Raw genomic sequence first — 115343 nt, 5'->3', positions numbered from 1 at the left:
GTGTTACCAGCAGCCGTTAAGTTCTTTATGGGCTTTGCTACAGACGAATTACAACCGCTATTTTCCATTGGTCAGTACATGGACTTTGTATTATCCTTTGTACTACCCTTTGGATTTATCTTTGAGTTGCCGTTGATTTTAATCATTTTGGGATATTTCAACTTAATTACATCGCGTTTTTTAAAAACGAAGCGAAAGATATTTATTCTTATATCCTTTATCATAGGTGCTGTCATTTCACCAACACCGGATATGTTCTCTCAAACGATGATTGCATTGCCTATGATATTGCTATATGAAACGAGCCTATTTGTATTGGCTAAGATTATGAAGCGCTAAGGAGTTTATTTAGGAGGAACGATGAAAACCTACGAAAATTTAACCACTTATAACCCCGGTGAAATAGAAGGGAAATGGTATTCTTATTGGGAAAACCAAGGATACTTTCACGAAGAAGTAGACACAAATAAAGAACCATTTAGTATCGTATTGCCGCCTCCTAATGTAACTGGTATGTTGCATATGGGCCATGCTTTAGATAATACATTGCAAGATATCCTCATCCGTTTCAAACGCATGCAAGGCTACAATGTGTTGTGGATGCCTGGTACTGACCATGCTGGTATTGCTACACAAATCAAAGTAGAAGAGATGCTCGCTAAAGAAGAGGGGAAATCTCGCTATGATTTAGGCCGTGAAAAATTTGTAGAGCGCGTATGGGAATGGAAAAAAGAATACGGTGATACTATCGTAAAACAAATCCGTAGCTTAGGCGCATCTTGTGACTGGTCTCGCGAACGCTTTACATTGGATGAAGGATACTATCATGCAGTGCGTGAAGTATTTGTAAGCCTTTATGAAAAAGGTTTAATCTATCGTGGTGAACGTATTATCAACTGGTGCCCTCGCTGTGCTACTGCTTTATCTGATGTTGAAGTTGAACATGAAGATGAACATGGCCACTTATGGCATATTAAATATCCTGTAAAGGGTGAAGAAAATCGCTTTGTAGTTGTTGCTACAACTCGTCCAGAAACAATGTTTGGTGACGTAGCCGTAGCAGTAAATCCTGATGATGATCGCTATAAAGATCTCATCGGCAAAACATTGATTTTGCCATTTGTTAATCGAGAAATTCCTGTTATTGCCGATGACTATGTAGATGCTAGCTTCGGTACAGGTTGTGTAAAAATTACTCCTGCTCATGACCCTAATGACTTTGAAATGGGCCAACGTCATAATTTGGAATCCATCGTTGTTATGAACAATGATGCCACAATGAATGAAGGTGCTGGCAAGTTTAATGGCATGACTCGTGAAGAAGCTCGTAAACAAGTAGTAGCAGAACTCAAAGAATTAGGTTTACTTGAAAAAATCGATGATCATGACCATGCAGTAGGTCATTGCTCTCGTTGTAATACAATTATCGAGCCAATGGTATCTAAACAATGGTTCGTAGATATGAAACCATTAGCAGAGCCAGCTCTTAAGGTTGTTAAAGACCACGAAGTAGAGTTTGTTCCTGAACGTTTTACAAAAACTTATGTAAACTGGCTTGAAAACATCCGCGACTGGACCATTTCCCGTCAATTGTGGTGGGGCCATCGCATTCCTGCATGGTACTGTGATGACTGCGGTGAAACAATCGTAAGCCGTGAAGATATTACTGAATGTCCTCATTGCCACGGTCATGTTACACAAGATCCAGACGTTCTTGATACATGGTTTAGCTCTGGTTTATGGCCATTTGCTACTATGGGGTGGCCTGAACAAACACCAGAACTTAAACAATGGTATCCAACAAGTGTTCTTGTAACTGGTTACGATATCATCTTCTTCTGGGTTGCTCGTATGATTTTCATGGCTCTTGAGTTTGAACATGAAATTCCATTTAAACATGTATTTATTCATGGTCTTGTGCGCGATAGCCAAGGTCGTAAAATGAGTAAATCCTTGGGTAATGGTATTAACCCTCTTGAAGTTATCGACCAATATGGTGCTGATGCATTGCGCTTTACTCTCGTAACTGGCAATACACCTGGTAACGATATGCGCTTCTATATGGAACGCGTTGAAGCAAATCGCAACTTTGCTAATAAGATTTGGAATGCATCCAAATTTGTATTGATGAATCTTACAAATTATGATGAAAGCTTCGTTCCAACAGCAGATGATTTGACATTAGCAGACCAATGGATTGTTCAAAAATACAATGAAACAGTACAAAGTGTAACTTCTAACCTAGATAAATTCGAACTTGGTGAAGCGGCAAGCTCCGTATATGACTTCATTTGGAATACATACTGTGACTGGTATATTGAGTTAGCTAAACCTCGTTTATATAACGATGGTAATGAACGTGATCGTCGTACAGTTCAATACTTACTCGTAACAATCTTGCGTCACATGCTTGAATTATTACATCCATTCATGCCGTTCGTAACAGAACATATTTGGCAACACTTGCCTCATGAAGGGGATAGCATCGTTGTCACTAAATGGCCAGAAGCATTGAAGTTTGATAATCTTGAAGGTGCAGCACGTCAAATGGAAGTTATGATGGATGCCATCAAAGGTATTCGTAACATGCGTGCTGAAATGAATGTGCCTTTAGGCAAAAAAGCTGAGGTTATTGTGGCGCCAACAGATGAAGCATTGGCTCAAACTGTAGCAGATCATAGCGATTACTTCGTAACATTAGCTTGGGCTGAGAAGGTAACCATTCTTGGTGCCGATGATGCAAAACCAGAAAATGCAACTGTAACAGTTGTCAATGGTATGGAAGTATATCTCTTGCTTAAAGACTTAATCGATGGCGAAAAAGAAAGAGAGCGTATTGCAAAGGAAAAAATCCAAATGGAAAAAGAAATTTCTCGTTTGGAAGGTAAATTGTCTAACCAAGGCTTCCTAGCAAAAGCTCCTGAAGCTGTAGTAGCAAAAGAAAAAGAAAAGTTAGAAGAATATAAACAAAAACAACAAGCGTTATTGGAACGTGAAGCGTTCCTTGAAACCTTATAATAGGAGGTTTATATGACATATCAAGAGGCCTTAGCCTATTTAGAACAGGCATCTTCATTCGGTATTAAGCCTGGCCTTGAACGAATAACAGCCCTTATGGAAGCCTTAGGGAATCCACAAGAGGACTATAAAATTGTTCATGTTACAGGAACGAATGGTAAGGGCTCGGTTACCTCATATATTTCCTACGCACTGTTTACAAGTGGATTACGGGTGGGGCGATTTACATCGCCTCACCTTCAATCCTATACGGAGCGAATTCAAATTAATGATGGAAATATTACAGAGGAAGCCTTCGGTAATCTAATTAGCCGTGTAAAAGTGGCAGTTGATACTATCATTAGTAACGGCACAGAAGCACCAACGCAATTTGAAATTTTGACGGCTGCAGCCTTTTTGTTCTTCAAAGATCAAGCTGTAGACTATGCAGTGATAGAAGTTGGCTTAGGGGGATTACTAGACTCCACAAATATTGTGACTCCAAAAGTATCTGTTATTACCAATGTAACAATCGATCATCAAGCCTACTGTGGTGATACTGTTGAGGAAATTGCACGTCATAAGGCAGGGATTATTAAATCTAAAGTTCCTGTTGTAACGGCTGCACAGGATGCACCGCTTCGTATTATTGAAGAGGTAGCTAAAGAGAAGCATGCTAAAGTATATGCTTTCAATAAAGACTTTGGTATAGATAGCCGTAGTGCTGTAACTGGTGGCCAAATGATTACGGTTAGTACTAATGATGCCGCTCCTGCAATGTTGTTTACGACAATGGCAGGCATTCACCAATCTGTCAATCTTGCGTGTGCATTAATGGCTGTACGGTTACTGATGAAAGAAGATACTAACATCAGTGAAGAAACGATGCGTGAAGGATTTGCTCGCACTACGTGGGCAGGTCGATTTGAAGTTAAACGAGGCTTGGATCGCACCTTTATCTTTGATGGTGCTCATAATGCGGCAGGTGCTGAATCTTTCAGTATGACCTATGCTGAATTATTTAAGGACACTCCAAAAACGATTGTGATGGCAATTCTTAAAGATAAAAATCAGGATGCTATTATCCGCGAAGTTGTTAAGGCAGGCGATACGGTTCTAGTTGTACCAGCTCCAACAGATAGAACTGAAGTGCCAGAGGTTTTGGTTGAGAAAATACGTCACATCGTTCCAAAAGCTATAGCGCAAACAGCAGATTCTGTTGAAGACGCATTGGCTTTAGCATATAAACATACAAAAACTGGTGATATTATCACTGTTTGTGGTTCTTTATATATTTTAGGAGATGCTCGTCAGTGGTTTAACCATGAGATGAGTCACTAAGGTGAGCCTATGGAACTCTCACTTATTCCTAATCAGAAGAGAATTACATTTTATATTGAACGTTTAATTTATGGCGTTGTTGTGGCCATGCCTTTGCAACCAATGGTGGGTGATGTGCTCCTTTGGCTAGCAATAGGACTTGCACTATATGATTTAATATCTAGTAAATCTTTGAGCTTACCAACAGGCTATTTATCGTGGTCTGTTATGATTTTTGTAGTATGGACTGGCATATCTTCTATAGTGTCAGAAAATTGGGATTGGTCAATTCAAAGTTGGTTTTATCAAATTGTGGCCAGTGGCGGTATGTATTATTTAGTTCGTACATACATTCAAACGCCTAAACAGTGGAACTATTTTCTTCGTGCCTTGCTAGGTACTGCAGTTCTAGTGTGTATTATAGGTGCGTATCAATATGTATTTGTTCCTAATATACATATTAAAGAGTGGGTAGATGCGGCACAGTTCCCTAAATTGATGCGTCGCATGTCGTCTACATTACAAAATCCTAATTTATTGGGCGCCTATCTATTGATGGTACTCAGCGTATGTATCAGTTATATCTTGGTATATATGAAGGAAAATCGTACGCGCGAAGTTATTTCAATGCTAATTATAGGTATTATATTATTCTTAACGATGCTATTAACCTATTCTCGGGGAATTTGGATTAGCTTCGGAGCGATGATTTTGTACTGGGCAATCTTTGTGGAGCGAAGATTATTCTTATCCCTATTAGCAGTGCCAATAATTTTATATTTTTATGATGGTGAAATAGCTTCAAGGCTGTGGTCTATATTCCAAGGTCATGATACATCCGCTGATCTCCGATGGGCCTTATGGGATAGTACTATGTATATCGTAAGAGAAAATCCTATCTTTGGTATTGGGTGGAATACATTTTATTTAGTATATCCAGACTATAATTACTATATTCAAGGACCTCACATCTTGATGTATCATGCTCATAATTTATATCTTAATATGTTAGCTGAAACAGGTATTCCAGGATTACTATCATTCCTAGCAGTTATCGTAGGTCATGTTATTACATCTATAAGACTTAAAGGCGATATATTCCGTCAAGCTGCACAAATAGGTGTAGGTGCTTTGGCTATAGGTGTTTTATTTAGTGGCTTATCTGATTTTGAGCTATACAGTCATCAAGTGACTATTGTATTTTGGCAATTGTTTGGCTGGGTAGGGGCCTTTGTAAAAGTTCAACTGTCTGCTGATAAATCTGCATAATTGTCATATCTTGTATAATTAGCATGTTTTATGGTAGATATATAATTTCATAATATGGTATAATTAATACATACCTTGGGTAGGTACGTATTAAGTAGTATAACCGGTTTTCTAATGTTAGACATAATTGAACATTATCGTTGGCATTTGAAAGCCGGTTTTTTGTATATCATTGTATCTTTATAGGGAGGTGTATGGTCTAGTTCTTGTATATGAGATGTTGTTTTGTATTGAAAAGTGTCTATATATTGTATAGAGAGAGTTCGATTTAATTGAAAAACATCAATATATGCCATAAATCGATAATTCCTGTGAGTTATAGCGATGTGAATAAAACTTATGTGAATATATGAAAATCTATGCATTTTAATCATAATGCACCCATAAAGTGTGATGAAAAATACATTTTAGTCATATAAGTTGACAATACGTTGGATGTGGACTACGATGAAGTCGGTTTAAGGAACGACCAAGAGATCAAACTGTCGTTTATACAATGTTACTCTTAAAGGAGATGGTAATGGTGATAGACATCAAAGACCGCGTTAAATGTGCGGCCCTCCAAGGTAAAATTGTCACTGCTTATGATGCAGCTCTTTTGATTAACCCTAACGATAAAGTTGGTATTTCCGGCTTTACTCCATCTGGTTATGCAAAAGCAGTGCCATTGGCATTGGCAGAAAGAATGGAAAAAGAACCATTCAAAATTGATTTGTGGACAGGTGCTTCCGTAGGTGATGAAGCTGATGGTGCGTTAACTCGTGCTAACGGTATCAATCGTCGTTTCCCATATCAAACAAATGGGGATACACGTAAAGCCTTAAATAGCGGTGCTGTTAAATACATCGATATGCATTTAAGCACAATGGCACAAAATGTTCGCTATGGTTTCTTTGGCGATTTAGACGTAGCTATCGTAGAAGTTTGTCAAATCAACGAAGATGGCTCTTTAGTACCTACAACATCTGTTGGTAACTCTCCAACATTTGTTAGTCAAGCTAAAAAGGTTATCGTAGAAGTAAACGTATCCCAACCACTTTCCTTGGTAGGTATGCATGATATCTATGAACCACTCGATCCACCACATCGTAAACCAATTCCATTGGAAACACCTGGTGATCGTATTGGTACTGAAGCAATTCCTTGTGACCCAAGTAAAATTGTTGCAGTTGTACCTTGTGATGTTCCTGATACAACAAGACCTTTGGCACCTATCGATGATGATGCAAAAGCAATGAGTCAACACCTTATCAAATTCTTCGAACAAGAAATTGCAGAAGGTCGTTTACCTAAAAACTTGCTTCCATTACAATCTGGTGTAGGTTCCGTAGCAAATGCGGTAATCAGTGGTCTTGCTAAAGGCCCATTCACAGATTTGTCCATCTATACAGAAGTAATCCAAGATGGTATGTTCGACTTGATTGATGCTGGTAAAGTAACTGTATGTTCCGGTACTGCATTAAGTCCTTCTCCAGATGGGTTGAAACGTTTCTATGCGAATATTGATGAATATCGTAAAAAAATCATTCTTCGCCCACAAGAAATTTCCAACAACCCTGGTATTGCTCGCCGTATTGGTGTCATTGCCATGAATACCGCTATCGAATTTGATATTTTTGGCAATGTAAACTCTACTCATATTATGGGTAGCAAAATGATGAATGGTGTTGGTGGTTCTGGTGACTTTGCACGTAGTGCTTATCTCACTATTTTCTGCACTAACTCCGTTGCTAAAAATGGCGACATCAGTTCTATCGTTCCATATGTATCTCATGTGGATCACCCAGAACATGACACTATGATTTTCTGTACAGAACAAGGTGTTGCTGACTGCCGTGGTTTGAGCCCAGTGGAAAGAGCTCGTTTGATCATTGAAAAATGTGCTCACCCAGACTACAAACCTATGTTAACTGAATACCTAGAAAAAGCATTAGCTGCAACAAAGAATGCCCATACACCTATGTTGCTTGATGAAGCTCTTTCTTGGCATAAACGCTTCACAGAAACTGGAAGCATGAAAAAATAACCTGTTTTTTTAGGAGGATGATGAAAACATGGCTTACGAAAACTTAAAAGCCCAAATTGCTGAGTACAACAAACTTTGTGACGAAAAAAGTGCAAAAACTCCAGAACGTCAAAATTTAAAATACAACCGTGTATATACACCAGTTGATATCGAAGGTTTTGACTATGAACGTGATTTGGGTATGCCTGGCGAATTCCCTTATACTCGTGGCGTACAACCTACTATGTACCGTGGTCGTTTCTGGACAATGCGTATGTATGCAGGCTTCGCTACAGCAGAAGAATCTAACAAACGTTACCGCTACCTAATCGAGTCTGGTGCAACTGGTCTTTCCTGTGCATTCGACTTACCTACACAAATTGGTTATGACTCCGACGATGCAGTTGCAGAAGGCGAAGTTGGTAAAGTAGGTGTAGCGATTGACTCCTTGGCAGATATGGAAATCTTGTTCGACGGCATCGATCTTGGTAAAGTATCCACATCCATGACAATCAACGCTCCAGCATCCGTTTTGTTGGCAATGTACATCGCAGTAGCTGAAAAACAAGGCGTACCTTCCACAGAATTGAAAGGTACAATTCAAAATGATATTTTGAAAGAATACGCAGCTCGTGGTACTTACATTTTCCCACCAAAACCATCCATGCGTTTGATCACTAATATCTTCGAATATTGTTCTCAAAACGTTCCAAAATGGAACACAATTTCCATCTCCGGTTACCACATCCGTGAAGCAGGTTCCACAGCAGCTCAAGAAATCGCATTCACAATTGCTGATGGTATCGCATACGTAGAAGCAGCTTTGAAAGCTGGTCTTGATGTTGATACATTCGCTGGTCGTCTTTCCTTCTTCTGGAATGCTCATAACAACGTACTTGAAGAAGTTGCTAAATTCCGTGCATCCCGCCGTTTATGGGCAACAATCATGAAAGAACGTTTTGGTGCTAAAAAACCAAAATCCATGATGCTTCGTGTACATACTCAAACAGCTGGTTCCATGTTGACTGCACAACAAGTTGATAACAACATCGTTCGTGTTGCTCTTCAAACTGCAGCTGCTGTAATGGGCGGTACTCAATCCTTACATACAAACTCCCGTGACGAAGCATTGGCTCTTCCTACAGAAGCATCTGTACAAGTAGCTCTTCGTACACAACAAATCGTGGCTTACGAATCTGGTTTGGCTGACGTAGTTGACCCATTGGGCGGTTCCTACTATGTAGAAGCTATGACTAACGCTATCTATGACGAAGCTATGGCATACATCAAGAAAATTGATGAAATGGGCGGCGCTGTAGTAGCAATCGAAAAAGGCTACATCCAAAAAGAAATTCAAGAATCCGCTTACAAATGGCAAATGGAAGTTGAATCTGGCTTGCGCACAATCGTTGGCGTAAACAAATTCCAAGTTGAAGAAGAAGCTCCAAAAGACTTACTTCGCGTAGATGCTTCCGTTGGTGTTAACCAATCCAAGAAAACTCAAGCAGTTCGCGCTAACCGCGATCAAGCAGCAGTTGATAAAGCATTAGCAGCTCTTAAAGCTGGTGCAGCTGATGAAAACGTTAACTTGATGCCATTAATTCTTGATGCAGTTAAAACATACGCTACTTTGGGTGAAATTTGTAATGTATTGCGCGAAGTATTCGGTGAATACGAAGCTCATTCCACATTATAATATCGGCTAATTTCGGAGGTAATTAATCATGGCAGAAAAACGTATTAGAGTAATCGTAGCAAAACCAGGTCTTGATGGTCATGACCGTGGTGCAAAAGTAGTAGCACGCGCACTTCGCGATGCTGGTTTCGAAGTAATCTACACTGGTCTTCGTCAAACTCCAGAACAAATCGTAGAAGCAGCTCTTTCTGAAGACGTTAATGTAGTTGCATTATCCCTTCTTTCCGGTGCTCATAACACATTGTTCCCTAAAATTGTTGAACTTTTGAAAGAAAAAGGCATGGGCGATGTACTTGTAATCGGTGGTGGCGTTATTCCTGACGCTGATATCCCTGGCTTGAAAGCAGCTGGCGTAGCAGCAGTATTCACTCCTGGTACACCAACTGGCGATATCGTTAAATTCATCAACGAAAACGTTAAATAATTAATTGGGCAAGAGAGGAGCACAACTGAATAGTTGGCTCCCCTCTATTCCCATATTCTAAGATAGGTGGTGAGGCGAGTGGATTTAGTTAAAGAACTTTTCGAAGGTTCTCGACTAGCCTTAGCACGGTCCATAACAGCTGTAGAAAACGAGTATGATAATGCCATTGATATTATGAAGGCTATTTACCCTAAAACAGGGAATGCACGTATTCTCGGTATTACTGGGGCCCCTGGTGCTGGTAAAAGTACGTTGACAGATAAAGTTGTTAAACATTATCTAGATCAAGGTAAGAAAATCGGCATCGTTGCCATCGACCCAACTAGCCCATTCTCTGGTGGTGCTATCTTGGGGGACCGTATTCGAATGAATGATTTGACATTAAATGAAAATGTATTTATTCGAAGCATGGGCACGCGTGGTAGTCTTGGTGGTTTGTCCAAAAAGACTGCAGACGTTGTAAAACTCATGGATGCCTTTGGCATGGATTTAGTAATCATTGAAACAGTAGGTGTAGGTCAATCTGAAGTAGATATCGTAAAAAATGCAGATACTACATTGGTTGTACTTGTTCCTGGTCTCGGTGATGATATCCAAGCTATCAAGGCAGGTATTCTTGAAATTGGCGATGTATTTGCTATCAATAAAGCTGACCGAGATGGTTGTGATCGTTTGAATGTAGAAATTGAAATGATGCTTGACCTAGACTCTCGTGAAGTAAAATGGCGCCCACCGATTAAGCGCACAATTGCTAGTAAAGACCAAGGCGTAGATGAACTCATCGACGCTTTAGATGAACATTTTGAGTATCTTGAAGATTCTGGTGAATTGGAATCTCGTCGGGCAGAACGTACTCGTGATGAAATCATCGCAATGATTAATGAACAAATTGGTCGTTATGTAGCTGACAAAATCGTTACAAGCGACGAATTTAATAGCCAAGTGGCAGCTGTTAATGAACGCGAAAGCGATCCATACACAGTTGTTAACGGCGTAATGACAAGCGTGCTAAAGTAGACGGCGACTACATAGCATTAGAGATTTAGCCTTATAAAGGAGATAATCGAAATGGCTTTTAAAGTATTACAAGTGGATCACATCGGTATTGGTGTTAATGATTTAGCAGCAACTAAAGAATTCTATAAAAATGCATTGGGTATTGAACATCTTCCTGAAGATGAAGTGGTTGAAGAACAAAAAGTAAAAGTATCCTTCTTCCCATGTGGCGATGCTGAACTTGAATTCTTAGAAACTACAACTCCAGATGGCCCTATTGGTAAATTCATCGAAAAAAATGGCGGTCGTGATGGTATCCAACACGTTGCATTGCGCGTTGATAATATTGAAAATGCTATTGCTGATTTGATGGCTAAAGGCGTTCGTATGATTGACGAAAAACCTCGTTACGGTGCAGGCGGTTCCTCCATTGCTTTCTTACATCCAAAAGCAACAGGCGGCGTATTGCTTGAATTATGTCAACGTATGAAATAATACAGTATCCAATTCACATCATTATGTATGAGTAATAGATATACATATTCATATAATCATGAGTTATATATTAAATATGTATGCATGCTTGAACTTTAATTATTAATGAAATAAAATGATACTGTAACAAGTTTTATTTGGAGGTGCTATAATGGCAACAGTGCAAGAAAAAATCGAGTTATTGCACGAAAAACTAGCTAAAGTTAAAGCTGGTGGCGGTGAAAAACGCGTTGAGAAACAACATGCTCAAGGCAAAATGACTGCTCGTGAACGTTTGGCTAAATTGTTCGATGATAACTCTTTCGTTGAACTTGATCAATTTGTTAAACATCGTTGTGTTAACTTCGGTCAAGACAAGAAAGAATTACCAGGCGAAGGTGTAGTAACTGGTTATGGTACTATTGACGGTCGTTTAGTATATGCATTCGCACAAGATTTCACTGTAGAAGGTGGTTCTCTTGGTGAAATGCATGCTGCTAAAATCGTTAAAGTACAACGTTTAGCAATGAAAATGGGTGCTCCTATCGTTGGTATCAATGATTCCGGCGGTGCTCGTATTCAAGAAGCAGTAGATGCGCTTGCTGGTTACGGTAAAATTTTCTTTGAAAATACAAATGCATCTGGCGTTATTCCACAAATTTCCGTAATCATGGGTCCATGCGCAGGCGGTGCTGTATATTCTCCAGCATTGACTGACTTCATCTACATGGTTAAACACACATCTCAAATGTTCATCACTGGTCCTGCAGTTATCAAATCTGTAACTGGTGAAGAAGTAACAGCTGAAGACCTTGGTGGTGCAATGGCTCACAACTCCGTATCTGGTGTTGCTCACTTTGCAGCTGAAGACGAAGATGATTGCATCGCTCAAATTCGCTACTTATTAGGCTTCTTGCCATCCAATAACATGGAAGATGCTCCATTAGTAGACACTGGCGATGATCCAACTCGCGAAGACGAAGGCTTGAACAGCTTGTTGCCTGATAACAGTAACATGCCATACGACATGAAAGATGTTATCGCAGCTACTGTAGATAATGGCGAATACTATGAAGTACAACCATTCTATGCTACAAACATTATCACTTGTTTCGCACGTTTTGACGGTCAATCCGTTGGTATCATTGCTAACCAACCAAAAGTAATGGCTGGTTGCTTGGACATCAATGCATCCGACAAATCTTCCCGTTTCATCCGTTTCTGTGATGCTTTCAATATTCCAATCGTTAACTTCGTTGACGTTCCTGGTTTCTTGCCTGGCACAAATCAAGAATGGGGCGGTATCATTCGTCATGGTGCTAAAATGTTGTATGCTTACTCTGAAGCTACAGTACCAAAAATTACTGTTATCACTCGTAAAGCATACGGCGGTTCTTACCTCGCTATGTGTTCCCAAGATTTGGGCGCTGACCAAGTATACGCTTGGCCTACATCCGAAATCGCTGTAATGGGTCCTGCTGGTGCAGCTAACATTATCTTCAAAAAAGATGAAGACAAAGACGCTAAAACAGCTAAATACGTAGAAGAGTTCGCAACTCCATATAAAGCTGCAGAACGTGGCTTCGTAGATGTTGTAATCGAACCAAAACAAACTCGTCCAGCAGTTATCAACGCTTTGGCTATGCTTGCAAGCAAACGCGAAAACCGTGCTCCAAAGAAACATGGTAATATTCCATTATAATTCGATTCGATAACAAGATCATCGAATTTGGGAGATACCTTTCTTTACTACTTTTTTAGAAAGGGGAATGATTATGGAAGGACAAGCAGTTACTACCAATCCTTGGTTAATCATGGCCATTAATATGACAGTTGTATTTGTTGTGTTGATTCTTTTAGGTATTTTGATGTCAATCGTTCATTTGATTGACCCTACTAAGAAGAAAAAAGACGTACCACCAAGTGCACCTGTTGCGGCTCCCGCAGCTACACCGGTGGCTGCACCAAATGCATCTGCTCAAAATGAAGGTGAAGTAGTAGCAGCTATCGTAGGTGCCATTGTGGCGATGGGGTATTCATCTGAACAAATTGCATCTATTCGACCTACAGCAACCAGTGCTAAATGGCGCTTGGAAGGTCGTTTAAGCGGTAGAGGTTAATAATATTTTAGGAGGCATTTGTAATGAGCAATGCTACAACAACTAACGGTAAAGCTCCATCTCAAGATGTAGTAGCAGTAATCGTTGGTGCATTAGCGGCAATGGGTTATTCCGCTGATCAAATCGCGCATATCCGTCCAATCGTAAGCTATAATTGGAAAATGGAAGGACGTTTGCGCGGTAATCGATAAGATTATTGGCAGTTAGATAATCTAATAGATTATCCAATTTATATGTGTAAAGAAAATTTATAAGTATTGTGTAGACACTACACATTTTGGAGGAATTTAAAATGAAAAAATTCAACATTACAGTAAACGGCACAGCATATGATGTAGAAGTTAATGAAGTAAAAGGTGCAGCTCCTGCAGCAGCTCCTAAAGCAGCTCCAGCAGCAGCTCCTAAAGCAGCTCCTGCACCAGCTCCAGCTCCAGCTGCAGCAGCAGCTCCAGTTCCAGCAGGTGCTGAAACTGTAAAAGCTCCAATGCCTGGTAAAATCTTATCTGTAGCAGTATCCGCTGGTCAAGCAGTTAAAAAAGGCGAAACTTTGTTGATCCTTGAAGCTATGAAAATGCAAAACGAAATCGCAGCTCCTCATGATGCTGTAGTTTCTGAAGTTCGCGTAGCAGCTAACCAAACTGTATCCACTGGCGACGACATGGTTGTTCTTGGTTAATACCAAGTTGTGTGTGGCGCGGCTGAGCCGCGTCATATAACAATTTTATATTTGTGAAAGGGGAACGCATATGGAGGCTTTTGCTGTTGCGATTCAATCCGTTATTACAGATAGCGGGTTCCTCGCATTTACAACAGGCAATGCTATTATGATTCTTGTAGGTTTGATCCTATTGTACTTGGCATTTGCTAAAGAGTTTGAACCTTTATTGTTGGGTCCGATTGCGTTTGGTTGTGTACTTGCTAATATTCCTCGTAATGGTTTCGAAGAAGGCGTTATGGCACTTATTAGCGCAGGTATCTCCCAAGAAATCTTCCCACCTTTAATTTTCCTTGGTGTAGGTGCAATGACTGACTTTGGTCCACTCATTGCTAATCCTAAAACATTGCTTTTAGGTGCTGCTGCTCAAATCGGCGTATTCGTTGCTTTAGGTGGCGCAATGATGCTTGGCTTCACAGCTCAAGAAGCAGCTGCTATCGGTATCATCGGTGGTGCTGACGGCCCTACATCCATTTACTTAGCTACTAAGCTAGCTCCTCATTTATTAGGTGCTATCGCGGTTGCCGCATATTCCTATATGTCCTTGGTACCGTTGATTCAACCACCTGTAATGAAATTATTCACTACGCAAAAAGAACGCGAAATTGTTATGGAACAATTGCGTGACGTTACACGTTTTGAAAAAATCGTATTCCCAATTATTTCTACGATCTTCATTTCCTTATTGCTTCCTTCCATTACATCCCTTTTAGGTATGTTGATGTTAGGTAACTTGTTCCGTGAATCTGGAGTAACTGATCGTTTGTCCGATACATCTCAAAATGCTTTGATCAATACTGTTACTATCTTCTTAGCAACTGGTACTGGTTTAACAATGAGTGCGGAACACTTCTTAAGCGTGCAAACACTCCTTATCATTTGCTTAGGTTTGGTTGCATTCATCGGTGGTACTGCTGGTGGCGTATTATTCGGTAAATTGATGAGCTTAGTAGATGGTGGTAAAACAAATCCACTTATTGGTTCTGCTGGTGTATCCGCGGTTCCAATGGCGGCTCGCGTATCTCAAGTTGTAGGTGCGAAAGCTAACCCAGCTAACTTCTTGCTCATGCATGCTATGGGTCCAAACGTAGCTGGCGTTATCGGTACAGCAGTAGCAGCAGGTACAATGCTTGCTATGTTGTCCAGCCACTAGTAATTTAATAATTATTCACCAAGGTGTGCCTAATTAGGTACACCTATTGGTGAATATAAAAACCCTTCAAATCTATGTATTCATGCATAAATAGGGTATATTTGCAATAAATGCTTTTCAGATCGGTCATTAGGTGATACAAGCATTCACACAATAACCTTCTAGTGCTTTAAATTTAGTAGAGGTGGTCACTTGTTATCTGTAGAATTAAAAATACTGATTTGTTTTATCTGGGCATTTATTGTATTTTTTATTACGGCACTGATTATCGGTGTTGAAGGCAAAGCTAAATGGTTTCAACGCAGAACTAAATATACTTGGTTTAATCGCCGAGGATTTTTAGGTGAAACCTTATTCTTTGGGTATCCTAAAACAAGAGAGGGATATGGGATTACTTTTTTGATGGCTTCCGCCATTGGTATCGTAGGTTATATTTTATACCTCTTATAACTATATCAGTGCATTTCTCTGAAGGGAGATGATGATGTATGGGTACTGCAGAACAAACCTTAATCGTCCTCGCAGTCATGGCTGTTTTATTTGTTACGGAAATTATTCCTTTAGCTATTACTTCTTTAGGCGGCGCTATTACACTTGGCCTTATGGGTATTATTACTCCTAAGGTTGTATTCTCTGGTTTATCTGATAGTACAGTTGTGTTGTTTGCTGGCATGTTCGTTGTTGGTGCAGCATTGTTCTACACTGGTTTGGCTCAAAAAATTGGGGAAACAGTAGTATCTCATGCTGGTACTAGCGAAAATGGCTTAATGCTAGCAATCATGGTTGTTACAGCAACTATGTCCGCATTCTTATCTAACACTGGTACTACAGCTGCTTTACTTCCTGTAGTTGTTGGTATCTGTGCTGTTGCTAAGATTCCTGCATCTCGCCAATTGATGCCTTTAGCATTCGCTGCAGGTATTGGTGGTATCATTACAATGGTTGGTACACCTCCAAACATTATTGTAAGTGGTACATTAACTAAATTTGGTGAACAACCATTTGGTTTCTTCGAATTTGCTTGGATCGGTATTCCTTTGACTATCGCCACAATCGCATTCATGATGCTTATTGGTAAACATTTATTGCCTAAACATGAAATTCAAGATGCTGGCGACGTTGAACAAGAAGTAGCTGCTGAAGATATTTCTAACGATCCTAAGAAACAATTATACTCTGGTCTTATTCTTTTAGGTGTAATCATTGCTATGATTTTAGGTGACTTCCTAAAAGGTTATGGTATCAACTTACCATTGAGCATGGTTGCAGTTATTGGCGCAATGCTTTGCGTATTAACTGGTTGCTTGAACGAAAAACAAGCTTACACATCTATTGACTGGGTAACAATCTTCTTATTTGCTGGTATGATGCCAGTAGCAACTGCACTTGACCAATCTGGTGCAGGTAAAATGATTGCTAATGCAGTAATCGGTGTTATGGGTTCTGACCCTAGCCCTTACTTTGCAACAGCAGTATTATTCGCATTGTCTTGTGTTATGACTCAATTTATGTCTAACACAGCATCTTGTGCATTGTTGGCTCCTATCGGTATCTCCATTGCTCAAGGTATGGGCGCTGACCCTCATGCTGTATTGATGGCTATCGGCGTTGCTGCATCTTGTGCATTCGGTACACCTGTAGGTACACCTCCAAATACATTAGTACTTGGCCCTGGTCAATACAAATTTACAGACTATGTAAAAGCCGGCGTTCCATTGATTTTAGTTTGCTTCGTAGTAAGCTTAATTATCATTCCAATGGTATGGCCATTCTTCCCTGGTAAATAATAGGGGATAGGTTACTCTACTATAAAGCACATACGAGGTCGAATCGTAAGATTCGGCCTCGTTTTTTATGATTTTAGCCTATATGATTTTAATATAGATTACATATAAGTGTAATCAAAAGCAATATGAATTAAACTAATTTGCATGATTAATTTTACACAATTGACTACATCGAAAAAAATATGATATAGTATATTGTGTAAGATATAATAATGTAATGTTGAATAAGGAGGTCATCTATGACAAAAGAAAGATTTAACATGTTAGTTGGTTCTATTGGTGCATTTATTGGTGTATTTGTATTTTTAGCCTATATCCCACAAATAATTGCTAATCTTCATGGTCAACCTAGTCAACCATGGCAACCATTATTTGCAGCAGTATCCTGTTTGATCTGGGTATTATATGGTTGGACAAAATCACCTAAACGTGATTATATTTTAATCGTACCAAACCTTGCAGGCGTTATTTTAGGTACACTAACATTCTTAACATCTTTCTAAGTGCTATAAGAAAAAAATAGTATTATTGTTATATAGTGAATAATAGTAAAGATATTACTTTACTTTATAAATATAAATGAGGTCGAATCGTATGATTCGGCCTTTTTTAGAGTGAAGTTTATATGTTAGATTAAAATATAGATAAGCGTTAAATCTGTTGTAATAAAAAAATAGTTTTTATGATAATAAATATTGATAATTAAATTCCTATTATAATGATTAGGATTTTATAAAATTGATAATTACAACATTCTCATTTGTTAAATATCATATTCAATTAATTAAATGAAAAGTAATATCAAAATACCTATAAACATAGGCTTTGTATGATAAAAATGAAAAAGTAATATGCAAAAATATATACAGTTTTTTATCATTTTCATTTGACTTTCAAAAAGAACTGTGTGATAATGAGAACATAAGTTGAGGCAAGTGCCTTTCTAAATGATAATAAAAAGTTCTGATCTATATTTTTATGGAGGTCCTAATTATGAGAGTTATTGCTGATGGTTGCATTAAATGTGGTTCTTGCGCATCTGTTTGCCCAGTTTCTGCTATTTCTGAAGGCGAAACTAAATATGAAATCAACGATACTTGCATCGATTGCGGTTCTTGCGAATCCGTTTGCCCAGTATCTGTAATTTCCGCTGAGTAATCACAAATTAAACGGCCCCTCATTGAGGGGCTTTTTATTTTGCCTAAATTTGCTTAACTTAGTATAATAGGACTATTAAGATATATATTATTATAAGGGAGTACAGCTTGTTTTATATTATACTAATTCTTTGGTTACTCTTAGATCAATGGACTAAATATTACATTATGAATCATTTTATGTTAGGTGAGTCTTTAGTGGTTATACCCAATGTATTTCATTTAACATATATTATTAATCGCGGTGCAGCATTTGGTATGCTTGCTAATCAGCGATGGTTTTTCTTACTGGTAGCGGTTATTTTGCTAGGCGCATGTGCATATTATTGGAAGCGCTTATCAAAAGGTCCGTGGACTTTACAGATTGGATCTGCTTTATTAGTGTCTGGTGCTATTGGTAATGGCATTGATCGTTACATGATTCATGGTGTGGTAGATTTTTTTGATTTCCGTATATGGCCTATTTTTAATGTTGCTGATATTGGTATCTGTGTAGGCGTAGCTTTAGTAGTCTACTATTTATTTACATTAAAAGATGATGATAAATAATTCATATATTATGACATATAATTAATTAATATATGATACTTAACTCATAGAGAGGTAGAGGATGAACGAATATATTGTAAATGCTGAGCAAGACGGTATGAGACTGGATGTATTCTTAACAGAACATATGGAAGGGTCTCGTAGTTATATTCAAAGTTTAATTAAAGGTGGTCACGTTACAGTAGGTGCTAAGGTAGGGAAAGCAAATCTTAGACTTACACCAAATGCTGTTGTACGTGTAGAGATACCGGAGCCTGAATCTGTAGAGGTAAAACCAGAGGATATTCCTTTAGATGTATTGTATGAAGATCATGATATTATCATTGTAAATAAACAACGTGGTATGGTTGTTCATCCTGCGGTGGGCAATTATTCGGGTACACTTGTTAATGCATTGCTATATCATTGTAAGGATTTGTCCGGTATTAATGGTGAGATTAGACCTGGTATTGTTCACCGTTTAGATAAGGATACATCTGGTGTTATGATGGCTGCTAAAAATGATGCAGCTCATATAGGTTTAGCGGAGCAGGTAAAGGAGCATTCTGCTAAACGGACATATTTAGCATTAGTACAAGGTAATATTGTAGAAGAAAAGGGTACTATTAAAGCTCCTATTGGAAGACATCCTAAGGATCGTATGAAAATGGCTGTTGTCTTTGAAAATAGTAAGGATGCAGTCACTCACTTTAACGTGGTTGAACGATTTGGACATCAAACCTTGGTTGAATGTAATTTAGAGACTGGGCGCACACATCAAATTCGTGTACATTTTGCTCATATTGGACATCCTGTTGTTAATGATCCGTTCTATGGTTACCGTCGTATGGATTTTCCTATTGAAGGACAGGCATTGCACTCTAAATCTTTAGATGTAAAACATCCTATTACAGGTGAAAGTATGCATTTTGAGGCGCCTCTTCCAGATGACTTCAAAGCATGTATAGAGTTTGCTAAAACATATCGAGAAGATAAGCGTAAATAAGCGAAAAAATGAAAAGAAATCAAACGAAATGTAAAGAAACATAGACAAACGTAGACAAACGTAAATACATGCAAATGAAATAACTGTCTTATATTGTGGTTTACTAAATAATCTTCTAACTATATTTGTAAAGGGGCATAGAGAACTCTGTGCTATAAGGGCGTATATATGGAAAAGAAACGCTTATTGATGGATCAAGATGCTATTATGCGCGCGATTCGTCGTATTAGTCACGAAATCCTAGAACGTAATAAAGGCTTATCTAATGCTCTTATTGTAGGCATTGAACGACGTGGTGTTATTTTGGCAAAACGTTTGCAGGCCGAAATCGAACGCATTGAAGGTATTCGTATTGAATGTGAATCACTCAATGTTGCTATGTATCGTGATGATCGTGATGCTCGCCAAAAAGAGGGGAAACCATGTACGATTGATACAACGGAGAAAACAATCATTCTCGTGGATGATGTACTTTACACAGGGCGTACTATTCGTGCAGCGTTAAATGCATTGATGACATCTGGTAGACCTAAATCTATTCAATTAGCAGTTCTCGTGGACCGTGGTCATCGTGAATTGCCGATTCGCGCAGACTATGTGGGTAAAAATATTCCTACATCACATCTTGAAAGTGTACGAGTTGCCGTAGAAGACTTAGATGGTGAAGAAGGGGTTACAATACAGGAATAATCTGTATTGTAACCCCTTTTTTGCTTAAATTAAAATTATACTTTTTATTTGATATATTGCGGTGTATAGGTATAGTCTGTATGCCCTATACGTTTACCTTTATTATGGAAACATAAGGCTTGTATATCTGTAGCTAGTGTATCTATATGATGCATAGATTTTCCAAGATTATTGAGCTGAGTAGGTGCTTTAGCCCATTTTTGAATGAGTGGAATGTCATGTTTAGTCCTCAGCCATTGACGTCCTCTGTCGTTAAAGGCTAGTAATCTAGCGTATTGAGGACCGTCTTGCATAGCGATATTTATCAAGTCTTTCGTAATGCCTAATGTAAGATATGCACCCATGCGCTGTAAACGGGCGTAGGTGTAGCGCTTGGATTTTATTTGCTCAATGGCAGATTCCCATGAAGGCTGTTGTGCTGCTTTTAACCATAAGTGCTCGATACCTTCTGTGAAATCGACGAATCGTTCTAATTCACTTGCCGAAATGCGGCGACTCAACATATGAACCATATCATGGTATCGACTGTAATCGACATAGTCACCAGTTGTGATTCTATGAGTCATATCATCTAGAATCGGTGTTGGGATAGCAACTTGAAGTGCTGAATACATATCTAAAGGAGTAGCCGTTGTGATGAGTTGCCGCAATGCTGTACCTGATGACAACTCTTGATTGATAGTTTTGTTATGGTGATCAGAGGTACGCTGAATAGGAATATACGCTAAATCTGGGTGATATTTTAATCCAGCTCGTATATATTCTAGCCCTAATAAGGCATTAGGTGTGCTAAGCATTTCAGAGCCTAAGGCTTTACGGAAGGCCGTTCCATAGGACATTCCTTCATTTAAATAATTTCGTAACTCATTTTGGGTACTTTCACAATCCATACGTTTGGCTATACCTATGAGCGTATTTAGATTAGTAGTTTCAGAACCAAAGGAGAGGGTATCAATAGAGAGTGCTTTCACCATACGGATGGCGCCAGTTCCAAATAGTTGCGCGCTGCCTAAGGAATAGAGTGTAGGGAGTTCGATAACAACATCTGCACCGCCAAGAATGGCCCAACGAGCACGATCGAACTTTGAGAATAGGGCCGGCTCACCACGTTGTACAAAGGAGCCACTCATAATACAGATGCGCAATGCATCAGGGCATTTTGAAGCTAACGTATGTAGTTGGTGTGCATGTCCATTGTGAAATGGATTGTATTCGCAAATAATACCGATGGTTTTCATAGTGACTCCTTTCATTATTGTTAGTGTAACAAAGCATAGAGGTACTGTAAATAAATTTTGAACTTAAGAGGGGATATGGTGAAGAAATAGACGTAAAAATGTACGTAAAACTAAAGTTTATTGTAGATTTTATTTGTTCTATAGGCTATAATTAACTGTAAATGCTGAATTGATGTGAGGTATATGATGAAACAAAATTGGAAACGTACATTACAAGGGGCTCTGCTCGGTGCTGCGCTACTAGCAATGGCGGGATGTGGCTCTACAAATGTAATGGATACATATAGTTTTGGCCATCAAGTTATCCGTGTTGGTCAATCTGAAATTACCATTGCTTTACCTTATGAAATGGGTAAAAGTACAAAAAATATGTCTGATGATGGGTATCCTATTGATATTTATGGATCTGTTACAGAACATATGGTAATTGAGGTTGAGGCTTTGCGTGCTGGTGAAAACAAACCTTTGCCAACGGTAGATGAGTATGTTAACCGCAGCAAATCTGAGTTTACTAAAATTGGTGGCACCATCAAGGAAGAGTCTGTAGCTTTAGATGGCGCATCTGCTAAAAAGCTTGATGTGACCTATACGACTCAAGGGCAAACATTTAGATTTTCTCAATACGTATTCTTAGATCATGGCGTATTGTGGAATATAGTCTACCAATATCCTGAAAAGGATCAGGTAGGTGCTGATATCAGCAAAGAAATTCAAAACAAGATTCAAGTTACACAACAGAAAGAGGGTTAATCGATGAACGTATTAGTAGTTAACTGCGGTAGTTCTTCCTTGAAGTATCAATTACTTGATATGACAACTGAAACAGAATTGGCAAAAGGTCTTTTTGAGAAGATTGGTGATCAAGATGCTATCTTCACTCATAAACGTCCTAACGCTGACAAATTAGAACGCGTTGAACCAATTTTGAACCATAAAGAAGCTCTTCGCATTTTGCTTGATATTTTAGTTGATGCTGAATATGGTGTAATTAAGTCCATGGACGAAATCGACGCTGTTGGTCACCGTGTAGTACATGGCGGTGAAAAATTCGCTGACTCCGTATTGATCACTCCAGCTGTTATGGAAGCATTAGAAGAATGCTGCGCATTGGCTCCATTACATAACCCACCAAACATTCAAGGTATCGAAGCTTGCCAAGCTATCATGCCAAACGTACCACAAGTAGCTGTATTCGATACTGCATTCCACCAAACAATGCCTAAAGAAGCTTATATGTATGCGCTTCCTTACGAATACTATGAAGACTATGGTATCCGTCGTTATGGTTTCCATGGTACATCCCATAAATACGTTGCACAACGTTGCGCTGAATTGATGGGTAAACACATGTCTGACCTTCGTATCATCACATGTCACTTGGGTAATGGTTCTTCCGTTTCCGCTATTAAAGGTGGTCGTTCCATCGATACAACAATGGGCTTCACTCCATTGTCCGGTTTGATCATGGGTACTCGTACTGGTGATATTGACCCAGCTATCGTTCCATTCTTGATGAATAAAACTGGCATGAACTACGAAGAAGTAGACACTGTAATGAACAAAAAATCCGGTGTACTTGGTATTTCCGGCGTGTCCAATGACTTCCGTGTTATCGAAGAAGCAGCAGCTAATGGTAACAAACGTGCTCAATTAGCATTGAACATGTTCCATTACAAAGTTCGCCGCGTAATTGGTGCATTCGCAGCAGTTATGGGTGGTGTTGACGCTATCGTATTCACAGCTGGTATCGGTGAAAACGGTATCGGTAACCGTGATGCAATCTGCAACGGTTTAGAATACTTGGGTACTCGTATTGACTCTGAACGTAATAATATCCGCGGTAAAGAACAAGAAATCAGTGCTGAAGGCTCCAAAGTTAAAATCTTCGTAATCCCTACAAACGAAGAAATCATGATTGCTCGCGATACTCAACGTATTACAGCATCTTTGAAAAAATAATATAGTTCGTATCTGAACTAGGTGACTAATAGAGTCATAAAACCCCGTCTATATCTTAGGTATAGACGGGGTTTTTGTAGTTTTTATACCTAGAATACCTTATAATAGAATGTATAGTTATAAAGTAGTAGTTCTTTTAAAGGGGTAACACATGACAGTATTATATGAAGAAAAATCTCAACGTGCTAAAAGTGCAGAGTGGTTAGTATTATGTTTTGTCATTCTATTATTATGCGGTGTAGCATACACTACATATCGTAGCATTAATTTACATACTGTGCTAATAGCTGAATACTTTATTGAAATTATGGCCATAATCGTAATTGTGAAACAGGCGGTTAGCCGATATACCTATATTTTGACAGATACAAAGTTGGTCATTGAAGAATCTTCTATCTTTAGAAAACGCCATTTTGAAGTAGATTACGATATGATTGATGGGGTGTTTAAGTTTGAACGTGAATTATTGACGAATATTAAATATCGATATAAATACAGAAAATGTTCTACATCTGATCCACGTCCTATATGGTCTCTAGTGTATGCGATTGTAAAGGGTGATAAGGTCCAAAATGGTCGCCTTTTACTGAAAGCAGATGATAAATTCTTTGAAATCTTAGAAGAACATGTACCAGGGCGTATCCGTGTGCCGCAAGCAGACATTGTATTCTATGCTGCAGTGCGTGCTGATGCGGTAAAACACGGAGAAGATGTACAAGAGTACTATAAAAAGTTAACTACTCCTGAAAAGGATGGCCCAGATATTACTGTTTAGTTTACAAATATTCTGATTTATATTTTGTGATCTATATTTTCTGAGCTATGTTAGTTAGTCTTATTAATAAAATAGTTAAATTAACTAAAATTCTTATACCGTAAAGGAGTGCAAATGGCTGGATTATATTTGGCGAGCCAATCACCACGAAGAACTGAATTATTAACACAAGTTGGCATTGATCATATTGTCGTATCGAGCACCTATGAAGAGGCTAATACTGGATATGATGATCCCATTGAAATGGTAAAAGCACAGGCTTTAGGTAAAGCTCGTGCTGCTGTAGATGTCCCTGAAGGTAGTATTGTGTTAGGCGCAGATACGATTGTCGTGCTAGATAATCAAGTGTTAGGCAAACCTCATGATGCGGCTGAGGCCCGTCATATGCTAGAACGTTTATCAGGCCAAGTTCATTCTGTTATTACGGGAGTAGCCTTACTCATTAAAGATCAGGAAATAGTTTTTCATAATGAAACAAAGGTATATTTTAAAAAGTTAGCTCCTTTTGAAATTGAATCCTATATCAGTAGTGGTGAGCCTATGGATAAGGCTGGCGCCTATGGTATACAAGGTAAAGGTGCTTTATGGGTAGAAAAGATTGAAGGCTCTTATACCAATGTGGTGGGCTTGCCTGTTGAGCATGTGTATGATGAACTATGCAAGGCATTAGGCGCTAAATAATACTATCGCTTTGTAGCAATAATATTATAATTGGCTGTGCTGTGCTGTGCTGTGCTGTGCTGTGCTGTGCTGTGCTGTACAAGTAATATATAAAGAGAGTAGATGTGTTGGTTGCTTGATCGATAGATGGTGTTATCTATTTGAATGGAGAGATTCTATGGAAGTACCAACAGTAAGTGTAAAAGACATGTTGCCGTTTCAACGGCCGCGAGAGAAGTTTCTTACCCTAGGGCCATCCCATATGGCGATGGAGGAACTATTAGCTATTTTATTACGAACAGGGGTAAAGGGGCAGTCCGCCATTTCCTTAGCTAACGATATCGTACAATCCTTTGATGATGGCGTATATGGTTTAAATCGAATGACCGTTGGAGAACTCGTTAAAATCAAGGGTATTGGTACAGATAAAGCGGTGACCTTATGTGCAGCTCTTGAGATGGGGCGGCGCTTGGGAGAGCTTAAAATCAAGGAAACTTACGAAGATTTTTCACAGCCCTTTGTTATAGCCCAATATGTAATGGAGCGTTTACGTCACGAAGATGTTGAGCATGTATGGGCAGCTATGTTGACGTCACGAAATAAATTGATTCAATTAGAACATATTTCTAATGGCGGTCTAGTATCTAGTCTCGTAGAGCAACGTGCTGTTTTTAAGAAGGCCATAGCGTGTAATGCGGCGGCCATTATCTTAATACATAATCATCCATCTGGCGATAGTCGTCCTAGTGATGAAGATATACGACTAACCAAGTTATTTGTCAGTGCAGGTCAGTTCATGGGGATACCTGTGTTAGATCATATCGTCATTGGTGATAATGAATTCACTAGCCTTAGTGAAATCGGTAAACTCAGTTAAGTTATCCTTATATGATAAGTTTTAAAATGTATAATAATGGCTTTATAGTTTGTTGTATCAGTAAATAAGCACTCATAATGATGCGTTCTTTATTATGTCTAGTAAATAGAGAATGCATCATGATATGGGTGCTTTTTCTATTTTGTTCGACCTATAGGTAGCTTTGTAATGTATTACTTATGAGTGTGTAAATTATGTATGACTTAAGGGTACTTGAATTATGCATTTTCTGTGCTTTTAACAATGGTAAAAGCCTTGATATTAATAGAAAAAGTCGCATTATATGTGGTAAAATGGAATGATGATGTAATGAAGGAGATTTTACTATGAGTTCCATTTTACCTACTCTAGGAAAAGATGTAAGTATAGATATTGGGTCCATACAGACGCGCCTCATGGGGGGGACGCGAGGAACTGTTATAAGCGAACCATCTATTATAGCAACTGATACAAAACAAGAAAAAGTAGTAGCCGTTGGGGATGAAGCGGCACGTCTTGTATTGCGTATGCCCGATATGTGGCGCCCTTTGACACCATTAAAAGATGGATTTATTGTGGACTATCGAGTTATGCACACGATGCTTAACTATTTTCTGAATAAAGTGTCTAATGCATTGCGCCGCGCTCGAGTTCTTGTTGGTGTTCCTTGTGGGATGACCGACGTTGAGCAAAGAGCGATGATGGATGCTGTTATTCAGGCCGGAGCACGCGAAGTATTTCTTATCGAACGACCTGTCGCTGCAGCCATTGGTTGCGGCGCACCTATCTTTGAAGCTCGTGGATCTATGGTCATTGATATTGGTGGTGGCACTGTCGATATGGGTATTGTTTCATTGGGCGGCATTGTAGACAGTAAAACGATTCGCTTCGGTGGCTCAGATATCAATAATGCATTGCTACGCTATGTACGTGAGTGTTTTGGGGTTATCGTTTCTGAAGAAATTATAGAAGATATTAAACATACAGTAGGCACTGCTATGGCACCTTTAGAAGATGCCGAATATGCCTTTCAAGGTCGTGATATGATGAATGGTTTAGGCAGACGTTGTGTTATTCATCAGTCAGAGGTATATCAAGTTGTTAATGACTGTATTGCGGGCCTTTTAGATGAAGTGAAACAAATGATTCGTTCTGCTGAACCTGAGATTGTAGCAGATATTATGCAATATGGAATATATCTAACTGGTGGTACTGCGCAACTGTCGGGTTTGGCTGAGCGTATCGGGGGCGAGTTAGGTGTGCCTGTACATGTTCCAGATGCACCAGAGACAAAAGTCGTTGTGGGCCTTAACGGGGCTTCATCTGACTTGGTGAGCTTATCACGATTTATTGTGAATTCTAAAAATAGAAAGGGCCAAGACTAATATGATACAGTCAGATAAAAAGTTAATTATCGTTGTTGTCATTAGCTGTATCCTATTAGCGTTGCTCGGATTTGCATGGAAACAACGAACTAGTATTCCTTTTGTTACTGTCACTCTTGAAGGTATTACAACGCCATTTGCTTATGGATCTGCCCGTTTGCTTGACGGTGTACAAACCGGTTTTACAGTGCTCAATAATGCTATTTCTGCAACTATTGAAAGTGATGAGGCAGCATCTCGCAAGGCTGCATTAGAACAAAAGGTTGTTAACTATGATGAAGTAGTAGCAGAAAATATTCGACTTCGTCAATTGCTCAACTATAAGAGCAATCATCCGGAATTCTCCATGACTTTAGCCGGTATTATTACAAAGGATTACGGCACATGGACAAATACTTTCACTATCGATAAGGGTAGTGAAGAAGGGATGGCTGTCAATATGGCTGTCGTTGTACCAAGTGGGGTAGTTGGTTTTATTACCGATGTATACCCTCACTCTTCTCGAGTACAAACCATTCTTGACCCACGTAGTGCAATCGGTGTTATTGTACAACGTCCTGAATCTCGCCTATCTGGCGTCGTAAAAGGTGATGGTGACTCACCTCGTACGCCATCAATGGTAAATATTGCCCGTGATGGTGATGTATTAGTAGGGGATAAATTAATCACCTCTGGGTATGGTGGTATCTACCCTAAAGGATTGCCTGTTGGTAATGTACAGTCCATCGAAAATGATACGGAAGGTTTTGTAAAGAATGCCGTAATTACACCAAGTGTGGACTTCTATCGTTTAGAAGAGGTATTTGTCCTTACATCATCTTCAGTAAGTGCACCACCAAAACCAGGGCTTGAGCCTAAACTAGTACCTCAAACACAACGAGATCAAGTTGAAGGGGCAAAGGGGGCCGTTAAACCATGACGCGTCTAGCTTTAGTACTCTGTGGATTTTTAATTTACTTTATACAGGCGCAATTATTGCCTGCTATTTTTCATACGAATTGGTTGCCAAATTTAATTTTGACCACCATTGTTATAGTCACACTATTTAAAGGTCGTTATATGGGGCTGATGGCAGCTGTTATAGGTGGTATTGTACATGATGTATTGATATCTAACTTCTTTGGGCTCCATTTATTCCCTTACGTTCTTGTGGTTTACCTATTATCTGCAGTGAAACATCGACTCTATGAAGAACGTTGGTATTGGTCCAGTGCTATTGTAGCCATTTGTACATTGCTTGATGGATTTATCCGGAGCTTAATGATATTGGCCAGTGGTGGAGATTTACATATAGGGGTATATATGTGGCATATGGTTATACCAGTACTATTTTGGAACGGTCTATTGGCTGCCATCGTACATGGATTATTGTGGCGTAAGGACGAACAGCAAGATTATATTTGGTAATAAATTAGTAAGGGGGTGAAAGAGTGCTTGAAGGCCTCTATAAACGAAGAAAAACGAGTCGCTTTGATGTACTCTTTTACATTGTAGCGGGCATATTTATAGTGTTAGCATTGCGTTTGTTTATGCTACAAATCTTGGCTGGTGGCTATTATCAAGCCAAGGCGGAAGGCAACCGATTGCGCATGGTACCGATGACTGCAGCACGAGGCGTTATGTATGATCGTAATGGTCAAATTCTTGTAGGCTCTCGACCTGCCTATACTATATCTATCATGCCTACCGGAAAGGCTTTGGATGATGGTGAAGTTGCTAAATTGGCAGCTTTATTAAAAATGAAGCCTGAAGATATTACAAAGAAGGTTAATGATCACAAGTATGGTTATGAGCCAATACGTATTGCTAATGATATTTCTATGGACGTAGTGACAACCATTGAAGAGCATCGTCATGAATTACCAGGGGTAACCATTGATGTTGAGCCACTTCGATACTATCCATATGAAACGATGGCGTCTCAATTATTTGGTTATGTTGGTGAAGTGAGTGAAGAGGAATTAGAAGAGCTAAAACAGCAAGACCCTAATACACTAGTAAGTGGTGGTACTATTTTAGGTCGTTCTGGTCTCGAAAAATTATATGATTCTATCTTGCGTGGTACCGATGGTGGTAAACAAGTTGAGGTAGATGCTACAGGTCGTCCCGTGGCTGAAGTAGATAGAAAACATACGGTGCCAGGTGCTAATATTCATCTAACCATCGATGTGAATTTACAAAAGGCTGCAGAAGAAGCTGTTAAAAACCAGCTCGATCAATTGCGTGCGCAAGGTATTCCCGCACAAGGGGCGGCAGTGGTGGCCATGGACCCTAATACAGGGGCTATTTTAGCTATGGTCAGTGCGCCTGAATTTAATCCAAACTGGTTTTCTAAAGGGATTACAACTGCTCAATGGAATCAGCTGAATAATGATAAAAATCATCCATTTGATAATAAGGTTATTTCTGGTGAATATCCACCAGGGTCACCATTTAAGATTATCACCGGTACAGCAGCGTTAGATCTTAAAAAGGTTACTCCTGAAGAGATGATCTTTGACAGTGGTAAGCACTGGTTGATCGATAAGAGAAATGCAGAAGGTGAAGCCTTAGGATGGCTTAATTTTAATAGAGCGCTTGCTAAGTCAGATAACGTTTACTTCTATGAAATGGGTAATCGCGTTGGTATAGAAAATCTCGATAAATATGCTGCTTATTTTGGCATTGGCGAAAAGACTGGTATTAATTTACCAGGTGAGGCGTCTGGCATTATGGCAAGCCCTGAGTATAAACGAAAAGTATATGATGAAGATTGGTACTTAGGTGAAACCTTCGATGCTGCTATTGGTCAATCTTTTACCTTAGTTACGCCATTGCAAATGGCTGTTTTGCTCAGTGAAGTAGCTAATGGTGGTATTAAATATAAACCTTATGTGGTAAGCCGCATTGATAATAAAGATGGCACTCCGAAAGAGATTTTCGGTCCTGATAAATTAGGTATTCTACCAGTTCCAAAAAATATTATGGACCTTATTCGAGAAGGTTTGCGTGATGTTACAAATGAAGGCGGTACAGCAGGGGACTTATTTAAAGGCTTCCCAATTAATGTAGCTGGTAAGACTGGTACTGCAGAAAATGCACATGGCCGAGATCATGGCTGGTTTGTAGCCTATGCACCATATGATAAGCCACAAATTGTTGTGGTTGCACTTGTTGAACAAGGTAGCTTTGGTGCGGGCTCTGCAGGTCCAATCGTACGTGATGTGCTAGCCGCATATTTCAATGTACCATTAAATAAAAAAACGAATGACACAAATACTAAAAGTAATAAAGATAGTGCAACTGTAGGGAATACGCCTAATGGGCAGAAACCTCAGAATGCAGTAACAAGTGGGCAACCAAGAAAGGATTAGTATGGGCGAAATCATTGGTGTTGTATCCGGCAAGGGTGGCGTAGGTAAAACGACCGTCACTGCATGCTTGGGTGCAGCCTTAAGTCATGCAGGGCACCGCGTATTGCTCTGTGATGGGGACTTTGGATTGCGCGATTTGGATCTCGTATTAGGCGTGGCAGATGAAATTATCTATGATGCACTTGATGCGAGTGAAGATAAAGAATATACAGATGATGCTATTGTATCAATTGCAGAAAATCTAGATTTCTTACCGGCTAGTCAAAGTGCACGCTGGGAAGATATAGGTCGAAAGAAGTATAAGAAATTAGTTCGTCGACTTTGTGATGTATATGACTATATTCTGATTGATGCACCAGCAGGGATTGGTAAGGGCATTGAGTCAATTTTAGATCTTGTGAGTCGTTGTATCGTTGTGACACATCCATTGTGGGTATCCTTGCGCAATGGGGCGCGTATGATTCAAGTGTGTCAAGAACATAATATTCGCGACTTTGCTATTGCCTTTAATGCAGTGCCAGTAGATGGTGAAGACATAGATTTATATGATATGTTGGAAGTCCTTCGCGCCGAGTATGTAGGGGCTATGATTCCTTATGATGAAGATATCCTAACATATACACAAGATGGTCATTTGTTAGACCTTGCTTCTCATGAGTTTCGTAATGTATTAGCACCTCTTGTAGACTATGTTGTGACAGGCGATTGTTGGGAAGATTATGATGTACAAAAACAATTTGATGCCTATGTAACTAAGAAAAAAGCGGCTAAAGAAGAATCATGTACACCGACTCTTGCTTCAGCTGGTGAGTCTATCTTTGAAGATTCGAATACTGTTTTGTATATTAATCGCGGTGGATGGACTACTCAGCGTTTATTAGTGCAAGGTAAGCAAAGTTTATGGCGCCGTCGTAAATTGAAATAGGTGATATGATGTGGCGGAAACTATGGAATGATAGCGACTGGGCTATTATCATATGTACTTTTCTACTGGTTTGCATTGGCTTAGCAGCTATTGGCAGTGCAACTCATGTTAATCAAGAGCCTATTGGATTTGGTAGTTTAGTAGTAAAGCAACTTATATTTTTCCTTGCTAATGCAGCTGTTGTGATAGGCATGCAATTTCTTAACTACCATCGGTTAAAGGATTGGGGCAATATCATTTATGGCATTACCCTTTTGATGTTAATTGCCGTTATGGCCGTTGGTACATCTGCATTGGGTGCTCAACGGTGGATTCAACTGGGTCCTATTACCATTCAGCCATCAGAATTTTCTAAATTATTGATGATTATCTGTATGGCCAAAATGCTAGAGCCTCGTATTGGCAAGTTAGATACATTTAAGTCTTTAATATTGCCTGTATTATATGTTGGGGTACCTATTGGACTTGTATTTTTACAACCTGACTTAGGTACATCGCTTGTGTATATTGCTATTTTTGTGGGTATGTTATTTATCTCTGGCATTAAAACTAGACTCATAAAAATCATTGCAGGCACTGGTTTATTATTGATGCCTTTAGGCTGGTTTGTACTGAAAGAATACCAAAAACAACGTATTCTCGTATTTTTAAATCCAGATATTGATCCGTTTGGATCTGGCTATCATATTATTCAATCTAAGATTGCTATTGGTTCTGGTTTGATTTTTGGTAAGGGACTCTTCAATGGTACTCAAAGTCAGTTGAACTTCTTACCAGAAAACCATACGGATTTTATTTTCTCCGTTATTGGTGAAGAATTTGGCTTTGTAGGCTGTATCATAGTATTATTATTACTCTTTATGCTTATTTATCGCAGCATTAAAGTGGCGTATATGTGCAATGATAATTTTGGTATGTTATTAGCTACAGGTATTGCTACCATGTTTACCTTTGAGGTACTCGTTAATGTAGGTATGACTATTGGTATTATGCCTGTTACAGGGATTCCATTGCCATTCCTTAGCTATGGTGTCAGTGCGTTGACTACTAATATGTTGAGTATCGGTATTTTGTTAAATATTGCTATGCAACGGACGAAATATATTTTTTAAAACCTTATTTTTAGGATTGATTGTGAAAGAAGTCTTTCAGAAAAGACGGAGGATGTATGATTCAATTAGATACGTCATGGTTACAACATGTCCAAAAGCCTGCTCGTTATACGGGCGGTGAATATAACAGTATTGTAAAAGATCACAGTACGGTTGATGTAACAATGGCTTTAGCTTTTCCAGATGTATACGAAGTGGCTATGAGCCATTTGGGCATCAAAATTTTATATGGTCTTGTAAACCGTCGTGAAGATGCAGCAGCGGAACGTGTGTTTGCTCCGTGGCACGATATGGAAGAGGAAATGCGTAAGCGTAACATCCCTTTATTCTCTTTGGAAACTCGTACGCCTATCAAAGATTTTGATGTGTTAGCCTTTACACTCCAATATGAGATGAGCTTTACTAATATTTTAAACATGCTCGATTTGGCTGGTATTCCAATGTACGCTAAAGACCGGGATATGGAGTTTCCATTACTCGTTTGTGGTGGTCCATGTGCATTTAATGTAGAGCCTATTGCCGATTTCTTTGATATTGTCTCCCTTGGTGAGTCCGAAGAATGGGGAGATGAATTCATCGATCTCTACAAGGCTGAAAAGGCAAAAGGATTCCCAGGCGGCAAGGAAGCATTCTTGCGTAAAGTGGCTCAAATCCCTGGTACGTATTGTCCAGCATTATACGATGTGGAATATACCGAGCAAGGCGATTTTAAATCTATTACACCGCGCTTTGAAGACGTACCTGCAGCTGTTGAAAAACGCATTGTTGAAGATGTAGAAAATGTTTTCTACCCAACAAAACCTGTTGTACCATTCTTAGATATAGTTCATGACCGTGCGGTACTCGAATTATTCCGCGGCTGTACACGTGGTTGTCGTTTCTGCCAAGCGGGAATGCTATACCGCCCTGTTCGTGAAAAGACGCCAGAGCGTTTGCTTCAAATTGCTAAGGATACGATTGCTAACACTGGTTATAATGAAATCTCTTTGATGAGCTTAAGCTCTGCGGATTATTCTAAATTGCCAGAGTTAGTAGACATGCTCATGGAAGAGTTCAAAGACAAACAAGTAAGCGTAAGCTTGCCATCCTTGCGCATCGATAGTTTCTCCATCGATATTGCGAAAAAGGTGCAACAAGTACGTAAGAGTGGTCTTACTTTTGCTCCTGAAGCGGGTACACAGCGCATGCGCGATGTTATCAACAAAGGCGTTAGCGAAGAAGATTTATTGGCAGCGTGTACAAATGCCTTTAAATCTGGGTGGAATACAGTTAAACTGTACTTCATGATGGGCCTTCCTACTGAAACTGATGAAGACTTAGCAGGTATTGCTAATCTAGCGTACAAGGTGCTTGATTTACACCGTGATATTACGGGTAAACGCAATGGTTCTGTAACCGTTAGCGTATCCTTCTTCGTGCCAAAAACACATTCTCCATACCAATGGTATGGTCAACAAGATGTAGAGGAAATTCATCGTAAACAACGTTATTTAAAATCTCTCATCAATAATCGCAATATTTCCTATCATTACCATGATGGCTATACTGGCTACATGGAGGCTGCCTTTGCTCGTGGGGACCGTAGATTATCTGAAGTTCTTGTAAAAGCCTGGGAAGCAGGTTGTAAATTTGATGGCTGGACTGAGTTCTTCAACTATGAAACTTGGTTAAAAGCATTCGCTGACTGTGGTTTGGATCCTGCATATTTTGCACGTCGTACTCGTGATTTCGACGAACCATTACCTTGGGATCATTTGGATTGCACTGTAAGTAAAGCTTTTTTGAAACGAGAGTGGGAACAAGCGGTAGAGGCAAACTTAACAAGTGATTGCCGTCGAGGTCCATGTAAGGGCTGTAACGTATGTCCAGAGCTAAATACTGCAATTATTGACTATAAGGAGGGTGGCAGAGTTGAAAAAGTTACGTTTGGCCTTAAATAAAGGCGAAAAATTGCGATTCTTGTCGCACCTTGATTATGCACAAGCAGTAGAACGTATGATTCGCCGCGCAGAAATTAAAATGGCTTATTCTGAAGGCTTTAATCCACATATGAAAATTAGCTTTTCCTCTGCACTTGCCCTAGGTGTAACAGCGGCGGCTGAATATATCGATATGGATGTGCTAGAAGAGGACTCTTTAGAGTCTATTATGGAGCGTTTGAATCGCGTAGCACCGCCAGGTCTTGAGGTGCTAGGTGGCAAGGAAATGCCTGAAAAGGTTAAAAAGATGATGGCTATCTGTAACTTTGCTATTTATGAGGTAACAGGCCCTGTAACAGATGAAAACGCTGATTGGAATGCATTACTAAAACCTTTCAATGAAGCTACGGAGATTTCTTATGAAAAGGTAACGCCTAAGAAAACTCGCACTATTGATGTGAAAGAATTTGTAAAAGAACCTATCGTAGCATCTGTTAAGGACGGTATGGTAACCCTTACTATGGGCATTGGCATCTATCCGCAAGGTACAATCAAACCTAGCGAAGTGTGGAATCTTGGTAAAGACCAATATAATTGGCCTATTACAAGTGGCTATGAAATTCATCGTAAAGCGATTATGGTGGAAAATGAAGATGGTCGTTACACTCCATTGGAAATTAACTACTAATACTCGTTATATACATCTAAATTACTAATATCTTTACATAAATCTTAAGCGATTTATATACGCTTTAGTGCTTTAAAAGAGCTATATATTTTAAATTGAACGAAGGGAGGGATAGGATGCATAAAATTTTGGTCAATGTTATGCGAGAAGAAATCCGCATGGCTGTTATCGACGAAGAAGGGCAGTTAGTAGACTTTGTCTTAGAGCGTACTGATGAGTCTCATATGGCAAATCATATGTATAAGGGCACTGTTAAGAACGTGTTAAATGGTATGCAAGCGGCCTTTGTTGATATAGGAGGCTCTCAAAATGCGTACTTGAACCTTCAACAGGGGAAAGAACAGAAAATCTTGCCACGCCTATCTGTGGGACAACAAATTCTCGTACAAGTGGTAAAAGAGGAAATGCTTGGTAAAGGCGCTCGCGTTACAGCTGATGTGAGTTTGGCAGGACGTTTTATGGTGCTTTTACCATATTCTGAAGGCATGCATATTTCTAAGAAAATTACTGATGAAGCAGTACGTGCTAAATTACAAGAATTAGCAGCGCCTTATGTACAGGAAGGCTGTGGATTTATTATTCGTACCGCAGCCGCTAAGGCTAGTGCTGATGAAATCGGTCGTGATATGGAATATCTATGGCGTACATGGCAACATGTGTTAAAACGATTTAAGGTGGCTAAGAGTGGTACTGATCTCTATAGTGATGCGGATTTTTGGTTCCGCCTTGTACGAGATTATGCGCATCGCAATGTAGGAGAGATTATTGTAGATTCTGATATGGGCGAGTCTCGATTGCTGGATCTCTTAGGTCATGGGCCTACATCACAGCAAATTAAAGTGACACGTCACCGTGGTAGCACACCTATCTTTAAAGCTAATCATATTGAACCACAATTAGAAGATCTTATCTCTCGTGATATCAATCTACCTTCCGGTGGCTCTATCCGTATTGATCATACGGAGGCTCTCACCGTATTTGATGTAAACTCGGCTCATTACACAGGTAAGTCTAATAAGTTAGAAGATCTGGCTTTTACAGTCAATAAAGAGGCGGCAAAGGAAATTTGTCGACAATTGCGATTGCGTGATATTGGTGGTATTATCGTCGTCGATTTTATCGATATGAAGGATAAGTCCCATCAACAAGAGTTGTTAAAATTGTTGAGCGCACAGGCCAAGTTAGATAAGATGAAAACAGTGGTATGTGGTATTAGTTCGCTTGGTCTTGTGGAGATGACTAGAAAGCGTGCCCGTCAAGGTTTGCAAACTTTGATGTTTGATACATGTCCTCAATGTGGAGGCACTGGATACATGTTGTCAGGTAGAACTGTATACATGCAAATTATCCGTCGTATACGTGAGCTGTTTAAATCAGGTCGCATTAAATCTAATCTAGAAATCGAAGTACATCCAGAGGTAGCCCAATACTTAACTAAGGCTGTCCTTGAGGAGTTAGGCGATTCTATAGGGCGTAAGATTTCGATTGTAGTGAATTCACAAATTAGCCGAGAAGGATATTCTTTGATGGCAGTAGCAGAATAAGTAAGTAGTTTTTATAGGTGAGTTTCGTGTCTGTATTTGAAATTATATTAATTAGTATTGGTCTAGCCATGGATGCCTTTGGTGTATCGATTGGTAAAGGTTTATCAATGCCGGTAGGTGAAAATGGCCGAAAGGTTACATTGGCATTCTTATTTGGGTTATTCCAGTTTCTCATGCCTGTTATGGGATGGCTCATTGGACGCCAGTTTATCGATGTTATATCTGAATGGGATCATTGGATTATCTTTGGACTTCTTGGCTATTTAGGTATTGCTATGATTCGAGAAGGACTCAGTGACGACGATGAAGAAGACGATGATAAACAGTTTTTAGGTGCTTGGGAAATGATTATGCTTTCCGTAGCCACTAGCCTTGATGCCATGGCAGTAGGCTTAACCTTTGCTTTTTTACCTATTAATGTATGGGAAGCTTCCACTATGATTGGGGTCATTACTTTTGGTATTTCTCTTGTTGGCGTGTACTTAGGTAAATTTATGGGCCAGTTTGTAGGAAAATATGCAGACATATTAGGTGGGGGTGTATTAATCCTCATCGGCACAAAAATACTCTTACAACACCTCGGTATTATCGGAGAATTTTAGAGGTTTGTATATATATGAAAGTATCGGAAACTGAGCTATTTATGTTGAATTTTGTTTGACATGGATAGGTAAATACGATATACTATATCAGTATTAGTTCGGTTTACTGAACTTTGCAATCCGCGTGAAGCAGGTTTAAACGCCCGACCGATGTTCGGGTCGGGATACCGAATTCAGCGAGTTCGATAACAAGGAGGTGTTCTCATGTACGCAATTATTAAAACTGGTGGTAAACAATATCGCGTTGCTGAAGGCGATGTAATTACTATCGAAAAATTGGAAGCAGCTGCTAACGAATCCGTTACATTCGAAGAAGTTTTGACTGTAGTGAATGACGGCGACGTTAAAGTTGGCGCTCCTCTTGTAAACGGTGCAAAAGTTACAGGTACAGTTCTTGAGCATGGTAAAGGTAAAAAAATCTTAGTATTCAAATACAAAGCTAAATCCAACTACCGTCGTCGTCAAGGCCATCGTCAACCGTTCACAAAAGTTCGTATTGAATCTATCCAAGCTTAATTATGGTTTCCATTGGAATCCAGCGGAATGGTGATGGTCAAGTAATTGGTTGTCACATGTCCGGTCATGCAGGATATGATGATCATGGCTTCGATATCGTATGTGCTGCAGTGTCTGCCTTATCGGCAACGGCAATGTTAGGACTTACCCAAATTGCTCAGCAAGAAGGGGACTATACGAATAGCGAAGGTCGATGTGATATGGTTCTCTCTGGTACGATTAACCAGAGTGGACAGGATATTCTGGGGACTATGCTCCTTGGTTTAAAGGAAATTAGCCGTCAATATCCAGAGTTTGTCCAAATACACGAAATATAGGAGGTGAACTTAATGTTTACTTTTGATTTGCAATTGTTCGCACATAAAAAAGGTGTGTCCAGTACTCGTAACGGTCGTGATAGTGAATCTAAACGTCTTGGTGTTAAATGCCATGATGGTTCCATCGTAAAGAGCGGTAACATCATCGTTCGTCAACGTGGTACTCACTTCCACCCTGGTACTAACGTAGGTATCGGTAAAGATGACACTTTATTCGCACTTGTGCCTGGTAAAGTAGCATTTGAACGTGCTGGTCGTTATAACCGTAAAGTTAGCGTATACCCTGTAGAAGCTTAATTTTACAACGACTATTAATCCCTAGTGGTTTTCCACTAGGGATTTTTTGTTTTAACTGACGCATATAATTAAATTAATATTCTATATACATTTTAATCATATTCGATATAGATAATCGATATAAATTAGAAAGGCCCATAATATAAAGGTTGCTTCCTCTAATGAGGGGGCAACCTTTTGCTATGTATTAAATTCCTATGTTTTTTAGTAGGAATAGTGGTATACTAAGTACAGTATCAGTGAAATACCAGAAGACTGGTTGACATATACTTTCATAAACCTAAAGAGGGGTGGCATTGCCACTAGAAAGATTTGAGGTAAGTACTATGTATGATGTAAAATCTCCAAAGGCGGAGGAATTTATTTCCCATCAGGAAATCCTTGATACTCTTGCTTACGCAGAGGAAAACAAGGAAAATCGGGAGTTGTTAGATGCTATTTTAGCAAAGGCTGCTACATTTAAGGGGTTAAACCATAGAGAGGCAGCTGTTCTATTAGAATGTCCGTTGCCTGAATATAAGGAAAAGCTTTATGCTTTAGCAAAAGAAATCAAGAAAGCCATTTATGGTGATCGTATCGTTTTGTTTGCACCATTATATTTGTCTAACTATTGTATTAATGGTTGTGTATATTGTCCTTACCATTCTAAAAACCGTGATATTAAACGTAAAAAGTTGACTCAAGACCAAATTAGAGAAGAGGTTATCGCGTTAGAAGCAATGGGCCATAAGCGTATTGTAATTGAGTCTGGTGAAGATCCACTCAATAATCCGCTTGAGTATATTTTGGAATCCATCAAAACTATTTACGGTATTAAAAATAAAAATGGCGAAATTCGCCGTGTAAACGTAAATATTGCAGCTTGCTCTGTTGAGGATTACAAGAAATTACATGAAGCTGGCATTGGTACCTATACATTATTCCAAGAAACGTACAATAAAGAAAACTACGAAGCACTTCATCCAACAGGCCCTAAGAGCGACTACGCCTACCATACAGAGGCGATGGACCGCGCTATGCAAGGCGGTATTGATGATGTAGGCATCGGTGTTTTATATGGTTTAGAACACTATAAATACGATTTTGTAGGCTTATTAATGCATGCTGAACATTTAGAGGCTGTATTTGGCGTAGGTCCACATACAATTTCTGTACCTCGTATTTGTCCAGCTGATGATATCGATGTAGATGATTTCAGTAATGCTGTACCTGACGATATCTTTGAGAAAATCGTTGCTCTTATTCGCGTATCCACACCGTATACAGGTATGATTATGTCTACCCGTGAAAGCCAATCTATGCGTGAACGTGGCTTGGCATTAGGTATCTCCCAAATTAGTGGTGGCTCTCGTACTAGTGTAGGTGGCTACAAAGAAGAAGAAAAACCAGAAGATAATTCTGCTCAATTTGATCGCAGTGATACACGTACATTAGATGAAATTGTAGATTGGTTACTAGACCTTGGCTATGTACCAAGTTTCTGTACTGCATGCTACCGTGCAGGTAGAACAGGGGATAGATTCATGGCCCTTGCTAAATCCGGTCAAATCCACAATTGTTGCCAACCAAATGCATTGATGACATTAAACGAATACATCATGGATTATGGTGATGAAAAAACTAAAGCTCATGGCGCTAAAGTTATTGAAGAACAGTTAGAAAATATCAAAAATGACTTAGTTAAAGATAAAGCGAAAGCTTATATTGCACAGATGAAAGACGGCGAACGAGACTTCCGGTTCTAAGTAATTCACTGATCTAGAACCTCCTATTGATAATGGGAGGTTCTTTTTTGTTGAGAAAATGTCAAAAGTTAAATGAGAATAAAATATATAAAATAGTTTATTTTATTCGTTTTTTAGGGTATAATAAATAAAAATGATAATGATAATACGTTGAATTATTATAATAATATTGATTATAAACTACTGAGGGATATGATGATTAAGAAAAAACGTTGGCGCATTTCTACAAGCGACAAAGAACAAGAAAATATCTTAATCCGTGAACTTGGTGTAAATCCTATTGTGGCAAAATTAATGGTAAATCGCCACATAGATGTTGACGAAGGGCGGAAGTTTTTACAAGGCTCTTTGTCAGATTTGTTAGATCCATTCACATTAAAAGATATGGATGTAGCTGTTTCGCTAGTTCAGGAGACAATTGAAAAGCATAAACCAATCGTTATTTATGGCGATTATGATGTAGACGGTATTACGGCCACATCTGTTCTATATCGATTTTTAAAGAAACTAGGTGCCGATGTTACCTATTACATACCAGAGCGTCAAAGTGAAGGCTATGGACTCAATTTAGAGGCTTTAGAGCACCTTATAGAGCGGGGGACGGCTCTAGTTATTACCGTAGACTGTGGTATCAGTTCTTACGATATTGTGGAGGCTGTACGTGACCGTATTGATATGATCATTACGGATCATCATACGGCACCAGATTTGATTCCACGAGCAAAGGCTGTTATTAACCACAAGCAGAAGGATTGTCCTTATAAGGATAAAAACTTGTCCGGCGTTGGGGTTGCCTTTAAATTATGCCAAGCTTTATGGCTCACAAAATATGGTGAATGGTATTTAGATGATTTAGATATTGTTGCACTAGGTACTGTGGCAGACGTAGTACCGTTAGTAGGTGAGAACCGCATCATTGTAAAAGCAGGCCTAGAGAAGATGAATAGTCATCCTAATTTGGGCATTAAAAAGCTTATCGATGTAGCGGGTCTCCATGAACGAACTATAACATCTGGACATATCGGTTTTACTTTGGCACCTCGCCTTAATGCAGCAGGTCGCGTAACTCATGCAACACGTGCTGTTGAGTTACTTGTTACCGATGATGCTGATATGGCAGAAGCTATTGCAGAGGAGTTAAATGAAACTAACCGTGAACGCCAAGAATTAGAGCGGAATATTCATGAACTTGCTCGCATCGATGTGGCTAATCAAGGTCATAAAGCGGATTATGTAACGGTGGTGGCTGGTGAAGACTGGCATCCTGGTGTTATAGGTATTGTGGCCTCTCGTTTAGTTGAGGAGTTTTATAAACCAACCTTAGTCATCAGTATTCATGATGGCGTTGGTAAAGGTTCCTGCCGTAGTATTGATGGCTTTAATATTTACGATGCACTCAAGTCCTGTGAAGATGTGTTACTACAGTTTGGTGGTCATGCTGCAGCAGCTGGCTTTAGTATTGATGCAAGTCGTATAGATGAACTACGAGACCGATTAACGGCGTATTGTAAAGAGCATGTGACACAGGAAGAATATATCCCTGTCGTTGCTATTGATGCGGAACTACCCGTTGATGATATCGATGTAGATATCATTGACCGCGTATCAGCTCTTGAACCGTATGGTATGGCTAATAGTACGCCGGTCTTTGCCGTTATGGAAGCAACGGTACAAGATATTATGCTTATGGGACAGTTAAAAAATCATTGTAAGGTGATTTTAGAAACCTCAAGTGGCACGTTAGATGCCATTGCTTGGAATCGTCCTGATTTGTTTAAAACCATATTTGTTGGAACTGTGGTGAAAGTAGCATTTTCATTGCAAAAGAATGAATGGCAAGGGATGGTTTCTCCACAGCTTATGATCCAAGCTATTGAACCGTTGACTGAAGAGCCTATTACACTTTCAACAGAAGGGCTTAGACAAATGTATGTCATAGTAAAACAAGCTATGCGTGGTCGTAGTCAATCGGTTTACAATGTGGAACAAGAAATTTTGCGCCGCAAGCCGACAGATCAAAATAATCGTAGTGCCCTTACATCCTTAGATGTTTTTAAGGAGTTGGGCATCATAGAAGAATATACAAGTGATGATGGTCAATTAATGCTAAGATGGAATGCCGTTGAAGGAAAATTAGATCTTGTCACATCCGTAACATTTCTTACCTATAGTGTATAGGAGGTGACACCATGACAACTGTAAATGAAGAAGGCAAAGCTTTGGTTGAACAAGGTACATTTAACAAAGAAAAAGCTTTAGCTGAATTTATGGAATATATCCATACCTATTTAACAGATGATGAGTGTAACCAAGTATTGAAGGCTTTTGAACTTGCTGATAAGGCTCATGAAGGTCAATTGAGAGCTTCTGGTGAGCCATATATCATGCATCCACTAGCAGTAGCTGAAATTTTGGCACACTTACAAATCGACCATATTACGCTTATGGCTGCGCTTATGCATGATGTGGTTGAAGATACATCGTATTCGAAGGAAGACTTAGAGAAAATGTTTGGCTCTGAGGTGGCTTTCCTCGTTGATGGTGTAACGAAATTAAACCAGTTCCAATATGAAACAAAAGAAGATCGCCAAATGGAAAATTATCGGAAGATGATTTTGGCTATGGCGAAGGATGTGCGCGTCGTTGTTATTAAACTAGGTGACCGCTTACATAATATGCGTACCTTAAAGCATATGCGTAGCGACAAGCAAAAGCGTATTGCAAAGGAAACCTTAGAAATCTTTGCGCCTCTAGCACATCGCCTTGGTATCTTCAATGTGAAATGGGAACTAGAAGATTTATCATTCCGCTATTTAGAGCCGGAAAAATATTATGATCTTGTAGATCAAATGAAACAAAAACGCCAAGCTCGTGAGGACATTGTAAATGATACGATGAGCCAACTTACAAAAGCGTTAGGGGAAGCTCATATTAAGGCAGATATTAAAGGTCGTCCAAAACACTTCTACAGCATTTACAAGAAGATGAAAAAGGACAACCGTGATTTATCTCAAATTTACGACTTGCTCGCTGTTCGCGTTATTGTTGATACAATTCCAGATTGCTATGCCGTTCTAGGTATTGCGCATAGCTTGTGGAAACCATTGCCGTATCGTTTCAAGGATTACATTTCCATGCCGAAGTCTAATATGTATCAATCCTTGCATACAACGGTTATCGGTACCATGGGGCAACCTGTAGAAATCCAAATTCGTACATGGGAAATGCACCGCGTATCTGAATACGGTGTTGCAGCGCATTGGCGTTATAAAGAAGGCAATAAAAATGGCGATAAGGATTTCGACCAAAAGGTTGCGTGGTTGCGCCAAGTATTGGAATGGCAAGATACAAGTAATCCAACAGAGCTTGTAAACGCTTTAAAATTAGACGTATTCTCTGGTGAAGTATTCGTATTTACACCAAAAGGCGATGTTGTTAAATTGCCGATAGGGTCTGTTCCACTAGATTTCGCATATCGTGTTCATACCGATGTAGGGCATAGATGCGTAGGTGCCAAGGTAAATGGTAAAATTGTACCGCTAGATTACACCTTACAAAATGGCGATATTGTAGATATTATTACATCTAAAACAGGTCGCCCAAGTCTTGATTGGCTTAATATCGTAGGCTCTTCTGAAAGTAAGAGCAAAATTCGCAACTGGTTCAAGCGTGAAAATAAAGCTGAAAACATTGAAAAAGGACTAGAGGCGCTTGAAAAAGAAGCAAAACGATTAAACTATAGTTGGAAAGAATTGATCGGTGATAATCGTCTCCAACAAGTTACAAAACAGCTTAAAGCAGGTACTGAAGAGGAAATGTTTGCCGCTTGTGGCTATGGCGGCATTCCTGTCAGCACTGTTCTCTTGCGGTTAATTGAACTTTATAAAAAATCTAAAGAAGCAGAAGAGTCTAAACACAGCACTGAACAAATCATTGAGAAGTTAAAAGCTCAAGGGCCAAAAACGACTAAGAATGGTACGGGCGTTCTCGTAAAAGGGGAAGCTGGTGTCATGGTACGTATGGCGAAATGCTGTAGCCCAGTTCCTGGTGATGATATCATCGGTTACATCACGCGTGGCCGTGGTGTATCTGTCCATCGCTCCGATTGTACGAGCCTAGGCCATACGCCAGAAGATTTAGAACGTATGATTGAAGTCTCTTGGGATGGTTCCTCTGGTGAATCCTTCCATGTAGGTATCGATATTCAAGCATACGATCGAAATGGTCTGTTGATGGAGGTTATGGCGGTACTTTCAGAATTGAAAATCACCATTACAAACATCAATGCTAAGGTTCAAGAAGATACTAAAACTGTAAGTATCAATGTTGTGGTCGATATCCGTGATATTTCACAACTTGATTTTGTTATGACTAAGTTGCGCCGTATTCGTGAAGTATATACCGTACAGCGTAGTAAAGGAGGGGCTTAATGAGTGAACAACAATTAGTGCTTATGCGCATGCCATTAGGTCCATTAGGGACTAACTGCTATGTTATTGGAGATAAAGCGGTAGGCGAAGCTTTCATTATTGATCCTGCTACTGCTGAAGTATTAGAGTCTCTAAAGAAGCACGACTTGAAACCAAAGGCGATTTTATTAACCCATGGTCATGGTGATCATATTGGTGGCGTTCAAGAGATTGTAGATACATATCATGTGCCTGTATATATTCAAAAGGGCGATATACCGTATCTGTCAGATCCTGAACTCAATCTCAGCGCTTATAGTAATCCAACACCAATCAAGGTAAAGGCTGACATTATCGAGGTTAAACAAGGTGACCACATTACCTGTGGTGCTATTGACCTTGAAGTGCTTGAAACACCGGGGCATACGCCAGGTGGAGTATGTTATTACATGGAAGGTCTTGTATTTGTAGGAGATACTCTATTTAGAGATTCCGTAGGTCGTACAGATTTTCCAAATGGATCATATGAGACATTAATGGAATCCATTAAAACTCAGCTTTATAAATTGCCTGACAATACAATGGTATATCCTGGTCATGGACCAGAAACAAATATAGGTTATGAAAAACAATACAACCCATTCGTTGGGGCGTAGGTTTTATAAAACTTTTGTAAGAAGTAAAGGGGATAGTTATCATGAACACAACATTAGAGAAATTAAAAGAACGCATTAAAGATAAAAAATACAAATTAACTACACAACGTCAAACAATTTTACAAGCCTTCATCGATGCTGATGAAAACCATTTGAGCGCAGAAGACGTATATGTACTTGTAAAAGAAGTTGCTCCTGATATCGGTTTGGCTACCATTTACAGAACACTTGATCTATTCACTGAACTTGATTTGTTAAAACGCCTTGATTTCGGTGATGGTCGTAACCGTTACGAATTAAATGATGAAGAGTTCGCTCATTTCCATCATCATTTGATTTGTGTAAAATGTGGTAAAGTATCCGAGTTCGAAGACGATATGCTTGAAACATTAGAGTCTATCATCGCTAAAAAATTGAACTTCCGCACGATTGACCATCAATTGAAAGTATATGGTTACTGCAGCGATTGCCAAAATCATATGACTGAAGCAGAACTTGAAAAATTAGAACGTATGGCTCATCACCATGCTTAATGGATATCTATATACGGGGCCATTACCACTTGGCTCCGTAGTAGCCCATAACTGTGGTGCTGCTGGTTTATTCTCTGATAAGGTTAATCCAGACGTTGTTTTAGAGGCTATAGAGGTAGACGGTTTATATCGTTTGACTGTAACCATTGGTGAGACCGTAAAAACTTTTGACGGTGATATTTCATCTATGGGCCGTCGTCAAATTGGCCAAGCCTTATTGCGCTATTTGCGTGAATATCAAGGTTTGCCAGCCGATGCCCCATGGGGGACTATGGTCGGTGTGCGTCCTACAAAGCTACTACATAAATATATAGATACATATGGCTCTGTCCACGCAGCAACTCGTCACATTAGGGACGAGTTTTCTGTGTCTATGGAAAAGCTTGCAACGTTGGGGGCTATCGGTGAGTATCAACGTCCATTTTTAGCTGATACAGACGATAAAAAGGTGAGTCTCTATTGTGGCATTCCTTTCTGTGATACTCGTTGTGTGTACTGCTCGTTTCCTTATGGTCTTTATCAGGATTACACTGATAAAAGTCAATTCTTAACAGCTTTAGGCCGTGATATGGAGGATATGAAAGCTATTGCTCAGTCTTATGGCTTATCGGTAGATACCCTCTATATGGGTGGCGGTACACCAACGGTATTAGGTGATGAAGACTTTCACCAAATCCTAAAACAGTTATCTATACTAGTGCCAGAAGGTCATGAGTTTACTGTAGAGGCGGGGCGTCCAGATTCTGTTAATCCTCGGAAGATACGATCTATGCTCGATTTTGGTGTAAATCGTATCAGTATTAATCCACAAACGATGCAAGACGATATTTTGCGGCGCATTGGGCGTGGACATAGTGCGCAAGATATTGATGAATTGTTACAATATGTAAAAGTTAATACACCATTTGCTGTAAATATGGATTTTATTGCGGGTTTACCGCATCAAACGATGCAAAACATGGTAGAGAATATGGATTACGTATGTCAAAATTTGCCGGAAAATGTTACAATTCATACGTTAGCATTAAAACGTGGTAGCCCATTGTATGATTTAAATATGCAAGATGATATTCCTGAAGAACATCTCGTAGCAGAAATGGTACAATATGGTAAAGAGCGTCTTGAAGCAGCTGGCTATGTGCCATATTATCTATATCGCCAACAATATATGAGAGGGCAATTAGAGAATATTGGCTATACCTTGCCAGGTAAAGCGTGCGAATATAATATTCAGATAATGGAAGAGCGACAAAGTATTCTATCCATGGGACCTGGTAGCTCATCTAAATGGATGCGCGCCCCTGAATATCGTCAATTGAAACAGCACATGCCAAAGGATGTTGATGTTTACCACGCAACGATAGATGCACTATTAGAGAAACGACATAGAATTTGTGAGAAATTTTGGGAGGTTGTGTAATGGCTATTAGAAAACCAAGAGGTACACAAGACTTTTTGCCAGAGCAAATGATAAATTGGCACTATATTGAACAACGTATGCGTGAAATTTGTAAAGTATACGGGTTCAATGAAATTCGCACACCTGCCTTTGAAGATACTAAATTATTCTTGCGCGGTATCGGTGAAACTACAGATGTAGTACAAAAGGAAATGTATACATTTACTACAGGCGATGATGGTGGCTCTAGCTTCACATTGCGTCCTGAAAATACGGCTTCTGCTGTACGGGCCTACTTAGAAAATAAAGTATATGGTAAAGAAGGCCTTACAAAATGGTATTACATGGGACCTATGTTCCGTCATGATAAACCACAAGCAGGTCGTTACCGTCAATTCCATCAATTTGGTGCAGAGGTACTAGGCTCTCAATCTCCAGTGGTAGATAGTGAAGTTATCTGTATGGTTGTACAATTGTTGAAAGACTTTGGCCTTAAAGACCTTAATGTAGAGGTGAACTCTGTAGGTTGCCCAACATGCCGCCCTGTATATCGTGAAAAATTAATTGAATTCTTTGAACCTAAAAAAGAACAATTATGCAGTGATTGCCAAGAACGTTTATATAAAAATCCGTTGCGTATCTTGGATTGCAAAAATGAAACCTGTAAATCCTTGTCCGTAGGTGCTCCTGAAATTCACGAACATTTATGTGAAGAGTGTCATGATCACTTTGAAGAATTGAAGACATATTTAACAGCTGCTAATGTGCAATATACATTGAACCCTCGCCTTGTACGTGGTCTTGATTATTACACAAAAACAGCATTCGAAGTACAATACACTCCATTAGGCGCACAAAGTGCCGTAGCAGGTGGTGGACGTTACGATGGCCTTGTAGAGGAACTTGATGGTCCTCATACACCAGCCATTGGCTTTGCCATGGGCATGGAGCGTTTATTATTAGCTCTTGAAAAACAAAACTTATTGCCTGAACCAACTGTTGAACCATCTGCATTTGTAGTGGCTCTTGGTGATGCGGCTAAGGTAGAGGCTTTCAAAATTTGCCAAGCATTACATGATGCATATGTATCCGTTGAAATGGACGGACAGGGCAAGAGTATGAAGGCACAATTAAAATATGCTAACAAAATTAATGCAAAATATGTTATCATATTGGGTGATGATGAATTGGCTCGTGGGGAAGCCATAATCCGATTCATGGAAACTAGTGAACAAGAAACTGTACCACTTGATACAGTTTCTGAACGTATAACTTCTTTGGTGAAAGGATGACAATTAGAATGGAAACAATGCAAGGCTTACACCGTACGCACGGTTGTGGCACCATCTCTGAACAAGAGGTAGGTAAAGAGGTCGTATTATGTGGTTGGGTTGAACGCCGTCGTGACCACGGTGGTTTGATTTTCTTGGATCTACGCGATCGTTCTGGCGTAGTACAAGTAGTAGCGTCTCCAGACCATAACGTAGAATCTTTCCACAAAGCAGAGGATGTTCGTAATGAATATGTACTTTGTGTACGTGGTAAAATTACAAAACGTGATGAAGCCGCTATTAATCCAAACCTTCCTACAGGTGCATACGAAATGTTCTGTGAAGAGTTGCGCGTATTGAACTCCGCTAAAACTCCTCCATTCTATATTCAAGATGATATCGATGTAGATGAAAATATTCGTTTGAAATATCGTTACCTTGACTTGCGTCGTCCAGAAATGCAACGCAACTTGATTTTGCGTCACAAAGTAACGAAAGCAATGCGCGACTTCTTCGATAGCCGCGATTTCTTGGAAATTGAAACTCCAATGCTTACTAAATCTACACCAGAAGGCGCTCGTGACTATTTAGTACCTTCTCGTGTAAATGCTGGTACATTCTATGCATTGCCACAATCTCCACAAATTTTCAAACAAATCTTGATGGTTGCTGGTTATGAAAAATACTTCCAAATCGTTCGTTGCTTCCGCGATGAAGATTTGCGTGCAGACCGTCAACCTGAGTTCACTCAGCTCGACTTGGAAATGTCCTTCGTAGATGAAGAAGACATTTACTCTATGCTTGAAGAAATGATTGCTCATGTATTTAAAACTACATTGGGCAAAGAAATTCCATTGCCTATGCCTCGTATTACATGGGATGAAGCAATGGATAAATACGGTTCTGATAAACCAGACCTTCGCTTCGACATGGCCTTTACTGATGTAACTGATCTTGTAAAAGATACAGAATTTAAAGTATTCCGCTCTGTAATCGATAACGGTGGTGTAGTTAAAGGTATCGTTGTACCTGGCGATGCTGGTATTCCACGTCGTGAACTTGATGACCTCGTTGAATATGTTAACCGTTACGGTGCAAAAGGCCTTGCATGGGCTTGCTTCAATGAAGATGGTTCCATCAAGTCTCAAATCATGAAGTTCTTAGGTGAAGATACAATCCGCAATATCGGTGAAAAAATGGGCGCTAAAGGTGGCGACCTTGTATTGATGATTGCTGATAAACCTGCTACTGTGGCACGTGCATTAGGTGAATTGCGCCTTGAAATGGCACGCCGCATGAACATGATTGACCAAGATAAATTGGCATTCACATGGGTAACTGATTTCCCTATGTTCGAATATAACGAAGATGAAAAACGTTATGTTGCAATGCACCATCCGTTCACAATGCCTCGTCATGAAGATCTTGATAAATTGGAATCTGATCCTGGTAGCGTAAAAGCGATTGCTTACGATATGGTATTGAACGGTGTTGAAATCGGTGGCGGTTCCTTGCGTATTTACCAATCCGATGTACAAGAAAAAGTATTCAAAGCTATTGGTTTATCTGAAGAAGAAGCTAAATCTAAATTCGGCTTCATGCTTGATGCATTCCAATACGGTGCACCTCCTCATGCTGGTTGTGCATTCGGCCTTGATCGTCTTGTTATGTTGATGGCAAAACGTCAATCTATCCGCGACGTAATCGCATTCCCTAAAACCCAATCTGCTTCTGATGTAATGAGCCAAGCTCCATCTGAAGTAGAACCTAAGCAATTAAAAGAGTTGCATATTAAACCAGATATCGAGGAAGAAGAAGAGCAATCTTTGGTGTAAAAACATAGGCAAGAATTGATTAAATTTGAAATGTCAAGACTTGTTAATTACGAATCTTTCTGATACTATTTATGTATAAGATATCCCTGCCATGTGCGTGTGATATCGCAGTTTTGAGCCAACACATTTACTTCGGGAGTCCGAACTCTCGTCTGAACGTTACGCCCTTACGGGACAACTGAAGGATGAGGAGGACACCCACCTGCCCTAAGCAGGATCAAAACGCGGTACATTACGGCATGGTGGGGCTTTTTTGCGTGTAAAAATGGTATGTAATGTCATATACTATATATAGAAAAGACCAGCCAATATCGTTATTATAGGCTATTGATCTATAAATTATATTCTTAATGAATACAATTTACTGGACTGTACGAGTAATAAAACTTTAGAGTTAATAGATAAGATGTTATGGATTGAGGTGATAGAATGGATAGTTTATTTGATATGACGCCTACCAATACGTATGAACCGTTACCGGTGCGTATGCGTCCTACCACATTAGACCATTTATATGGTCAAGAAAAAGCGGTAGGGAAGGGGACTTTCTTGCGCGCCATGGTTGAAAAGGATACAATTCCATCTATGCTTTTTTATGGCCCTTGTGGAACGGGTAAAACTACACTAGCAGGTATTATCGCGAAGGTTAGCAATAGTCATTTTGTCAATTTAAATGCTACTAATGCGGGCATAGGTGAGCTGCGTAATATCATAGAGGATGCTCGTAAGCGAGTGCGATCTTTACAACAACGAACCATTTTATTCCTCGATGAAATTCACCGTTTTAATAAAAGCCAACAAGATGTACTTTTACCTTGTGTAGAGGATGGCACAATCATCCTCATTGGCGCTACTACAGAAAATCCATTTTTTGAGGTAAATAGACCACTTTTATCTCGTCTAAGGTTAATTACCCTAGAAGCGCTTACACCAAAGGCTATAGGCCAAATTTTGCGCCGTGCTATTACAGATGAAGAGGTAGGCCTTGGTAAACGGCATCTACAGGTGACAGATGAGGTTCTTGAAGATGTAGGGATTTTCGTCAATGGCGATGGGCGTATGGCGTTAAATATTTTAGAGCAGGCAGCAGCAATGGTACCTGATGAAGGGTCTATTACTATAGAGGTCCTTGAAAAGGTCGTAGGCCGCCGTATTTATACATACGACAAAAAAGGCGATAGTCACTACGATACGATTTCTGCGTTTATTAAAAGTATGCGTGGTTCTGATGTACAAGCGACGGTTCATTATCTCGCTCGTATGATTGAAGCTGGCGAAGATCCAAACTTTATCGCTCGTCGTATCGTAATTTGTGCTGCTGAAGATGTAGGTCTAGCAGATCCTCAAGCTTTAATTCTTGCTAATGCAGCCGCTCAAGCCGCTCATATGGTAGGCTTCCCGGAAGCGCGCATTATATTATCTGAGGCGGCTTGTTATGTAGCCTTAGCGCCGAAAAGTAATTCTGCTTATATGGCAATCGATGCAGCCATTGCCGATGTGCGCCACAAGGATTGTGGACAGGTGCCAGATCATTTAAAAGATAGTCATTATAGTGGTGCTAGCAAACTAGGCCATGGGAACACTTATAAATATGCTCATAACTATCCAAATGGCTATGTAAAACAGCAATATTTACCAACACCTCTTAAGGATGCTATATATTACAATGGTATTAAAAGAGGCAAAGAAGAACAGTTACTTCACGACTGGGAGGAACGGCGTAAAAGCTAACTAAATACTTCGATATATGCTATAATATAATGATAAGTTAATTTACTGTAATGTTATATAAGTAAGGGGTTTGTATAGATTTATGGCAGAAGAAAAAACTTCCACCAAAAAACGCAATACACGACGAAAGCGAACAAGTACAAAACAGCAAACTAAGTCTCAAGGATTTTCCTTGCGTAGCGAAGTTAAAGGCTTAATTGTAATTGCCTTTGCAGTTATTTCCCTGCTCGGATTCTTTGGCTTTGAACTCGGTCTTGTCGGTGAAATCTTAACAGGTATATTCCGCTACGGCTTCGGCCTAGGTGGGATTATTCCTTGTTTGTGTGTTTTCTGGGTAGGTTGGAGATTATTATATAAGGGGACATTTATTTCCATTACAAAACGAGGCATTGTAATGACCTTGTTTTTCTTATTCTTGTTAGCTCTCGTTCCGTTGTGGCGCGTTCCTGAGGGGCAGGAACTTATCACAACACAATTGGCTAACCAAGGTGGTGTTGTAGGTGGCGCCATTGCAACATTCATGCGCACTTTGTTAGGTAATTTAGGTGCTATTATTCTTGATGTATTCTTATTGTTAGCCTTTGGTCTTCTTATTACTCGATTATCTTTGCGCAGTGGGTTGCAAAAGGCAGCGGATAAAACTCAAGTAGGTTTAGATGTAGCAAAAGAGGTAGCTGCTGAGAAGGTAGCCGTGGCGAAAGAGGTCTTTGAGGACTGGAATGAGCAACGTAAAGAGGCGGCGGCACAGCGTAAAGCCTATAATAGGGAAAAAGATACGCGCTTTGAAGATGCTGCAGACCAAGCATTAGATACTTTAGAAAAACGAGGCATTACTACTGATAGAGACAGCTTTGAAACTGATACCTCTGTAGAGGTGGAACCAATAGCGGATACAGTCACAACTGTGGAAACACCAAAGGCTCCTACATCTTGGAAAGAATTAGCCGAGATAGAGGCACGCAATCGAGCAGCAGAACAATTGGCGAATATTTCTGAAGCTTCTGGTGATGCGAAGTCTTATGATGCGGATGATTTCGATCAATTCTTAGATACTAGTAGATCTACTGGTGATGATTATGTGTATGTTCCAGATGAGGATTATACATATACTCCAGATGAAGGATATTCCGATGATTCTGAATCAGGAGACAATACTCATGAGGACCAACCGGAGTTCACATATCAAAATACAACGATGGGTCCATTGGAAACTAACCATGCTGCCATAGCGTCTGCGGTGCCTGGAACAGGTGCTGCTGCAAGTTCTGTAAGTGCTGGTGCAGGTATGACTGGTATGAGCTTACAAGTACCGTCTACCATTAGTACTACAGAAGATACAGCACAAGTAGCAGTGTCTAAAGAGGGTCAAATTCACCGTACCTATGATAGACCTTATCATTTCCCAAGCCTTGATATTTTGGCGAAAGGGAAGGGGAGTCAAAGCAATGGTGAAGAAGTAGCTCAAAATGCAATGATGCTTGAAAATGTATTGAGCAACTTTGGCATCACTGCTAAGGTCGTTAATGCAACACAAGGTCCAACTGTTACGCGTTATGAAATTGAACCTGCACCGGGTGTAAAGGTTAGCCGTATCGTTAATTTAACAGATGATATTGCCCTTAATTTAGCGGCTCAACATATTCGTATGGAGGCTCCAATTCCTGGTAAATCTGCTATAGGTATTGAGGTTCCTAATAAGACAACAGAGGCCGTGCATTTGCGCGATGTTCTTGATTGCAGTGACTTCAAGGATGCGCGTGGTGGCATTCCTGTTGGTCTTGGTAAAGATATTGCAGGGAAACCTGTTATTACAGACCTTGCGAAGATGCCTCACTTGCTTGTAGCAGGTACTACGGGTTCTGGTAAGTCTGTATGTGTTAATACCTTGATTTCCAGTATTCTATTTAGTCGTAAACCGGAAGAGGTCAAGTTATTATTAATCGACCCTAAGATGGTTGAATTGTCTATTTATAACGGCATTCCTCACTTGATGGCGCCAGTTGTAACAGATATGAAAAAAGCAGCTGCTGTATTGCGTTGGGCCGTTCGTGAAATGGAGGCTCGTTATAAAGCCTTTGCAGCATCTGGTAAACGAGATATTAAGAGTTATAACGAAGCGCATCCTAAGGCGGCTATGCCGTTGATTGTATTAATTATTGATGAGTTAGCTGACCTTATGATGACAGCTCCTGATGATATTGAAGAATCTATTAGCCGCTTAGCACAAATGGCGCGTGCTGCGGGTATTCATATGGTACTTGCTACACAACGTCCATCTGTTAACGTTATTACTGGTTCTATTAAGGCCAATGTACCGAGCCGTATTTCCTTTGCCGTAGGCTCTCAAATTGACTCCCGTACCATCCTCGATATGGCGGGGGCTGAGAAATTACTTGGTAAAGGTGATATGTTGTTTGCTCCAATCGGGGCGAATAAACCAATTCGTGTACAAGGTGCATTTATCTCTGATGATGAAGTTGAACATCTTGTGGAATTTGTAAAAGCTCAACGAGAACCAGAATATGATGATACTGTTACACAAGAGGCTGAAAAGGAAACAGAGAAAGAATCATCTGAAGAAAATGATATTTACCGCGATGAATTATTAGAGCGTGCTGTTAATCTTGTAATGGAATCTGGTCAAGCTTCTGTATCCATGTTGCAGCGGCGCTTCCGCATTGGATATACTCGTGCGGCTCGTCTTGTAGATACGATGGAAGATCTTAAAATCGTGGGCCCTAGCATGGGCAGTAAAGCTCGAGAGATTTTAATGAGTCCTGAACAAGCAAAGGCTCGCTATTTCTCGGACTCCAATGATGAACAATAATTGAATGATTACGATATGAGTAGTATGTAGAGTTAGAAAGGAACGAAAATGGCTGAATTAGGCGAAGAATTACGACGTGAACGGGTAAGACGTAATCTAACCTTTAAAGATGTGGAGCAAGTACTTCACATTAAGACAACCTATTTGGAAGCTATCGAAGATGGTAAATATGACATCATTCCTGGTCAGGTCTACGTGAAAGGCTTTATTCGTAATTACGGCAATTATTTAGATCTTGATGGTGATCGCTTGGTGAAAGCCTACCAAAGCCAAGTAGGGGATATTGATACTTTTTCTTTACGCTCTGTGACGAGACAGAAAGCTCAAGCTACTCCTAATTTGGTACAAAGCGAGTTCGTTGAATACCAAACCTCTAAGAAACGAATGTCCTTAGAAACACGTCAACGTAAACGTCAACGCTCTATCGTACAAGAACGCATTATTTTAGGCATAATTTTATTCTGTATGGCATTATTTTTACTATGGTTATTCCTTTTCTAATAAAAGGAAAGAAAGGCATTTACTCAATCGATGGATAGATTTTTAGTAACAGAACCTTCGGATATGAAGGAACGTGGCTGGGCCGAATTAGATTTCGTTCTCATCAGTGGGGACGCCTATGTAGACCACCCATCCTTTGCTCCTGCTGTTATCGGCAGGTACCTAGAGTTCAAAGGTTATCGTGTAGGCATTATAGATCAACCAGATTGGAATGATGTAGAGGCTTTCAAAAAACTAGGTAAACCGCGTCTAGCGTCCCTTGTTACAGCAGGGAATCTAGACTCAATGCTCAATAAATTTACGGCCGCAAAGAAGATTCGCCGTCAAGATGATTATTCTCCCGGTGGTGAAGCTGGTCATCGTCCAGATCGGGCTACCTTGGTATATGCGAACCGTATGAAAGAGGCATATAGTGATGTGCCGCTTATTATCGGTGGTATAGAGGCATCCTTGCGCCGCTTTGGTCATTATGATTATTGGTCAGATACTGTACGTCGCTCTATCTTAGTTGATTCTAAGGCCGATGTACTTGTTTATGGTATGGGTGAACTTCAAATTGTGGAATTAGCAGATGCTCTAGATCAAGGTCGCTTTAAAGAGTCCTTGCCATCTATTCGCGGTATTTGTTACATGGCAAAGGAAATTCCTACTATAGACTATATTGAATGCCCGTCTTTTGAGGAAATTAAAGCTGATAAGATGGCCTTTGCTGATGCATTCCGTATTCAATATGATGAACAAGACCCATTTTATGGTCGTATGGTAGTCCAAAAGCATGGGGACAGATATCTTATTCAAAATACGCCTGCTTTGCCTTTGACACAGGAGGAAATGGATGGTGTATATAACTTGCCATATACACGTAAGTGGCATCCTAAATACGATGATAAAGGTGGCGTACCAGCGTTAAGTGAAGTACAATTTAGCCTTGTTAGTCAACGCGGCTGCTTTGGTAGCTGTTCATTCTGTGCCATTACCAATCACCAAGGTCGCATCATTCAAAATCGTAGCCATGAGTCTTTAATCGACGAAGCCCAAACGATGATTGAGATGGACAATTTTAAGGGTTATATTCACGATGTTGGGGGGCCTACTGCAAACTTCCGTCATTTAGCCTGTGATAAACAAGCTGTATATGGCGCTTGTAAAGGTCGTACATGTGCAGCTCCAGAGCCTTGTGAAAACCTTAATACAAACCATGATGATTATATTGCACTACTCCGTAAATTACGTAAGCTAAAAGGAGTAAAAAAGGTATTTGTTCGTTCTGGTTTGCGCTATGACTATGTGCTGGCGGATAACAATAAAGACTTCGTACGAGAGCTGTGTGAGTTTCACGTTAGTGGCCAATTGAAGGTAGCACCAGAACACGTATCTAAACGGGTTACCAATATGATGGGGAAAGCGGGTAAGGAAGAATTCCTCACCTTCAAATCTTGGTTTGAAGAGGCTAATAAAAAGCTTGGTAAGAAGCAATATTTAGTGCCATACTTTATGAGTTCTCATCCTGGTTGTGCCTTGGAGGATGCTATTGAATTAGCAGAGTTCTTGCGTGATCAACATATGTATCCAGAACAAGTACAGGATTTTATTCCAACACCGGGCAGCCTATCGACTTGTATGTACTATACGGGGATTAATCCTCTAGATGGAAAGCCTGTATACGTAGCCAAAAAAGGTAGAGATAAAGCTAAGCAACGTGCTTTAATGCAATATAAAAATATTGAAAATTATGATCTTGTAAAAGAAGCACTCATTGAAGCTAATCGGCGTGATTTAATTGGATTTGGACCAGAATGTTTGATTCCACCACGCCCAATTGGTCGCAATAGTAATCGTACTGGTGCGGGCACTGGCAACCGTAATAGAGTACAAGCTAATAATCGTCGCAGCGGACGTCAATCAGGTGAGCAGCGTAGTAAGGGAAACACGTGCTCTAACCAACAGGCTGCTCTTAGTAAGGGGAGATCATCTCGCAGTGGTATGACTAAAGGTCGTCCCTCTAACAAAAGCCGTGGTGGTCGTTAATTATAGAGATTAGTTTTATCTAATCTCATTTGGGGATACTTTATGTCTTATAGGAGGCATATATGAAACGATGGATTGCTCCGGGCATTTTAGCCCTTTTTGTGGTAGGGATGTTGACCTATGGCGTAAACTTTTACCATCAAGAACAATTGGAACATGAAAAAGAGCCTGTTCGTGGTGAGATTATAGTTTATACAGACTTACCGAATAATATAACTACATTGCTTGCCGATCGTTATGAAGATGAGAAGAATGTAAAAGTTACAGTTATGCCTCTTACAGAAGAGCAAATGGCGCAACGTTCGGCCTCAAATGTAGCTGATACATCTGGTGATATTGTACTTACCTCTGAGGATAACCTCGTTGTAGGCGCCAATACTGGGAAATATGCACCTATTGTTAATGAGAAAATTGACGAGGTTCGTGACAATCTAAAGGATACAAATGGATATTGGGTAGGCCTTTGGTATGATCCTATCGTATTTGTTCAAAATGATACCTTCTACAATGGGGTTGGTAAATATATTACTACATGGGATACCTTGGCAAAACAAGGTGATTGGACCATTGTAATGACCGATTTTGTAGCCTCTCAGAATGCGGCAAACTTGTTATATAACATGGTGGAATATAGAGGGGAGCCTGAAGCATTAAACTATCTATATAGCTTAAAACCTCATGTAATACAACATGCTAAGTTCTTGTCTACCCCAGTTCGTTTAACAGCGCTTGGAGAGTCTAATATCGGCATTGGTAATTTATCTGATGCGGCCCAATATACGCGTCATGGATATCCAATTAAGGTCATTTATCCAACGGATGGGACCTCTTATTATGTAACTGGGGCGGCCGTATTAAAAAATTCAAAACATAAAGCAGATAGCGTCGAATTTATTAATTGGTTGTTATCTACAAAGACCGCAAAATATATGGTTGAAAATAACTTCACCTATATATTTACAAATCCAGAAATGGATGAGCCAAAAGACTCATTGGGACATGAGCTAATTTTATGGCCTGTAAATGGCGGTTACACCATTGATGGTAAAAAATTATTACTAAATCACTGGGTTAGCCAAGTGCGTTTCCGTAAGGAATAACTCAGTTATATAGATCCTATTAAGGTAGTAAATTGAAAATAATCTTGTTAAGAAAGGATATAGAATGGGTAAGAAATTAGGATATGTTAGCCTAGGTTGTGCTAAAAACTTAGTAGATACAGAGGTAATGTTAGGCTTATTGAAAGATAATGGCTATACGATTACAGAGGACCTAAGCGAAGCAGATCTTATCGTCGTAAATACCTGTACTTTTATTGAGAAAGCCAAAGCGGAGTCTATCAATACCATTCTTGAGGTAGCTCAATATAAAGAAGATGGTACATGTAAAGGCCTTATTGTAGCAGGTTGCTTAAGCCAACAATATCAAGATGAGCTATTCAAAGAAATTCCTGAAATTGATGCTTTGATCGGTACAGGTGCATGGGACCAAATCATGGTAGCTGTTGATGCTATTGAGCATGGCAACCGTAGTTGTATCATGGAAAATATTACAAATATCTATGATGAGCGCATGCCTCGTATTCAAACAACACCTCGTTACAGTGCGTATGTAAAAATTGCGGAAGGCTGTAACAATGGTTGTACCTTCTGCATTATTCCAAAGGTGCGTGGTGCATTCCGCAGTCGTACTATCGAATCTATTAAGGCCGAAGTGGAACGCTTAGCTGCAGCAGGTGTTAAAGAGGTTGTTCTTATTGCTCAAGATACGACTAGTTATGGCATTGACCTTAACGATGGCAAGCCTTTGTTGACTACATTGCTTAAGGAGTTAACTACAGTAGAAGGCATCGAATGGATTCGTATGTTATACCTATATCCAACATTCTTCTCTGATGAATTGTTAGATCTTATCGTTAATGAGCCAAAACTTTGTAAATATGTAGATATCCCATTACAACATGTTAATAACGATATTTTAAAACAAATGAATCGTCGAGATGATCGCAATGATATTGAACGGTTGCTTAAGAAAATTAGAAATGCTCCTACACATATTACATTGCGTACATCTATTATTGTTGGCTTCCCTGGTGAAACAGATGAGCAATTTGAGGAACTTTGCGACTTTGTAAAAGAAATCAAATTTGATAATATGGGCGTATTTACTTATTCTCAAGAGGAAGGTACACCAGCTGGTGCGCGTGAAGACCAAGTGCCAGAAGAGGTAAAAGAAGACCGTTATCATATTCTCATGTCCATCCAAGCCGCTATTTCTGAAGAAAATAACCGCGATTTAGAAGGTACTATTGACTATGCAATGGTAGAAGAAATCGAGGAAGGTGAGAATGGTACATTACTCGCTAAAGGACGCTTAAAATCTCAAGCACCTGATGTAGACGGTAATATGTACATTGAAGACTGCGGAGAAGAGATTCAACCTGGAGATATTCTTAAGGTACAAGTAGAGCAGGGCTTTGCTTACGACGTAGTAGCTACGGTTGTAGAATAAAACACAGCTCGATACATTCGATTGTGGAGGTGATCTGATGATTGTAGAACTCATTTCTACAGGTTCAGAGTTATTGCTAGGTGATACAGTTAACACTAATGTATCTTGGTTAGCACAAGAATTAAATAAATTAGGATATACTATTGCTCATCAATCTGTCGTGGGGGATAATCCTAAGCGCATGGCAGAGGTCTTTCAATTAGCTAGCACTAGAGCGGACATCGTTATTAGTACTGGCGGATTAGGACCAACGCAAGGGGATATTACACGAAATGTATTAGCCGATTCTATTGGACGACCTATTGTATTTAATCAAGAGGCTATGGATGAGGTTAAAAAATTCTTTGACCGTGTAAAACGTACCGTGCCGGATGCAAGTCGTCGAGAAGCTGAGTTGCCTGAAGGCGCAAACGTATTACATAATCCGGTAGGCGTAGCGCCTGGTGTTGTAGTGGAAGATGGAGATACTACATACATACTTTTGCCAGGACCTCCAGGTGAGATGAAGGGTATGTTCCACGATAGTGTGGTGCCTTATTTAATGAATCGATTTGGTTCACAAGGTGTTGTTACCTCCTATCGCTATGGGGTATACGATATTCGCGAAATTGGTTTAGAAAATACCTTAATGGATCTCATTAAGAACCAATCAAATCCAACCATTGCTTTGCTCATTAAAAAGGGGTACATAGAGGTTCGTATTACTGCTAAGGCTGACACCTTAGAGGCTGCCCATGAGGTTCTCAACCCTTGGGATGCTATCATTCGAGAACGATTAGGAGCTCGTGTAGGACGTGACTTGACTGTTTCTATGGAGGAAACACTTGGTCATGTGTTACTTGAAGAGCATAGCACTATTAGTACTGCTGAATCCTGTACTTCTGGATTAGTTGGTAAATTACTAACTAATGTGAGTGGCAGTAGTGAGTACTACATGGGTGGCGTTATTTCGTATAGCAACGACATAAAACATCGTGTACTAAGTGTACCTCAAGATATGCTCGATACGTATGGTGCCGTAAGTGAGCAAGTCGCTAAGGCTATGGCAGAGGGGGCACGAACTGTGGGTCAAACAACATATGCCGTTTCTACGACTGGTATAGCTGGTCCCGGTGGTGGTAGTCCTGAGAAGCCGGTTGGTCTTGTGTGGTTCGGTGTAACTGGACCTCATGGGACAGTAGCTCACAAGGCTAATTTAATTGGTAATCGCGAAGATATTCGACAAAGTGCAGCAGAGCTAGCACTATATTATGTGTATACTTATATAACAGAAAAGGGGAAATAAAATAATGGCTGTAGATGGCAGACAAGCAGCGTTGGATAACGCGTTAAAACAAATTGAAAAAGACTTTGGTAAAGGCGCTATTATGCGCCTTGGTGAAGCAGCAGATCGCATGAATGTAGAGGTTATCTCCTCCGGTTCCCTTGCTATCGATATCGCTGTTGGTGTAGGGGGCTTCCCTCGCGGCCGTGTAATTGAAATTTACGGTCCAGAATCTTCTGGTAAAACAACAGTAGCGCTTCATGCTGTAGCAGAAGCGCAAAAACAAGGTGGTATTGCGGCATTTATTGATGCGGAGCATGCGATGGATCCGGTATATGCTCGTAACTTGGGCGTAGATATCAATAACTTATTGATTTCTCAACCAGACAATGGTGAGCAAGCTCTTGAAATTACAGAAGCTCTTGTTCGTAGTGGCGCTGTAGATATTGTCGTAGTTGACTCAGTTGCAGCTTTAGTTCCTAAAGCTGAAATCGAAGGCGAAATGGGCGATGCTCACGTAGGTCTTCAAGCTCGTTTGATGAGTAAAGCATTGCGTAAATTGACTGGTATCATCAGCAAATCTAAAACTGTTGTTATCTTTATCAACCAATTGCGTGAAAAAGTAGGCGTAATGTTTGGTAATCCTGAAACTACAACAGGTGGTCGTGCGTTGAAATTCTATTCCTCCGTACGTCTTGATGTTCGTAAGGGTGAATTAATTAAAGCTAATAACGAAAATGTTGGTGCTCGCACTAAAGTTAAAGTTGTTAAGAATAAAGTAGCACCTCCATTCAAAACAGCTGAGTTTGATTTGATGTACGGTGAAGGTATCTCCAAAGCTGGTACACTTATCGATATTGGCACAAATATGGAAATCATCAATAAATCTGGTGCATGGTATTCCTATAACGGTGAACGCATGGGCCAAGGTAAAGAAGCAGCTAAACAATATTTGTTAGATAATCCACAAATCGCTGATGAAATCGATCGTATTATTCGCGATACATTAGCGGTTGGCACTGAAGAAATTGATGTAATCGGTGAAGAAGTAACTGAAGAAGTATAATCATGAGTGACGAAACGCTGCAAGCTGCTATGGATCAAGCGTATCGCTTCCTAGCTCAACGATTTCTTAGTTCCTATGAACTGACACAAAAAATGAGACGTAAACAAATCGAGGACCCAATCATTGAGCGGGTCCTTGAACGTCTTAGAGACTATGATTACATCAATGATGAACGCTTATCTGAGCAAGTATTGGCGTACTTGATGAAAGAACAGAAATACGGTGCGTATATGATTAAGCAAAAGATGAAGCTGCGAGGTCTTACAGTGCCTCAGGAAATCTCTAATTATGATGAAGTGAAAGCTGCTTATCGTGTGGTGGAGAAAAAATTTGGTTCCATTCTCAATGAGGACTGCACTCCTCGTGTAAAAGTCTTTAATTTTCTCAAATATAGAGGGTTTTCAACGAGTACTATCCAAGTTGTGTGCAATGATTTTTATGAATAGATAGTACTTTTTCTGAGGCCTTACTAGGCTTGTAAAATCTTGACAGAAAGGGCTTTCAAGTCTAAAATTAATAATAGCCTTATTTATTTATATGATGATATGGCTAAATGATAATTTAATGCATGAAGGGCATAAAAAGGAGCATGAAAGCTCGATTTTGAGAATTTAAGAGGAGGTGAGACAGATTTTAGAAGATGTGGGACATATTTTAGAGTATTGTCTAATTGCAGTGGTAATGGTACTGATTGGACTAGGGGCAGGCTATTTTTTTAGAAAAAATATTGCTGAAGGAAAACTGAATCAAGCTGAGCAAGAGGCTGCACGTATCATCGCTAATGGTGAGCGAACAGCTGAGTCTAAAAAGAAAGAAGCTTTATTAGAAGCGAAAGAAGAAATTCATAAGCTCCGTTCTGATGTAGAACGAGAAAATAAAGATCGCCGTTCCGAACTTCAACGTATGGAACGTCGTATTCTTCAAAAAGAAGAATCTTTGGATAAAAAATTAGACAATATTGAGCACAAAGAGGAAGCTTTACATCGCAAAGAAGCTGACTTAGCCCAAAGCCGTGAAAAAATTGAAGCTTTGTATGAAAAACAAATGGCAGAATTGGAACGTATTTCCGGTATGACATTTGAAGAAGCTAAGAATATCTTGTTAACGAATGTGGAACAAGAAATTCGTCATGAAACGGCGATTATGGTTAAGGAAATGGAGCAGCAAGCTAAGGATGACGCGGAGAAAAAAGCAAAAGAAATTATCTCCTCTGCTATCCAACGTTGCGCAGCTGACCATGTAGCGGAGACTACCGTATCCGTAGTGGCATTGCCTAATGATGAAATGAAGGGTCGCATTATCGGTCGTGAAGGCCGTAATATTCGTGCACTCGAAACATTAACAGGTATTGACTTGATTATCGATGACACACCAGAAGCAGTTATTCTTTCCGGTTTCGATCCAATTCGTCGTGAAGTGGCTCGTATTGCTTTGGAAAAATTGATTGTAGACGGTCGTATCCATCCAGCTCGTATTGAAGAAATGGTTGGTAAAGCTCGCAAAGAGGTTGACCAAACTATTAAAGAAGCTGGTGAACAAGCAACATTTGAAGCTGATGTTCATGGCTTACATCCTGAAATTGTAAAGATTTTAGGTCGTTTGAAATATCGTACTAGTTACGGTCAAAACGTTTTGAAACATTCTATTGAAGTATCTCATTTAGCAGGTTTGATGGCAGCTGAACTAGGCTGTGATGTAACATTGGCTAAACGAGGTGGTTTAATCCATGATATTGGTAAAGCATTGGACCGTGAACTTGAGGGTTCTCATGTTCAAATCGGTGTTGATGTGGCTCGTAAATATCGTGAAAGCGCAGCAGTAATTAACTGCATTGGCGCTCATCATGGTGATGAAGAGTTCCAATCTGTAGAAGCTGTATTAGTTGCAGCTGCTGATGCTATCTCTGCGGCTCGTCCTGGAGCACGTCGAGAAACATTAGAAAACTACTTGAAACGTTTATCTAAATTGGAAGAAATCGCTGAATCCTTCGAAGGCGTTGAAAAATGCTTTGCTATTCAAGCAGGTCGTGAGATTCGCGTTGTAGTAAAACCGGATAAGATTGATGAAGCTGAGTCTACATTACTCGTTCGGAATATCGTAAAACGCATCGAGTCTGAACTCGAATATCCAGGCCAAATTAAGGTCGTAATTATTCGTGAAACTCGCGTTGTGGATTACGCAAAATAATATGCTATAAGCGATAAGTATAGGCTGCAATGATTTCATTGCAGCCTATTATTATCAAATTATTATTCGCAGCCTATTAAAGAATACGGCGTATAGGAATCATCATGTATTGATCCATAATAGATGGTGATTCCTATGATTCGTATCAGTTACTAAATCGGTTTGACTTGATAATTGATTAAATTACTTTACAAATAGAGGATTTTTTATTTGTATATCGAATTAATATATATAAGGGAAGGAGGCGTTGGCTATGAGCCGATATTTTGAAAATGAATTGATTGAACAAATCAAAGATGCAAATGATATTGTATCTGTAATATCTGAGCATGTAGCCTTAAAGAAACGGGGCAAGAACTATTGGGGTTGTTGTCCATTTCATAATGAAAAGACGCCGTCCTTTAGTGTTGCCCCTGAAAAGGGCTTTTATTATTGTTTTGGCTGTCATGCATCGGGGAATGTCATTAAATTCCTTATGGAACTTGAGCATTTAAGCTTTGTTGAGGTCTTAGAGCACCTTGCTAATCGCGCTAATATTCCATTGCCAGAGGCAAAGCTTTCACCAGAACAACGAGCTCGAGATGAACGACGGAAAAAACTATATGAAGCGTCAGAACTAGCGGCTACATTTTTTCATAATTGCCTTACTCAAACATCGATTGGTAAGGTTGGCCTTGATTACTTAAAAAAACGGGGCCTTACAAAAGAGACGATTGAGAAATTTAAATTAGGCTTTGCTCCAGATGGTTGGGATAAGTTGTATCGTGCCTTTCACGAACGCGGTATCGATGATTCGATTCTCTTGGAGCTAAATCTAGTTCGTAAAAATCAAAAGGGGCAGTTTTACGATTTCTTTAGAAACCGTATTATGTTCCCTATCATGGATGGTAAAGGTCGTGTAGTTGCCTTTGGTGGTCGTGTTATGGATGATAGCACGCCAAAATATTTAAACTCACCAGAATCAGCCATCTTTGAAAAGGGAAAACTATTATTTGCCTTTGATAAGGCTTATAAATCTATTCGTCAAGAGCGACAGGCTATCCTTGTGGAAGGGTATATGGACGTTATATCTGCTCATAACCATGGTGTTACTAATGTAGTAGCATCCTTGGGGACGGCTTATACACGAGATCATGGTCATATCTTAATGAGACAGGCTGATGAAATTGTACTGGCCTATGATATGGATGGAGCAGGTCGTCAAGCAGCAGCTAGGGCTATAGAATTATTACAAAATACGGACTTTAAGGTACGTGTTCTGGCTATGCCAGATGGTAAGGATCCCGATGATTATTTACGTAATCATGGAGGACAAGCATTCAAAGATTTAGTGGCTAAAGCGGTTAAGCCTCTTGATTATTTATTAAGTGAGTCCTTAATTAAACACGACACAAATGATACGGAAGGGAAGCAAGCTGTTATGGCTGATGTATTCCCCTATATTGCTAATATAGATAGTCAAACACAACGAGATGATGCTCTAAAGACATTGGCATTACCACTATGGCTTGATAATAGTAGTATTTTTAGATATTTCCGAGACTATGTAAAAAAAGGACAAATTGAATTGGTTGATACTGCGTCTGCACCGTTGCCAACACAGGATTTACCTAAAGGTGATGCAGAAAAATTATTGTCCTTAGCCTTTACAGATGGTGAAGTGTTACAACATATGATGAGCTATTTGCCATTAGAAGACTTTGAAAAAATTGAATATCGCGGTATAATAGAAAAGATATTCACCTTATTTAAAGAAGAAGGTCGTCTAGATGATACTGCCATTCAATCTGTTTTATCCCCATCGGAGTATGATATTTACTCTAGATTGGTTGTTATGAGTGACGATGAATATAAGGTGCAAGTGCCTGGATTAATCCGCAAGATAAGGCTTCATTCATTGCGTGAACAGTATAAAGCGCATTCAATTATGGCGGATCAACTAAAACGGGCAGGAGATTCGACATTTATTAGCGAATTACATAAGTGTCAGGAAATACAGAACTTAATTAGAGAATGGTCTAAGTAATATAATGTAAAAAGGAGAGCGCTGTGGCTAAGAAAGTACAAAAAAGTCAAATAGAGGAGATTGTTGAACAACTTCTTGAAAAAGGCCGGAAAACCGGTGTGTTGACACAATCAGAGATTTCAGATGCTCTTCATGAGCAGACTGATCTTACTGCAGAACAATTAGATGATATTTATACTACATTTGGTAAATTAAACATTGAAGTAGTAGCTGATATCGACGGTGAGGACGCTGATGCTAATCCAATAGAGCCAGAAGAAGAGGATGAAGAAGATACTTCTAGCGAAAAGAATATCTCCATCGATTTAAGTGTAGACTCTGGCGTTAACATTGACGATCCTGTACGTATGTACCTCAAGGAGATCGGTCGTGTCCCATTGCTTTCCGCTGATGAGGAAATTGTTTTAGCTAAGCAAATTGAAGCAGGCGCAGCAGAAGATGCTACATATAAAGATATTCAACTTGCCAAAAAGGCTAAGAAAAAATTGGTAGATGCGAACTTGCGCCTCGTTGTAAGTATTGCAAAACGCTATGTAGGTCGTGGGATGTTGTTCTTGGACTTGATTCAAGAAGGTAACTTGGGCCTTATTAAAGCTGTAGATAAGTTCGATTATACAAAGGGTTATAAATTCTCCACATATGCTACATGGTGGATTCGTCAAGCGATTACTCGCGCTATTGCGGACCAAGCTCGTACAATTCGTATTCCAGTACATATGGTAGAAACAATCAATAAACTGATTCGTATTTCCCGACAATTGTTGCAAGATAAAGGTCGTGAACCATTACCAGAGGAAATTGCAGAAGGTATGGGTATTACGGTAGAGCGTGTGCGTGAAATTCAAAAAATCGCACAAGAACCAGTATCATTGGAAACTCCAATTGGTGAAGAGGAAGACTCTCACTTGGGAGACTTCATTGAAGACCAAGATGCTATTGCTCCAGATGATGCAGCTAGCTACATCTTATTGCAAGAACAAATTGAAGATGTATTTACATGCTTAACGGACCGTGAGCAACAAGTATTGATCTTGCGCTTTGGTTTGAAAGATGGTAAACCGCGTACATTGGAAGAAGTAGGTCAACATTTCAATGTAACTCGTGAACGTATCCGTCAAATCGAAGGTAAGGCGCTTACTAAATTGCGCAATCGTGGTAAACGCGATAAAATTAAAGACTTCTTATAAGATGTTGAATCTCTTAAGGGTTGTAATACAGTGCTATTGTGCTGTGTTGCAACCCTTTTGTGATATAATTAAAGATAGTAAACGTAAGTGATAAAAGTAAGTGATAAAAGTACGTTAAAGCCTTTTAATGTAATACATAGCAAATATTAAAGTGCATATAATATATTAAAGTTCATATAATATTTAGGAGATATAATGTTTACAGTTACAAAACGATTAGAGGTGAGTGCGTCTCACCAATTGAAATTAGATTATCCAAGTAAATGTCAAAATCTTCATGGGCATAATTGGATTATTACGGTTCATGCTCGTTCTGAAGAGTTAGACCATAATGGCATGGTTATTGACTTTACCATTATTAAAGAAAAAATACATGGCCGCTTAGATCATCGCCATATCAATGATGTATTAGGCGATATCAATCCTACTGCTGAAAACATGGCAAAATGGATTGCCGATGAGTTGGGCCCTAAATGTTTCAAGGTAGAGGTTCAAGAGTCTGAAGGGAACACAGCTATTTATGAACGTGATTGAAATCTTCGCTTCTATTGATGGTGAAGGAAGTCGACAAGGGCTATTAACCACATTCTTACGCCTTCATGATTGCAATATACGTTGTTCATATTGTGATACTACCTATAGTTATGGTATTGATAGTACTTTCACAGACATGACCGTCCGAGAGGTGGCTGATGCTATTGAAAGTTTAGGAAATCATCGAATCACCATTACAGGTGGTGAGCCACTATTACAAGAAGCTGCTGTAGTAGAGCTAATCGATGAATTAAATCGTCGTAAATCTGCTAAATTAGAGGATAAACCGTGTACTGATATAAAATCGACTACGGGAAATAACGTATCTGAAGATATTCAGGACGTATTAGATAGTGAAAGTCCTTACGATTTCAATATTGAAACAAATGGTACGATTATACCGAGCTTTCACCGAGAAAATGTGTGGTTTACCTACGATTATAAAACACCATCCTCTTTAGCTGAGGAATCTATGAATTTAGATATATTCAAAGTTTCTAGGGATCAGGATTTAATTAAATTTGTAGTAGGTTCCGTAGAGGATTTAGACTGTATGCGTCATATGATTAATCATTATCCTACAAAGGCTCAAATTTATGTATCGCCAGTGTGGGGGAAGATTGAGGCAGCTGCCATTATTGATTATATGAAAGAGCATAATCTACAAAATGTACGATTCCAATTACAGATTCATAAATTTGTATGGGATCCTGATGCGAAAGGTGTATAGTTAGGGTGTAGGTAGAGTATCGAGTGTAGAGTATCGAATGTTTTTTATGCAGTATGATGACACCGTGATATAAAGGGGAACATATGGATACAGAAAAAATAGAATCACTTGTATATCAATTGCTAGAAGCCTTGGGGGAGGACCCTAATCGTGAAGGTTTAGTAGAAACGCCTAAGCGCGTAGCTCAAATGATGGCAGAGGTATACGAAGGGATTCAGTATACGAATGCTGAGATTGCAGAAATGTATGGTAAGACCTTTGAAGTTGATACAAATCAAATGGTTGTAGTAAAGGATATTACTTGTTTTTCCCATTGCGAACACCATATGGCTTTGATGTATGATATGAGTATTAGCATTGGCTATATCCCTAAAGGTCGTGTTATTGGCTTATCTAAAATACCTCGCATTGCTGAAATGTGTTGCAAACGATTGCAATTACAAGAGAAAATTGGAGAAGATATCGGTGAAGTTATTTCACTGGCTACAGGGTCAGAGGATGTTATTGTTCATATTACATCTTCTCATAGTTGTATGAGTGCAAGAGGGATTAAATCTACAGATAGCCAGACTACTACATTAGCTACAAAGGGTGTATTTAACGAAGATAATATGATTCACCGGTTTATGTTGATGAAACAGTCATAGACTAGATATCTTGACTAATAGTTAGGCTATTCGGTATAATTAATAAGCTAGAAACTAACTGTGGGCCTATAGCTCAGGGGTAGAGCAACCGGCTCATAACCGGTCGGTCCCTGGTTCGATCCCAGGTGGGCCCACCAATTATGTTGATATCTACCGTCCTTGAGATTTCAAGGGCGGTTATTTTTATATGTAATCCATTTATTTCTTAGATACAATAGTTATTACTAAGATGGATAGTAGATGATACTCTACAGTATCTATCGTCAGATTTATGAGTTTACTAAGAGATAAATAGCAAATAGAGGAATTATGGAACCTAGACCTATGATGGATCGCTTAGAGGCGGTTTTTTCGATTGTGCCAAAGGCTCGTGCAATAGCTGATATTGGTACTGATCATGGATACTTAGCAGTAGAACTTATCAACCGTAATCGTGCTGATTTTGTTATAGCCGGTGATGTACATAAAGGCCCTTTAGAGTCTGCAAAGGAATATGTTCAGTCTTGTGGTTTAAGCTCTAAAATTGATTGTCGATTAGGGGATGGACTAAAGGTTACGGAGAAGGGCGAATTAAATGGCGCCATTTGCTGTGGTATGGGGGGATACCTCATGCGCGATATTGTAGATGCAGGGCCGGAGCCGTTGGAGTTTTACGTATTACAACCGCAGAATGGGCAAAAAGAATTGCGTCAGTATATGGTGCAAAAAGGCTATATTATTGTTCTTGAAATTATCGTAGAAGATGCAGGAAAATTATATACCGCATTTTTGGCTGTTCGTAATGATCAGGTAGAAGCGTATACGGGCATGGCTGAATATGTAGATGTGTATCAATCATTACCAGAGGATTCTTTGCTGTGGTCAGTAGGGGCTCTTCTTGAACAAGAACGTCCACCTCTTTGGTCGAAATATATTGAGTATTTAATATATCAACGACAATGTGCCTTAGATGGTATGACAGAGAAATTGAGTCATACTGATAAATATCGGGATTTAGAGCGCGAAGTCGAATTTCTTCGCAGTCTTTTAGGAAATAAATAGAAAGAAGTGAGTTTTATGACAACTGTTCAACAAGTCATTACCTTAATGGAACAATTAGCACCTCGATCCTATGCCGAATCTTGGGATAATGTAGGACTTATGGTAGGCGATAGAAACGCTATGGTTACAGGTGTATTAACTACATTAGATGTAACAGAGGAAACCATTTCGTATGCCATTGAACATGACTGTAATTTAATCATTAGTCATCACCCGTTAATTTTTAAAGGATTAAAACAATTATCTTGTGATACGACTCAAGGTCGCATGATTCATAAATTGATTCAACATAAGATTGCCGTATACAGTGCCCATACGAATCTTGATATTGCACCTGGTGGCTTAAACGATATGTTGGCAGAACGATTAGGTCTTATAGATGTTAAGGGCTTTATCAAAACCGGTGAAGATGCGCTATATAAATTAACTACATTTGTACCTGAAAATGCAGCTGATGCGGTTCGTCATGCTATGGGTGCTGCTGGTGCAGGTAAAATTGGTAATTATGAGCATTGTAGCTTTAGTATTCATGGTGAAGGTCGCTTCATTGGTAACGCAGCTTCTAATCCTGTTATCGGTGAAGCTGGTGCTTTAACGGTGGCAACTGAGGTACAAGTGAATGCTGTCGTTGATGGTACACATTTAAGCCAAGTTGTAGAGGCAATGAAAGAGTCCCATCCTTATGAAGAGGTAGCTTATGAAGTAGTATCCTTGGCTGAGCCAAAGGGTTCAATTCAATATTTAGGCCGTATTGGTCGATTACCAAATGCACTTAATTTAGATACATTCCGTGAATGGGTTCAGGAAGCTTTACCAGACGCTAATATACGTTTTGCTGGGGTAGCTCCTCAAGAAATACAATCTATAGCACTCTGCTCTGGTGCTGGCGCAGAATTTATTAAGGATGCAGCTCGTCTACATGTGGATGCATATATTACAGGCGATGTGAAATATCATGATGCCCAATTGGCTAAAGAGCTGGGATTGCTCGTAGTTGATGCGGGACATTTTGGCACAGAATCTATTGTTGCGAGAGGCTTATGTGACTATTTACTTAGTCAAGATGTACCTGTTCCTGTGAAAGCTTTTACAGAACAGAATGATTTCTTTTTCTTATAATATTGCATTTTCTTGCAACAAATGGGTTAGCTATGATAAACTGAATTGAAGCAAGTATGAAAGACGGTTGCGAGTCCATAGGGCTCGAGGAAAGTCCGAGCTCCATAGGGCAGGATGCCAGATAACGTCTGGCGAGGGTAACCTTAGGGAAAGTGCCATAGAAAAGGAAACCGCCACGTTAGTGGTAAGGGTGGAAAGGTGAGGTAAGAGCTCACCAGCAGTCTGGTAACAGGCTGGCTCGGTAAACCCCATCCGGAGCAAGACCGAATAGGGAAGGGTTAAGGGTGGTCCCGCCTACCTTCCGGGTTGTGTCGCTCGAGCGTGCAGGCGACTGTACGCCTAGAAAGATAATCGTCACCGCGCAAGCGGAACAGAACTCGGCTTATTGATTGCTTGCTTCCATATTTAAGATATAATTTATAGTATATAAGATTGTAGATCTTTGTTAGGAGAACTTCATGGCAATTACAGCGATTACTAGTGTACAAGAATTTGATGAAAAAGTACTTGGCTCTAAAGGTTTAGCTATTGTTGATTTCTGGGCTGCCTGGTGCGAACCTTGCACTGTTATGCGTCCAGAAGTAGAAGCAGTAGCTGAACGTTTAAAAGGACAAGTAGAGTTCTTTAGTGTTGATGCAGAAGATAAAAATCTTCGTGGTATTTTGTTGAAAGAAGATATTGATGGTATTCCATCTATGGTATTCTTCCGTGATGGCAAAATGCTTGATTCCCTTGTGGGTTACAAGAAAGCTGATGTGCTTGAGTCCCTAATCAAGGAAGTTATCTAATTTATTGATAACTAATAAATTTTACAAAAAATATATAATACAAGGCTGTATGCAAGTTAAATAAAATTTCTTGTATACAGCTTTTTTATTTGAATTATATAGTTTTCATAAATATTAAGTGATATAATAAAGTAGTAAGAATATGATTGTTATCGTAATAGCTGTGATGAATTAAGTAGTATATTATTTAATTTTCATAGTATGATTATTATCATAATAGTTGTAGTTCATTAAGTAATATTGATATATTGCGCAAAGTTGTTGTAAGGAGGCTATATTCCGTGAAGAATCGTATAAACAGTTTATGGACACTCTTCCAAGAGCGACGTTTGAGTCGACGCACATTTATGAAATCCTGTGTAGCACTCACCGCTATTTTAGGTTTGCCACCAACGATGTTAGACACCGTTGTTAAGGCTGCTGAAACAACTGAATTGCCTACGGTAATTTGGCTACATGGTCATGAATGTACTGGTTGTAGTGAGTCCTTTATTCGCTCATCTTCTCCATTTACATCTGATGTAATTTTGAATATGATTTCTCTTGAATATGATGATACCTTGGCGGCTGCATCTGGTGCACCATTAGAGGAACATTTAGAAAAAATCATCAAAGAAAAAGCAGGCAAATACATCTTGGCGGTTGAAGGTGGTGTTCCACTTGATGAAAATGGTGTTTACTGTACAGTAGGTGGTCGCACATTTAAAGAATCCTTATTAGAAGCGGCTAAAGGTGCAGCAGCAATCATCGAATATGGCTCTTGTGCATCTTGGGGCGGTATTCAAGCGGCTAAACCAAATCCAACAAATACAGTATCTGTATCTTCTGTTGTATCTGGCAAACCTATTATCAAAGTTCCTGGGTGCCCTCCAATTCCAGAGGTTATGACTGGTGTAATCATGCATTATGCATTATTTGGTCAAATTCCACCTCTTGATTCTCAAGGCCGTCCTAAACAATTTTATGGCAATCGTATTCACGACACATGCTACCGCCGTGCCTTCTTTGACTCTGGTCTCTTCGTTGAAAAATTCGACGACGATGCATCCAAATCTGGTTGGTGCTTGTATAAAGTAGGTTGTCGTGGACCTCAAACATATAATTCTTGTGGTAACTTACGTTGGTGGAATGGTTTGTCCTATCCAATTCAATCCGGTCACGGCTGTATTGGTTGCTCTGAAAAGGGCTTCTGGGATAATGACGTATTCTACAAACGTTTACCAGATATTCCATTGGCTAATACCATCACAACTGCTGATACAATCGGTACAGTAGCTGCTGTTGGTGCTACTGCAGCAGTTATCGTTCATGGTGCTGCAACTCTTACGCGTAATAAAATTCTTGATATGAAAGAAGAAAAACGCTTAAAAGAACAAGGCTTATGGGATGAAAAGAAACATAATAATGGAGGAGGTCACTAATGAAACGCGTAGTAGTAGATCCGATTTCCCGTATTGAAGGTCACTTACGGGTAGAAATAAAAGTTGATGAAGCGAGTGGTAAAGTAGAGGACGCATTGTCTTCTGGTACTGCTTGGCGCGGTATCGAACTTGTTGCTAAAGATCGCGATCCTCGTGACCTTTGGGCGTTCGTGCAACGTATTTGTGGCGTATGTACTTCAACACATGCTTTGGCGGCATTACGTGCTGTAGAGGATGCGATTGGCATTACGATTCCTAAAAATGCAAACTACATTCGTAATATCATGCATAGTTGTTTAGATGTACATGACCATATTGTTCACTTCTATCATTTGCATGCTCTTGACTGGGTTAGCCCTGTAGCAGCTCTTAGTGCAGATCCAGCTAAAACCGCACAATTACAAAACGATGTATTAAATACTTATAATGTAAGTGGTTTAGCACCAGCTGAAACTGCGTCTAAAGACTCAGCATATCCTAAAGAGTTCCCTAAAGCTACAGCTGCTTATTTTACAGCTGTACAACAAAAGGTTAAGAAAATCGTAGAATCTGGTCAGTTGGGTATTTTCTCCGCTCAATGGTGGGATCATCCTGATTATAATTTGTTGCCACCAGAGGTTCATTTAATGGCCGTATCCCATTACTTGAATATTCTTGACCGTCAACGTGATATCGTAATTCCTCACGTTGTATTCGGTGGTAAAAACCCTCATCCACATTACATCGTTGGTGGTATGCCATGTTCTATCTCTATGAATGATATGAATGCGCCTATCAATACACAACGTCTTGCTGCAGTAGAGCAATCTATTGCATTAGCTAAAGACTTAGTTGATAATTTCTACGTGCCAGATCTATTAGCTATCGGCAAAATGTATGTAGAAAAAGGCATGATTGATGGCGGTGGCCTTGCGAAAAAACGCGTTATGTCCTACGGTGACTATCCAGATGATACATATTCTGGCATTTCTAATGGCGACTACCATAAAAAATGTGTTGTTCGTTCTAATGGCGTAGTTGAAAACTTCGCATTAGGCGTAGATAAAGCTACATTTATTCCATTGGAAGGTAAAGACTTCATGGATCCTCAATACCTCAGTGAAGAGGTTGATCACTCCTGGTTCACATATCCAGATGGTAAAAGCTCTCTTCATCCTATCGAAGGTGTTACCGATCCTAAGTTTACAGGCCCTAAATCTGGTACAAAAGAAAAATGGGAATTCCTTGATGAAGATAAAAAATATTCTTGGATTAAATCCCCAACTTTCAAAGGCAAAACTGCAGAAGTTGGCCCATTAGCAAAATATATCGTTGTATATACAAAAGTAAAACAAGGTATCATTAAAGACCCAACTTGGGCAGAATCTATGATTGTTCGTCAAATCGATACAGTATCTCAAGTACTTGGCGTTCCTGCTCACGTATGGATGACTACAATGGTTGGTCGTACAGCATGTCGTGGCCTTGATGCACAAGTAGCAGCAAATATGAGTCAATACTTCTTTGATAAACTTGTTGCTAACATCAAGAATGGCGATACTACAGTGGCTGATATGACTAAGTTTGAGCCAAAGACATGGGATAAAGATGCTAAAGGCGTTGGCCTTGTAGATGCTCCTCGTGGTGGTTTGGGCCACTGGATTCACATTAAAGATGGCCGCTCTGCAAACTATCAATGTATCGTACCATCTACATGGAATGCATGTCCTAAGACTGCAGCAAATGAACATGGTGCCTACGAAGATTCCATGATTGATACACATGTAAAAATTGCAGATAAACCACTTGAAATCTTGAAGGTAATTCACTCCTTTGATCCATGTCTCGCATGTGCAACCCATTTATACAATAAAAAAGGCGAAAAAATTGTTTCCGTCAATACAGATGCATTGTGTAAATAAAGGGTGGTGGGCTTATGTTAATACATACTGACAAAAAGGCGTATGTCGTATTTAGTCTATGGCTGCGCATATTCCACTGGACTATGGTGCTAAGCGTAACTGCATTATTCTGGACAGGTTTATATATCGGTGACCCAGGATTTTCAGCTATCACAGGTAATCCAGAGCCAACCTTTGCTATTGATGGCTGGTTCTCTATGGAAACCATGCGTCGTATCCATTTCATTGCAGGGGTTATCTTAACATTCTCCTTTATCTTCCGATTTGCTGGTGCTCTTTGGAATCGAGGAGACAGATTATTACCTAAATTCCGCCAAAAACGGTATTGGTATGGTCTTAAAGAAACTACATTGCACTATTTGATGATTCCTCAAAAGCATGAACATCATTGGCTTCGTAACTCCTTAGCGAGAACTGCGTACATGATGGTGTACATTATGTTCTTCTTTGAAATCTTAACAGGTTTTACAATGTATTCAATGGTTGATCCTAATGGTATTTTAGGAACTTTATTTGCTCCAGTTGTTACACTATTTGGTGGTGAATACAAGGTTCATATTATCCATCACTATATTGCTTGGGGCTTCTTGTTCTTCACTATTGTTCATGTGTACATGGCATTCCGAGAAGACGTTATGGAAGAATCTGGCGAAGTATCTGCCATGGTTTCTGGTATGAAGTATTATGCGCATGACCCAATCGATATTGAAGACCTCAATGGCAAACGCCGTCGTGGTGAACGTATCGATAAACCATCTGGTACAACATATCGTCCAAGTGATCCTAACGATCCTAGAGAAAGAGAATTACAAGAAAATGACTAATACAAGTACTGAACTCATCAGTGGCTTGGAACAATACGCGGACTCAGAGGGTCCGCGTATTGATTTAAATAGCCTTTATGATGATGGTAATAATGAAATCGTCCTACTCGGTGTAGGTAATATATTACTTACTGACGAGGGATTAGGGGTTCATGTAGTAAAAGAGTTGAAAGAGTCTTTCACATTTACACCGTCTATTTCTATTATTGATGGTGGAACGATGGGGATGGAACTACTTACGTATATGCGTGGTATGAAGAAAATTCTGCTCGTAGACGCCATTAATGGTGGGGAAGCTCCAGGAACTATATATGAGTTTCCTCATAAGGAATTAGAACAATATTTCACAGAACATATTTCTGTACACGAAGTAGGGATGCAAGATATTTTACGTATCCGCGCCATTCAAGAGGATCCCTTAGAGGATGCTGTCGTTATTGGGGTGGAACCAGAATCGTTAGAGATTGGTTTTGAACCTAGTGCACCTGTACAACGAGCTTTACCAGAGGTGAAAGAGCGTGTACTCAATGTGTTACGAGAATGGGGCGTAACTGCAGAACCTAACACTTAAACTAATAGGTATATAGGATGTAAATTTATCTCTAATAGGAGTATTTATGATTGAGAATTATGGTAATGTTCGCGCCGTTTTAAATGAGTTGCGTTTAGCACTTAAAAATTTGCGCGAAACAGGTGAGACTTATTCTATTTATATAGAAAAAACAGGTCTTGCAGAAGAAGAGCAAGTGGAGGTATTAGAAACACTTGGTCGTGGTCATATTACGATTAACTTCAATGAAACAGATCAGCCTGTAGAGTGGTATGAATCTCAATTCTCTGGAATTTGGATTGGCACCTTTAAAAATGGCCGAGATGATTCGATTTTGCACACTGTAGAGGTTGCTAAATATCCAGTCGTAGCTGGTGCATATGAAGAGGATATGGAGTTAGCAGAGGCGGATTTACAATCTTGGATTGATGCTGCTGGCCTATAATATAAGAGACCCTTATAAGGGTCTCTTTCTTCTCTATAGGAGAAGATTTTGGTGATTCAGTTAGTTAGAATCATTAAATTAGCTTTGTTTTTTTATAATGTTAGTATTTTATTCATATTTTGAGTATATATAATTGGTTTATAGATAGAAGAATTTGTAAATTTGCTACGAGATTCATGAAAATTAAATGAAATCAGTTAGATTCCTTGTATTTGATGTAGAAAATATATTTGATTTTTTGATTAATTCTTGATTTGGCTAGTTAATAACAGCATTTGTTATTTTCTACTGATATAAATTTATTTTATAATGCGGCTTATTAAGTAGTTTTATATATAAAATAATATTTTACTTATTTGGCATACTTATATATAGAGTAAATGAAGAGGAAAAGCGGTAGAGTGTTAAGAAATCGCTTATTTACTGAATTTGTAGATATAAATCTGCCTATTGTTAACCTTGATGATTTGCCTTAATTTACTAATTAACTTAAAATATGTGAGTAAAATACTTTGGAGGATTTATGTTACTTTCTATTGTAGTGCCTGTATATAACGAAGAAGAGAACATAGCGAATTTTTATAAAGCTGTAACTGATGTTATGTCAGGACTCACGTACGATTATGAAATAATCTTCGTAGACGACGGTTCTAGTGATTCGTCATCTATGATATTGCGTGAAATTGCTTACAATGATAAACATGTCAAAGTGTTATTGCTTGCTCGTAATTTTGGGCATCAGACTGCGCTTACTTGTGGTCTTGATTATGCTCATGGAGATGCAGTTATTACAATGGACGGTGACATGCAGCATCCACCAGCTTTGATTCCTGAACTTGTTCGGTTGTGGGAATCGGGGTATGATGTGGTGCGCACCATACGCGATTCAACTGAAGATGCTAGTTGGGCTAAATCTTTCACGTCTAAGTATTATTACAAACTAATGAACAAAATGGCTGATGTTCCTATTGTTGAAGGTGGGTCTGATTTCCGCCTCATGAATAGTAAAGCATTGGGCACATTGAAACGGTTTAGAGAACATGGTCGTTTCTTGCGCGGTATTGTCGGTGCCTTAGGGTATAGACAAGCTGAGTTGCACTTTGTGGCGCCACCTCGTTTTGCAGGGGTTTCAAAGTTTAGTGTGCGCAAAATGATACGATTTGCTCTCGATGGGGTAACAGCCTTTTCAAGAGTTCCTTTACGGGCTGCTTTGTACGTCGGTGTACTATGTGGTGGGTTAAGCTTCTTGCTTATATTGCACCTCTTGTATGTATATCTTACGGGTCAAGCCTTGAATGGATGGACTACCTTGGGCGTATCAATTTTGTTCATTGGTGGGATTCAACTCGTCGGACTGGGAATTATTGGCGAGTATGTAGGTCGTATTTTTGAAGAGGTGAAGCAACGGCCTTTGTATTGGGTTAAGTCAGCTATAAACTTTGATGAGCATGAAGAGGCTCCATTACTTGGACCTAGTAGTGCAGATGTGTTTATGGCACCTGAGACTTATACTCACAAAAGCAAAGAAGACTAGCTGTATTTGTGAATGCAAATAAATAGACGGTTAGTATATTTTGAATAAATAACTTACTTTAAAAGTTTTTGGAAAGGAAGCATATGAAGTCAAAATATAGTAAGGTTAAAATAACGGCATTAACATTAACTTTTGTGTGTGCCACAACAGCCATGGTAGGTGCAACAACATTACAATATGGTGATAAGGGCAAAAGTGTTACAGCGGTTCAACAACAACTAATTAAACACGGTTATAATGCTACAGATAAAAATGGTGTATATGGTAAAGAAACGAAATGGGCAGTTCGTCTGTTCCAACAAGATCGTGGCTTACCAGTGGACGGTATCGTAGGTCCTGCTACGTATAATGCGTTGATGAGTGCTCCTCGTTCTACGAAGGCAGTATTGACTCAAAATGCAGCGACAAAAGCAGTAGCGACAAAATCCGCTTTCACAAACAACAATGCGACGTCTCGTCGTATTGCAGGTCAATCCATTACTGGCAAAAATATTAAATTAAATAATATTACAAAAAATGAAACACCAAATAGCATCCATGCTATCTTGGCAGAAGCGGACAAATACCGCGGTGTACCATATGTATTTGGCGGTACTACTCCAAGTGGTTTTGACTGCTCTGGTTATGTTAAATATGTATTTGCGAAACAAGGTATCTCTTTACCACGTTTGGCAGATGAACAATATAACGTAGGTGTTGAAGTTTCTCGTGCAAACTTGAAAGCCGGGGATTTGGTATTCTTTGAAACATATGAACCAGGTCCGTCTCACTCCGGTATTTATATTGGCGATGGCAAGTTCATCAGCGCCACTTCCAGTCGTGGTGTTGCAGTAGCAGATCTTGATACTGGCTATTGGGGTGAACGCTATATCGGCGCAAAACGCGTTATCTAAGCTAATATATAACTAGCTTTAAAAGAGGCTATACGAATCAATTATGTTCTGTTGATTTGTATAACCTCTTTTTCGTTTATGTAAAACTTGAATTTTATCCTAACTTTTCTCATTGTAAAAGTATAGGAACTCCGCATGACTTCAATGTTTTTGATAGATTTTATATCGGATTTACGTTATAATGAAGAGTAAATAATTTTAGGAGGAATATACACATGAAGGGTAATGAACTGCGTCAAGCATACTTGCAGTTTTTTGAAAGCAAAGGACATTTAAAATTAGATAGTTTTTCTCTTATTCCAGAAAACGATCCGTCTCTATTATTGATCGGGGCAGGTATGGCGCCATTGAAGCCTTTCTTTACAGGTAAATTGGTACCTCCTTGTCATCGTATTACAACAAGCCAAAAATGTATGCGTACTGGTGACCTTGAAAACGTAGGTCGCACAGCTCGTCACCATACATTCTTTGAAATGCTTGGTAACTTCTCCTTCGGTGATTACTTCAAAAAAGAAGCGATTCACTGGGCATGGGAGTTCTTAACTGAAGTTATTAAACTCGATAAAAATAGATTATATGTAACTGTATATCCAGATGACCAAGAAGCATATGATACTTGGCATAATGATTGTGGTGTAGAAGAAAGCCACATTACACGTCTTGAAGATAACTTCTGGGAAATTGGTGAAGGTCCATGCGGTCCTGATAGTGAAATCTTCTTCGACCAAGGTCCTGAACATGGTTGTGATGATCCTAACTGTGCACCAGGTTGTGACTGCGATCGATATCTTGAAATCTGGAACTTAGTATTTACACAATTCAATAAAATGCCAGATGGTTCCTACGAACCATTGCAACATAAAAACATCGATACTGGCGCTGGTCTTGAACGATTGGCTTCCGTATTACAAGGTTGTAAAACAAACTTTGAAACAGATTTAATTTTCCCAATCATCGAAACGACTGCAAAACGCGCTGGTGTTAAGTATAACGAAGATCCAAATACAGATGTTTCTTTGAAGGTTATTGCTGACCACGCTCGTGCTGTTACTGCATTGATTTCCGATGGTGTATTGCCATCCAACGAAGGTCGCGGTTACGTATTGCGTCGTATTTTGCGTCGTGCTGTACGTCATGGTCGTCTGCTTGGTATTGAGGGTATCTTCTTAACACCACTTATTGATGTTGTGGTAGACATCCTTGGCCCTGGTATTAAATCCATCGCTGAAAAACAAGACTTCGTTAAACGTGTTGTACAAAATGAAGAAGAACGCTTCAACCAAACATTGGAACAAGGTCTTGAGTTATTAAACTCCTTGATTGATACACTTGCAGCTGAAAAAGCTACTGTAGTTCCTGGCACAGAAGTATTTAAACTCTATGATACATATGGATTCCCTTGGGAATTAACAGAAGAAATTGCTTCTGAACGCGGCTTTACAATTGACCATGAAGGTTTTGAAGCAGCTATGAAGGAACAACGTGAACGCGCTCGTGAAGCTCGTGTAAAAGAAGATGCGAAGGTAGCAACACCAGACATTACGTTCTTGAAAGACGAAGAACTTGTTGAAGATGAAGCAGAAACTGCATCCTCCGTATTGATGCTTGGTAAAGGTTCTGAACGCTTAGAAACAGCGGCTGATGGCGATGAAATTACTGTTATCGTACGCACTACTCCATTCCATGCTGAAGGGGGCGGTCAATTAGGTGATACAGGCTTTATCGTTGGCCCAATGGGTAAGGTAGAGGTTCATAATACAAAACGATTACCTGAAGGCACTGTATATCATATCGGTACTGTTGTAGAAGGTTCTATCTCTGAAGGTGATGATGTAACACTTGAAGTGGATACAAATCGTCGTGCAGCAATGGCCCGCAACCATACAGCAACACACTTGTTACATGCAGCTTTGAAAAAGGTTCTTGGCGAGCATGTTAACCAAGCTGGTTCTCTAGTAACTCCGGATTACTTGCGCTTTGACTTCACTCATTTCTCCCCTGTAACACAAGAGGAACTTGATCAAATCGAAGCTCTTGTAAATGAAGAAATTTTAAAAGCTACAGACCTAGCTATTGCTGAAATGTCCATGGACGAAGCAAAAGCGAAAGGTGCAATGGCACTCTTTGGCGATAAATATGGCGATGTAGTTCGCGTTGTAGAGGTTCCTGGTTTCTCCGTTGAATTATGTGGTGGTTCTCATGTAGGCAATACTGCTTTCATTAGTTCCTTCCGCTTAACTTCTGAAGCTGGTATCGGTTCTGGTGTACGTCGTATTGAAGCGATTACAGGTCGTGCAGCTCTTGATGCAGCAAAACATGATCGTTTAACTATCGAACGTATGGCAGGGGAACTTAAAACTAAAGCTCCTCAAGTAGAAGAACGCTTACATCAAGTATTGGCAGAAGCAAAAGAAACGGCTAAAGAATTAGAACAAATTCGTAAAGAGCTTTCTGCAGCAGGTGCAGCTGATATCATTGCTGGTAAGGTTATGATTGGCGATGTAGCATTTGTAGCGGCTTCTGTAAAAGCTTCCTCTGTTGATGAATTACGTGACCTAGCTGATATGGGCCTTGATAAATTAGATGGTTCTGGCGTAGTGCTCGTAGGCGCTGCTATGAGTGATGACAAAGTTAACTTTGTATGTAAAGTATCCAAAGACGTAGTGGCTAAAGGTGCTAAAGCAGGTAACATCGTAAAAGCTGCGGCTCAAGTAGCTGGGGGTAATGGCGGTGGCCGTCCAGACATGGCTCAAGCAGGTGGTAAAGAACCAGCTAAATTGATGGAAGCATTAAAAGCTGGTGGTGAAGCTTTAACATCTATGTTACAATAGGCATATAATTTTATAATTATACTTGTATCTGTTATAGAAATTTTTTATAATGCATAAAAAGTTACTGACTTTGTAGCTTTAATTCAAGTATAATAGGAGGCGAGGTTTCACTTTTACAGTGAAACCTGCCAATGTAATAAAAAGGAGGGATACGATGAAGGTTTCTGATGAAACTATGTTATTCCGTAAAGTAGACGATGAACCGATGACAGCTGAAGAGGTTCTCACTCGGGTTTATCAATCTATTCAAGAAAAAGGTTACAATCCAATTAATCAAATCTTAGGCTATCTAATCTCTGGTGATCCAGCGTACATTACAAGCTATAATAATGCGCGTTCTGATATCCGCCGTTTAGAACGGGATGACTTGATTGAGGAATTGTTGAAAGAATACGCAAAGGCAAAACAACTATAATGAGAATTATGTCATTAGATGTGGGCAGCCGTACTATCGGCATTGCCTGTAGCGATGCACTGCTCATGACAGCACAAGGTATTGAAACCATTCGTAGAACATCTCTTGAAAAAGACTTTAACCGCTTACAAGAACTCATTGCTGAATATGAAGTACATGAATTAGTAGTAGGTATGCCAAAGAATATGAATGGTACAAAAGGTGAACGGGCTGAAAAGACCGAAGAGTTTGTCGAAAAGATGAAGGTAGTCATCGATTTACCTGTAACATATTGGGATGAGCGGTTATCTACTGTTATGGCTGAACGTCAACTCATTGCAGCTGACGTGAGTCGTAAAAAACGTAAGTCCGTTATTGATAAAATGGCAGCGGTTGTAATTTTGCAAGGATATTTAGATCGCTTGCAGTTTAATAAATAAGTATTTTTCTTAAGGAGGGTTTCCGATGGTTGACCAAAATTTTGAAGGCGAAGTATATTACTTGGAATTCGAAGATGAAAACGGTAACAAACAGTACTTCACAGAGGATATTATTTTGAGCCATGAAGGCCAAGAATATGCTGTTCTTGTGCATGTACAAGATGAAGAGGCTGACCATGAAGGTCAAGATGACACATACATGATCTTGGCTCGCATCGAAAAAAATGAAGAAGGCGTAGAAGAATACGTACCTTTAGATGAAGATGACGATAACTTTGAAACTCTAGTAAAATTGTATGAAGAAATGGAAGATGGCGAGTAGTCGACTTCCTTGTAAATCTAGCGTGTTGTCTTAGGACAATGCGCTATTTTTATTTGATATACATAAACGCTTTATAATAGAAGGTGAATTATATTTATATATTTTCCTTTCATACTAGTAGCATAAGAGATGACTATAATTGATATATAACATAATTGGGGACGATAATAAGATAATGTCCTTAAATGTAGGGGAAATATAGACTTTATGGTATAATAAAGTGATAAATACTGTTATGTTACAGAAAGGAACTCAACATCGTGAGAAAAGCCTTAAGATATATTTTAATCCTTATTATTGTAGGCGTATTAATCATCGCAGGTGGCCTTGGGGCAATCTATTTAGTGCCAAATACCTTTGCTCAAGATGATGGTAGTCAGGTACTTGTCATTGAAAAGGGGCAGACTGGCACTGAAATTGCAGAAATGCTCTATGAACGAGGTCTCATTCGTTCTACGCAAGGTTTTAAGCTTTGGTTATATTTGAGCGGTACCAATGATAAACTTCAAACTGGTCACTACCAAATTCCTAATAAGGTAACTGTGCGCGAACTCATTTCTTTATTACAAGAAGGTCATGTAGAATCTATTCGTGTTACCATTCCTGAAGGATATACTGTTGGGGATATTGCTATCGTTCTAGAAAAAAATCAAATCATGAAGGCCAAGGACTTCTTAGCAGAAGCAAAAACCTTTGTACCATATCCATACATGAAGGGCACAAGACCGGCTACATATCCTGTGGAAGGCTTCTTATTCCCAAGTACCTATGAGATTCCAGTAGGGGCAACGCCACGCGAAGTCATTCAAATGATGGCGGATGAAATGAATCGTTACCTCACACCAGCTGTGAAGAAACAAATTCAAGCTCAACACATGAGTATTCATGACTTTGTAACATTGGCATCTATTGTTGAACGTGAATCTTTATTTGATGCGGATCGCCCAACAATTGCAGGGGTATTTAAAAAGCGTTTAGCCCATGGTATTCCATTGCAATCTGATGCAACCATTTCCTATGTACTAGGTTATGCGAAGGAAGATGTAACCATTGGCGATACACAATTACAAAGTCCGTACAATACATATGTGTCTAAAGGCTTGCCGCCAGGACCAATTGCTAACCCTGGTAAAAAAGCGTTAGATGCAGTATTGCATTCTGAAGATACAGATTATCTATACTTCGTAGCGGATAAAGAGGGGCATAACCACTTCTCTAAAACATATGAAGAACATTTAGCGGAAGTTCATAAAATCTATGGTAATGATACGGCTACATCCTCTAATACAGAGGCCGCAGTACAAGCTGGTCCTAACTATGACGTGGCTGTGGCAACGACAGAGCCTAACTACAATTACAGCTCTGAAGAAGCGGTGGAAGCAGATTCTCAATATGTTAATGTGGAACCTACGTACAAATATACACCAACAACGGTTCCAGCTGCTGAAATTCCAGCACCAACACCAGCTCCACAAGCACCAGCTCAATCTGCACCAGCAACTCAATCATCTAGTTCTAATTCTTATGTGCCAACTACAACACCTGCTCCAGAATCTATGCAAAATGTTGTACCAAGTACACAACAAGAACCTCATATTGAAGTAAAGCCAGCTGAATCTGTTGATCGCTCTACGCTTGTAATCCCTGGTAGTAATAGTACTAAGTAATGTAGGAGATTTAATCTACTTTCATGACATTAAATGATATTTTAAATGAACAGCGCATTTATGCGATGATTAATGATGTACCGATTCTGCGCGAATCTGAGGTTCATCTATTTGAAGAATTAATAGGTTTGTACCGGCCCACCTCTGTGTTAGAGGTGGGCACCGCCATTGGTTACTCTGCTTTGTTGATGGCTCCGCTACTCGATAAAGAGGAGGGGCACATTACCTCTATTGAACTAGATGATGTGCGTCATGAAATGGCAAAATATTATATTAACCAATCCGATTACGCTGATACAATTACATTGCTGAAAGGTGATGCGTCTCAAGTCTTAACGGAACTCACAGGTGAATATGATCTAGTGTTCTTAGATGGTCCTAAGGGACAATATCTAAAGCAATTAGAGCTCATTTTGCCGCATGTGAAAGAAGGAGGCGTTATCCTTGCAGACAATGTACTCTTTAGAGGCTATGTAAGGGGCGATAAAGAGCCGCCAAAACGGTTTAAGACTATCGTAAAACGGTTAAAAGAATACTTAACGTATGTTGAAAATAAAGAATTGTTTAACACCACCATCTATCCAATGGGTGATGGTATGAGTGTGAGTGTGTGGAAAGGGCACAACAAATAATGGCAGAACATTTTATGGAATTGCTTTGTCCAGCCGGTAATATGGACAAGCTTAAAATGGCTATTCGCTATGGTGCGGATGCTGTATATTGTGCAGGCAAACGTTTTGGCTTGCGCGCAGGTAACTCTAATTTCTCCGACGAGGAATTAAAGGAAGCTGTAGAATTCGTACATGCTCATGGTAAAAAAATCCATGTAACATGTAATATCATTCCTCATAATGAGGACTTTGAAGGTTTAGAGGATTATTTGAGATTCCTTGAAAGTATCGGTGTAGATGCGATCATCGTAGCCGACATGGGTATCTTTAGCCTTGCTAAACGCGTAGCTCCAGGCCTTGAACTTCATGTAAGTACACAAGCATCTACAACAAACTGGCACACAGTTCAAATGTGGAAAGAACTTGGTGCTACACGCGTAGTAGCAGCTCGTGAAGTATCCTTGGCTGACCTCAAAGAAATGAAGGACAATGTAGATATCGAAATCGAATCCTTCGTACATGGTTCCATGTGTATTTCTTACTCTGGTCGTTGCCTATTATCTAACTACATGACAGGCAACCGCGATGCTAACCGTGGTCAATGCTCTCAATCTTGCCGTTGGAAATACTCCCTTGTTGAATCCAATCGACCTGGTGAATATTACCCAATCGAAGAAGATGAGCATGGTACATATATCTTTAACTCTAAAGACTTGTGCTTGATTCATCGTATTCCAGATTTATATGAAGCTGGTATCGACAGCCTTAAAATCGAAGGCCGTATGAAATCCGTTCACTACTGTGCAACAGTAGCAAAGGTTTACCGTACAGCTATCGATACATACCTTAAAGAAGGTAAAGATTGGTATGTTCGTCCAGAATGGATTGCAGAATTAGAAAAGATTTCTCACCGTCCATATACAGATGGCTTTGCAGAAGGCCGTCCTGACGAAACTGCTCAAAACTATGGTAAATCTACAAATACACAAAGCCATGATTTCATCGGTTTAGTTTTGGGTTATAACGAAGAAGAAAAATACGTTGATCTTGAACAACGTAATAACTTCAAGGTAGGCGATAAAGTAGAATTCTGCCAACCTAAGGGTGAGCTTGTTGAGACTGTAATTGAAAAAATGACAGATGAAGATGGTAATCCAATCGATGTAGCTCCACATGCACAAATGAAAGTGCACATTTATATGGATACACCACTTGAACCATACTCCATGATGCGTCGTGAGTGCAAACCAAAAGCAGAGTAATTATGAGTGGTATACCATTAGAACCGAGTAAATCTATCGGTGCATTTCCGGATGTACCAGATCTAGAGACCTCTGGGGAAGAGGCGTATGTGTTCTTTCATCTTGAGCCGAAGCATACAAACTATATCAATCGCATCATTGAAGGCTATGAATATTTAGGTGTTATGACATCTGTAGATACTAGTGGGCGGTGCATGTTGCGCTGCACACCATCTACAAAGCCATTAGCCATTGAAGTATTAACTAGCTTATCTGATTATGTCACTATAGAGAAATGAGAGTATATCTATGAAACAATCTATTTTGAAACGTGCATTATTAACAGCTTGCCTTAGTGTATCTATGGCTGGCGTAGCTATGGCAGGGCCTGTAGGTCCTGTTATCATTCCTCAAGCAGGGGATGTAGTTGTTATCAATCATGGCCCTGATATGACCTTCACTGGTAATATCAACTTTGATGTGGAAAGCCAAACGAATAACAACTTACAAATTGGCTCTACTGTGATTCCTAATGTAGTATATGGTGCTGCTTTCAATAAAACTGGTGCACCAGATAACATTATTCCAGCTCAAACTTACGTGTATGTAGGTACAAAAGATGGAGCAAATGCTTTTACAGAAGCTAGCGATGCAGACAAAAAAGGGGCTAACTGGAATGTAGAAACGTTGAAGAAAACTAAATCCGGTGATGTACAATTGGCAAGCCGTGGCGTTCCAGAAAAACCATTGGCAAACCAAGTAGCAACTATTAAAGATTCTATTATGCTTAGCGCTGTAGACCTCAGTACAACAGAGGTAGGCCGCAATAGCAAAGGCGTTCTATATATGACAGTTCCTAAGGAATTGAAATTAACTGCGGATACAGGTATTCCTGAAGACGTACGGGAAACAATGCCAGCCATGTTCCGTGGTAAAATGGGTGATTCCCTCATGGTAAACCTTATGCCTCTAAATGATGAGGAAAAACAACAATTAGCTGCAAATCCACACAATGCTAATGCAATCGTATTTAACCGTGGCATGAGTATGGCGAAAATGATTGGTTCCTCTGCTCGTACAAGCAAGGTATACACATACATGAAGGACCACTATTTGAACCTAGTTATCGTAGCAAAAGATTACGACGATAACGGTGCTCGTGGTAGCGGTGTTATGATGGTATCTAAACAAGATAACTCCAATGATGTACTCTTAACACTTTACAAAGGCCCAGATCTTTCCAATAGCAAATTGGAAAAGGTAATTGGTGCTATGTTATCTACAAACTTCAAACGCTAATAGATCTAACAAAATCTTCAAAGTTTAATAGGTCTTACAAAACGGCTCGATATACGGGCCGTTTTCTTTTGGTTTTAGAAGATAAGGGCATTATGTTGAATTTATAGAATTTATGAAATTTACTATTGAACCGTATTGAATTTTTTAATTCCCTATGATACTATAGTCTAGTAAAAGTTATGCAAAGGACATGATTCTCATATCCCTGTGTACCAGAGAGAGGCTGATGCTGGAAATGCCTTACACATATATCAGAGTTACCCCCTTTAAACTGATTTGTCGAACCTAAGTAGGCAAATACGGCCGCCACCGTTATCGGGCTTAATGAAGTGAATTAACTATACACATAGATTCGTATAGGTAGTTAACTAGGGTGGAACCGCGAATGATCTTCGTCCCTTGTTTTGTAGGGATAGAGGGTCTTTTTTTATTACAAAAATCCAGTCTATCCTAGATAATAATTGGAGGAAATTAAAATGGCAGATGTAAAAATCATTTTACCTGATGGTAGTGCGAAGGAATACGCTGCTGGCACTACTCTTGGGGAAGCAGTAAAACAATTATCTAACAGCTTGGCTAAAAAAGTACTAGCTGCAAATGTAAATGGAGAATTAACAGACCTTCGCGAAGAACTCGTTGATGGTTCTGAAGTAGCATTCTTAACATTCGAAGAAGATGGTGGTAAACATACTTTGCGCCACACAGCTTCTCATATCTTGGCGCAAGCGGTTAAACGCTTATGGCCTGAAGCTAAATTGGCTATCGGTCCTGCAATCGATAAAGGTTTCTACTATGATATCGATATGGAACATACTTTGACTCCTGAAGATTTGGGTAAAATTGAAAAGGAAATGAGCCGTATTGTAAAAGAAAACTTGCCTATCACTAAATCTGTAATGTCCCGTCAAGAAGCTATCGAGTTCTTCAAATCTAAAAACGAAGACTACAAGGTAGAATTGATCGAAGATCTTCCTGAAGATGCTGTTATCTCTTGCTACGCGCAAGGTGATTTCATCGATCTTTGTGCAGGTCCTCACGTGGCATCCACTGGTAAGGTGAAAGCTTTCAAATTACAAAGCATTGCAGGTGCATACTGGCGCGGCGATGAAAAGAATAAAATGTTGCAACGTATTTACGGTACAGCATTTGAAAAGAAAGAAGAACTTGATGCATACCTTCACTTGCTTGAAGAAGCAGCTAAACGCGACCACCGTAAACTTGGTAAAGAACTTGGCTTGTTCGTTATCAAAGAAGAAGGTCCTGGCTTCCCATTCTTCTTACCAAAAGGTATGGCTCTTCGCAACGAATTGGAAAACTTCTGGCGCGAAGTTCATCATGAATTTGATTACGAAGAAATTCGCACACCAATCATCTTAAATAAACAATTGTGGGAAACATCTGGTCACTGGTTCCATTACCGTGAAAATATGTACACTACAATCATCGATGATGAAGAATATGCAATTAAACCAATGAACTGCCCAGGCGGTATCTTGGTTTACCAAAACGAAATGCATTCTTACCGTGACTTCCCATTGCGTTACGCTGAACTTGGTTTAGTACACCGTCATGAATTGTCCGGTGCTTTACACGGCTTATTCCGTGTACGTGCATTTACACAAGATGATGCTCACGTATTCATGTTGCCAGACCAAATGCAATCTGAATTGATGAAAGTTATCGAATTGTTCGACCGCATTTATAGCCAATTTGGCTTAAAATACCATGTTGAATTGTCTACTAAACCAGACAATGCAATGGGTGATGATGCAATCTGGGAAGCAGCTACAGAAGCATTGCGCAATGCAATTGAAGCAAAAGGTATTCCTTACGTAATCAACCCTGGCGATGGTGCATTCTATGGTCCTAAACTTGACTACCATATCGAAGACTCCTTAGGTCGTACATGGCAATGTGGTACTATCCAATTGGATATGAACTTGCCTGAACGTTTCCAAATTGAATATGTTGGTGAAGATGGTCAAAAACATCGTCCTATCATGATTCACCGTGCATGCTTCGGCTCCATGGAACGTTTCATCGGTATCTTAACTGAACACTATGCAGGCGCATTCCCAACTTGGATGGCTCCTGTACAAGTTAAAATCTTGCCTATCTCTGAAAAACATGTTGAATATGCTAAAGAATTGGCAAAACAAATGCACCGCGACTATGTACGTGTAGAAGTGGATGATCGTAGCGAAAAAATTGGCTACAAAATCCGTCAAGCACAAATGGCAAAAGTTCCTTACATGCTTGTTGTGGGTGATAAAGAAGTTGAAGAAGGTACAGTTAACGTTCGTAAACACGGTGGTGACGAATTAGGTTCCGTACCATTCGAAGAATTCTTCAATTCCATTAAAATTGAAATTAAAGACCGTAACTAATAATTTAGCCCCCATATACTAAAGCCTTTCATTAGACTTAAGTCTAGGAGTTGGCCGTTTGTATAGTGGGGGCTATATCTTTAATTGTTACCTGTGAGTAGCGAAAGGAAATAGTATGAAAGAAGTAAATTCATATGGTTGGAAAGCTGTTATTGGTTCCTCTATTGGGTATGCCATGGATGGCTTTGATCTCTTAATTCTTGGATTTATGTTGACCTTAATTTCTGGAGATTTAGGTTTGACCACAGGTCAAGCGGGGTCTCTTGTGACATGGACCTTGGTTGGTGCTGTACTTGGTGGTTTCATCTTTGGTACCTTGTCAGATAAATTTGGTCGCGTTCGCGTATTGACTTGGACTATCGTACTCTTTGCCGTATTTACTGGCCTCTGTGCCTTTGCTCAAGGCTATTGGGATCTTCTTATTTATCGTACAATTGCAGGTATTGGTTTAGGTGGTGAATTTGGTATTGGTATGGCACTCGCTGCTGAAGCTTGGCCTGCACAGCATCGTGCCAAAGCGACAAGCTATGTTGCCCTTGGTTGGCAATTAGGCGTGTTGGCTGCCGCTTTGTTAACACCTTTACTCATTCCTATCATTGGATGGCGTGGCATGTTTATGGTTGGTATTATTCCAGCTTTAATTGCTTGGGTATTCCGTGCTAAACTACATGAACCAGAAATCTTTGTACAAAGTAAAGAAGCTAAGGAACATTCACATATAAACTCTTTTAAGTTATTAGTAAAAGATGTAAGAACTACAAAGACATCAATTGGTGTTGCTATTTTAACATCTGTTCAGAACTTTGGTTATTACGGTATTATGATTTGGTTACCTAATTTCTTAAGTAAGCAATTAGGCTTCTCCCTTACAAAATCTGGTTTGTGGACAGCGGTTACTGTTTGTGGCATGATGGTAGGTATTTGGTTATTTGGTCGCTTGGCTGATAAAATAGGTCGTAAACCTACATTCATTCTATTCCAAGTATGTGCTGTAGTATCTATTTTAATCTACTCTCAACTATCTGATCCAACAGCGATGCTATTTGCCGGTGCTATCTTAGGTGCCTCTGTAAATGGTATGATGGGTGGATATGGTGCCTTGATGGCAGAAGCCTACCCAACAACTGCCCGTGCAACTGCTCAAAACGTACTGTTTAACATCGGCCGTGCTGTAGGTGGCTTTAGTCCAATGGTAGTAGGTATGATTATCTCTATGTACTCCTACCAAGTAGCAATTGCATTCCTAGCTATTATCTACGTACTTGATATTCTAGCAACTGTATTCTTAATTCCAGAACTTAAAGGTAAAGAATTAGAATAAGAAAACTAGTAAATAAGACTAATACATAAGACTAGTATATACAATTAGTAAATAAAACTAGTAAATAAGATTAGTAAACAAAACTAGTAAATAAGACTAGTAAATAAGACTAGTAAATAATTTAACTACATTAAGCGCTGTCTTCGGACGGCGCTTTTTTTGTATCTGTATTTAAATTTGTAATTATATCTCTTGTAATTTATGGAAAATAAAGCTATTTTGCAGGAGTTTTATACGCTTTGTCGAATACTATTTTGGCTATTAACATTTTGATGTAAAAACACAACGCAAGCTGCTGCTACTACCAGTTAAAAGTAATTTTGCTAAGTGGAGATATATGTCATTTTAGAGATACTACCAGTTAAAAGTAACTTTGTTAGGTGGAGATATAGGCCATTTTAGAGATAGTACCAGTTAAAACTAAATTTGATAAGTGAAGATATAAGTCATTTTAGAGATACTACCAGTTAAAAGTAATTTTGCTAAGTGGAGATATATGTCATTTTAGAGATACTACTAGTTAAAACTAATTTTGTTAGGTGAAGATACAAGTCAATTTGGAGATACTACCAGTTAAAAATAAATATTTTTAACTGGTAGTATCTGGAAAATAGGTTATGTATGGAAAAATTGTAAAAAGGTAAAGGAGTGATCTTAGTGGCGCGGTTACGATTACGTGAGGTTAGTGACAGTGAAAAAGATTTTAATCGATTAGAGCGAGCTATGCGATATGGTAAACGGTTAAAGTTAGCAAAAAAGGTGCCTAGAGATATATTTTTGCCAGAGGATAAGCAGTTATGGTTTTTATTTGAACGTATTTATACGGTGTTTCATGATAAGGAGGTAGCTGTATTAAGACGGTTTGGTTTGACACCGATGCAATATAATGTATTGGAGTTTGTTTATGTTTCGTCGTGTAAACCAACATTGGGATTTATAGTGGATGAGTTACGAGTATCGTATGGAAATTTATTTGCCGTTGTAAAAAATTTAACAAAGAAAGGTTTATTGACTTGTAGTGTATGTTCAACTGATAGACGATCCAAAAGCCTCAGTTTGACTTATGAAGGAAAGCTTTTATTTGAAGAAGTACAAGTTGTACATGATAAAGTGTTAGGTAACATGTTTTCAGTTATGTGTAAAAATAAGAAAAGTGATATTAGATCTGATTTAGCATATATACTTAAACATTTCAGTCCAGAAAAAATAGAATAATAGCATTAAAGAAAGTAATAGAGTAATCGATAGAGTGAGTGAGGATAATAGATTAAGTGGGGACGATAGATTAAATGGGAACATAGACTGAGTAGGGGAATAGTGAAAATAGAGGAAATAGGGTTAGTAGGGGAAATTAATTGGTTAAAGTAAAAAAATCCTACAATTTCTGCTAATAAGAAATTGTAGGATTTTGATGTTCTGATAGTTAGTTTTAAGCGATGCCAATCCAGTGCCAGTATGTTAGGGCAAATACGAGCATCATAACATAGCCGATGATGGTTAATGGAATGCCTGTAGTCATAAAAGTTTTTACGTCGAATGTGTCTGTACCGTAAGCCACCATACCTTGAGGTGAATTTACTGGTAATACTAGACCAAAGCAGATTGCGTATTGCATGAGCATGGTTACGCCGATTGGGTTTAGCCCTTCTGCATTGTGACCTACTACGATGGAGATTACGATAGGGATCATAGCAGAGGAGAGGGCTGTAGCAGATGCAAAGCCTAAATGAATAACAATGAGGAAGGCGGCCATTACAGCAATTAAGATAAATACGCTAGCGCTTTCAAGGGAGAAAGCATTTACGAATACTTGAGCGAGCCATGTAGCCGCTTTTGTTTTAAGCAATACAGAGCCAAGACCGATACCAGCACCAAACATAACGATGGAACCCCAGTCGATGTTTGGCTGTGCAAATTTCCAGTCCATAATGCCGATTTTAGGGAAGAAGAATAATGCAATGGCAACGATTGTTGTAGTCGTTGTGTCGATGGAATGTAGCTTGCCACCAGTAGCCCATAATGCGAGTAGACCAATAGAGATACATAATAGTTTCTTTTCGTCTGTACTCATAGGACCAATTTCTTGGCGCATTTTAGCCAGCTGTACATCGCCACCTACAAGTTCTTTGAACTCAGGCTTAATTAATGCTTGTGTTAAGAAGTAGGCGATGATGACCATAATAATAGAGAATGGGGCTGCTGCAGTTAGCCAATCTATCCAACTGACAGATGTATTCATCTGCGTTTGCATAAAGCCTACGGCTACAAGATTTTGTGCAGCTGCCGTTTGGATCATAATATTCCAGAATGTATCGGCCTGTACAGCACCTACCATGAGTAGAGCTGCTACGCGGCTTTTACGTTCAATGCCTAAGTTCTCAACAATACCGATGATAATTGGTGCTAAGCAGGCAATACGAGCTGTTGCACTTGGTACGAAGAAGGCGAGGATAAGGCCTGTAATAATAACACCTAAATAAATACGGCTCACCTTAGTACCAACACTAGACAGCACCAACATGGCAATACGACGGTCTAGACCTGTTTTACGCATGGCTACAGAGATAAACATAGCCGCGCCTACGAGAATCATAGCCGGTGAAGAATAACCAGAAATGATAAGCTTTAATGCATTGGCTGTGCCCATCGCCTTAGCAGGTGCTTCAGGATTTGGTGAGAACCCTAACAATAAGGCCGTAAGCGCTGTAATCATGGTAGCACTTACTGGATAGGAAACTGCTGACGTCATCCACAAGATGATAGCAAAGGCGAGCACACCGATCATACGATGACCACCGGTAGATAATGTGTCCGGTGTAGGCAATAATAAAATGCCACCTAAAACAATGAAGGATAAAATAAGTCCAATATTTTGAGCTGTTGTACGCGCCTTTTGTAGAGGAGCAGTGGTTGTTACACTCATAATAAAACTCCTTTCTAATTGTGTAATACCTATTACTTTATAACATCTAATAAGGTGAACTATATGAGTTAGACTATCCTATAAGGTAAACTATATAAGTTAGACTATATAAGTTAGATTATATAAGCTAGACTATATAAGCTAGACTATATAAGCTAGTTTATATAAGCTAGACTATATAAGCTAGATTATATAAGCTAGATTATATAAGATAGATTATGCTATAAGGTACACTATATAAGATAGTCTATGCTATGAATATTATTGTATCGTATTTTCTATAGAATTAGTTATTTTAATTATAAGAATATTGTATACATAAAGGGGATAGGTGTCAGTAAGTATACCTATATACAGAACTTCTAATGTCTGTTATACTATAAAAGTTGTGATAACAAATTTATTGTTGAAAGTTCAATATTATTGTTGACTTTCACCATTCGATTTGTTATTATAATTAAGTAATTTATGAAGCAGAGGCCATCCGCCACTCACCTAATACCAAGAAGTATGAGGTTAATATAGAGAACTCTATTCGGATGGTGTTTGCCGTCCGTTTTTTTTATTCTCTTGGAGGTGAACGCTATTAGCAAGGATACACCACGCATTAATGAAGAGATTCGTGCTCGTGAACTTCGTGTCGTAGGTCCTGAAAACGAACAAATCGGCATCATGTCTGGCCGTGAAGCGTTGGCTTTGGCTGAAGAAAAGCATCTTGATCTTGTGGAAATTGCACCTAACGCTAAACCACCAGTAGCTCGCATTATGAACTACGGTAAATATCGTTATGAACAACAAAAACGCGAGAAAGAAGCGAAGAAGAAACAAAAAATCGTAACTTTAAAAGAAGTTAAGTTACGTCCACATATTGAAGACCATGACTTTTACGTAAAAATGAAAAACGCATCCAAATTCTTGGGTGAAGGTAACAAAGTAAAAGTAACCATCATGTTCCGCGGTCGTGAACTTTCACATCCAGAACTAGGCATGGCAGTGTTGACACGTTTCGCTGAAGAACTCAAAGAAACAGCGTCTATTGAAAAAGCAGCTAAATTAGAAGGTCGTAACATGACCATGATTTTAGTAAGTAAATAATGTTTTGGGAGGATTATAATTATGCCAAAAATTAAAACTCGTCGCGCAGCGGCTAAACGTTTCGCAGTAACTGGTACTGGTGAATTCAAGCGTGCAAAAGCTTTCAAAAGCCACATTCTTGAGAAAAAATCTCCAGCTCGTAAACGTAATTTGCGTAAAGCTACATTGGTTGCAAAAGCTGACCACAAACGCGTAGCTAAATGCTTACCATACGCTTAATCGTTAACTATTAGATCGATACATCGTAATTTAGGAGGAATATACAATGGCAAGAGTGAAAAAAGGCGTTACAGCTCATGCACGTCATAAAAAGATTTTAAAATTAGCTAAAGGTTACCGCGGTACACGTTCCCGTTTGTTCAAAAAAGCTAACGAAACAGTAATGAAAGCGTTGTACTACGCTCGTCGTGACCGTCGTGCGAAAAAACGCGAATTCCGTCAATTGTGGATCGCTCGTATCAACGCAGCGGCTCGCATCAATGGCACAACTTACAGCCGTTTCATCGCTGGTTTAGCTAAAGCAGGCGTTGAAGTTAACCGTAAAATGTTGGCTGACTTGGCAGTTAACGATGCAGCAGCATTCGCTAAACTTGTTGAAGTAGCTAAAAACGCTTAATAGCATAACAATACAGACTAAGGACTCTCTTTGGAGGGTCCTTTTTTGTATGGTGAAAGTATGATATAGTGAAAACACATATTGTGTTCTGTAAAAGCGGGAGAATAGAGGAGGAGTAGGTAATGGAACAGTTATTTTATCTGTTGATACCTTTGGGTCTTTGTTTGTTTTATTTAGGTATTAAATACACGATTCGCTTTGGTAGAGCTAAGATGCTCTATGAAATGCCTTATGTAAATAAAGAAGGCACCTTTACGTTAGAGCGAGCAGGTACTTATGGCCTATGGCTTAGTGGAAAAATGTTTACAAAGGCGCCTATTGGCGAATTTGCTTTTAACTTAGTTGATGAAAAAACGGGAAGGACAATTCCTTTATTTCTATCTATTATGCGCGCTCGAGTTAATGGCATTACTCACTCAAGAATGGAATTATATACCTTTGATGCGAGGCCAGGTACCTATAGACTGTCCATTACAGAAGATCCCTTTGTATTAGATACAGTTATGAAAAAAGTAGGCGATAAGGTAATTAAAGGTGCGGTTGATTATAATCAATTTACTATACAAATCTATACACATACTTCCTTTGTTCTAATGTTTATATCAATTTGGATGATTGTACTTGGACTTATTATTGCTGTATTAGGCGGAGTTCTTCCTAACACTTTAGTGTGAAATAGTAGATAGTTTTGGCTATTTTATATAATGAATAAATTATCAGAAAAGTGAAATAGAAAAAGAGGAGTTTTATCATAGCTTGTAGAACTAACACAGTAATGACCTATTTAAAGGTGTTTGTTAAAAGGAGACAGTATTATGGGAATCTTTAAAAAACTATGTATGACCTCTTTGTTAGGTGTTATGTTGGCGGTACCTACCTATGCAACTTTTGTTACAGGTAGTCAGTCCGATGTAAACATGGAATTAAAATATCCATTGGTATATACCAATAATATGTTTGCACAAAAAGCAATTAATACAGACATTGCTAACTATGTTTTATACGCAAAATCAGTTTATTACGATCAACATGCATATCAGGTAAAGCAAAATTATAAAGTTACCTATGAAGACTCTCAAGTAGTATCTATTTTGTTAACTACCTATCATTACCATGCTGGTAGTGCACATGGTATGTATAACACTAAAGGCTTAGTATATAACAAGATTACGGGTCAAAGAATTCCGTTATATAACTATGTAAAAATTGCTAATCCACAACAAATAGAACGAGGCATTAACTCTGGGATTTTGCGCTTCTACAGTGAAGGTCATAAAAAAGCAGACTTACTACCTAACTGGAATGTAGAATATGTTTCTGACAACTACTACTTGAAAGGTAAAGGCGCTATAGGTCTTGTATATCAACCATATGAATTGGGACCATTCTCTTATGGGAATACATTCGTTGAATTCTCACCAAAAGCCATAGAATACTTTAACCGTATGAATGGTTAGAAAATAGTATATTGATAGGTTGAGTTCTAATATAAACTTGAAATAGCATAAAAGCCTGTAATACTTATGTTGAGTATTACAGGCTTTAATATAATGAAAGAAATAGTTCATTATGTGATATGCTAGAGTTATAAATTATAAAAAGTATATGTAAATAGATAAGAGAGAAGGAAATATAATGAAAAAAATACTTATCATTTTATTATTGTCTTGTATAGTGTTACCATTACAAATTCAGGCTATATCGATGCAAGATATAAAGATTAATAAAAATAATATTCCTATTATTACAGGTGAGAATTCTATCACATATTTTGTAGATAAGAGTTCTATTAAAAGTATTGAAGAAGATCAATCTATTTATAAAGTTCAAGCAGTTGTATATGAGGTTGAAAATAAAAATAGTCATAGACTTAATCCATATATTCATAAGGTTTTAGTTACATATCGATATGATATAAGACATACAGTAGCTAGCATATTGCGTGTACCACAGTATTCACAAGATTATTCTTTGCTTATTTATGCCAAACAAGCTGGTTCTGGTATGAGATTGACTATGAATAGTATAGAAGACTTTAATTATGAAGGTATAGCTTTTGCTAATTCTAATAATAGGGCAGAACAATATATTGATGTAGCTTTACGTGATCCTAAATACGTAGTGGGAAATTATATTTTTAAAGAAGCATATGGCACAAGTTTTGAAAATATGATACCAGTTATGAACTAAATTAAAGAAAATTGTTTTATAGATTACTATTTTATGGAGAGCTGTATATGTTAAAACGATTATTACTAAGTGCTGTAATATTAAGTGCCGTTAGTGTATCTAGTTATGCTGTTGATGTGAATATTCCCGGTGCAGATCCATCAATTTCAAAGGATGCGTATCAAAACTATCGTAAAGTTGATAAAACTGCTAAGGATATGGAAGTAGATGTAGGTAGTCAAATTAAGGCAAAATATACTAACAATATGCCTGGAAAATGGTCAATGGATGAGTTAGTATACATTACTGAGGAACTGAATCATTCCGTAAATTTCTCGTCCTCTGTTTTTATTCTTAAAGGTAATGGTGCAAATATTAAATTTACGATGCCTGTGAGTAGTCAGTTTGGTAAAACTGTGGAAGGGGACCCATTAACTACAGATGTTAAAAAAGGAAATATTCTTTTGATTGATGGAAATTTACATTATACCATTCGTAGGGATAATGAAAACTCCATAAAAGGAAACTCCTTTTCATATCCTACTATTAAACATGCTACATGGGAGATTAGTCCAACGCAAACTGGTGCTTTAGAAGGGGCAATTAACTTTAGCGTTAAATCAGAGCCTTCTATGTATTATCGTATAAGTTATGATTTGTCTAAAAAAAGAGAAGTAGAACTGTTAAAGAAACATGATCAGGAATATGTGTATAAAGAATTAATGTCTCCATTAGTTAATTATGTTTTACCATCTATTGAACCAGCTAAACAGTTACTTTCCAAAACTAAACCAATAACTATAAATGGATTTACATTCCAAACATTAAAATCAAGTAATTTGACATATCATGGTCCGGATAATGATTCAATTTATATTTATGATGGTAAAAGTTATCGTGAAGGCATTATGGTCAGAGAGTTACGGCCAGAGGAGTTAGCAAATCGCCATAAAATTAACTCTAAATTAATACAACATTTCATTATGTATAAGCCTTATTCTGATTATAAACCAATCCAATACGCTACAGTTTGGAATGATGCTACTCCGGCCATCTATATGGAGGTAGAACGTTCTACATCTAGAATGTACATTCAATCGCTGTATGACGATAAATATTTGTATACACACTTTATAATGGCGGACTTTGATTATAAGACGCCAGCAAAAGATCTGCGTGACATAGTTCAATATGTAGATAATGCAAATGATGCAGATAAATACTCAAGAAGTCTACCAGGTATGGCAGCTATACCAAAAGATATGTTTGATATGGACTTTTCTAAAACGCGGTAGAAAATTATGAATCGTAATGAATTACTTCAATACATACAACAAGAATATGTCTGTAATGTTAAATATCCCTGGGAGAGATACCCTGACTATATGGTTGTCCGCCGTAGGGATAACCAAAAATGGTTTGCTGGAATTTTTGCTATTAAAGGCTATCAAGTAGGTCATGATACAAATGAACCTATGAATATAGTCAATCTAAAATGCGAATCTGACTTGATTCCTAATCTGATCCATGAAAACGGAATCTATCCTGCGTATCATATGAATAAAACACACTGGATCTCGGTGGATATTGAAGGGTATGAAGATATAGAGAAACTTAAAATACTAGTGGATATGAGCTATCGGTTGGTGGGGCATAAGTAGCCAAATTTGTTAATAGGTACTATTTTAATATTTTTCTTATCTTCTGAAAGTATATGACAAAAGCCTATAGTACATGTTTAGTACTATAGGCCTTTATCGTGTTTACCATATTATCTTCTATATCCGCCGCATCCTCTAGTATTAGAGTTTGAACCGCAATAATTTTGATTGTTATTGTTGCATGGTGCATAGTTAGTATTGTTCGCATTGTTATTGCAGTTGTATTGTGTGTTAGTGTTGCAATTGTACTGAGAGTTATTGCATACATAATCGTAAGCAAATCCTGTAGATACAGCAGCAGTCACGGCTAAGAATGTCATGACAATTATACGTTTTGTAAATTTCATAGATATCATCTCCTTCTTCCTATACATATAGTATACTACTATGAGTCAAATAAAATATGATATTCTATATATATAGTATTTGAGAGAATTCAGGAGGGAAATAATTAAATGAAAAAGTTATTATTAGCACTACTAGCTATTAGTACAATTGCTTTTAGTTGTCAAGCAAGAACATCTGAGATAGTTGGTAAAGGCGAGGGCTACGGTCCTTACAATGGTTGGGTTGTTGCAGATATGTCTATAAATGATGGTGTTGTATCTGAAGTAGCAGCATATTCTATGCGTACATTTAAGGATTATGGACTAGTTCCTGTGGCTTATTGTGCATCTGGTGGAAGCCATTTAGGCACTTACTATCTGTTTTATGTAAATCCATACCATGATTCATTAATTATTGGGAGAGAAGCTGGCGTGGCTTCTCATGTTAATCCATTTGCTTCGAAATCGAAACCATTTGATAAAACTGGTGAGTTTATTCGTTATACAGATATGGAAGTTAATCAGGATTTATATAGAAAAATAATTAATGTGGCTAAGGCTGAATTTAATCAATATCAGCAAGTGTTAAAGAAATAGAGAATAAGTATTTATATATGCGCTATATCATGTCAGATTTAGATTATAAAGTATCGTCAAAAGATTTATGTGATATGGTCCAATACGTAGATAATGTAAATGATAAAGATAAATACTCAGAAAGTTTAGTCGGTATGTTAGCTGTACTAAGCGGTGTGGTTAATATGACTTTATTTCCTAAAAAGCAGTAAATTAATTCCTACCCTAATTCGTGAAAGTGGAATCTACCCTGCGTATCATATGAATAAACAACACTGGATCTCGGTGGATATTGAAAGATATGAAGATATAGAGAAACTTAAAATGTTAGTGGATATGAGTTATCAGTTGGTGAGGAAGAAGTAAATAGTTAATGTATGTAGATTAAATTTGTTTTAAATATGAGAGAGCCAGTAGTGCTATAGAAATAGCACTACTGGCTCTCTATTTTCTTACTTATCTAACTTGAGATTAAGTTTATCTATATTAGAATTTGTTTTATCGGCCGCCAGTGGTTGTTCTGATAGAACAACTTGAGGTTCGTTGTAAGTATAGCTCAATTGATGGTTATATGCTAGTTTAAAATAGTTAGATAGCTCTTTATTTATACAGTAAATATAACAGCCCTTTTGGCCTCGTGTCATTAATGTTCGGTAGGTATTTTTCACAATCTCATTAGCAATACGTTGTGCTTCTTCAGGATTTTCCTTTAAAAGTTTTTTGATACCTTTAATAGATTGATCTGTTTTTGCACGTTTATTAATGTCCACAATGAGTTTGCCGTTTTCATAACGTAGATCATCACCAATAATTACACCTACGTATTCAAATTCAAGGCCTTGAGTAGTATGAATGCATCCAGCTTCATTGATAGAGTCAGGATCAATAGCATATGTATCAGAGTTACCTAGATTCCAACTGATTCCAAAATTATGTTCTGGTATTTGGATATCTTTTACGAGCGATGTCATGCGACCTTCTTTAGGCCAGTCCCAACAATAACCTGCTAGAACTCGAGATTTATTGTTTATTTTGTTTTTTTCTTTTATAGCATCATACATTTCATGAGGGTTATCAAAGATTTTAAAATCATAATCACCTTCAAATCCGTCGTAGTTAGCTGTTTCTGCAATTTGTAGTACATTATCAAGCCATGCTAAATAGCCATCTGAGCCATTACAACGGAATTGAGATTCTAGTACACCTTCATATATTAGTGAATTTTGCTTTTGTGCAAAGTTTCGGATTTTATCAATTGTACCAGCATCATTAAAGGTAACACGTTGATTTCTATCGATAAAGAATACACTAAAGATAGAGGCGTTAATGATTTCCTTGATTTGATCTTCACCTTGGTTTTGGAACATACCAGATTTTTCACGTAATCTATGAGCTTCATCAACAATTGCAATTTGAAGTTCGTTCTTTTTCCGTGTATGGAAGGTGCCACTACTTTGGAATAGTGCTTTAATATCTGTTTTCTTAAATCCTTTTTGTAGCATGGTGCTATATACATTTCGTGGAGCAGCATTTGAAGTAATATACTGTGCCATATAACCATTATGAATACATTCTGCTAATAAGTTGATCGCTACTACACTTTTACCAGTACCAGGACCACCACGAACTATATACACCGTTTTTTGATTATTTTTAATAGCATCAAGCGCCGCTTTTTTTATTTGTTCAAACTCAACCTTTTGATCATCAATAAGAATAAACTCCTTATTGCCTTTTAACATATTTAAAATAGAATCTTGAAGTGATTTTGATGGTCTCAACTTACCATGTTCAATGGACTCCATGATATTTGTAGTATCAGGCTTTGGAATATAGGTTTTGATAAAGTTACGTAAGCTATCCATCTGGCCCAATGTGAACATTGGAGAAATATCTAAAATACTATGATAGATGGGGTCACGGAGCTCAGGAGATATACTTTCATCAAAATTATGCAAAAAAGCACATGGATGTAACTCAATAGGTCGATTCTGCACATCCTCATTGAAGTTTTCAATAAGACTACAATAAGACCAAGCTTGATAAGAAGGGTGGGTTACTTCACGAATTCCACCGCCAAGGTAGGTTGATACAATATTATCTTTATCTGTTACCTTGAAAGCTTCGCCCCATTGTTTAAGCTCCACAATAACTACATGCTCTTTATTCTCTTGATCTAGTCCTGTAATAATGAAGTCTACACGTTTTTGCGTATTTGGAACAATATATTCGATAGCAACACCAGCTAAGTCCGGTATAGCAAAATCACGCATAACATTAGCCATATAAGATAAAGAAGTTTGCCATGAATGAATCTCAGATTCGCCAACACGACGATATTTCTCTGTTAATGTTTGATGTAATTTTTTGACCAAGACACCTTGTTCAAAATCTTGGATAAAATCTTGTTTTGTGGAAGAGTAGATAATCATATTTATTGTTAGCCTTATATTCTTAATTCATAATGGTTCACTTAATTTTCATTTTTGGAAAATCAATAGTATAATAATATTATTATAGCGGATAATTACTAAAAAATATTAAATCGGAGTTGCAATAAATTTATGAATAATATATTTTCTTTTGCCACCGGCGAGTTATCTCAAGATGCTTTTATTTGCTGGTGTCTTAATTGGATTAATGAACCAGATAATGTAACTACACATAGATATCGTCAACTTGGTTTAGATTTACTAGCAAAGCTAATAGATAACTTGTCAGAAAAAAATCAATTAATAAATGTAGATATTAATTCAATAGATAAAATTATTTTAGTTCAACAAGTGTTAAATATTGATGTATTAGCTATAATTCCTCAATATAAGTTAGCTATTATCATAGAAGATAAAACAAGTACTAGTGAGCATGGGAATCAAATTGAATTTTATAGAGAGTCTCTTGAGGATGTTTTTAAAAATAAGAAACCTTGTAATGCTTATAGTAAATTAGAAAAAGCTTTTAAGTTACTAGAACTTAATATTGAACATGCTGATATAGTAAATTATCATATTCATACGGTCTATTTTAAGACAGGCTATTACTTTGATTATGATTGGCAAGTAGCTCATAGTGCTTCAGTGGATAATTATTTAACTGGTCCTATGTTTTGGGATATCTTGAAGCATTATCATGACTGTGAAAGTGATATTTTAAGAGGATATTGTGAGCACTTAAAAAATCAACTAGATTGGTATCAAGCTGTATCTAAGATTGATGGAAAATATGATGATGAAGATTGTCATTATATTAAGTGGGAACGTATAACGCAGCATGGTTTTCTACAGGTTCTATTTGATAATGAAAGTTTGGATGGAACTTGGTTATGGAAAGATATGAGTACATATACCAATTAATATAGTACCGGTACAAATCAGGGCGGCAGTCCTTGGACTAACCGTCGTTTTTGGAGTCGGATAGAAGCAGAGGATATCTGGTCTGACCCGCCAACTAGCTTTAAGCCTTGGATGTTTTGGCGCGTAGATCATGACTCAAAAGGTTTATATCTATCACTGCGATATTATAATAATGACTCAAGCGAAGCCGGAAAGGTATTACGTAAAAGGGTATATGCTCAGCTTATTACTATGATTGATAAAGCCATTTCGAATGAATTGGAGACATTAAGTCGAGCTTATAATCAATGTGTTACTAGACCTCAACATGGTAACTATTATGAAAATACCTTGATTCATATTGGTATTGAACAAGTGTTAGCCTCTTGGGATGAAAATAAAGGACAACCGTTTATTGAGTGGGTACGCGATATTGATTGCAAGCTAAGAGAAACGATTGAAGCTTTTGATTGGGAAAAGTTTTAAGTTATAACAATAAAACAAGGAAAGAACTCTTTCGATTTCTTTCCCTGTTTAGATATGATATAATTTATATCAAAGTGAGGCATAAATGGTTTGGACGCCAGACTTCGCTTCTAAAGTAAAAATTTGAAGAAACGGTCTGACTTCACAGTCGGGCCTTTTTTCATGGCTTAATGCCGTGAAAAGCTAGCTTTAGCTAGACGTCAATTTATTTAGCTGCCATGATAATGGTCGCTACAAGTATACCAAAGGAAATCATTAACGATAACACTTTGTATGTACTTATATTGATCACCGCCAATCTCTAGAAGATTAGCAAAGACTGGACCCATTTAGAGGCCTCAAGTTCAATATAATGTTGTGAATAATAAAAGTAAATAGATTAGAGGTTCCTAATAGTCACCTAGGTGACCAATAGGAACCTTTTTCGTTTTGTAATCGTATTCATAATTGTGTTCTTATTATGTTACAATACAGTTAAAATTACTATTTTTGGAGAGATGTATATGTTAAAACGATTATTATTAAGTGCTATTGTATTGAGTTCAATTTGTGTATCTTGTCATGCTATAGATGTAGACCTACCTGGTGCAAACTCCAAAATACCTGAAGATGAGTATAAAGATTATGTATATCTTAGTCCTAAAATCGCATTGGAGCAAATTGCTAGTACACAGGCTATGATTAATCAAATTAAAGCTGATGGTACTTTTGAAAAATTAAAAGAATGGCGTAAGATATCTGATGATGCTGAATTGGAGAAAACGTTACGCCATGATTTTAAGCAGTTTATGACGCCAATAGATGGACAAACAGAAATAATAGAACATACAGAAAATAGTGGGATACAGCTCACAGTTCCATTTTCAAGTATATTTAAGATTCAAAATAGTGAACATAACTATACCTTAGAAGGTCTTACTGGCAGTACATATGTCGCTAGAGATTATAATGTTGTTGAAAAAGGTGGTTCTGAAAGAACATTTATTTATAAAAAATTAGATAATACAAAATATTGGAATCTAAACGTTACTAATTTGGATAAATCAAATCAAGGTACTATTGTAGGCATTACTTTTACAAGCAAAGATAATCCTAATACTAGTCATAGTATTGGTACGTATGTTGCAGGATCTGAATCAGAGTCAGAACGTAATATAAAAGCCAATAGAATTCTTGCCAATTATGTATTGCCTTCGGTACGTTCCTTGAATAGACTTAACGAATTTTCTACTATTACGATGTCGAAGAATTTACAGTATCGGATACTAAATGGTTCAACTCGTACAGAATCGACAGATAAGGACAGTATATATGGATCTAAATCTTATACTGTAACGCATAAAGGACCACATGGAGTAAATCAAGTCCTTCAGATGATTCCACTACATGATAAGCAACAGCATTTTTTATTGAATGCCAAACCAGATGATCCATATAACTTTGAGACCCATATTGAGTATATTAATTCTTTATATGGTCATACCTTAAATAAAGAGATTAGATTGTCTCGGATTAGTAAAAGCTTCGTCTGGTTTGATGGTATTCCGGGGTTATTATTGGATTATGAATTATCTAATGGAGAGGGTAGATTAGAATTTATAACACGCGATAAGGACTATGAATATCGTCATATTGTTTCATATCGAGTAAATGGCTATTATACTTTGGAGCAACTAAAAAATATGTTGTTAGATGTAAAGTTGTTAAATACTGGAGATATATATAATAGAGATATTGACTTATTTAATCTAAGATTAAAGTCTTAGCTTATCTTGAATTGCAATAAGTAATAAAATAGTGGAGCCTAATAAACATATATATGCCTATTTGGCGCACAATGATAACAGGGAAAGAAATCATACGATTTCTTTCCCTGTTTAGATATGATATAATTTATATCAAAGTGAGGCATAAATGGTTTCGACGCCAGACTTCGCTTCTAAAGTAAAAATTTGAAGAAACGGTCTGACTTCTATGTCGGGCCTTTTTTCATGCGTTCTCTCACCGCCAATCTCTAGAAGATTAGCAAAGGCTGGCCCCATTTAGAGGCCTCAAGTTCAATATAGTGCTGTTAATTATAAAAGTAAATAGATTAGAGGTTCCTAATAGTCACCTGGGTGACCAATAGGAACCTCTTTAGATTTGTAATTAATTCGGGGGATTTTGGTTGTGATAATTCATTTACAATTTTATAGTACTAGAATTAAGTATCAGTTATGCAGACCTCGTTTGCCATATATTTTTAAGATTATAGCAATAATTGCATTTAATACGAATAGAAGAGCAAAGCATATTAAGGCTGTAGTATATCCATATCCTGCTTCGTGAAAGTATGACACGAGCATAGGACCAACGATACCTGCTAATCCCCAAGCGGTTAGAATGCGGCCATGAATAGTGGAGAGTTGGCGTATGCCATAGAGGTCTGCAAGATATGCTGGCATACAGGCGAATCCGCCGCCATAGCAGGTGATAATGAGAAGAATTAAAACTTGGAATGTTAGAGCATTATTGGTTTCGGCAAGTACGTAGAATGCGATGATTTGTATAATAAAGAATAGTATGTAAGTTTGTGCTCGGCCAAAGTAGTCGGAGATAGTAGACCATGCAATGCGACCTCCACCATTGAAGATACCGATGATACCAACTAGTGATGCAGCCGCTGCAGGCGTCATACCAATGGTTTCTTGTGCCATAGGGGACGCTAAGGATAGAAGACCTATACCACAGGTACTATTAATAAAGAAAATCCACCAAAGGGCACCAAATTGCCAAGTTTTCATAGCATCATTGGCTAGCATGCCATGGTTATGAACGTACATAGTGGATTTATCTTTCGTAGTTCGAGGTGGTTGTTTTGGTTGAGGTGCTTTCAAATAGAGAGAAGAGGCGCCCATAACCACTAGATAGATTACGCCGAGGATAATGAAGTTATTTACTAATCCAACTTGAGCTACGAGGAATTGCATAAGTGGTCCTGCAATGAGTGAAGCAAATCCAAAACCCATAATAGCTAATCCCGTAGCAAATCCTGGGCGATTAGGAAAGTATTTTACCAGTGTAGATACTGGTGTTATATAACCAATACCTAGTCCGATACCACCGATGATACCATAGAATAGATAGAGTAAGGTAAGATTATGGACACTAAGTGCATAAGCAGTACCTAATAGTCCTGTCACCCAGAATAACATGGCAAGAAGGCCGCTTTTCTTAGGACCTATTTTTTCTGCAAAGGATCCTAAAAAGCCTGCAGAAAGTCCAAGCATCAGGATAGCTAGGGAGAAGGTCCATGTTGTTTGTGACATAGTAAAGCCCATATCTGCCATAATAGGTCGTGTGAGCACGCTCCATGCGTACACACTACCGATAGATATATGTAGACCAATGGCTGCTAGTGCAATAAGCCAACGATTTCTCATAAGAAAACTCCTTTCATATAGGTGAAATGATTAAAACTTTGTACAGTATTATTTGCTACAAGAAAATAAAAAAAGACCGCCTGAACAAAAGTTTGCCCAGACGGTCGGCTATCACACGATGTGTGCTACTGTGCATGTAGTCAATTCTACGAATCCGTCAGCCCAGTAGGAATATATTATTAGTATATCAATTGATACTATATCTTGTCGATGATATAAGTCACTCTGTTATAACAACTGTAAGGTTTATAAACTAAATAGGGACGGAAATTGTCTAATTCCCTTCCCTATTTAGATATGATATAATTTATATCAAAGTGAGGCATAAATGGTTTGGTCGCCAGACTTCGCTTCTAGTAATTTAAAATTGAAGAAACGGTCTGACTTCTATGTCGGGCCTTTTTTCATGTAATCTCTCACCGCCAATCTCTAGAAGATTAGCAAAGGCTGGACCCATTTAGAGGCCTCAATTTCAATATAGATGTGTAAATAATAAAAGTAAATAGATTAGAGGTTCCTAATAGTCACCTAGGTGACCAATAGGAACCTCTTTCGTTTTGTAACTATTATAATGGAATAGATTAATTATGTTACAATACAAATAAGATAATAGTTTTTAGGGAGAGGGAGACTCATATGAAACGTTGTATTACATTAATAAGCTTAGGCTTGTGTTTAGCCGTACCAATGCTTTCACAAGCTAGCGATATAAATCCTGTTATGTATGTTACGAATGTACATAATGGTCAATATGATGCGGCATTAGATGCTATTACAGATACAAAGTTTTATGGACCGTATCAATTCCGAGTATTAAAGAATGCTATCGAAACACAGGGTGAAACAAAGGACATTGATGGTAGGGCGTTTAGAACCTCTGATGGAGTATTTATGCATGTAAAGGCTAGATCTATTGATAAAAGTAGTGCATCCTTAGATAAAGAGGTTAAGAAGATTATTGAAGATAGAACGGTTCCTGAACCTACAGTTAAGATGGTATTGCCTGTTAAGCATGATGTAATAGAGGTCAATAATGATGGCGTGCGTAGTTTGCTAGCCGAATTTATGTATGGCTGGCCATTACATAATAGGATGGATATGGTATTAGTTACTGATTATGAAGATACTCGTTACTATTATAATTTGCAGTTTTATAGAGACAAGCTACCTGAAGGTATTCGCATTGAGCAGTTGCGCCAAATGATTATGGATGCGCAGTTCAGTTATAAATAAGTGATATCTAATTAGCACAATATAGTTATAAATAAAAGAGGTTCCTAATGGTCACAGTAGTGACTTATAGGAACCTCTTTTGTCGGGCAAGTAATTTACATGAATTTGTTATAAGGTTATATTACTTATAAGTGTGTTTTTTGATTCGTGGTGGTTTTATATGTTTTACAATTACGATAGATATAGCAATTGTAAAAGCTATCAAAAAGGATTCTTTTGCGAAGCTAATGGCAATAGTTTCTTGTCCCATTAGCATATAATAAATGGATCGATAAAAGCTGAGCCCTGGTAGTAAAGGGAATAAGCTAGTCATTAGGAAAACTATAGCAGGGCATTTCCGTTTAACAGCCAATATTCTTGATGCTATGGCGATGATAAAACCACTGATGAATATGGAGAGCATAACATTAGACTGTAGTGAAGATAATGTTAAGAACAAGAACCATGAGATGAATCCTAATATTGTACAATCGATAAAATGTTGTTTAGCTACACGGAATAAGATTGCAAATGCTGTCGTACCAATACCAGCCATTATACTACGCATAAACATAGAGGCTAAGGAATTAGTATCTAAATTAGAGGTATAAAGAGGAATCATTTGTGTGTTGAAGAGTAGTGATTGTACTACTGCGACTCCTACAGCCATTGAAATACAGGTAAGTAACGCGCCCATCATAAGGGTTATTCCTGTATTATAGTTATTCTGGCTATACTCTCTAATAGCATTGACGAAAGGAACTCCGGGAACAATGTCAATCATGGCTCCTAGTAATATAACTGATAGGTTGGAGCCTAATTCAAAGTGGATAAAGAGATTACCCAATAAGGCTATTAGAATACTACCTAAAATGGTAATCAATACATCAGAGCTAAGTATGCGTTTGATGGTACACATATAGACGCCTAATATTAAGCCTATAATACCTGCAATTATAGAGTCTGTTATTGAACTACCAATTGCATAGCTAAAGCCCGAAGCTCCTAACGTATAAGCTACTAATCTCCAAAAAAAAGAATAGTCTGACATGGTATCAATTTGATTAAGTTCACTTTCAATCTCCTCAATAGTAATATTTTTTTGTGTGATACGTCGGGAGAGAGCATTAACAGATTCAATTTTACTGAGGTTAATATCGACTTCAGGAACGTTATAAATACGAGTAATTTCAGTTCCATCAGCTTTCTTAGCAGTTGCAAAAATACCTCTATTGGATACGTAGGCTTCTAAATATTTAAAATTCATAGCTCGTGCTATGTAGTTCATAGTATCCTCTGTACGACTGATTTCGGCGCCACTGCTAAGTAGTATTTTCCCAGCTTTTAGTATAATTTCTAATTCCACACCTGTCATTATTTCCTCGTTATTCATTTTACTTCATTGTTATTTATATTGGACTTTTTGATAGGTCTACCTTTAGAAGATTCAGTTGATTTTGATTCTTCCTGTTGTTCTTGTAGAATATTGATATTTTGATGTATAACTTCTTCGTCTATTGAGAGATGCTCTTCTACATAGTCTTTTAGCTCTTGAACTGTTTCCGTATTTGAAAGTATTTCTTTTGCTTCATTATGAATATCTTCTTTAAGAGATTTTGTATCTGCTTGACTAATATCACCTAATGTATGGAATAGTTCGCGTTCTTTTTCTGAAAGATTTTTGTGAGGACTATGTTTTTTTAATGATAAATGGAGCATCTTTCTTCGGAAGAGTTTTTCCATAATGATATCTTTACGATCGCGGAGCCAGCCATAAATAAGAATAATTAGGAGTAATAGTCCCATATAACCGAGAATTGGGTAGAGGATACTAATCAAATCTTTAAAACCAAAGAAACTACATATATATCCTATGATTACTACAGAAATAATAATAATTCTCATTCTTTTTGTGCTGCCGTTGGCAAAACGTCTAGCAATAGAATAAAAAAGAGAGAATGCTGTATTAAAAATAAGTGAAAAGACTGTGATTGCATATATATATGCTAGCCAAGGATGAATTTGATTGGCAATAGCAAGAATCGGCAAATCTGCATCTTTTACTGTATCTAGATTGGCAAAAATAGAGATAGCAGCTATAAAAACAACTAATCCGACTAATAGGCCGCCACGAGTGCCACCTTTTTCTGCAATACCAATTCGAACAACAGAACCACCTAAAATAAAGGCCATAGAAACAGCTGTCATAGCACATAGAGAATAATAATTAATGACAGAAAACCATACATTGCTTGTGGCTGGTTTGATTGTGTGGGCTATAGCCTCTAATGTAGTCCAATCATGACTTTTACCAATAAAAGAGTAACCTGTAATGATGAATATCATTACAATCATAATAGGTGTAAAAACACCTAGAACACTGGTAATTTTATCAAAGTCCATAAATGATACGGTTATGATTAAAAGTGAGCAAATTAATCCGCCAACCCAAAAAGGAAGTCCAAATTGTTGTTCTAAGTTTGATCCTGCACCGGCTATCATAACGAAGCCCATAATAAAACTACCAGCGATTAGAACAAAATCAAGGATTTTTGTAATGATTGGATGGGAAATCTGTGTAAAAACTTCTTCATGATTGTCTGCACGATAGTAGCTCCCCAAAGAAAGCATGATTTTACCAAATGCGGCATTTAATAGACCTAGTAATAGAACACCAATAAGACCTATTTGGCCAAAACTTATAAAATATTGTAGAAGATCTTGTCCACTCGAGAGTCCTGCACCTACAATAACACCTATGTAGGCAAATGCAATTTTCCATGATTGTTGCATTATATTTTCCTCCTTTCAAATACATAACTTAGTATACAAAATAATATTATATCATACTAATGATTCAATTGATGGAAATCTTACTGCCAATCTCTATAAGATTAGCTAAGAATGGAGCTATTTATAGGCCTTAAGTTCAATACACTAACTATTGAATTGACGGCGTGTACATGTGAAAGTACTGCCTCATAAATGTAATATATATCACATTTTTAAGGCAATAGATTAAGGATAGTATTTATGCGTAAAAAATATAATGTGAAAATTGAAATAGATTAGAAAGAATAAAAGAAAAACCGCGAAAAATGAGAAATCTAATATTTTAATTCCCATTTTTGAGCGGTTTTAAGATGTAAATCGTTTAATTTATATGAATTTGTTATAGATTAATGATTATAACTTTGTACCTTATTTATTTAAGTTTTCCACAATGCTTAGAATATCTTCTGCTTTACGAGCAATGTGTGTTACGCCTAGTTCTTGGTGGAGAGATTCTTCTCTAAAGCCCCAGGTAATACCGATACATAGTAGGCCGGAGTTTTCTGCAGTAGCAACGTCAACTTCAGAGTCACCAACATAGATAGATTCTTCAGGAGTAGAGTTTAACTCTTTTAATGCTTGGAGTACCATGTCTGGTGCTGGTTTACGTTGTAATCCTGGTCTTTCACCAATAGCAACAGGTAAGCGATCGCCAAAATATTCTTTATTTAAAGGTGTAACACCTTCTTGAATTTTATTAGATACAATGGCTAATTTATAGCCTTTTTCACGCAATGCATCTAGCATATCTAAGATGCCAGGATATGGTGCTGTAGTATCTTTTAGATGTTCTCCATAGTAGATTTTGAACTCCTCAATATATGGTTCTAATTCATGATCTGATACTGTACTAGGCAAGCATTGACGCATCAAGTACGTTACTGCATTACCAAGTGCTGCCTTAACCTCTGCTAGAGACTTTTCAGGGAAGTTATGTGTACGTAGTACATGATTTACAGCATTTGCTAAATCTGTAGCCGTATCGAGCAATGTGCCGTCGCAATCAAAAACGATGGTTGTATATTTCATGGGGACCTCCAATACGAAATCTATATACTTTATAAGTATATGATAAATATGGAGAAAATCAAGAGAATAGCCGTATTTGTTACTATAATTGTGTTACAATAGTAGCAGTAATTATTACAGCGTATAGGAGGCGTAGTATGACTGAAATACAAGCTCTTTTATTGATAAAATCTATTCTTGAATCCGCAGATATTCACGGCATTGAAAATATTCTAGCCGAGGATTGCGAATACATGTCCACAGGGCGTGGTATTATTGGCCGCAATCGTAATGAAAGTATTGAGTTTTTATCCTCTATGACTGAGTCTATTAAGGCAGATAATGTGCCTGTTACGTGCAAGGTGATGCATATTACCGATGTGTACGAGGAGGATGCGCTATTCCATGAAGGCCGTCATGGTTTGACTGTTTCTTATGAAAGCGGCGATAACTATGTGTACATGATTTTTGTAGATGTAAATGATGAGGGGCTCGTAGACCGCATTGTATCTAGTCAGGAAAACTATAGTATTGAGTATGATGATCTTCATTTTGGCGATGATGAAAGCGAGTATGCTTTTATTTCTGCACCAACTACGGTAAAGGATTGGATTACAGCCCTCAGCATGTGGCTTGAAACAGCGAATGTCGATGTGGATGATTTTTATCAGTACATCGATGAAGACACACGTGTTGTATTCCAAAAAGGCGATGCTGAATCCATCACCCTTGAAAGTGGCCTTGATGTAGAAGATTACTTTGATCAGCTCATGAACCAACACTTTGATGCGGTACCTCATATCATTCGCGATGAAGAAGATGGCCTTATTTTAACCTATGGTCCTATGAGTGCCATTGCAACCCTCAATGAAGAAGGCGGACTAGCGCTTATTAGTATCTATATTGACACACGTGACGAAGATGAAGCCACTGATGAAGTTGGCTATATTGAAGAAGAACTAAGCAAAACAACAACTCTTGAAGAAGATTTATTTTAATTAACTCTATCAGTAAAATGTACTATACTTAGTCTAAATATATATGGTTAGCGAGATACTACCAGTTAAAAGTATTATGTTTAGTCTA

107 protein-coding genes, 1 tRNA gene, 2 other RNA genes, 1 riboswitch and 1 other annotated feature (1 of these 112 running past the window's edge) are annotated in these 115343 nt (G+C 38.6%); of the genes, 102 read left to right on the top strand and 8 right to left on the bottom strand.

Annotated features, from left to right (window positions below):
* The 21 genes from tatC to pyrR form a co-directional block, all read left to right on the top strand.
* A protein-coding gene (gene tatC, locus ACDF53_RS00550; protein ID WP_296005593.1) for a twin-arginine translocase subunit TatC crosses the window boundary here: on the top strand, positions 1-339 show its final stretch. It extends 552 nt beyond the left edge of the window; the window shows 339 of its 891 coding nt (coding positions 553-891); the start codon falls outside the window, past its left edge; the stop codon is at positions 337-339.
* A 21-nt stretch (positions 340-360) separates the two neighbouring features.
* On the top strand, positions 361-3018 hold the full coding sequence (locus tag ACDF53_RS00545) for a valine--tRNA ligase (protein ID WP_370815168.1): 2658 nt from the start codon (positions 361-363) through the stop codon (positions 3016-3018).
* A gap of 12 nt (positions 3019-3030) precedes the next feature.
* A complete protein-coding gene (locus ACDF53_RS00540) occupies positions 3031-4338 on the top strand; it encodes a folylpolyglutamate synthase/dihydrofolate synthase family protein (protein ID WP_370815167.1) in 1308 nt (435 codons plus the stop codon).
* A 9-nt stretch (positions 4339-4347) separates the two neighbouring features.
* Complete coding sequence (locus tag ACDF53_RS00535; protein ID WP_119208523.1) at positions 4348-5586, top strand: O-antigen ligase; 1239 nt, start codon at positions 4348-4350, stop codon at positions 5584-5586.
* Between the two features lie 520 nt (positions 5587-6106).
* Positions 6107-7612 carry an acetyl-CoA hydrolase/transferase family protein gene (locus ACDF53_RS00530; protein WP_039969068.1) on the top strand — a complete coding sequence of 502 codons (1506 nt, stop codon included), beginning with the start codon at positions 6107-6109 and terminating at the stop codon, positions 7610-7612.
* Positions 7613-7640: 28 nt separating this feature from the next.
* Complete coding sequence (locus tag ACDF53_RS00525) at positions 7641-9287, top strand: methylmalonyl-CoA mutase (RefSeq protein WP_005386006.1); 1647 nt, start codon at positions 7641-7643, stop codon at positions 9285-9287.
* Between the two features lie 28 nt (positions 9288-9315).
* Complete coding sequence (locus tag ACDF53_RS00520) at positions 9316-9711, top strand: cobalamin B12-binding domain-containing protein (RefSeq protein WP_105094081.1); 396 nt, start codon at positions 9316-9318, stop codon at positions 9709-9711.
* Between the two features lie 78 nt (positions 9712-9789).
* Positions 9790-10728 carry a methylmalonyl Co-A mutase-associated GTPase MeaB gene (gene meaB, locus ACDF53_RS00515; RefSeq protein WP_005386009.1) on the top strand — a complete coding sequence of 313 codons (939 nt, stop codon included), beginning with the start codon at positions 9790-9792 and terminating at the stop codon, positions 10726-10728.
* A gap of 51 nt (positions 10729-10779) precedes the next feature.
* On the top strand, positions 10780-11202 hold the full coding sequence (gene mce, locus ACDF53_RS00510) for a methylmalonyl-CoA epimerase (RefSeq protein WP_005386012.1): 423 nt from the start codon (positions 10780-10782) through the stop codon (positions 11200-11202).
* 151 nt (positions 11203-11353) lie between these two features.
* Positions 11354-12883, top strand: coding sequence for a carboxyl transferase domain-containing protein (locus ACDF53_RS00505; protein ID WP_295824491.1), 1530 nt, complete (start codon positions 11354-11356; stop codon positions 12881-12883).
* A 73-nt stretch (positions 12884-12956) separates the two neighbouring features.
* Complete coding sequence (locus ACDF53_RS00500) at positions 12957-13301, top strand: OadG family protein (protein ID WP_039969070.1); 345 nt, start codon at positions 12957-12959, stop codon at positions 13299-13301.
* A 23-nt stretch (positions 13302-13324) separates the two neighbouring features.
* Positions 13325-13492 carry a hypothetical protein gene (locus tag ACDF53_RS00495; protein WP_004696483.1) on the top strand — a complete coding sequence of 56 codons (168 nt, stop codon included), beginning with the start codon at positions 13325-13327 and terminating at the stop codon, positions 13490-13492.
* Positions 13493-13593: 101 nt separating this feature from the next.
* Positions 13594-13977: a biotin/lipoyl-containing protein gene (locus ACDF53_RS00490; protein ID WP_105089440.1), complete on the top strand. Its 384-nt coding sequence runs from the start codon at positions 13594-13596 to the stop codon at positions 13975-13977.
* Between the two features lie 70 nt (positions 13978-14047).
* Positions 14048-15169, top strand: coding sequence for a sodium ion-translocating decarboxylase subunit beta (locus ACDF53_RS00485; protein WP_370815166.1), 1122 nt, complete (start codon positions 14048-14050; stop codon positions 15167-15169).
* A 192-nt stretch (positions 15170-15361) separates the two neighbouring features.
* Complete coding sequence (locus tag ACDF53_RS00480; RefSeq protein WP_005377387.1) at positions 15362-15619, top strand: hypothetical protein; 258 nt, start codon at positions 15362-15364, stop codon at positions 15617-15619.
* A gap of 38 nt (positions 15620-15657) precedes the next feature.
* Entirely contained in the window at positions 15658-16956 is a 1299-nt protein-coding gene (locus ACDF53_RS00475) for an SLC13 family permease (RefSeq protein WP_105089439.1), read from the top strand.
* A 239-nt stretch (positions 16957-17195) separates the two neighbouring features.
* Positions 17196-17459, top strand: coding sequence for a SemiSWEET family transporter (locus ACDF53_RS00470; RefSeq protein WP_004696474.1), 264 nt, complete (start codon positions 17196-17198; stop codon positions 17457-17459).
* 490 nt (positions 17460-17949) lie between these two features.
* A complete protein-coding gene (locus tag ACDF53_RS00465) occupies positions 17950-18114 on the top strand; it encodes a DUF362 domain-containing protein (RefSeq protein ID WP_005386021.1) in 165 nt (54 codons plus the stop codon).
* Positions 18115-18221: 107 nt separating this feature from the next.
* On the top strand, positions 18222-18662 hold the full coding sequence (gene lspA / locus ACDF53_RS00460; protein WP_039969072.1) for a signal peptidase II: 441 nt from the start codon (positions 18222-18224) through the stop codon (positions 18660-18662).
* A gap of 61 nt (positions 18663-18723) precedes the next feature.
* Positions 18724-19647 (top strand): RluA family pseudouridine synthase, encoded by a 924-nt coding sequence (locus ACDF53_RS00455; protein WP_127161426.1) that lies wholly within the window; start codon positions 18724-18726, stop codon positions 19645-19647.
* A gap of 168 nt (positions 19648-19815) precedes the next feature.
* Entirely contained in the window at positions 19816-20337 is a 522-nt protein-coding gene (gene pyrR, locus ACDF53_RS00450) for a bifunctional pyr operon transcriptional regulator/uracil phosphoribosyltransferase PyrR (RefSeq protein WP_105089436.1), read from the top strand.
* 44 nt (positions 20338-20381) lie between these two features.
* Here pyrR and ACDF53_RS00445 read toward each other — a convergent pair whose 3' ends face one another.
* On the bottom strand, positions 20382-21575 hold the full coding sequence (locus ACDF53_RS00445; protein ID WP_370815165.1) for a nucleotidyltransferase family protein: 1194 nt from the start codon (positions 21573-21575) through the stop codon (positions 20382-20384).
* Positions 21576-21761: 186 nt separating this feature from the next.
* On the opposite strand from ACDF53_RS00445, the gene ACDF53_RS00440 reads away from it, so the two are divergent.
* From ACDF53_RS00440 to ACDF53_RS00115, 66 genes are all read left to right on the top strand, one after another.
* Entirely contained in the window at positions 21762-22325 is a 564-nt protein-coding gene (locus tag ACDF53_RS00440; protein WP_370816177.1) for a hypothetical protein, read from the top strand.
* Positions 22326-22328: 3 nt separating this feature from the next.
* Complete coding sequence (locus tag ACDF53_RS00435; RefSeq protein WP_119209371.1) at positions 22329-23534, top strand: acetate/propionate family kinase; 1206 nt, start codon at positions 22329-22331, stop codon at positions 23532-23534.
* Positions 23535-23685: 151 nt separating this feature from the next.
* Entirely contained in the window at positions 23686-24309 is a 624-nt protein-coding gene (locus tag ACDF53_RS00430) for a hypothetical protein (protein ID WP_105089433.1), read from the top strand.
* Between the two features lie 114 nt (positions 24310-24423).
* Positions 24424-24990: a nucleoside triphosphate pyrophosphatase gene (locus tag ACDF53_RS00425; RefSeq protein WP_370815164.1), complete on the top strand. Its 567-nt coding sequence runs from the start codon at positions 24424-24426 to the stop codon at positions 24988-24990.
* A 157-nt stretch (positions 24991-25147) separates the two neighbouring features.
* Positions 25148-25846 (top strand): DNA repair protein RadC, encoded by a 699-nt coding sequence (radC, locus tag ACDF53_RS00420; protein ID WP_370815163.1) that lies wholly within the window; start codon positions 25148-25150, stop codon positions 25844-25846.
* A 326-nt stretch (positions 25847-26172) separates the two neighbouring features.
* Positions 26173-27210 carry a rod shape-determining protein gene (locus tag ACDF53_RS00415; protein WP_060923982.1) on the top strand — a complete coding sequence of 346 codons (1038 nt, stop codon included), beginning with the start codon at positions 26173-26175 and terminating at the stop codon, positions 27208-27210.
* A 1-nt stretch (position 27211) separates the two neighbouring features.
* Positions 27212-28129: a rod shape-determining protein MreC gene (mreC, locus tag ACDF53_RS00410; protein ID WP_060923981.1), complete on the top strand. Its 918-nt coding sequence runs from the start codon at positions 27212-27214 to the stop codon at positions 28127-28129.
* Positions 28126-28617 (top strand): rod shape-determining protein MreD, encoded by a 492-nt coding sequence (mreD, locus tag ACDF53_RS00405; protein WP_060923980.1) that lies wholly within the window; start codon positions 28126-28128, stop codon positions 28615-28617. The genes mreC and mreD overlap by 4 nt, the downstream gene beginning before the upstream one ends.
* A 23-nt stretch (positions 28618-28640) precedes the next feature.
* On the top strand, positions 28641-30563 hold the full coding sequence (mrdA, locus tag ACDF53_RS00400) for a penicillin-binding protein 2 (protein WP_213466890.1): 1923 nt from the start codon (positions 28641-28643) through the stop codon (positions 30561-30563).
* Between the two features lies 1 nt (position 30564).
* Positions 30565-31488 (top strand): P-loop NTPase, encoded by a 924-nt coding sequence (locus ACDF53_RS00395; protein ID WP_295220804.1) that lies wholly within the window; start codon positions 30565-30567, stop codon positions 31486-31488.
* 8 nt (positions 31489-31496) lie between these two features.
* A complete protein-coding gene (rodA, locus tag ACDF53_RS00390) occupies positions 31497-32600 on the top strand; it encodes a rod shape-determining protein RodA (protein ID WP_370816175.1) in 1104 nt (367 codons plus the stop codon).
* Between the two features lie 56 nt (positions 32601-32656).
* A complete protein-coding gene (locus ACDF53_RS00385) occupies positions 32657-34540 on the top strand; it encodes a TIGR03960 family B12-binding radical SAM protein (RefSeq protein WP_370815162.1) in 1884 nt (627 codons plus the stop codon).
* Positions 34512-35207 carry a TIGR03936 family radical SAM-associated protein gene (locus ACDF53_RS00380; protein ID WP_060923975.1) on the top strand — a complete coding sequence of 232 codons (696 nt, stop codon included), beginning with the start codon at positions 34512-34514 and terminating at the stop codon, positions 35205-35207. Before ACDF53_RS00385 ends, ACDF53_RS00380 begins: the two co-directional genes overlap by 29 nt.
* Positions 35208-35323: 116 nt before the next feature.
* A complete protein-coding gene (locus ACDF53_RS00375; protein WP_195185905.1) occupies positions 35324-36751 on the top strand; it encodes an Rne/Rng family ribonuclease in 1428 nt (475 codons plus the stop codon).
* A gap of 26 nt (positions 36752-36777) precedes the next feature.
* The gene (locus ACDF53_RS00370; protein ID WP_370815161.1) at positions 36778-37353 is read left to right on the top strand and encodes a manganese efflux pump MntP family protein; all 576 of its coding nucleotides are present in this window, start codon (positions 36778-36780) and stop codon (positions 37351-37353) included.
* 204 nt (positions 37354-37557) lie between these two features.
* Complete coding sequence (rplU, locus tag ACDF53_RS00365; RefSeq protein ID WP_004698652.1) at positions 37558-37869, top strand: 50S ribosomal protein L21; 312 nt, start codon at positions 37558-37560, stop codon at positions 37867-37869.
* A 2-nt stretch (positions 37870-37871) separates the two neighbouring features.
* A complete protein-coding gene (locus tag ACDF53_RS00360) occupies positions 37872-38186 on the top strand; it encodes a ribosomal-processing cysteine protease Prp (protein ID WP_370815160.1) in 315 nt (104 codons plus the stop codon).
* A 12-nt stretch (positions 38187-38198) separates the two neighbouring features.
* Complete coding sequence (gene rpmA, locus ACDF53_RS00355; RefSeq protein ID WP_004696430.1) at positions 38199-38483, top strand: 50S ribosomal protein L27; 285 nt, start codon at positions 38199-38201, stop codon at positions 38481-38483.
* Between the two features lie 326 nt (positions 38484-38809).
* Positions 38810-40228: a [FeFe] hydrogenase H-cluster radical SAM maturase HydG gene (gene hydG / locus ACDF53_RS00350; protein ID WP_227721141.1), complete on the top strand. Its 1419-nt coding sequence runs from the start codon at positions 38810-38812 to the stop codon at positions 40226-40228.
* Between the two features lie 195 nt (positions 40229-40423).
* Positions 40424-42406 (top strand): single-stranded-DNA-specific exonuclease RecJ, encoded by a 1983-nt coding sequence (gene recJ, locus ACDF53_RS00345; RefSeq protein WP_370816174.1) that lies wholly within the window; start codon positions 40424-40426, stop codon positions 42404-42406.
* Between the two features lie 11 nt (positions 42407-42417).
* Positions 42418-44658 carry a bifunctional (p)ppGpp synthetase/guanosine-3',5'-bis(diphosphate) 3'-pyrophosphohydrolase gene (locus ACDF53_RS00340; protein WP_370815159.1) on the top strand — a complete coding sequence of 747 codons (2241 nt, stop codon included), beginning with the start codon at positions 42418-42420 and terminating at the stop codon, positions 44656-44658.
* The gene (locus tag ACDF53_RS00335) at positions 44658-45293 is read left to right on the top strand and encodes an MBL fold metallo-hydrolase (RefSeq protein WP_295868240.1); all 636 of its coding nucleotides are present in this window, start codon (positions 44658-44660) and stop codon (positions 45291-45293) included. Before ACDF53_RS00340 ends, ACDF53_RS00335 begins: the two co-directional genes overlap by 1 nt.
* A gap of 41 nt (positions 45294-45334) precedes the next feature.
* Positions 45335-45826 (top strand): Fur family transcriptional regulator, encoded by a 492-nt coding sequence (locus ACDF53_RS00330; RefSeq protein ID WP_105089417.1) that lies wholly within the window; start codon positions 45335-45337, stop codon positions 45824-45826.
* The gene (hemZ, locus tag ACDF53_RS00325) at positions 45819-47246 is read left to right on the top strand and encodes a coproporphyrinogen dehydrogenase HemZ (RefSeq protein ID WP_303930194.1); all 1428 of its coding nucleotides are present in this window, start codon (positions 45819-45821) and stop codon (positions 47244-47246) included. Before ACDF53_RS00330 ends, hemZ begins: the two co-directional genes overlap by 8 nt.
* The gene (hisS, locus tag ACDF53_RS00320; RefSeq protein ID WP_303930195.1) at positions 47246-48517 is read left to right on the top strand and encodes a histidine--tRNA ligase; all 1272 of its coding nucleotides are present in this window, start codon (positions 47246-47248) and stop codon (positions 48515-48517) included. Before hemZ ends, hisS begins: the two co-directional genes overlap by 1 nt.
* 8 nt (positions 48518-48525) lie before the next feature.
* The gene (gene aspS / locus ACDF53_RS00315) at positions 48526-50331 is read left to right on the top strand and encodes an aspartate--tRNA ligase (RefSeq protein WP_298696098.1); all 1806 of its coding nucleotides are present in this window, start codon (positions 48526-48528) and stop codon (positions 50329-50331) included.
* Positions 50332-50411: 80 nt separating this feature from the next.
* Positions 50412-50584: non-coding RNA, 6S RNA (ssrS, locus tag ACDF53_RS00310), on the top strand.
* 176 nt (positions 50585-50760) lie between these two features.
* Positions 50761-52062, top strand: coding sequence for a replication-associated recombination protein A (locus ACDF53_RS00305; protein ID WP_370815158.1), 1302 nt, complete (start codon positions 50761-50763; stop codon positions 52060-52062).
* 82 nt (positions 52063-52144) lie between these two features.
* Entirely contained in the window at positions 52145-54889 is a 2745-nt protein-coding gene (locus ACDF53_RS00300; RefSeq protein ID WP_370815157.1) for a DNA translocase FtsK 4TM domain-containing protein, read from the top strand.
* Positions 54890-54937: 48 nt separating this feature from the next.
* Positions 54938-55390 carry a helix-turn-helix transcriptional regulator gene (locus ACDF53_RS00295; protein WP_105089411.1) on the top strand — a complete coding sequence of 151 codons (453 nt, stop codon included), beginning with the start codon at positions 54938-54940 and terminating at the stop codon, positions 55388-55390.
* Between the two features lie 30 nt (positions 55391-55420).
* The gene (locus ACDF53_RS00290) at positions 55421-57418 is read left to right on the top strand and encodes a YgiQ family radical SAM protein (RefSeq protein ID WP_370815156.1); all 1998 of its coding nucleotides are present in this window, start codon (positions 55421-55423) and stop codon (positions 57416-57418) included.
* Positions 57419-57480: 62 nt separating this feature from the next.
* Positions 57481-58518 (top strand): ABC transporter substrate-binding protein, encoded by a 1038-nt coding sequence (locus tag ACDF53_RS00285; protein WP_105089409.1) that lies wholly within the window; start codon positions 57481-57483, stop codon positions 58516-58518.
* Between the two features lie 64 nt (positions 58519-58582).
* Complete coding sequence (rimO, locus tag ACDF53_RS00280) at positions 58583-59929, top strand: 30S ribosomal protein S12 methylthiotransferase RimO (RefSeq protein WP_105089408.1); 1347 nt, start codon at positions 58583-58585, stop codon at positions 59927-59929.
* Between the two features lie 37 nt (positions 59930-59966).
* Positions 59967-61214, top strand: coding sequence for a competence/damage-inducible protein A (locus tag ACDF53_RS00275; RefSeq protein WP_370815155.1), 1248 nt, complete (start codon positions 59967-59969; stop codon positions 61212-61214).
* A 4-nt stretch (positions 61215-61218) separates the two neighbouring features.
* Positions 61219-62259 (top strand): recombinase RecA, encoded by a 1041-nt coding sequence (gene recA, locus ACDF53_RS00270; RefSeq protein WP_105094512.1) that lies wholly within the window; start codon positions 61219-61221, stop codon positions 62257-62259.
* Between the two features lie 2 nt (positions 62260-62261).
* Positions 62262-62705 carry a regulatory protein RecX gene (locus ACDF53_RS00265; protein WP_370815154.1) on the top strand — a complete coding sequence of 148 codons (444 nt, stop codon included), beginning with the start codon at positions 62262-62264 and terminating at the stop codon, positions 62703-62705.
* A gap of 196 nt (positions 62706-62901) precedes the next feature.
* The gene (gene rny, locus ACDF53_RS00260) at positions 62902-64446 is read left to right on the top strand and encodes a ribonuclease Y (RefSeq protein ID WP_105094511.1); all 1545 of its coding nucleotides are present in this window, start codon (positions 62902-62904) and stop codon (positions 64444-64446) included.
* A gap of 253 nt (positions 64447-64699) precedes the next feature.
* On the top strand, positions 64700-66472 hold the full coding sequence (dnaG, locus tag ACDF53_RS00255) for a DNA primase (protein ID WP_370815153.1): 1773 nt from the start codon (positions 64700-64702) through the stop codon (positions 66470-66472).
* Between the two features lie 23 nt (positions 66473-66495).
* Complete coding sequence (gene rpoD, locus ACDF53_RS00250; RefSeq protein WP_298695718.1) at positions 66496-67659, top strand: RNA polymerase sigma factor RpoD; 1164 nt, start codon at positions 66496-66498, stop codon at positions 67657-67659.
* A gap of 195 nt (positions 67660-67854) precedes the next feature.
* Complete coding sequence (gene queD, locus ACDF53_RS00245; RefSeq protein ID WP_004696395.1) at positions 67855-68193, top strand: 6-carboxytetrahydropterin synthase QueD; 339 nt, start codon at positions 67855-67857, stop codon at positions 68191-68193.
* Entirely contained in the window at positions 68180-68923 is a 744-nt protein-coding gene (locus ACDF53_RS00240; RefSeq protein ID WP_370815152.1) for a 4Fe-4S cluster-binding domain-containing protein, read from the top strand. The genes queD and ACDF53_RS00240 overlap by 14 nt, the downstream gene beginning before the upstream one ends.
* Positions 68924-69006: 83 nt before the next feature.
* Positions 69007-69570, top strand: a complete 564-nt coding sequence (gene folE / locus ACDF53_RS00235) for a GTP cyclohydrolase I FolE (protein WP_105089402.1) — start codon at positions 69007-69009, stop codon at positions 69568-69570.
* Positions 69571-69632: 62 nt separating this feature from the next.
* Positions 69633-69707, top strand: a tRNA-Ile gene (locus ACDF53_RS00230).
* Positions 69708-69879: 172 nt separating this feature from the next.
* Positions 69880-70611: a tRNA (adenine(22)-N(1))-methyltransferase TrmK gene (locus ACDF53_RS00225; RefSeq protein WP_370815151.1), complete on the top strand. Its 732-nt coding sequence runs from the start codon at positions 69880-69882 to the stop codon at positions 70609-70611.
* 15 nt (positions 70612-70626) lie between these two features.
* Entirely contained in the window at positions 70627-71730 is a 1104-nt protein-coding gene (locus ACDF53_RS00220) for a Nif3-like dinuclear metal center hexameric protein (protein ID WP_370815150.1), read from the top strand.
* Between the two features lie 50 nt (positions 71731-71780).
* Positions 71781-72131: RNase P RNA component class A (gene rnpB, locus ACDF53_RS00215), an RNA gene on the top strand.
* A 57-nt stretch (positions 72132-72188) separates the two neighbouring features.
* Positions 72189-72518, top strand: a complete 330-nt coding sequence (locus ACDF53_RS00210) for a co-chaperone YbbN (protein ID WP_105089399.1) — start codon at positions 72189-72191, stop codon at positions 72516-72518.
* 281 nt (positions 72519-72799) lie between these two features.
* Positions 72800-73939, top strand: a complete 1140-nt coding sequence (locus tag ACDF53_RS00205) for a hydrogenase small subunit (RefSeq protein WP_296006702.1) — start codon at positions 72800-72802, stop codon at positions 73937-73939.
* Positions 73939-75840, top strand: coding sequence for a nickel-dependent hydrogenase large subunit (locus ACDF53_RS00200; protein ID WP_370815149.1), 1902 nt, complete (start codon positions 73939-73941; stop codon positions 75838-75840). Before ACDF53_RS00205 ends, ACDF53_RS00200 begins: the two co-directional genes overlap by 1 nt.
* A gap of 14 nt (positions 75841-75854) precedes the next feature.
* On the top strand, positions 75855-76664 hold the full coding sequence (gene cybH, locus ACDF53_RS00195; RefSeq protein WP_370815148.1) for a Ni/Fe-hydrogenase, b-type cytochrome subunit: 810 nt from the start codon (positions 75855-75857) through the stop codon (positions 76662-76664).
* On the top strand, positions 76657-77235 hold the full coding sequence (locus ACDF53_RS00190; RefSeq protein WP_370815147.1) for a HyaD/HybD family hydrogenase maturation endopeptidase: 579 nt from the start codon (positions 76657-76659) through the stop codon (positions 77233-77235). Before cybH ends, ACDF53_RS00190 begins: the two co-directional genes overlap by 8 nt.
* A gap of 46 nt (positions 77236-77281) precedes the next feature.
* A complete protein-coding gene (locus tag ACDF53_RS00185) occupies positions 77282-77659 on the top strand; it encodes a hydrogenase expression/formation C-terminal domain-containing protein (RefSeq protein ID WP_105089394.1) in 378 nt (125 codons plus the stop codon).
* 523 nt (positions 77660-78182) lie between these two features.
* Positions 78183-79193, top strand: a complete 1011-nt coding sequence (locus tag ACDF53_RS00180; RefSeq protein ID WP_370815146.1) for a glycosyltransferase family 2 protein — start codon at positions 78183-78185, stop codon at positions 79191-79193.
* 83 nt (positions 79194-79276) lie between these two features.
* Positions 79277-80086 carry an NlpC/P60 family protein gene (locus ACDF53_RS00175; RefSeq protein ID WP_295781633.1) on the top strand — a complete coding sequence of 270 codons (810 nt, stop codon included), beginning with the start codon at positions 79277-79279 and terminating at the stop codon, positions 80084-80086.
* A gap of 215 nt (positions 80087-80301) precedes the next feature.
* Entirely contained in the window at positions 80302-82917 is a 2616-nt protein-coding gene (gene alaS, locus ACDF53_RS00170) for an alanine--tRNA ligase (RefSeq protein WP_370815145.1), read from the top strand.
* Between the two features lie 154 nt (positions 82918-83071).
* A complete protein-coding gene (locus ACDF53_RS00165; RefSeq protein ID WP_009351224.1) occupies positions 83072-83332 on the top strand; it encodes an IreB family regulatory phosphoprotein in 261 nt (86 codons plus the stop codon).
* Positions 83332-83751, top strand: a complete 420-nt coding sequence (ruvX, locus tag ACDF53_RS00160; protein WP_370815144.1) for a Holliday junction resolvase RuvX — start codon at positions 83332-83334, stop codon at positions 83749-83751. Before ACDF53_RS00165 ends, ruvX begins: the two co-directional genes overlap by 1 nt.
* Before the next feature lie 25 nt (positions 83752-83776).
* Positions 83777-84073 (top strand): DUF1292 domain-containing protein, encoded by a 297-nt coding sequence (locus tag ACDF53_RS00155; RefSeq protein WP_227721461.1) that lies wholly within the window; start codon positions 83777-83779, stop codon positions 84071-84073.
* A gap of 260 nt (positions 84074-84333) precedes the next feature.
* Positions 84334-85740 carry an endolytic transglycosylase MltG gene (mltG, locus tag ACDF53_RS00150; RefSeq protein ID WP_370815143.1) on the top strand — a complete coding sequence of 469 codons (1407 nt, stop codon included), beginning with the start codon at positions 84334-84336 and terminating at the stop codon, positions 85738-85740.
* A 23-nt stretch (positions 85741-85763) separates the two neighbouring features.
* Positions 85764-86372 carry an O-methyltransferase gene (locus tag ACDF53_RS00145; RefSeq protein ID WP_129823158.1) on the top strand — a complete coding sequence of 203 codons (609 nt, stop codon included), beginning with the start codon at positions 85764-85766 and terminating at the stop codon, positions 86370-86372.
* Entirely contained in the window at positions 86372-87613 is a 1242-nt protein-coding gene (locus ACDF53_RS00140) for a U32 family peptidase (RefSeq protein ID WP_370815142.1), read from the top strand. Before ACDF53_RS00145 ends, ACDF53_RS00140 begins: the two co-directional genes overlap by 1 nt.
* A 2-nt stretch (positions 87614-87615) precedes the next feature.
* Positions 87616-87891, top strand: coding sequence for a DUF4911 domain-containing protein (locus ACDF53_RS00135; RefSeq protein WP_370815141.1), 276 nt, complete (start codon positions 87616-87618; stop codon positions 87889-87891).
* A gap of 10 nt (positions 87892-87901) precedes the next feature.
* On the top strand, positions 87902-88891 hold the full coding sequence (locus tag ACDF53_RS00130; RefSeq protein ID WP_370815140.1) for a hypothetical protein: 990 nt from the start codon (positions 87902-87904) through the stop codon (positions 88889-88891).
* Positions 88892-89061: 170 nt separating this feature from the next.
* Positions 89062-89294, top strand: a binding site (T-box leader).
* A gap of 73 nt (positions 89295-89367) precedes the next feature.
* A complete protein-coding gene (gene thrS, locus ACDF53_RS00125) occupies positions 89368-91278 on the top strand; it encodes a threonine--tRNA ligase (RefSeq protein ID WP_370815139.1) in 1911 nt (636 codons plus the stop codon).
* A gap of 115 nt (positions 91279-91393) precedes the next feature.
* On the top strand, positions 91394-92599 hold the full coding sequence (locus ACDF53_RS00120) for an MFS transporter (RefSeq protein ID WP_370815138.1): 1206 nt from the start codon (positions 91394-91396) through the stop codon (positions 92597-92599).
* A 657-nt stretch (positions 92600-93256) separates the two neighbouring features.
* Complete coding sequence (locus ACDF53_RS00115; RefSeq protein WP_370815136.1) at positions 93257-93814, top strand: MarR family winged helix-turn-helix transcriptional regulator; 558 nt, start codon at positions 93257-93259, stop codon at positions 93812-93814.
* A gap of 214 nt (positions 93815-94028) precedes the next feature.
* Here ACDF53_RS00115 and ACDF53_RS00110 read toward each other — a convergent pair whose 3' ends face one another.
* Positions 94029-95522, bottom strand: coding sequence for a DASS family sodium-coupled anion symporter (locus ACDF53_RS00110; RefSeq protein ID WP_370815135.1), 1494 nt, complete (start codon positions 95520-95522; stop codon positions 94029-94031).
* A 576-nt stretch (positions 95523-96098) separates the two neighbouring features.
* Between ACDF53_RS00110 and infC the strand changes: the two genes are divergently transcribed.
* The 10 genes from infC to ACDF53_RS00060 all read left to right on the top strand — a co-directional run bounded on the left by infC (position 96099) and on the right by ACDF53_RS00060 (position 102331).
* Positions 96099-96617: a translation initiation factor IF-3 gene (infC, locus tag ACDF53_RS00105; protein WP_005386139.1), complete on the top strand. Its 519-nt coding sequence runs from the start codon at positions 96099-96101 to the stop codon at positions 96615-96617.
* A 21-nt stretch (positions 96618-96638) separates the two neighbouring features.
* Positions 96639-96836 (top strand): 50S ribosomal protein L35, encoded by a 198-nt coding sequence (gene rpmI, locus ACDF53_RS00100; RefSeq protein ID WP_004696338.1) that lies wholly within the window; start codon positions 96639-96641, stop codon positions 96834-96836.
* A gap of 46 nt (positions 96837-96882) precedes the next feature.
* Positions 96883-97233: a 50S ribosomal protein L20 gene (gene rplT / locus ACDF53_RS00095; RefSeq protein ID WP_004696335.1), complete on the top strand. Its 351-nt coding sequence runs from the start codon at positions 96883-96885 to the stop codon at positions 97231-97233.
* A gap of 122 nt (positions 97234-97355) precedes the next feature.
* The gene (locus tag ACDF53_RS00090; RefSeq protein ID WP_370815134.1) at positions 97356-97907 is read left to right on the top strand and encodes a hypothetical protein; all 552 of its coding nucleotides are present in this window, start codon (positions 97356-97358) and stop codon (positions 97905-97907) included.
* Between the two features lie 141 nt (positions 97908-98048).
* On the top strand, positions 98049-98690 hold the full coding sequence (locus ACDF53_RS00085; protein WP_370815133.1) for a PdaC/SigV domain-containing protein: 642 nt from the start codon (positions 98049-98051) through the stop codon (positions 98688-98690).
* 178 nt (positions 98691-98868) lie between these two features.
* The gene (locus ACDF53_RS00080) at positions 98869-99423 is read left to right on the top strand and encodes a hypothetical protein (protein WP_370815132.1); all 555 of its coding nucleotides are present in this window, start codon (positions 98869-98871) and stop codon (positions 99421-99423) included.
* A gap of 47 nt (positions 99424-99470) precedes the next feature.
* Positions 99471-100697 (top strand): hypothetical protein, encoded by a 1227-nt coding sequence (locus tag ACDF53_RS00075; protein WP_370815131.1) that lies wholly within the window; start codon positions 99471-99473, stop codon positions 100695-100697.
* A 6-nt stretch (positions 100698-100703) separates the two neighbouring features.
* Positions 100704-101063, top strand: a complete 360-nt coding sequence (locus ACDF53_RS00070; RefSeq protein ID WP_370815130.1) for an MmcQ/YjbR family DNA-binding protein — start codon at positions 100704-100706, stop codon at positions 101061-101063.
* Between the two features lie 455 nt (positions 101064-101518).
* The gene (locus ACDF53_RS00065) at positions 101519-101986 is read left to right on the top strand and encodes a hypothetical protein (protein WP_370815129.1); all 468 of its coding nucleotides are present in this window, start codon (positions 101519-101521) and stop codon (positions 101984-101986) included.
* Between the two features lie 195 nt (positions 101987-102181).
* On the top strand, positions 102182-102331 hold the full coding sequence (locus ACDF53_RS00060) for an MmcQ/YjbR family DNA-binding protein (RefSeq protein ID WP_370816172.1): 150 nt from the start codon (positions 102182-102184) through the stop codon (positions 102329-102331).
* A gap of 86 nt (positions 102332-102417) precedes the next feature.
* On the opposite strand, the gene ACDF53_RS00055 is transcribed toward ACDF53_RS00060, so the two are convergent.
* Complete coding sequence (locus ACDF53_RS00055) at positions 102418-104397, bottom strand: DNA/RNA helicase domain-containing protein (protein WP_370815128.1); 1980 nt, start codon at positions 104395-104397, stop codon at positions 102418-102420.
* Positions 104398-104529: 132 nt separating this feature from the next.
* Between ACDF53_RS00055 and ACDF53_RS00050 the strand changes: the two genes are divergently transcribed.
* Together ACDF53_RS00050 and ACDF53_RS00045 are read left to right on the top strand one after the other, a co-directional pair.
* Positions 104530-105318: a PD-(D/E)XK nuclease family protein gene (locus ACDF53_RS00050; RefSeq protein WP_370815127.1), complete on the top strand. Its 789-nt coding sequence runs from the start codon at positions 104530-104532 to the stop codon at positions 105316-105318.
* Positions 105319-105429: 111 nt separating this feature from the next.
* Positions 105430-105783 (top strand): hypothetical protein, encoded by a 354-nt coding sequence (locus ACDF53_RS00045; protein ID WP_370815126.1) that lies wholly within the window; start codon positions 105430-105432, stop codon positions 105781-105783.
* Between the two features lie 205 nt (positions 105784-105988).
* Here the strand turns inward: ACDF53_RS00045 and ACDF53_RS00040 are convergent, their stop codons facing one another.
* Positions 105989-106039 carry a hypothetical protein gene (locus ACDF53_RS00040; RefSeq protein ID WP_353511575.1) on the bottom strand — a complete coding sequence of 17 codons (51 nt, stop codon included), beginning with the start codon at positions 106037-106039 and terminating at the stop codon, positions 105989-105991.
* A gap of 247 nt (positions 106040-106286) precedes the next feature.
* Between ACDF53_RS00040 and ACDF53_RS00035 the strand changes: the two genes are divergently transcribed.
* Entirely contained in the window at positions 106287-107549 is a 1263-nt protein-coding gene (locus ACDF53_RS00035; protein ID WP_370815125.1) for a hypothetical protein, read from the top strand.
* Positions 107550-107993: 444 nt separating this feature from the next.
* Here ACDF53_RS00035 and ACDF53_RS00030 read toward each other — a convergent pair whose 3' ends face one another.
* The gene (locus ACDF53_RS00030) at positions 107994-109205 is read right to left on the bottom strand and encodes an OFA family MFS transporter (RefSeq protein WP_370815124.1); all 1212 of its coding nucleotides are present in this window, start codon (positions 109203-109205) and stop codon (positions 107994-107996) included.
* Between the two features lie 87 nt (positions 109206-109292).
* Positions 109293-109380: riboswitch (ZMP/ZTP riboswitch) on the bottom strand.
* A 461-nt stretch (positions 109381-109841) separates the two neighbouring features.
* On the opposite strand from ACDF53_RS00030, the gene ACDF53_RS00025 reads away from it, so the two are divergent.
* A complete protein-coding gene (locus ACDF53_RS00025; protein ID WP_370815123.1) occupies positions 109842-110438 on the top strand; it encodes a hypothetical protein in 597 nt (198 codons plus the stop codon).
* Between the two features lie 121 nt (positions 110439-110559).
* On the opposite strand, the gene ACDF53_RS00020 is transcribed toward ACDF53_RS00025, so the two are convergent.
* The 3 genes from ACDF53_RS00020 to ACDF53_RS00010 all read right to left on the bottom strand — a co-directional run bounded on the left by ACDF53_RS00020 (position 110560) and on the right by ACDF53_RS00010 (position 114278).
* The gene (locus tag ACDF53_RS00020; RefSeq protein WP_370815122.1) at positions 110560-111792 is read right to left on the bottom strand and encodes a threonine/serine exporter ThrE family protein; all 1233 of its coding nucleotides are present in this window, start codon (positions 111790-111792) and stop codon (positions 110560-110562) included.
* 14 nt (positions 111793-111806) lie between these two features.
* The gene (locus ACDF53_RS00015) at positions 111807-113210 is read right to left on the bottom strand and encodes a hypothetical protein (protein WP_370815121.1); all 1404 of its coding nucleotides are present in this window, start codon (positions 113208-113210) and stop codon (positions 111807-111809) included.
* Positions 113211-113618: 408 nt separating this feature from the next.
* Positions 113619-114278 (bottom strand): HAD family hydrolase, encoded by a 660-nt coding sequence (locus tag ACDF53_RS00010; protein WP_370815120.1) that lies wholly within the window; start codon positions 114276-114278, stop codon positions 113619-113621.
* Between the two features lie 137 nt (positions 114279-114415).
* Here ACDF53_RS00010 and ACDF53_RS00005 point away from each other — a divergent pair, with 137 nt between their 5' ends.
* Positions 114416-115255 carry a hypothetical protein gene (locus tag ACDF53_RS00005; RefSeq protein ID WP_295824752.1) on the top strand — a complete coding sequence of 280 codons (840 nt, stop codon included), beginning with the start codon at positions 114416-114418 and terminating at the stop codon, positions 115253-115255.
* Positions 115256-115343 lie beyond the last annotated feature (88 nt).

The sequence above is a fragment of the Veillonella sp. genome (assembly GCF_041333735.1).
Classification (GTDB): Bacteria; Bacillota; Negativicutes; order Veillonellales; family Veillonellaceae; genus Veillonella.
Note: the sequence above shows the minus strand (reverse complement) of the source record. Positions and strands in the feature narration are given on the sequence as shown.

Coding starts and splice junctions, on each gene's coding strand:
- ACDF53_RS00545 (WP_370815168.1), top strand. CDS start 361: ATGAAAACCTACGAAAATTTAACCACTTATAACCCCGGTGAAATAGAA.
- ACDF53_RS00540 (WP_370815167.1), top strand. CDS start 3,031: ATGACATATCAAGAGGCCTTAGCCTATTTAGAACAGGCATCTTCATTC.
- ACDF53_RS00535 (WP_119208523.1), top strand. CDS start 4,348: ATGGAACTCTCACTTATTCCTAATCAGAAGAGAATTACATTTTATATT.
- ACDF53_RS00530 (WP_039969068.1), top strand. CDS start 6,107: ATGGTGATAGACATCAAAGACCGCGTTAAATGTGCGGCCCTCCAAGGT.
- ACDF53_RS00525 (WP_005386006.1), top strand. CDS start 7,641: ATGGCTTACGAAAACTTAAAAGCCCAAATTGCTGAGTACAACAAACTT.
- ACDF53_RS00520 (WP_105094081.1), top strand. CDS start 9,316: ATGGCAGAAAAACGTATTAGAGTAATCGTAGCAAAACCAGGTCTTGAT.
- mce (WP_005386012.1), top strand. CDS start 10,780: ATGGCTTTTAAAGTATTACAAGTGGATCACATCGGTATTGGTGTTAAT.
- ACDF53_RS00505 (WP_295824491.1), top strand. CDS start 11,354: ATGGCAACAGTGCAAGAAAAAATCGAGTTATTGCACGAAAAACTAGCT.
- ACDF53_RS00500 (WP_039969070.1), top strand. CDS start 12,957: ATGGAAGGACAAGCAGTTACTACCAATCCTTGGTTAATCATGGCCATT.
- ACDF53_RS00495 (WP_004696483.1), top strand. CDS start 13,325: ATGAGCAATGCTACAACAACTAACGGTAAAGCTCCATCTCAAGATGTA.
- ACDF53_RS00490 (WP_105089440.1), top strand. CDS start 13,594: ATGAAAAAATTCAACATTACAGTAAACGGCACAGCATATGATGTAGAA.
- ACDF53_RS00485 (WP_370815166.1), top strand. CDS start 14,048: ATGGAGGCTTTTGCTGTTGCGATTCAATCCGTTATTACAGATAGCGGG.
- ACDF53_RS00475 (WP_105089439.1), top strand. CDS start 15,658: ATGGGTACTGCAGAACAAACCTTAATCGTCCTCGCAGTCATGGCTGTT.
- ACDF53_RS00470 (WP_004696474.1), top strand. CDS start 17,196: ATGACAAAAGAAAGATTTAACATGTTAGTTGGTTCTATTGGTGCATTT.
- ACDF53_RS00465 (WP_005386021.1), top strand. CDS start 17,950: ATGAGAGTTATTGCTGATGGTTGCATTAAATGTGGTTCTTGCGCATCT.
- ACDF53_RS00455 (WP_127161426.1), top strand. CDS start 18,724: ATGAACGAATATATTGTAAATGCTGAGCAAGACGGTATGAGACTGGAT.
- pyrR (WP_105089436.1), top strand. CDS start 19,816: ATGGAAAAGAAACGCTTATTGATGGATCAAGATGCTATTATGCGCGCG.
- ACDF53_RS00445 (WP_370815165.1), bottom strand. CDS start 21,575: ATGAAAACCATCGGTATTATTTGCGAATACAATCCATTTCACAATGGA.
- ACDF53_RS00440 (WP_370816177.1), top strand. CDS start 21,762: ATGAAACAAAATTGGAAACGTACATTACAAGGGGCTCTGCTCGGTGCT.
- ACDF53_RS00435 (WP_119209371.1), top strand. CDS start 22,329: ATGAACGTATTAGTAGTTAACTGCGGTAGTTCTTCCTTGAAGTATCAA.
- ACDF53_RS00430 (WP_105089433.1), top strand. CDS start 23,686: ATGACAGTATTATATGAAGAAAAATCTCAACGTGCTAAAAGTGCAGAG.
- ACDF53_RS00425 (WP_370815164.1), top strand. CDS start 24,424: ATGGCTGGATTATATTTGGCGAGCCAATCACCACGAAGAACTGAATTA.
- radC (WP_370815163.1), top strand. CDS start 25,148: ATGGAAGTACCAACAGTAAGTGTAAAAGACATGTTGCCGTTTCAACGG.
- ACDF53_RS00415 (WP_060923982.1), top strand. CDS start 26,173: ATGAGTTCCATTTTACCTACTCTAGGAAAAGATGTAAGTATAGATATT.
- mreC (WP_060923981.1), top strand. CDS start 27,212: ATGATACAGTCAGATAAAAAGTTAATTATCGTTGTTGTCATTAGCTGT.
- mreD (WP_060923980.1), top strand. CDS start 28,126: ATGACGCGTCTAGCTTTAGTACTCTGTGGATTTTTAATTTACTTTATA.
- ACDF53_RS00395 (WP_295220804.1), top strand. CDS start 30,565: ATGGGCGAAATCATTGGTGTTGTATCCGGCAAGGGTGGCGTAGGTAAA.
- rodA (WP_370816175.1), top strand. CDS start 31,497: ATGTGGCGGAAACTATGGAATGATAGCGACTGGGCTATTATCATATGT.
- ACDF53_RS00385 (WP_370815162.1), top strand. CDS start 32,657: ATGATTCAATTAGATACGTCATGGTTACAACATGTCCAAAAGCCTGCT.
- ACDF53_RS00375 (WP_195185905.1), top strand. CDS start 35,324: ATGCATAAAATTTTGGTCAATGTTATGCGAGAAGAAATCCGCATGGCT.
- rplU (WP_004698652.1), top strand. CDS start 37,558: ATGTACGCAATTATTAAAACTGGTGGTAAACAATATCGCGTTGCTGAA.
- ACDF53_RS00360 (WP_370815160.1), top strand. CDS start 37,872: ATGGTTTCCATTGGAATCCAGCGGAATGGTGATGGTCAAGTAATTGGT.
- rpmA (WP_004696430.1), top strand. CDS start 38,199: ATGTTTACTTTTGATTTGCAATTGTTCGCACATAAAAAAGGTGTGTCC.
- hydG (WP_227721141.1), top strand. CDS start 38,810: ATGTATGATGTAAAATCTCCAAAGGCGGAGGAATTTATTTCCCATCAG.
- recJ (WP_370816174.1), top strand. CDS start 40,424: ATGATTAAGAAAAAACGTTGGCGCATTTCTACAAGCGACAAAGAACAA.
- ACDF53_RS00340 (WP_370815159.1), top strand. CDS start 42,418: ATGACAACTGTAAATGAAGAAGGCAAAGCTTTGGTTGAACAAGGTACA.
- ACDF53_RS00335 (WP_295868240.1), top strand. CDS start 44,658: ATGAGTGAACAACAATTAGTGCTTATGCGCATGCCATTAGGTCCATTA.
- ACDF53_RS00330 (WP_105089417.1), top strand. CDS start 45,335: ATGAACACAACATTAGAGAAATTAAAAGAACGCATTAAAGATAAAAAA.
- hemZ (WP_303930194.1), top strand. CDS start 45,819: ATGCTTAATGGATATCTATATACGGGGCCATTACCACTTGGCTCCGTA.
- hisS (WP_303930195.1), top strand. CDS start 47,246: ATGGCTATTAGAAAACCAAGAGGTACACAAGACTTTTTGCCAGAGCAA.
- aspS (WP_298696098.1), top strand. CDS start 48,526: ATGGAAACAATGCAAGGCTTACACCGTACGCACGGTTGTGGCACCATC.
- ACDF53_RS00305 (WP_370815158.1), top strand. CDS start 50,761: ATGGATAGTTTATTTGATATGACGCCTACCAATACGTATGAACCGTTA.
- ACDF53_RS00300 (WP_370815157.1), top strand. CDS start 52,145: ATGGCAGAAGAAAAAACTTCCACCAAAAAACGCAATACACGACGAAAG.
- ACDF53_RS00295 (WP_105089411.1), top strand. CDS start 54,938: ATGGCTGAATTAGGCGAAGAATTACGACGTGAACGGGTAAGACGTAAT.
- ACDF53_RS00290 (WP_370815156.1), top strand. CDS start 55,421: ATGGATAGATTTTTAGTAACAGAACCTTCGGATATGAAGGAACGTGGC.
- ACDF53_RS00285 (WP_105089409.1), top strand. CDS start 57,481: ATGAAACGATGGATTGCTCCGGGCATTTTAGCCCTTTTTGTGGTAGGG.
- rimO (WP_105089408.1), top strand. CDS start 58,583: ATGGGTAAGAAATTAGGATATGTTAGCCTAGGTTGTGCTAAAAACTTA.
- ACDF53_RS00275 (WP_370815155.1), top strand. CDS start 59,967: ATGATTGTAGAACTCATTTCTACAGGTTCAGAGTTATTGCTAGGTGAT.
- recA (WP_105094512.1), top strand. CDS start 61,219: ATGGCTGTAGATGGCAGACAAGCAGCGTTGGATAACGCGTTAAAACAA.
- ACDF53_RS00265 (WP_370815154.1), top strand. CDS start 62,262: ATGAGTGACGAAACGCTGCAAGCTGCTATGGATCAAGCGTATCGCTTC.
- dnaG (WP_370815153.1), top strand. CDS start 64,700: ATGAGCCGATATTTTGAAAATGAATTGATTGAACAAATCAAAGATGCA.
- queD (WP_004696395.1), top strand. CDS start 67,855: ATGTTTACAGTTACAAAACGATTAGAGGTGAGTGCGTCTCACCAATTG.
- ACDF53_RS00240 (WP_370815152.1), top strand. CDS start 68,180: ATGAACGTGATTGAAATCTTCGCTTCTATTGATGGTGAAGGAAGTCGA.
- folE (WP_105089402.1), top strand. CDS start 69,007: ATGGATACAGAAAAAATAGAATCACTTGTATATCAATTGCTAGAAGCC.
- ACDF53_RS00225 (WP_370815151.1), top strand. CDS start 69,880: ATGGAACCTAGACCTATGATGGATCGCTTAGAGGCGGTTTTTTCGATT.
- ACDF53_RS00220 (WP_370815150.1), top strand. CDS start 70,627: ATGACAACTGTTCAACAAGTCATTACCTTAATGGAACAATTAGCACCT.
- ACDF53_RS00210 (WP_105089399.1), top strand. CDS start 72,189: ATGGCAATTACAGCGATTACTAGTGTACAAGAATTTGATGAAAAAGTA.
- ACDF53_RS00200 (WP_370815149.1), top strand. CDS start 73,939: ATGAAACGCGTAGTAGTAGATCCGATTTCCCGTATTGAAGGTCACTTA.
- cybH (WP_370815148.1), top strand. CDS start 75,855: ATGTTAATACATACTGACAAAAAGGCGTATGTCGTATTTAGTCTATGG.
- ACDF53_RS00190 (WP_370815147.1), top strand. CDS start 76,657: ATGACTAATACAAGTACTGAACTCATCAGTGGCTTGGAACAATACGCG.
- ACDF53_RS00185 (WP_105089394.1), top strand. CDS start 77,282: ATGATTGAGAATTATGGTAATGTTCGCGCCGTTTTAAATGAGTTGCGT.
- ACDF53_RS00180 (WP_370815146.1), top strand. CDS start 78,183: ATGTTACTTTCTATTGTAGTGCCTGTATATAACGAAGAAGAGAACATA.
- ACDF53_RS00175 (WP_295781633.1), top strand. CDS start 79,277: ATGAAGTCAAAATATAGTAAGGTTAAAATAACGGCATTAACATTAACT.
- alaS (WP_370815145.1), top strand. CDS start 80,302: ATGAAGGGTAATGAACTGCGTCAAGCATACTTGCAGTTTTTTGAAAGC.
- ACDF53_RS00165 (WP_009351224.1), top strand. CDS start 83,072: ATGAAGGTTTCTGATGAAACTATGTTATTCCGTAAAGTAGACGATGAA.
- ruvX (WP_370815144.1), top strand. CDS start 83,332: ATGAGAATTATGTCATTAGATGTGGGCAGCCGTACTATCGGCATTGCC.
- ACDF53_RS00155 (WP_227721461.1), top strand. CDS start 83,777: ATGGTTGACCAAAATTTTGAAGGCGAAGTATATTACTTGGAATTCGAA.
- ACDF53_RS00145 (WP_129823158.1), top strand. CDS start 85,764: ATGACATTAAATGATATTTTAAATGAACAGCGCATTTATGCGATGATT.
- ACDF53_RS00140 (WP_370815142.1), top strand. CDS start 86,372: ATGGCAGAACATTTTATGGAATTGCTTTGTCCAGCCGGTAATATGGAC.
- ACDF53_RS00135 (WP_370815141.1), top strand. CDS start 87,616: ATGAGTGGTATACCATTAGAACCGAGTAAATCTATCGGTGCATTTCCG.
- ACDF53_RS00130 (WP_370815140.1), top strand. CDS start 87,902: ATGAAACAATCTATTTTGAAACGTGCATTATTAACAGCTTGCCTTAGT.
- thrS (WP_370815139.1), top strand. CDS start 89,368: ATGGCAGATGTAAAAATCATTTTACCTGATGGTAGTGCGAAGGAATAC.
- ACDF53_RS00120 (WP_370815138.1), top strand. CDS start 91,394: ATGAAAGAAGTAAATTCATATGGTTGGAAAGCTGTTATTGGTTCCTCT.
- ACDF53_RS00110 (WP_370815135.1), bottom strand. CDS start 95,522: ATGAGTGTAACAACCACTGCTCCTCTACAAAAGGCGCGTACAACAGCT.
- rpmI (WP_004696338.1), top strand. CDS start 96,639: ATGCCAAAAATTAAAACTCGTCGCGCAGCGGCTAAACGTTTCGCAGTA.
- rplT (WP_004696335.1), top strand. CDS start 96,883: ATGGCAAGAGTGAAAAAAGGCGTTACAGCTCATGCACGTCATAAAAAG.
- ACDF53_RS00090 (WP_370815134.1), top strand. CDS start 97,356: ATGGAACAGTTATTTTATCTGTTGATACCTTTGGGTCTTTGTTTGTTT.
- ACDF53_RS00085 (WP_370815133.1), top strand. CDS start 98,049: ATGGGAATCTTTAAAAAACTATGTATGACCTCTTTGTTAGGTGTTATG.
- ACDF53_RS00080 (WP_370815132.1), top strand. CDS start 98,869: ATGAAAAAAATACTTATCATTTTATTATTGTCTTGTATAGTGTTACCA.
- ACDF53_RS00075 (WP_370815131.1), top strand. CDS start 99,471: ATGTTAAAACGATTATTACTAAGTGCTGTAATATTAAGTGCCGTTAGT.
- ACDF53_RS00070 (WP_370815130.1), top strand. CDS start 100,704: ATGAATCGTAATGAATTACTTCAATACATACAACAAGAATATGTCTGT.
- ACDF53_RS00065 (WP_370815129.1), top strand. CDS start 101,519: ATGAAAAAGTTATTATTAGCACTACTAGCTATTAGTACAATTGCTTTT.
- ACDF53_RS00055 (WP_370815128.1), bottom strand. CDS start 104,397: ATGATTATCTACTCTTCCACAAAACAAGATTTTATCCAAGATTTTGAA.
- ACDF53_RS00050 (WP_370815127.1), top strand. CDS start 104,530: ATGAATAATATATTTTCTTTTGCCACCGGCGAGTTATCTCAAGATGCT.
- ACDF53_RS00045 (WP_370815126.1), top strand. CDS start 105,430: ATGTTTTGGCGCGTAGATCATGACTCAAAAGGTTTATATCTATCACTG.
- ACDF53_RS00035 (WP_370815125.1), top strand. CDS start 106,287: ATGTTAAAACGATTATTATTAAGTGCTATTGTATTGAGTTCAATTTGT.
- ACDF53_RS00030 (WP_370815124.1), bottom strand. CDS start 109,205: ATGAGAAATCGTTGGCTTATTGCACTAGCAGCCATTGGTCTACATATA.
- ACDF53_RS00025 (WP_370815123.1), top strand. CDS start 109,842: ATGAAACGTTGTATTACATTAATAAGCTTAGGCTTGTGTTTAGCCGTA.
- ACDF53_RS00020 (WP_370815122.1), bottom strand. CDS start 111,792: ATGACAGGTGTGGAATTAGAAATTATACTAAAAGCTGGGAAAATACTA.
- ACDF53_RS00015 (WP_370815121.1), bottom strand. CDS start 113,210: ATGCAACAATCATGGAAAATTGCATTTGCCTACATAGGTGTTATTGTA.
- ACDF53_RS00010 (WP_370815120.1), bottom strand. CDS start 114,278: ATGAAATATACAACCATCGTTTTTGATTGCGACGGCACATTGCTCGAT.
- ACDF53_RS00005 (WP_295824752.1), top strand. CDS start 114,416: ATGACTGAAATACAAGCTCTTTTATTGATAAAATCTATTCTTGAATCC.